Origin of the sequence: Enterobacter sp. DNB-S2, from assembly GCF_019443845.1 — a bacterium.
GTDB lineage: Bacteria > Pseudomonadota > Gammaproteobacteria > Enterobacterales > Enterobacteriaceae > Enterobacter > Enterobacter asburiae_B.
This window is the reverse complement of record NZ_CP050520.1, coordinates 1,777,850-1,893,192: the sequence shown is the minus strand read 5'-3', so window position 1 is coordinate 1,893,192 and position 115,343 is coordinate 1,777,850. Positions and strand designations below refer to the sequence as shown.

General features: G+C 56.4%; 105 protein-coding genes, 1 tRNA gene and 3 pseudogenes (2 of these 109 running past the window's edge). 61 read left to right on the top strand and 48 right to left on the bottom strand.

Translation table 11 applies throughout. From position 1 onward, the window contains the following. The 3 genes in view from entF to fes are tightly spaced (at most 10 nt apart) and all read right to left on the bottom strand, a layout consistent with a single transcriptional unit that may run on beyond the window. On the bottom strand, positions 1-3,432 hold the 5' portion of the coding sequence (gene entF, locus HB664_RS08900; protein WP_219940672.1) for an enterobactin non-ribosomal peptide synthetase EntF. Its footprint begins 426 nt before the window's first position; the window shows 3,432 of its 3,858 coding nt (coding positions 1-3,432); its start codon is at positions 3,430-3,432; its stop codon lies beyond the left edge, outside the window. Further along, a complete protein-coding gene (locus HB664_RS08895; RefSeq protein ID WP_039264064.1) occupies positions 3,429-3,641 on the bottom strand; it encodes an MbtH family protein in 213 nt (70 codons plus the stop codon). Before HB664_RS08895 ends, entF begins: the two co-directional genes overlap by 4 nt. Positions 3,642-3,651: 10 nt before the next feature. Then, positions 3,652-4,851, bottom strand: a complete 1,200-nt coding sequence (gene fes / locus HB664_RS08890) for an enterochelin esterase (RefSeq protein ID WP_219940671.1) — start codon at positions 4,849-4,851, stop codon at positions 3,652-3,654. Between the two features lie 146 nt (positions 4,852-4,997). Here fes and HB664_RS08885 point away from each other — a divergent pair, with 146 nt between their 5' ends. The 5 genes from HB664_RS08885 (at position 4,998) to HB664_RS08865 (ending at position 9,542) form a co-directional block, all read left to right on the top strand. Further along, positions 4,998-7,238 carry a TonB-dependent siderophore receptor gene (locus tag HB664_RS08885; protein ID WP_219940670.1) on the top strand — a complete coding sequence of 747 codons (2,241 nt, stop codon included), beginning with the start codon at positions 4,998-5,000 and terminating at the stop codon, positions 7,236-7,238. A gap of 81 nt (positions 7,239-7,319) precedes the next feature. Continuing rightward, a complete protein-coding gene (gene entD / locus HB664_RS08880; protein WP_219940669.1) occupies positions 7,320-7,970 on the top strand; it encodes an enterobactin synthase subunit EntD in 651 nt (216 codons plus the stop codon). A 158-nt stretch (positions 7,971-8,128) separates the two neighbouring features. Further along, the gene (locus HB664_RS08875; protein WP_167819132.1) at positions 8,129-8,689 is read left to right on the top strand and encodes a type IV secretion protein Rhs; all 561 of its coding nucleotides are present in this window, start codon (positions 8,129-8,131) and stop codon (positions 8,687-8,689) included. Further along, positions 8,686-9,042 carry a putative T6SS immunity periplasmic lipoprotein gene (locus tag HB664_RS08870; protein WP_219940668.1) on the top strand — a complete coding sequence of 119 codons (357 nt, stop codon included), beginning with the start codon at positions 8,686-8,688 and terminating at the stop codon, positions 9,040-9,042. Before HB664_RS08875 ends, HB664_RS08870 begins: the two co-directional genes overlap by 4 nt. Next, positions 9,042-9,542, top strand: coding sequence for a type VI secretion system tube protein Hcp (locus tag HB664_RS08865; RefSeq protein WP_219940667.1), 501 nt, complete (start codon positions 9,042-9,044; stop codon positions 9,540-9,542). Before HB664_RS08870 ends, HB664_RS08865 begins: the two co-directional genes overlap by 1 nt. 84 nt (positions 9,543-9,626) lie before the next feature. Here the strand turns inward: HB664_RS08865 and HB664_RS08860 are convergent. Further along, a pseudogene (locus HB664_RS08860) lies at positions 9,627-10,071 on the bottom strand (hypothetical protein). A gap of 901 nt (positions 10,072-10,972) precedes the next feature. Then, on the bottom strand, positions 10,973-13,006 hold the full coding sequence (gene betT / locus HB664_RS08855; RefSeq protein ID WP_023310695.1) for a choline BCCT transporter BetT: 2,034 nt from the start codon (positions 13,004-13,006) through the stop codon (positions 10,973-10,975). Positions 13,007-13,134: 128 nt separating this feature from the next. On the opposite strand from betT, the gene betI reads away from it, so the two are divergent. From betI to HB664_RS08815, 8 genes are all read left to right on the top strand, one after another. Then, the gene (gene betI / locus HB664_RS08850; RefSeq protein ID WP_032662864.1) at positions 13,135-13,722 is read left to right on the top strand and encodes a transcriptional regulator BetI; all 588 of its coding nucleotides are present in this window, start codon (positions 13,135-13,137) and stop codon (positions 13,720-13,722) included. Between the two features lie 13 nt (positions 13,723-13,735). Continuing rightward, the gene (betB, locus tag HB664_RS08845; RefSeq protein WP_219940666.1) at positions 13,736-15,208 is read left to right on the top strand and encodes a betaine-aldehyde dehydrogenase; all 1,473 of its coding nucleotides are present in this window, start codon (positions 13,736-13,738) and stop codon (positions 15,206-15,208) included. Positions 15,209-15,221: 13 nt separating this feature from the next. Beyond that, positions 15,222-16,886, top strand: coding sequence for a choline dehydrogenase (betA, locus tag HB664_RS08840; RefSeq protein ID WP_219940665.1), 1,665 nt, complete (start codon positions 15,222-15,224; stop codon positions 16,884-16,886). 589 nt (positions 16,887-17,475) lie between these two features. After that, on the top strand, positions 17,476-18,039 hold the full coding sequence (locus HB664_RS08835) for a fasciclin domain-containing protein (protein ID WP_064673615.1): 564 nt from the start codon (positions 17,476-17,478) through the stop codon (positions 18,037-18,039). 43 nt (positions 18,040-18,082) lie between these two features. After that, on the top strand, positions 18,083-18,637 hold the full coding sequence (locus HB664_RS08830) for an RNA polymerase sigma factor (protein ID WP_219940663.1): 555 nt from the start codon (positions 18,083-18,085) through the stop codon (positions 18,635-18,637). Next, on the top strand, positions 18,634-19,281 hold the full coding sequence (locus HB664_RS08825) for an anti-sigma factor domain-containing protein (protein ID WP_143347414.1): 648 nt from the start codon (positions 18,634-18,636) through the stop codon (positions 19,279-19,281). Before HB664_RS08830 ends, HB664_RS08825 begins: the two co-directional genes overlap by 4 nt. A gap of 274 nt (positions 19,282-19,555) precedes the next feature. Continuing rightward, the gene (locus HB664_RS08820; protein ID WP_033144879.1) at positions 19,556-20,296 is read left to right on the top strand and encodes an SDR family oxidoreductase; all 741 of its coding nucleotides are present in this window, start codon (positions 19,556-19,558) and stop codon (positions 20,294-20,296) included. Positions 20,297-20,329: 33 nt separating this feature from the next. Then, positions 20,330-22,024: a thiamine pyrophosphate-binding protein gene (locus HB664_RS08815; RefSeq protein WP_219940662.1), complete on the top strand. Its 1,695-nt coding sequence runs from the start codon at positions 20,330-20,332 to the stop codon at positions 22,022-22,024. A 48-nt stretch (positions 22,025-22,072) separates the two neighbouring features. Here the strand turns inward: HB664_RS08815 and HB664_RS08810 are convergent, their stop codons facing one another. Beyond that, positions 22,073-22,756, bottom strand: a complete 684-nt coding sequence (locus HB664_RS08810) for a GNAT family N-acetyltransferase (RefSeq protein WP_219940660.1) — start codon at positions 22,754-22,756, stop codon at positions 22,073-22,075. 201 nt (positions 22,757-22,957) lie between these two features. On the opposite strand from HB664_RS08810, the gene HB664_RS08805 reads away from it, so the two are divergent. The 5 genes from HB664_RS08805 (at position 22,958) to HB664_RS08785 (ending at position 28,031) form a co-directional block, all read left to right on the top strand. Next, on the top strand, positions 22,958-24,526 hold the full coding sequence (locus HB664_RS08805) for an ABC transporter substrate-binding protein (protein ID WP_219940659.1): 1,569 nt from the start codon (positions 22,958-22,960) through the stop codon (positions 24,524-24,526). A 138-nt stretch (positions 24,527-24,664) separates the two neighbouring features. Further along, positions 24,665-25,678 (top strand): ABC transporter permease, encoded by a 1,014-nt coding sequence (locus HB664_RS08800; protein ID WP_033144875.1) that lies wholly within the window; start codon positions 24,665-24,667, stop codon positions 25,676-25,678. Continuing rightward, positions 25,678-26,511, top strand: a complete 834-nt coding sequence (locus tag HB664_RS08795) for an ABC transporter permease (RefSeq protein WP_045887758.1) — start codon at positions 25,678-25,680, stop codon at positions 26,509-26,511. Before HB664_RS08800 ends, HB664_RS08795 begins: the two co-directional genes overlap by 1 nt. Then, a complete protein-coding gene (locus tag HB664_RS08790) occupies positions 26,504-27,340 on the top strand; it encodes an ABC transporter ATP-binding protein (RefSeq protein ID WP_219940657.1) in 837 nt (278 codons plus the stop codon). The genes HB664_RS08795 and HB664_RS08790 overlap by 8 nt, the downstream gene beginning before the upstream one ends. Continuing rightward, on the top strand, positions 27,327-28,031 hold the full coding sequence (locus HB664_RS08785) for an ABC transporter ATP-binding protein (RefSeq protein ID WP_219940655.1): 705 nt from the start codon (positions 27,327-27,329) through the stop codon (positions 28,029-28,031). The genes HB664_RS08790 and HB664_RS08785 overlap by 14 nt, the downstream gene beginning before the upstream one ends. 71 nt (positions 28,032-28,102) lie before the next feature. Here HB664_RS08785 and HB664_RS08780 read toward each other — a convergent pair whose 3' ends face one another. From HB664_RS08780 to budA, 4 genes are all read right to left on the bottom strand, one after another. Beyond that, on the bottom strand, positions 28,103-28,576 hold the full coding sequence (locus HB664_RS08780; protein WP_023310683.1) for a cold-shock protein: 474 nt from the start codon (positions 28,574-28,576) through the stop codon (positions 28,103-28,105). A gap of 256 nt (positions 28,577-28,832) precedes the next feature. After that, positions 28,833-29,603: a (S)-acetoin forming diacetyl reductase gene (locus HB664_RS08775; protein ID WP_024906954.1), complete on the bottom strand. Its 771-nt coding sequence runs from the start codon at positions 29,601-29,603 to the stop codon at positions 28,833-28,835. 20 nt (positions 29,604-29,623) lie between these two features. After that, positions 29,624-31,258 (bottom strand): acetolactate synthase AlsS, encoded by a 1,635-nt coding sequence (gene alsS / locus HB664_RS08770; RefSeq protein WP_258235892.1) that lies wholly within the window; start codon positions 31,256-31,258, stop codon positions 29,624-29,626. 58 nt (positions 31,259-31,316) lie between these two features. Further along, positions 31,317-32,096 (bottom strand): acetolactate decarboxylase, encoded by a 780-nt coding sequence (gene budA / locus HB664_RS08765; RefSeq protein WP_023310680.1) that lies wholly within the window; start codon positions 32,094-32,096, stop codon positions 31,317-31,319. 105 nt (positions 32,097-32,201) lie between these two features. Between budA and HB664_RS08760 the strand changes: the two genes are divergently transcribed. Next, positions 32,202-33,083 carry a LysR family transcriptional regulator gene (locus HB664_RS08760; RefSeq protein WP_038417608.1) on the top strand — a complete coding sequence of 294 codons (882 nt, stop codon included), beginning with the start codon at positions 32,202-32,204 and terminating at the stop codon, positions 33,081-33,083. Between the two features lie 231 nt (positions 33,084-33,314). Beyond that, a complete protein-coding gene (locus HB664_RS08755) occupies positions 33,315-33,770 on the top strand; it encodes a hypothetical protein (protein ID WP_048976662.1) in 456 nt (151 codons plus the stop codon). A gap of 170 nt (positions 33,771-33,940) precedes the next feature. Here the strand turns inward: HB664_RS08755 and HB664_RS08750 are convergent, their stop codons facing one another. After that, the gene (locus HB664_RS08750; RefSeq protein ID WP_032410512.1) at positions 33,941-34,513 is read right to left on the bottom strand and encodes a flavin reductase family protein; all 573 of its coding nucleotides are present in this window, start codon (positions 34,511-34,513) and stop codon (positions 33,941-33,943) included. 128 nt (positions 34,514-34,641) lie between these two features. Here HB664_RS08750 and HB664_RS08745 point away from each other — a divergent pair, with 128 nt between their 5' ends. The 6 genes and pseudogenes from HB664_RS08745 (at position 34,642) to HB664_RS08720 (ending at position 37,947) form a co-directional block, all read left to right on the top strand. Further along, positions 34,642-35,541, top strand: coding sequence for a LysR family transcriptional regulator (locus tag HB664_RS08745; protein WP_064673606.1), 900 nt, complete (start codon positions 34,642-34,644; stop codon positions 35,539-35,541). 190 nt (positions 35,542-35,731) lie between these two features. Further along, positions 35,732-36,031, top strand: a pseudogene (locus HB664_RS08740) (type II toxin-antitoxin system HigB family toxin). Next, the gene (locus tag HB664_RS08735) at positions 36,028-36,267 is read left to right on the top strand and encodes a hypothetical protein (protein ID WP_375156382.1); all 240 of its coding nucleotides are present in this window, start codon (positions 36,028-36,030) and stop codon (positions 36,265-36,267) included. The pseudogene HB664_RS08740 and the gene HB664_RS08735 overlap by 4 nt, the downstream one beginning before the upstream one ends. A 137-nt stretch (positions 36,268-36,404) precedes the next feature. Then, on the top strand, positions 36,405-36,815 hold the full coding sequence (locus HB664_RS08730; protein ID WP_112778332.1) for an Imm63 family immunity protein: 411 nt from the start codon (positions 36,405-36,407) through the stop codon (positions 36,813-36,815). A 111-nt stretch (positions 36,816-36,926) separates the two neighbouring features. Further along, positions 36,927-37,520 (top strand): hypothetical protein, encoded by a 594-nt coding sequence (locus HB664_RS08725; RefSeq protein ID WP_219940652.1) that lies wholly within the window; start codon positions 36,927-36,929, stop codon positions 37,518-37,520. A gap of 1 nt (position 37,521) precedes the next feature. After that, a complete protein-coding gene (locus HB664_RS08720) occupies positions 37,522-37,947 on the top strand; it encodes a VOC family protein (RefSeq protein ID WP_045889078.1) in 426 nt (141 codons plus the stop codon). 16 nt (positions 37,948-37,963) lie between these two features. On the opposite strand, the gene HB664_RS08715 is transcribed toward HB664_RS08720, so the two are convergent. From HB664_RS08715 to HB664_RS08705, 3 genes are read right to left on the bottom strand one after another with little or no spacing between them, the layout of a single operon-like run. Then, positions 37,964-38,827, bottom strand: coding sequence for an HlyD family secretion protein (locus HB664_RS08715; protein WP_196354727.1), 864 nt, complete (start codon positions 38,825-38,827; stop codon positions 37,964-37,966). After that, entirely contained in the window at positions 38,824-39,039 is a 216-nt protein-coding gene (locus tag HB664_RS08710; protein ID WP_219940650.1) for a DUF1656 domain-containing protein, read from the bottom strand. The genes HB664_RS08715 and HB664_RS08710 overlap by 4 nt, the downstream gene beginning before the upstream one ends. Continuing rightward, positions 39,032-41,014, bottom strand: coding sequence for an FUSC family protein (locus tag HB664_RS08705; RefSeq protein ID WP_219940649.1), 1,983 nt, complete (start codon positions 41,012-41,014; stop codon positions 39,032-39,034). The genes HB664_RS08710 and HB664_RS08705 overlap by 8 nt, the downstream gene beginning before the upstream one ends. Positions 41,015-41,090: 76 nt before the next feature. Here HB664_RS08705 and HB664_RS08700 point away from each other — a divergent pair, with 76 nt between their 5' ends. Then, positions 41,091-41,885 carry a helix-turn-helix domain-containing protein gene (locus HB664_RS08700; RefSeq protein ID WP_064673600.1) on the top strand — a complete coding sequence of 265 codons (795 nt, stop codon included), beginning with the start codon at positions 41,091-41,093 and terminating at the stop codon, positions 41,883-41,885. Here the strand turns inward: HB664_RS08700 and HB664_RS08695 are convergent. Continuing rightward, positions 41,882-42,772, bottom strand: coding sequence for an oxidoreductase (locus HB664_RS08695; protein WP_219940648.1), 891 nt, complete (start codon positions 42,770-42,772; stop codon positions 41,882-41,884). The two genes, HB664_RS08700 and HB664_RS08695, sit on opposite strands and share 4 nt — an antisense overlap. A 105-nt stretch (positions 42,773-42,877) precedes the next feature. Here HB664_RS08695 and HB664_RS08690 point away from each other — a divergent pair, with 105 nt between their 5' ends. After that, the gene (locus tag HB664_RS08690) at positions 42,878-43,999 is read left to right on the top strand and encodes a YbdK family carboxylate-amine ligase (RefSeq protein ID WP_029741715.1); all 1,122 of its coding nucleotides are present in this window, start codon (positions 42,878-42,880) and stop codon (positions 43,997-43,999) included. On the opposite strand, the gene HB664_RS08685 is transcribed toward HB664_RS08690, so the two are convergent. The 3 genes from HB664_RS08685 to HB664_RS08675 all read right to left on the bottom strand — a co-directional run bounded on the left by HB664_RS08685 (position 43,929) and on the right by HB664_RS08675 (position 51,026). Continuing rightward, positions 43,929-47,084, bottom strand: a complete 3,156-nt coding sequence (locus tag HB664_RS08685; protein ID WP_219940647.1) for an efflux RND transporter permease subunit — start codon at positions 47,082-47,084, stop codon at positions 43,929-43,931. The two genes, HB664_RS08690 and HB664_RS08685, sit on opposite strands and share 71 nt — an antisense overlap. 9 nt (positions 47,085-47,093) lie before the next feature. Beyond that, complete coding sequence (locus tag HB664_RS08680; protein ID WP_202761332.1) at positions 47,094-48,158, bottom strand: efflux RND transporter periplasmic adaptor subunit; 1,065 nt, start codon at positions 48,156-48,158, stop codon at positions 47,094-47,096. A gap of 159 nt (positions 48,159-48,317) precedes the next feature. Further along, positions 48,318-51,026, bottom strand: a complete 2,709-nt coding sequence (locus HB664_RS08675) for a cation-transporting P-type ATPase (protein ID WP_219940646.1) — start codon at positions 51,024-51,026, stop codon at positions 48,318-48,320. Positions 51,027-51,504: 478 nt separating this feature from the next. Here HB664_RS08675 and HB664_RS08670 point away from each other — a divergent pair, with 478 nt between their 5' ends. Next, positions 51,505-51,753, top strand: a complete 249-nt coding sequence (locus HB664_RS08670) for a DUF1158 domain-containing protein (protein WP_013097677.1) — start codon at positions 51,505-51,507, stop codon at positions 51,751-51,753. Between the two features lie 82 nt (positions 51,754-51,835). Here HB664_RS08670 and HB664_RS08665 read toward each other — a convergent pair whose 3' ends face one another. Beyond that, positions 51,836-52,177, bottom strand: coding sequence for a RamA family antibiotic efflux transcriptional regulator (locus HB664_RS08665; RefSeq protein WP_029741711.1), 342 nt, complete (start codon positions 52,175-52,177; stop codon positions 51,836-51,838). A 32-nt stretch (positions 52,178-52,209) separates the two neighbouring features. Beyond that, on the bottom strand, positions 52,210-53,313 hold the full coding sequence (locus HB664_RS08660; protein ID WP_094935784.1) for an MBL fold metallo-hydrolase: 1,104 nt from the start codon (positions 53,311-53,313) through the stop codon (positions 52,210-52,212). A gap of 190 nt (positions 53,314-53,503) precedes the next feature. Here HB664_RS08660 and HB664_RS08655 point away from each other — a divergent pair, with 190 nt between their 5' ends. From HB664_RS08655 to HB664_RS08630, 6 genes are all read left to right on the top strand, one after another. After that, positions 53,504-54,094 (top strand): TetR/AcrR family transcriptional regulator, encoded by a 591-nt coding sequence (locus HB664_RS08655; protein ID WP_039264021.1) that lies wholly within the window; start codon positions 53,504-53,506, stop codon positions 54,092-54,094. Then, a complete protein-coding gene (locus HB664_RS08650; protein ID WP_219940645.1) occupies positions 54,084-54,452 on the top strand; it encodes an MmcQ/YjbR family DNA-binding protein in 369 nt (122 codons plus the stop codon). The genes HB664_RS08655 and HB664_RS08650 overlap by 11 nt, the downstream gene beginning before the upstream one ends. A 120-nt stretch (positions 54,453-54,572) precedes the next feature. Beyond that, on the top strand, positions 54,573-55,226 hold the full coding sequence (nfsB, locus tag HB664_RS08645; RefSeq protein ID WP_033144849.1) for an oxygen-insensitive NAD(P)H nitroreductase: 654 nt from the start codon (positions 54,573-54,575) through the stop codon (positions 55,224-55,226). A 404-nt stretch (positions 55,227-55,630) separates the two neighbouring features. Next, on the top strand, positions 55,631-58,240 hold the full coding sequence (locus tag HB664_RS08640) for a filamentous hemagglutinin N-terminal domain-containing protein (protein WP_219940643.1): 2,610 nt from the start codon (positions 55,631-55,633) through the stop codon (positions 58,238-58,240). A gap of 93 nt (positions 58,241-58,333) precedes the next feature. Continuing rightward, entirely contained in the window at positions 58,334-59,992 is a 1,659-nt protein-coding gene (locus HB664_RS08635; RefSeq protein WP_219940642.1) for a ShlB/FhaC/HecB family hemolysin secretion/activation protein, read from the top strand. A gap of 86 nt (positions 59,993-60,078) precedes the next feature. Further along, positions 60,079-61,794, top strand: a complete 1,716-nt coding sequence (locus tag HB664_RS08630) for an O-antigen ligase (protein WP_219940640.1) — start codon at positions 60,079-60,081, stop codon at positions 61,792-61,794. Positions 61,795-62,149: 355 nt separating this feature from the next. Here HB664_RS08630 and HB664_RS08625 read toward each other — a convergent pair whose 3' ends face one another. From HB664_RS08625 to HB664_RS08595, 7 genes are all read right to left on the bottom strand, one after another. Next, entirely contained in the window at positions 62,150-63,127 is a 978-nt protein-coding gene (locus tag HB664_RS08625; RefSeq protein WP_219940638.1) for a fimbrial protein, read from the bottom strand. A 120-nt stretch (positions 63,128-63,247) separates the two neighbouring features. Then, positions 63,248-63,805: a fimbrial protein gene (locus HB664_RS08620; protein WP_219940637.1), complete on the bottom strand. Its 558-nt coding sequence runs from the start codon at positions 63,803-63,805 to the stop codon at positions 63,248-63,250. Continuing rightward, positions 63,786-64,310, bottom strand: a complete 525-nt coding sequence (locus HB664_RS08615; protein WP_112778350.1) for a fimbrial protein — start codon at positions 64,308-64,310, stop codon at positions 63,786-63,788. Before HB664_RS08615 ends, HB664_RS08620 begins: the two co-directional genes overlap by 20 nt. Positions 64,311-64,324: 14 nt before the next feature. Next, positions 64,325-66,955: a fimbrial biogenesis usher protein gene (locus HB664_RS08610; protein WP_219940636.1), complete on the bottom strand. Its 2,631-nt coding sequence runs from the start codon at positions 66,953-66,955 to the stop codon at positions 64,325-64,327. A gap of 22 nt (positions 66,956-66,977) precedes the next feature. Continuing rightward, a complete protein-coding gene (locus HB664_RS08605) occupies positions 66,978-67,661 on the bottom strand; it encodes a fimbria/pilus periplasmic chaperone (protein WP_112778353.1) in 684 nt (227 codons plus the stop codon). A 59-nt stretch (positions 67,662-67,720) separates the two neighbouring features. Beyond that, positions 67,721-68,254 carry a fimbrial protein gene (locus HB664_RS08600; protein WP_219940634.1) on the bottom strand — a complete coding sequence of 178 codons (534 nt, stop codon included), beginning with the start codon at positions 68,252-68,254 and terminating at the stop codon, positions 67,721-67,723. A 77-nt stretch (positions 68,255-68,331) separates the two neighbouring features. After that, a complete protein-coding gene (locus HB664_RS08595; RefSeq protein WP_112778347.1) occupies positions 68,332-68,880 on the bottom strand; it encodes a fimbrial protein in 549 nt (182 codons plus the stop codon). Between the two features lie 284 nt (positions 68,881-69,164). On the opposite strand from HB664_RS08595, the gene HB664_RS08590 reads away from it, so the two are divergent. The 3 genes from HB664_RS08590 to HB664_RS08580 all read left to right on the top strand — a co-directional run bounded on the left by HB664_RS08590 (position 69,165) and on the right by HB664_RS08580 (position 71,318). Further along, a complete protein-coding gene (locus HB664_RS08590; RefSeq protein ID WP_375156381.1) occupies positions 69,165-69,839 on the top strand; it encodes a molecular chaperone in 675 nt (224 codons plus the stop codon). Between the two features lie 12 nt (positions 69,840-69,851). Further along, a complete protein-coding gene (locus HB664_RS08585) occupies positions 69,852-70,409 on the top strand; it encodes a fimbrial protein (RefSeq protein WP_172620524.1) in 558 nt (185 codons plus the stop codon). Between the two features lie 300 nt (positions 70,410-70,709). Next, the gene (locus HB664_RS08580) at positions 70,710-71,318 is read left to right on the top strand and encodes a helix-turn-helix domain-containing protein (protein ID WP_165356692.1); all 609 of its coding nucleotides are present in this window, start codon (positions 70,710-70,712) and stop codon (positions 71,316-71,318) included. Positions 71,319-71,333: 15 nt separating this feature from the next. Here HB664_RS08580 and HB664_RS08575 read toward each other — a convergent pair whose 3' ends face one another. Beyond that, positions 71,334-72,203, bottom strand: a complete 870-nt coding sequence (locus tag HB664_RS08575; protein WP_094934726.1) for a helix-turn-helix transcriptional regulator — start codon at positions 72,201-72,203, stop codon at positions 71,334-71,336. Positions 72,204-72,310: 107 nt separating this feature from the next. On the opposite strand from HB664_RS08575, the gene HB664_RS08570 reads away from it, so the two are divergent. After that, positions 72,311-73,747: an MFS transporter gene (locus HB664_RS08570; RefSeq protein ID WP_219940632.1), complete on the top strand. Its 1,437-nt coding sequence runs from the start codon at positions 72,311-72,313 to the stop codon at positions 73,745-73,747. Between the two features lie 65 nt (positions 73,748-73,812). Further along, positions 73,813-75,057 (top strand): mechanosensitive ion channel family protein, encoded by a 1,245-nt coding sequence (locus HB664_RS08565; protein WP_219940630.1) that lies wholly within the window; start codon positions 73,813-73,815, stop codon positions 75,055-75,057. A 104-nt stretch (positions 75,058-75,161) separates the two neighbouring features. On the opposite strand, the gene pheP is transcribed toward HB664_RS08565, so the two are convergent. The 8 genes from pheP to HB664_RS08525 all read right to left on the bottom strand — a co-directional run bounded on the left by pheP (position 75,162) and on the right by HB664_RS08525 (position 84,461). Continuing rightward, entirely contained in the window at positions 75,162-76,550 is a 1,389-nt protein-coding gene (gene pheP, locus HB664_RS08560; RefSeq protein ID WP_047061279.1) for a phenylalanine transporter, read from the bottom strand. Between the two features lie 103 nt (positions 76,551-76,653). Continuing rightward, a complete protein-coding gene (locus HB664_RS08555; protein ID WP_196354744.1) occupies positions 76,654-78,837 on the bottom strand; it encodes a TonB-dependent siderophore receptor in 2,184 nt (727 codons plus the stop codon). Between the two features lie 185 nt (positions 78,838-79,022). Next, positions 79,023-79,298 carry a DUF1471 family periplasmic protein YahO gene (gene yahO, locus HB664_RS08550; RefSeq protein ID WP_033144835.1) on the bottom strand — a complete coding sequence of 92 codons (276 nt, stop codon included), beginning with the start codon at positions 79,296-79,298 and terminating at the stop codon, positions 79,023-79,025. Between the two features lie 149 nt (positions 79,299-79,447). Next, positions 79,448-80,479, bottom strand: a complete 1,032-nt coding sequence (locus tag HB664_RS08545) for an ABC transporter ATP-binding protein (RefSeq protein ID WP_143347444.1) — start codon at positions 80,477-80,479, stop codon at positions 79,448-79,450. Position 80,480: 1 nt separating this feature from the next. Beyond that, a complete protein-coding gene (locus HB664_RS08540) occupies positions 80,481-82,055 on the bottom strand; it encodes an iron ABC transporter permease (protein WP_048976680.1) in 1,575 nt (524 codons plus the stop codon). A 24-nt stretch (positions 82,056-82,079) separates the two neighbouring features. After that, positions 82,080-83,096, bottom strand: a complete 1,017-nt coding sequence (locus HB664_RS08535; protein WP_039263996.1) for an iron ABC transporter substrate-binding protein — start codon at positions 83,094-83,096, stop codon at positions 82,080-82,082. A 355-nt stretch (positions 83,097-83,451) separates the two neighbouring features. Further along, entirely contained in the window at positions 83,452-84,282 is an 831-nt protein-coding gene (locus HB664_RS08530) for a CPBP family intramembrane glutamic endopeptidase (RefSeq protein ID WP_143347445.1), read from the bottom strand. A 102-nt stretch (positions 84,283-84,384) separates the two neighbouring features. Continuing rightward, positions 84,385-84,461: transfer RNA gene (locus HB664_RS08525), tRNA-Arg, on the bottom strand. A 278-nt stretch (positions 84,462-84,739) separates the two neighbouring features. Here HB664_RS08525 and HB664_RS08520 point away from each other — a divergent pair. The 3 genes and pseudogenes from HB664_RS08520 (at position 84,740) to fimZ (ending at position 87,621) form a co-directional block, all read left to right on the top strand. After that, complete coding sequence (locus HB664_RS08520; protein WP_182071767.1) at positions 84,740-85,438, top strand: EAL domain-containing protein; 699 nt, start codon at positions 84,740-84,742, stop codon at positions 85,436-85,438. A 24-nt stretch (positions 85,439-85,462) separates the two neighbouring features. Beyond that, positions 85,463-86,191, top strand: a complete 729-nt coding sequence (locus HB664_RS08515) for a response regulator transcription factor (protein WP_033144829.1) — start codon at positions 85,463-85,465, stop codon at positions 86,189-86,191. A gap of 799 nt (positions 86,192-86,990) precedes the next feature. Next, a pseudogene (gene fimZ, locus HB664_RS08510) lies at positions 86,991-87,621 on the top strand (fimbria biosynthesis transcriptional regulator FimZ). Between the two features lie 51 nt (positions 87,622-87,672). Here the strand turns inward: fimZ and sfmF are convergent. The 6 genes from sfmF to fimA form a co-directional block, all read right to left on the bottom strand. Continuing rightward, positions 87,673-88,194 (bottom strand): fimbria assembly protein, encoded by a 522-nt coding sequence (sfmF, locus tag HB664_RS08505; protein WP_039263992.1) that lies wholly within the window; start codon positions 88,192-88,194, stop codon positions 87,673-87,675. 9 nt (positions 88,195-88,203) lie between these two features. Beyond that, entirely contained in the window at positions 88,204-89,211 is a 1,008-nt protein-coding gene (gene fimH, locus HB664_RS08500) for a type 1 fimbria D-mannose specific adhesin FimH (protein ID WP_219940629.1), read from the bottom strand. Beyond that, complete coding sequence (locus HB664_RS08495) at positions 89,204-91,765, bottom strand: fimbrial biogenesis usher protein (protein ID WP_219940628.1); 2,562 nt, start codon at positions 91,763-91,765, stop codon at positions 89,204-89,206. Before HB664_RS08495 ends, fimH begins: the two co-directional genes overlap by 8 nt. Before the next feature lie 14 nt (positions 91,766-91,779). Next, a complete protein-coding gene (fimC, locus tag HB664_RS08490) occupies positions 91,780-92,472 on the bottom strand; it encodes a type 1 fimbria chaperone FimC (RefSeq protein WP_032661434.1) in 693 nt (230 codons plus the stop codon). 34 nt (positions 92,473-92,506) lie between these two features. Continuing rightward, on the bottom strand, positions 92,507-93,052 hold the full coding sequence (fimI, locus tag HB664_RS08485) for a type 1 fimbrial protein subunit FimI (protein ID WP_023310642.1): 546 nt from the start codon (positions 93,050-93,052) through the stop codon (positions 92,507-92,509). A gap of 68 nt (positions 93,053-93,120) precedes the next feature. Beyond that, positions 93,121-93,684, bottom strand: coding sequence for a type 1 fimbrial major subunit FimA (fimA, locus tag HB664_RS08480; protein ID WP_023310641.1), 564 nt, complete (start codon positions 93,682-93,684; stop codon positions 93,121-93,123). Positions 93,685-93,994: 310 nt separating this feature from the next. Between fimA and folD the strand changes: the two genes are divergently transcribed. The 5 genes from folD to HB664_RS08455 all read left to right on the top strand — a co-directional run bounded on the left by folD (position 93,995) and on the right by HB664_RS08455 (position 98,514). Next, positions 93,995-94,861 carry a bifunctional methylenetetrahydrofolate dehydrogenase/methenyltetrahydrofolate cyclohydrolase FolD gene (folD, locus tag HB664_RS08475; RefSeq protein ID WP_008499332.1) on the top strand — a complete coding sequence of 289 codons (867 nt, stop codon included), beginning with the start codon at positions 93,995-93,997 and terminating at the stop codon, positions 94,859-94,861. A 1-nt stretch (position 94,862) separates the two neighbouring features. After that, positions 94,863-95,075, top strand: coding sequence for a ribosome-associated protein YbcJ (gene ybcJ, locus HB664_RS08470; RefSeq protein WP_023334767.1), 213 nt, complete (start codon positions 94,863-94,865; stop codon positions 95,073-95,075). 234 nt (positions 95,076-95,309) lie between these two features. Beyond that, positions 95,310-96,809, top strand: coding sequence for a PTS transporter subunit EIIC (locus tag HB664_RS08465; protein WP_029741054.1), 1,500 nt, complete (start codon positions 95,310-95,312; stop codon positions 96,807-96,809). Between the two features lie 86 nt (positions 96,810-96,895). Beyond that, positions 96,896-97,912 (top strand): Mal regulon transcriptional regulator MalI, encoded by a 1,017-nt coding sequence (gene malI, locus HB664_RS08460; protein ID WP_023310638.1) that lies wholly within the window; start codon positions 96,896-96,898, stop codon positions 97,910-97,912. 74 nt (positions 97,913-97,986) lie between these two features. Continuing rightward, a complete protein-coding gene (locus HB664_RS08455; protein ID WP_039263988.1) occupies positions 97,987-98,514 on the top strand; it encodes a metal-dependent hydrolase in 528 nt (175 codons plus the stop codon). An 89-nt stretch (positions 98,515-98,603) separates the two neighbouring features. Here HB664_RS08455 and cysS read toward each other — a convergent pair whose 3' ends face one another. Next, entirely contained in the window at positions 98,604-99,989 is a 1,386-nt protein-coding gene (cysS, locus tag HB664_RS08450; protein ID WP_029741052.1) for a cysteine--tRNA ligase, read from the bottom strand. A gap of 174 nt (positions 99,990-100,163) precedes the next feature. Here cysS and ppiB point away from each other — a divergent pair, with 174 nt between their 5' ends. The 7 genes from ppiB (at position 100,164) to mnmH (ending at position 104,875) form a co-directional block, all read left to right on the top strand. Then, positions 100,164-100,658: a peptidylprolyl isomerase B gene (gene ppiB, locus HB664_RS08445; protein WP_023310635.1), complete on the top strand. Its 495-nt coding sequence runs from the start codon at positions 100,164-100,166 to the stop codon at positions 100,656-100,658. A gap of 3 nt (positions 100,659-100,661) precedes the next feature. Further along, positions 100,662-101,384 carry a UDP-2,3-diacylglucosamine diphosphatase gene (lpxH, locus tag HB664_RS08440; protein WP_219940626.1) on the top strand — a complete coding sequence of 241 codons (723 nt, stop codon included), beginning with the start codon at positions 100,662-100,664 and terminating at the stop codon, positions 101,382-101,384. A 137-nt stretch (positions 101,385-101,521) separates the two neighbouring features. Continuing rightward, positions 101,522-101,731 carry a YdgH/BhsA/McbA-like domain containing protein gene (locus HB664_RS08435; protein WP_023310633.1) on the top strand — a complete coding sequence of 70 codons (210 nt, stop codon included), beginning with the start codon at positions 101,522-101,524 and terminating at the stop codon, positions 101,729-101,731. A 68-nt stretch (positions 101,732-101,799) separates the two neighbouring features. Next, entirely contained in the window at positions 101,800-101,985 is a 186-nt protein-coding gene (locus HB664_RS08430) for a hypothetical protein (RefSeq protein ID WP_029741050.1), read from the top strand. Between the two features lie 161 nt (positions 101,986-102,146). Beyond that, a complete protein-coding gene (gene purE / locus HB664_RS08425) occupies positions 102,147-102,656 on the top strand; it encodes a 5-(carboxyamino)imidazole ribonucleotide mutase (protein ID WP_023310631.1) in 510 nt (169 codons plus the stop codon). Further along, positions 102,653-103,720, top strand: a complete 1,068-nt coding sequence (purK, locus tag HB664_RS08420) for a 5-(carboxyamino)imidazole ribonucleotide synthase (RefSeq protein ID WP_032661448.1) — start codon at positions 102,653-102,655, stop codon at positions 103,718-103,720. The genes purE and purK overlap by 4 nt, the downstream gene beginning before the upstream one ends. Before the next feature lie 84 nt (positions 103,721-103,804). Beyond that, positions 103,805-104,875 carry a tRNA 2-selenouridine(34) synthase MnmH gene (gene mnmH / locus HB664_RS08415; RefSeq protein WP_219940625.1) on the top strand — a complete coding sequence of 357 codons (1,071 nt, stop codon included), beginning with the start codon at positions 103,805-103,807 and terminating at the stop codon, positions 104,873-104,875. Between the two features lie 123 nt (positions 104,876-104,998). Here mnmH and HB664_RS08410 read toward each other — a convergent pair whose 3' ends face one another. The 3 genes from HB664_RS08410 to ybbA all read right to left on the bottom strand — a co-directional run bounded on the left by HB664_RS08410 (position 104,999) and on the right by ybbA (position 109,425). Beyond that, a complete protein-coding gene (locus tag HB664_RS08410) occupies positions 104,999-106,144 on the bottom strand; it encodes a porin (protein ID WP_219940624.1) in 1,146 nt (381 codons plus the stop codon). 183 nt (positions 106,145-106,327) lie between these two features. Further along, positions 106,328-108,742, bottom strand: coding sequence for a putative ABC transporter permease subunit YbbP (gene ybbP / locus HB664_RS08405; RefSeq protein ID WP_219940623.1), 2,415 nt, complete (start codon positions 108,740-108,742; stop codon positions 106,328-106,330). Beyond that, positions 108,739-109,425: a putative ABC transporter ATP-binding protein YbbA gene (ybbA, locus tag HB664_RS08400; protein WP_023617272.1), complete on the bottom strand. Its 687-nt coding sequence runs from the start codon at positions 109,423-109,425 to the stop codon at positions 108,739-108,741. The genes ybbP and ybbA overlap by 4 nt, the downstream gene beginning before the upstream one ends. On the opposite strand from ybbA, the gene tesA reads away from it, so the two are divergent. The 3 genes from tesA to HB664_RS08385 are packed head-to-tail and all read left to right on the top strand — an operon-like array spanning position 109,396 to position 111,731. Further along, entirely contained in the window at positions 109,396-110,019 is a 624-nt protein-coding gene (gene tesA / locus HB664_RS08395; RefSeq protein WP_219940815.1) for a multifunctional acyl-CoA thioesterase I/protease I/lysophospholipase L1, read from the top strand. The genes ybbA and tesA overlap by 30 nt on opposite strands. Positions 110,020-110,047: 28 nt before the next feature. Beyond that, positions 110,048-110,818 (top strand): SDR family oxidoreductase, encoded by a 771-nt coding sequence (locus HB664_RS08390; protein WP_219940621.1) that lies wholly within the window; start codon positions 110,048-110,050, stop codon positions 110,816-110,818. Between the two features lie 58 nt (positions 110,819-110,876). Continuing rightward, entirely contained in the window at positions 110,877-111,731 is an 855-nt protein-coding gene (locus HB664_RS08385) for a co-chaperone YbbN (protein WP_023310624.1), read from the top strand. Positions 111,732-111,780: 49 nt separating this feature from the next. Here the strand turns inward: HB664_RS08385 and fetB are convergent, their stop codons facing one another. Both fetB and fetA read right to left on the bottom strand, forming a co-directional pair. Next, positions 111,781-112,521, bottom strand: a complete 741-nt coding sequence (gene fetB, locus HB664_RS08380; protein ID WP_375156386.1) for an iron export ABC transporter permease subunit FetB — start codon at positions 112,519-112,521, stop codon at positions 111,781-111,783. 34 nt (positions 112,522-112,555) lie between these two features. Next, positions 112,556-113,227 (bottom strand): iron efflux ABC transporter ATP-binding subunit FetA, encoded by a 672-nt coding sequence (gene fetA / locus HB664_RS08375; protein ID WP_045887951.1) that lies wholly within the window; start codon positions 113,225-113,227, stop codon positions 112,556-112,558. Positions 113,228-113,370: 143 nt separating this feature from the next. Here fetA and HB664_RS08370 point away from each other — a divergent pair, with 143 nt between their 5' ends. The 3 genes in view from HB664_RS08370 to HB664_RS08360 are tightly spaced (at most 44 nt apart) and all read left to right on the top strand, a layout consistent with a single transcriptional unit that may run on beyond the window. After that, positions 113,371-114,222, top strand: coding sequence for a hypothetical protein (locus HB664_RS08370; RefSeq protein ID WP_219940619.1), 852 nt, complete (start codon positions 113,371-113,373; stop codon positions 114,220-114,222). A 44-nt stretch (positions 114,223-114,266) separates the two neighbouring features. Further along, complete coding sequence (locus HB664_RS08365; protein ID WP_023310620.1) at positions 114,267-115,181, top strand: SPFH domain-containing protein; 915 nt, start codon at positions 114,267-114,269, stop codon at positions 115,179-115,181. After that, a protein-coding gene (locus HB664_RS08360; RefSeq protein ID WP_219940618.1) for an NfeD family protein crosses the window boundary here: on the top strand, positions 115,178-115,343 show its beginning. Its footprint extends 287 nt past the window's final position; 166 of the gene's 453 nt are visible here — the first part of the coding sequence; its start codon is at positions 115,178-115,180; the stop codon falls past the right edge of the window. The genes HB664_RS08365 and HB664_RS08360 overlap by 4 nt, the downstream gene beginning before the upstream one ends.

Sequence of the window (115,343 nt, the reverse complement as noted above, 5' to 3'; positions counted from 1 at the left end):
GGCGGCAATACCCTGCGCCAGCGTGCCGCCGAGGGAATAGCCGAACAGATAATACGGCCCCTGCGGCTGCTGCTTACGCAGCGTAGCCAGGTGATGCTCAATCACCCCATCCAGATCCGCACGCTGCTGCATTGGACCGTCCGGACGCGGCGACTGAATGCCGACGATGGACCAGCGCGGGCTGAGGTAGCGTGCCAGGACGCTAAACTGCCAGGCAAAGCCGGACGCCGGATGGAAGCAGAACAGCGTCGGGCCGTCGCTTTCGCGCAGCGGAAGAAGTGTTTCATACCCCAGTCGCTGCGCCTGCTCGTCGCTCATCTGCGAGTCCAGCAGCGCGCTGAGCTTGCTCACCGTGGAGGCGACCATAATCTGCCCCGGCGTAACCTTGCGCTCGAACTCGCGGCTAAACTGTGCCGCCAGGCGCATCGCCAGCAGCGAGTGTCCGCCGAGGGCAAAGAAGTCGGCGTCGATGTCGTTGACCTCGCAGCCCAGCAGGGCGGAAAACGCCTGCGCGACGGCGACTTCGGTTTCCGTCTCCGGCGCACGGCCGGAGGTTTTACTCGTCAGCTCCGGCAGCGGCAGCGCCTTGCGGTCAAGCTTGCCGTTCGCGCTGAGCGGCAGCGCGCTGATTTGCAGCAGCACCACCGGCACCATATGCGGCGGCAGCTGTGCTTTTAGTGCTTCAAGCAGCGCGTCGCGATCCAGCGGTAAGCCGGATTCGGAAACCACATACCCCACCAGCTGGCGGGCATCGCCGCCGGTGGCTGCCGCCTGGTTGAACACGCAGGCGTGCGCCACGGCCTGGGCCACGTCCGGCAGCGACAGCATCGCCCGGTCGATTTCGCCCAGCTCGATGCGCTGTCCGCGGATTTTTAACTGGTCATCGCTGCGGCCGAGATATTCCACCGCGCCGTTGTCCAGCCAGCGGGCAACGTCGCCGGTGCGGTACATCCGCTCGCCCGGGGCGAACGGGTCGGCAATAAAGCGGCTGGCGGTGAGGTCCGGACGGCCCAGATACCCCTGCGCCAGCTGAATCCCGGTGAGATAAAGGTCCCCCGCCACGCCGAACGGCACCGGGCGCATCATCGCATCCAGAATGCGCAGCCCCGTGTTCCACACCGGGAAGCCGATCGGCACGCTGTTGCCTTCCACCGCCGCCAGCTCGGGGCCAAACGCCGGATACCAGCTGACGTCCACCGCCGCTTCGGTTGGGCCATACAGGTTGTGCAGCGGCGCACGGGTGAGCTGCTCCCACTCGCGGCACAGCCCGGTCGGCAGCGCTTCGCCGCTGCAGAACACCTGCTTAAGCGTCCTGCAGCAGTCGACGTTTTCCGGCGTCAGCGAGGCGACAAACGCCGCCAGCATCGACGGCACGAAGTGGGTAGTAGTCACGCCGTACTGCGCGAAGAAGCTCTGCATCGCCTGCGGATCGCGGTGCGCGTCCGGCTCGGCCATCACCAGCTTCGCCCCGGCGATAAACGGCCACCAGAACTCCCACACCGACACGTCAAAGCTGCACGGCGTTTTCTGCGCCACCACGTCCGTCGCGTCCAGCGGGTAGTGGTCCTGCATCCACTTCAGGCGGTTAACGATGGCGGTATGGCCAACCATCACCCCTTTCGGACGCCCCGTCGAACCGGAAGTAAAGATGATGTACGCCGTCTGCTCCGGCTTCGCCAGGCGCAGCGGTTTTGCATCCGCAGCCGGTAAAAGGGTGTTGTAACTAAAGGCAGTAATCGGCAGATCGCTAAAGCGCGGAAGCTGCTCGTCGGTGGTAATGAGCAGGGATGGCTTCGCGTCCTCGAGCATCATCCGCAGGCGGTCGTCCGGGTAGCCGGTGTCGAGCGGCAGCCACGCGGCGCCGGCCTCGACGATGCCGTGCAGCGCCAGCGTCAGGAACACCGAGCGCGGCAGGGCCACCGCCACGCTGTCGCCCGGCTTCACGCCGCGCGCGCGCAGCAGGTTTGCCAGCGCCACCACCTGCTCGCGCATCTGGCGGTAGCTGAGCTCAATACGCGCGTCCGCCAGCGCGGGGGCGTCCGGCGTTTTGCTCGCCTGCTCCGCCACCAGATCCGCCAGCGTGGTGGCCGGCAGCGCCAGCCCGGTATCGTTGATGCGCGCAAGCCTCTGGTATTCCTGCTCTGAAACGGTTTCCACTTCGCCGCAGCGCAGGTCCGGGTTGGCCGCAAACTGCATCAGCATCGCGTTCAGGCGCGCGACGTGACGGGAAAGCGTCGCCTCATCGTAACGCTGCTTACTGGCGAGGATCTCAATGCTCAATCCGCCCCGTTCGTCCGGGAACAGCGCCAGCTCCAGATCGTTCACCGGGCCGGTTGCGAGCGTGTGGGTGATGGCCTCCACGCCGTCGATATCCAGCTGATAATCAAACATCTTCACGTTCAGCACCGGACCAAACAGGGCTTCGTCTCCTGCGGCACGCCCGCTGTCGCGCACGATCTGCTCGGCGTCGTAGCGCTGGTGGCGGCGCATTTTTTTCAGCTGGTTGGCCAGGCGCAGCGCCAGTTCCGGCAGGCTCTCCTGCGGGTTGATATTCACCGCCAGCGGCAGGACGTTGAGCACCGGCCCGGTCGCGGTCAGCGCGGCGGAGCCCATGCGGCGCATAAAGATAAACCCGGCGGCGTAGTCCAGCCTTCCGGTCAGGCGGCCCAGCCACAGCGCCACCAGCGCAAGGGCCAAATCGGTACGCTGCGCCTGCCCTGCCGCCTGCGCAAGCTGGCTAAAGGCGCGACCGTCGGCGGTGATTTTCAGGCGCAGGATATCGGTAGTGGCGGCGCGTCCCGGCAGCGGCGCGGAAGAGAGCGAGACCGGAGAAGGAAGCTGCCTGCGCTGCTCCGCCCAGAAGGCGCCGTCGCGCTGATACGCCTCGCTGTCGCGATAGCGCTGATACTCTTCCACCACTTCGGCAAATGGCGTAAACGGGGAGTCAGGGGTCGGTTCATCCTTTTTCCACGCGGCGTAAATCGCGGCGATCTGGCGGGTAATGGCCGGGAAGCTGAAGCCATCCACCACCAGATGGTGATAGCGCTGATACCAGTACCAGTGGCTTTCTCCCACCTGAATCAGCTGGTGAAACGCCAGCGGCTGACCGCTATCGACGCGCAGGTTCTGGTGGAGATCGGCCTCCATCAGCGCCACGGCGGCGGCGTGGTCGTCAACGCGAACGATGGACGGCTCCGGCAGAATGAGGGTGTTATCCACCCCCTGCCACACCTCGCCGTTCTCCTCGGCAAAACGCATCCGCAGGGTATCGGCCTGCATCATGCCTTCAGCAATCGCTTTTGCCAGCAGCGGCGCGTCGATATCGCCTTTCAGCTCGGTGTAATGCGCGACGCTCCAGGCGTTTGGCAGCGTGGACAGCTGCTCCGCCATCCAGATACCCGGCTGGGCGGCGACGAGGGGAAGACGGTTCATGGGTTCTCCCCCGCAAAATGAGACGGTTCAAGCGTGCGCCAGTGCCCGGCCAGCCACTGCTGGCACGCCTCCTGAGACTGCGCTTCGCACACCACGCGCCACCCCGCAGGCAGTTCGCACTGCTGCGGCCACAGGCTGTACTGCCCACGGTCGTTTTGCAAAATGGCGAACTGTCCCTGCGGATTATCGAAAGGATTGCTGAATTCCATACAGACTCCGTTATTGAATGATCGGCTGCCAGAGGGTCATCAGCCCCTGCGTCAGCCCACCGCGCCAGCAAAGCGCGTCGTGTCCACCGTCAACCTGACGCCAGGTAACCTGCTGCTGCGCGTGTAGTTCGGCGTAAATCGCCTGATTGGCATTGAAAATCAGCGGCTCGTTGCGCCCGGCTTCGAGGACGATACGCAGCCCGCTCGCGGTCAGCTCACCGGCTCTGAGCTGTTCGATGAGGCGCCCTTCCTGCTGCCCGCTGCGGTGCGGCCACCAGTACGAGCCGGACTGGCTCAGCACGCAGCCAAACCGCTGCGGCCAGCTGAGGCCAGCATAAAGCGAAGAGAGTCCGCCAAAGCTCTGGCCCGCCACCACGGTACGGTCGGCGAGGTCGCTGAAGGGGGCGAGATGTTTTACAAGAGGGAGAAGTTCTTCCTGTACCGCCAGCCAGAAATCGGGGTTACAGGGCAATTCGCGGTTGCGGTGTTCCATATCGATCGCATCGATTAATACGTAGACCGCAGGGGGCAGTTGGCGCCCGGTGGTGAGCGACGTCAGCGCAGGCCAGACGGGCATGCTTTCGGCCCAGAACTGCCCGTCGAGCAGCACCGCCAGCGGGCGCTCGGTGCCGTCGTCCCCGGTGGTAAAAATCCACACGCGGCGACGGTTGTTGAGACGCTCGCTGTTCCACTCAATGCAGACCGGCTGGTGATACTGCGTATCGGGACGATCCCAGCCGGGCTGAACGGGCGCGTCCGGCATCTCCAGCGCCGAAACGGCATGACCGCGCCCGCCGCGCCAGCTCTGCCGATTCAGCGGGTCGGAAACCGCGTGCGGCAGCAGCCTGCGCCAGCCTTCGCGCAGCGCCAGGCGGTCCGGCAGCTCGCCTTCAAACACGGTATCGGCAAAATCGTTTTCATTTACAGAAGGGATAAAACAGTAGCTCCCGCGCCACTCGGGGCTGAATTCGCCCTGCCACTGCCAGACGTCGGTATCCGGGATGCGCTCGAGGGACTGCGGGCGGGCATTTTGATGGTGATCGGTCACGCCGGTAACGTAGAGCCAGACGCGTTTGACCAATGAGGTTTTCTGCGTTCCTGCCGGATCCCGCCACCAGAAGGTGACGCGACACTTCTCCTTCTGACGTTCCCATTCAGGTCCGTTTTTCGACTGCCACCACGCTTCACTTCCGGTTGTTAACGTCGTCACCCTTATAACCCCATGTTTCACAGTCTTTTTTGTTTCAGAGCAAATTTTATTGATAATATTATTGATAACTATTTGCATTTGCAATAGCGTAATGCCCGCGCTGTGGGAAGCGCGCTCATTAAATAACCATAAAAGCGGGACGTACAATGAATAAGAAGATTCACTCTCTGGCCTTGCTGGTCAATTTAGGGATTTATGGTGTCGCGCTGCCCGCCATGGCAGACGACAACACCGCCTCTGCGCAGCACGAAGATACGATGGTGATCACCGCCGCCGAGCAGAATTTACAGGCGCCGGGCGTGTCGACCATCACCGCCGACGAGATCCGCAAAAACCCGCCCGCGCGCGACGTGGCGGAAATCATCCGCACCATGCCGGGCGTTAACCTCACCGGGAACTCCACCAGCGGCCAGCGCGGCAACAACCGTCAGATTGACATTCGCGGCATGGGCCCGGAAAACACCCTGATCCTGATCGACGGCAAGCCGGTCACCAGCCGCAACTCTATTCGTCTGGGCTGGCGCGGCGAGCGCGACACCCGCGGCGATACCGGCTGGGTGCCGCCGGAGATGATCGAGCGCATCGAAGTGATCCGCGGTCCGGCAGCCGCGCGCTACGGCAACGGCGCGGCAGGCGGCGTGGTAAACATCATCACCAAAAAATTCGACGACCAGTGGCACGGCTCCTGGAACACCTACCTGAACGCGCCAGAACATAAGGACGAAGGTTCCACCAGGCGCACCAACTTCAGCCTGAGCGGCCCCCTGGGCGGCGACTTCAGCTTCCGCATGTTCGGTAACCTCGATAAAACCCAGGCCTACGCGTGGGACATCAACCAGGGGCATCAGTCCGATCGTACCGGTGCCTACGCCAACACCCTGCCGGCTGGCCGCGAGGGCGTGGAAAACAAAGACATCAACGGCGTGGTGCGCTGGGACTTCGCGCCCATGCAGTCCCTGGAGTTCGAAGCGGGCTACAGCCGCCAGAACAACCTCTACGCGGGCGACACGCAGAACACCAACAACGACAGCGCGCTGGTGAAGAAGAACTACGGCAAAGAGACTAACCGTATCTACCGCCAGAACTTCGCGGTGACCTGGAACGGCGGCTGGGATAACGGCATCACCACCAGCAGCTGGGCACAGTACGAACACACCCGCAACTCCCGCCTGGGCGAAGGTCTGGCGGGCGGGACGGAAGGGTTATTCAACAGCAATAAATTCACCGACACCGACCTGGCCGACGTGATGCTGCACAGCGAGATCAACCTGCCGATTGATTTCCTCGTCAACCAGAACCTGACGCTGGGCACCGAGTGGAACCAGCAGCGCATGAAGGACTCCACCTCCTTTACGCAAACCCTGCAGGGCGGCACCATTCCGGGCATGAGCAACGACCGCAGCCCGTACACCTCGGCGGAGATTTTCTCCCTGTTCGCCGAAAACAACATGGAGCTGACCGACAGCACCATGCTGACCCCTGCCCTGCGCTTCGATCACCACACCATCGTCGGCAACAACTGGAGCCCGTCCCTGAACCTTTCGCAAGGTCTGGGCGATGACTTCACGCTGAAGATGGGGATCGCGCGCGCCTATAAAGCGCCGAGCCTTTACCAGACCAACCCGAACTACCTGCTCTACAGCAAAGGCCAGGGCTGCTACGCCAGCTCGGACGGCGTGGGCTGCTACATGATGGGCAACGACGACCTGAAAGCGGAAACCAGCATCAACAAAGAGATTGGCCTGGAGTGGAAACGCGACGGCTGGCTGGCTGGCGTGACCTGGTTCCGCAACGACTATCGCGACAAGATTGAAGCGGGCTACGCGCCGATCGGTCACACCTCTTCCGGTAAAGTGCAGACGGATATCTACCAGTGGGAAAACGTTCCGAAAGCGGTCGTCGAAGGGCTGGAAGGCTCCCTCAACGTGCCGGTCAGCGACACGATCAACTGGACCAACAACATCACCTGGATGCTGCAGAGCAAGAACAAGGAGACCGGTGACCGTCTGTCGATCATTCCGGAGTACACGCTGAACTCGACCCTGAGCTGGCAGGTTCATCAGGACGTGTCGCTCCAGTCGACCTTTACCTGGTACGGCAAGCAGCAGCCGAAGAAGTACAACTACAAAGGTCAGCCGGTGACCGGGTCTGAGAAAGACGAAATCAGTCCGTACAGCATCGTTGGCCTGAGCGCGACCTGGGACATGACCAAAAACGTCAGCCTGACCGGCGGCGTGGATAACGTCTTCGACAAACGCCAGTGGCGCGCGGGTAATGCCCAGACCACGGGCAACGCCACCACCGGTGCGTATATGTACGGTGCGGGAGCGTATACGTATAATGAGCCGGGTCGCACCTGGTACATGAGCGTGAATACGCGTTTCTGATTCAGGCAGTAACTCCCCCCTCTCCCCGTGGGAGAGGGCCGGGGTGAGGGCATCAGGCCGCACAATTCTGAAGGGAAAAACATGCACACAACCCACACCACGTTCATTCTTGCCGGCCACACCGTCCACCACGTCACCTTCGCCCCCACCACCTTCACCGACACCGACCTTCTCTGGCTCCCCCACTACGCTGAACTTTCAAACGCCGGACGCAAACGCAAAGCCGAGCATCTGGCAGGCCGCATCGCCGCCGCGCATGCGCTCGGTGCGATAAATGAACGCGCGATCCCCGGCATCGGCCCCAGCGGCGAACCGCTCTGGCCGGAAGGAGTTTCGGGGAGCATTACCCACAGCGGCGCGCAGGCGATGGCGGTTGTCGTCCGTCATCAAGATGCGCTCGTAGGTATTGATTGCGAAGCCATTCTTCCAGACCACGAAGCCCGCGAAATCCAGGACGGCATCGTTGATGCGCAGGAAGCGATGTACCTGACGCACTCGGGCTACCCTTTTGCGCTGGCGCTGACGCTGGCTTTTAGCGCCAAGGAGAGTCTGTTTAAGGCGCTCTTTCCGCAGGTGAAGACTTACATGGGTTTTGACTGCGCTCGTATTATGACGCTCGATGAAAGAACACTTACGCTGGCCCTGACCCGCCCACAGGCTGAGTTTAAAGAAAATACGCTATTTACAGTTCACTGGTTACTTGATGGTAATCAAGTCATCACTTTGCTGTAACGCGCGTCAGGCATCGAAAATCTTTATTCAGCCACTCTTTCACTTCTTTTATTTCTCGCAATGCGAGAAACACTTTTTAGGAATATATCAATCTTCTTTTCCATTTCTGCAGGAGTAGGATAAAACCCCAATAACCATAAAATTTAAATGGATTTATAATGCCGGTAAATGAACGCATTATTCCCACCTCAGGAACCCCGATTAACCCAGGCGGTATCCGACAACTCACCATCGGTGAGATAGCCCTCGCTAAGACGCTTTACGGTTACAGTATCCATTATCATCTGGTGTGGGTGCACAGGGAAGGTTATCTTCCTTTTAATCTCCAGCCTGTCGATATAGCGATGAGTCCCAATGGTGAAATGTGGTACAGAGAGGAAACGTATTCACCAGATTTTTCGTTAGAGAAAAGCCTCCGGAAAAAGCATCGATTCATGCATGAAATGATGCACGTCTGGCAGACACAAAAAGGAATGTTTGTCAGAACCAGGGGATTATTTTCTGGGATTGCTGATTATTCATACAGCTTAGATAAAGCAGATCTATTGCATTATGGTTTAGAGCAACAGGCATCAATAGTAAGTGACTATTGGTTATTGAAATTCCATGGATTAACAAACAATGAGCATTTGTTTGAATATCGTGATTTTAACCGGAATGAGACTATTTATTACTTTCTTCTGAAATACCAAGAGATTTTGAGAGGTTTTCCTGGATGAAAAAAATAATTACCTTGCTTAGTTTATGCATTTTACTGACGGGCTGTCCAGGAGGCAAATGTGCGCCACATCCCAGAGCCACGTACATCAATGGAGATTATCTTTGTTTTAGCGTAAATAAAAAAGACAAACTTAATTACTATACAATTTACTCTAGTGAAGGTAGCGATATAACTATCGTGACGGGCTCCGGAAGAGAACATTTGAATCTTAACTACCCTGATAATTGCATAGATATCAATTGGAAATATGGATATACCTACGTAATTAACTATGGACTGAATGGTGAAGACTATGAACATGAGTTTTTCATCGATAACGACGGGCAACTAACTAATCTGGGAGGATTATAATGTCACTACCCGCTTACCTATTTCTCTACGATGAGCACGGAATGCTCGTACAGGGCGACTGTATGATGCCAGGTCGAGAAGGTGCTATAGAAATCATGAACAGCAGTTACGGCATAAAACAAGCCGTCGATAGCCATACCGGAAATATGACCGGAACAAGACAGCATGGTCCGGTTACTCTGCATAAGCAATTAGATAAAGTGAGTCCTTATCTTGCTGTTGTCGCTTGCGAAGGAAGACGCCTGCAAAAAGCCATTATCAAATATTATGAAATTGTTGAAGCGGGAGCGGAAACAGAGATCTATACCATCACACTTGATAGCGTGGTAATCTCATCTCTGGATTTCACGCATGTATACTATCCGGGCAGCTCTGCGCCTAACATGCATGAAGTGGTAGGCTTACGATTCCGTGGTATTCAATGGAATTATCTCAAGGGCAATATTATTTATGGTGATTTATGGATGAAACCTGCGCAGAAAGAAAAAACTAGAGCATAACTATCCTGATTGATCTAATAAAATATTAATGTATGTGGTTGCTCAAAGCGCGATCCTGGCATTCCCAGGATCGCCTCGTGATGTTTACCGCTCCCCTTTTCCACTTTCGTTCACTGGCAAATCCACCGTATCAATTAACGCTCCCGGAAATGTCTCCAGCCACTTCATCATTTTCAGCTTATTTGTATACGTTGCGCTGACGCCTTCCAGACAGCCCCACAGCTCACGGGAATTTTGCGGCGTAATCACGCATCACGCGGATCTTCACGGCTATTCCTGCTTTAAACCCTGCGCGGGTTAACCACGCGCCGGTTAACGGCAGATAGTTTCGCTCCATTCGGGTATAAAGTTCAACACAGGCAGAACCCGCCTCTCCTCTTTCATGAAGATACGCAGAGTGAACCGGCTCGTCATGCAACGCCCGGATGCGTTTTTTGCGTAGCTTCTCGCGATTTTCTTGCTGAATCTCTAGATCTGCATTTTCTGTTTGGGCAATAGCCCGCTCTGGCATAGAATTCTTCGCAGCCATAATCAACTCCCTTTTAGTTGTTTGTGGTTAGCGGTATGGAGGTGGTCGCACACCTTTGTACCGCGATTCCTTTTTGTTGCCTTTTTACATATCTTTCCAGATCTCAGTGCTGGGTTAATTTCGGCCATTATACTTCCATGTATAAATACACAGGGAATTAAAATAAGGGGAATTTGATAAATGCGAGGTAACTCGAGGAATAATAATCTTGAGGTGAAAATTTTTTTAAATATTATGTAAATAAATTAGTCAATACAATACCATTCATGAATGATATAGTTAGATGCGTTAAGAGGGCAAAAATCGCCCTCTTGCGTTAGACTAACGATACTTTTGAGAGAAATTAGACTTAACAACACGACTTATGTAGCTATTGAGTCCATGACCAGCATGAGCTAATTGCTGCATCTTTGCCACTACAGCGAGTCCGGACTTGCTGGTATCGTAAACATATTTCCATCCATCGCTGAAGTGAACAGTGATTGAATCGTTAGTTGTTTCATAAAAAACGACTCCAGAATCGCCACCCTTGTTTGCATAAACTGGCAATTTGTTACCCTCATTTAATTGCAGTGAAATTTACTGCCAGTCAGTTATATGCTTTATGCTAATGATATTTATTGTAGTTGATCGCACTTTCTGTTTTTTAATCCTTTAAGCAAGAAGCGTTCATTAATTATTCAAAAAGCCCCTTCCGGATAACCATTTAAAAACTCCAATTAATTGTGAGATTTCCCCAAAAAAAAACAAATTCATTCCCAGAAAAATGAGTTATGCCATCAATATAAATTATTGATATAAATACACCAATACAAACTTTTCACATATTTTCAAAAATAACGGGGCCAAAGTTTAAACACTCAGCCCCCGCTACCTAACCTTTATAATGCTCATCTAGACATCAAACATCCGGGAACATCACGCTATTCCCCGGCGCTTCCCTGTGCAGATGGATAAAGTTCAGGTGCCGTTCATACTGGTCCAGAATGTCCGTAATTACCTGCTCCTTGCTGTAGTCCATCAAATCATTCCCCTGGCTCCCTTCCAGCAGGAAGGTCTCAAGCCGGTAGTAGGTCGATTTCCCGCTGCGCGCCCGGTAGGTAAACCCGGGTACCGAATACTGCTGCGGCCAGATCTGATAAACAAAGTTCTGCTCGTCGCCCATGTGCACTAGCAGATCCAGGTGCCCCAGGGTCTCGCCCTCCTCCGGCGGCAGGTTTTTCAGCTCCACGTAGGCTCCACGCAGCTTCAGCTCCTGCGCAACCTCTTCCATCGCCGGGAAGCAGACCGTCTCCATCATCTGTTTGGTGTAGCGCGTGCCCGGGTAGTTCATCAGGCGCGAGAGACGTTTCTTCCAGCTCAGCCTGTCCTGCGCGCCCATCGGACGCGGCGCGGTGTCGCGGCTGGCGCTGACGCGGCGATAGTCTTCCACCTTGAGCGATTTATACAGCCCGGCCATCACGAAGAAGATGACGAAGCTGAACGGCAGGCCCATGATCACCGTGGTGTTCTGCAACGCCGAAATGCCGTTGGTCATCAGCATGCCAAGCGTCAGCAGGCCGATGGCGATGGACCAGAAGATGCGTAGCCAGTTCGGCGCATCGCTGTTGATATCTTTGAGCTTCGAGGTGAAGTTACCCAGCACCAGCGCGCCGGAATCCGCCGAGGTGACGTAGAACAGCAGGCCGGTGATGGTCGCCACGGAGGCGCTAAAGGTGAACGCCGGGTACTGCGCCAGCAGGCTGTAGAAGCCGCGCTCCGGGTGCGCCATCGCTTCCTGCGCGAAGGTTGCATTGCCGTGGATGATCTCATGCAGCGCGCTGTTGCCGAAAATCGACAGCCACAGCAGGGTAAAGGTGAACGGGATAATCAGCGTGCCCATCACAAACTGGCGGATGGTGCGGCCACGCGAAATACGCGCCAGGAACAGGCCGACAAACGGCGACCACGCGACCCACCACGCCCAGAAGAACAGCGTCCAATTGTTCATCCACTCCACCGGACGGTCAAAGGCGAAGCTGTTCAGCGTCATGCCCATAAAGCGGTTTACGTAGTCGCCCACGTTGAGCACTAGGGCATTGAGCAGGAACGAGGTATCGCCCATAAACAGCACGAACAGGATCAGACCCAGCGCCAGCGCCACGTTCAGCTCGGAGAGCACGCGGATGCCTTTATCGACGCCCGACGTCACCGAGATGGTGGCGATAATGACGGAGAGCGCAATCAGCGCCGCTTTGGCCGCCATCGAATCCGGGATATCAAACAGCACACTCAGCCCGTAGTTGAGCTGCACCACGCCAATCCCGAGCGTTGTCGCAATACCGAAGATGGTGCCGATCACCGCCGCGATATCAACGCTGTGGCCAATCGGGCCGTTAATCTTTTTACCGAAGATCGGGTACAGCGCGGAGCGGATGGTGAGAGGCAAATTATAACGATAGCTAAAGTATCCGAGCGCCATGCCCATCAGGGCGTACATCGACCAGCCCGTCAGGCCGTAGTGGAACAGCGTCCAGACCATCGCCTGGCGCGCGGCCTCCATCGTCTGCCCCGCCCCTTCCGGCGGCTGCATATACTGCGTGACCGGTTCGGCCACGGAGAAGAACATCAGGTCAATGCCGATGCCGGCGGCAAACAGCATCGCGGCCCAGCTCAGCAGGCTGAATTCGGGCTTGGACTGCTCAGGCCCGAGCTTCACGGAACCAAAGCGCGAGCAGGCAATGCAGACCACGAAGACGATATAGAGCGTCGCGGCCAGCAGATAGTACCAGCCGAAGGTCTTCGACACCCAGTTCAGGGTGCGCCCAATCCACTCGGCAGAAAAATCACGAAAGAAGATGGTCGTCAGGGAAAACAACAAAATCAGCCCGGCGGACGTATAAAAAACGACCGGGTTGATTTTGTCTTTTTCTCTGTCTTGTGAAAGGTCTGTCATCCAGTATCCCCACTGTTTTTGTAACTATTAAAATCCAAATCCGCAACAATTAAGACACATTTTATATTGAACGTCCAATCAAAAACCGCTTTAATGTATTACCAACGCTGATGAATGGAGTGGCAAAAATGCCCAAAGTGGGGATGCAGCCGATCCGGCGCAGGCAGCTTATCGACGCCACGCTGGAAGCAATAAATGAAGTGGGAATGCACGACGCGACGATCGCGCAGATCGCCCGTCGGGCGGGCGTTTCCACGGGGATCATCAGTCACTACTTCAAAGACAAAAACGGTCTGCTGGAAGCGACCATGCGCGACATTACCGGCCAGCTGCGCGACGCGGTTTTGAGCCGCTTACGCGCCCTGCCGGACGGCAGCGCGGAGCAACGCCTGCAGGCCATTGTCGGCGGCAATTTTGATGAAACCCAGACCAGCGGTGCGGCAATGAAGGCCTGGCTGGCCTTCTGGGCGAGCAGCATGCACCAGCCGATGCTCTACCGCCTGCAGCAGGTGAGCAGCCGTCGCTTGTTGTCAAACCTGGTGTACGAGTTCCGCCGTGAGCTGCCGCGCGAACAGGCTGAAGAGGCGGGCTACGGCCTGGCGGCCCTGATCGACGGGCTGTGGCTGCGCGCCGCGCTGAGCGGCAAGCCGCTGGATAAAACTCTGGCGCAATCGCTCACCAGCCACTTTATCAGCCAGCATTTACCGACCGAATAACCGAGGAGAATTTATGTCCCGAATGGCAGAACAGCAGCTTTATATCAATGGTGGTTATACCTCCGCCACCAGCGGTCGCACCTTCGAGACCATCAACCCGGCCAACGGTGAAGTTCTGGCGAGCGTACAGGCCGCCGGGCGCGAAGACGTCGACCGCGCCGTGGAAAGCGCAAAACGCGGGCAAAAAATCTGGGCGGCGATGACCGCCATGGAGCGCTCGCGCGTTCTGCGTCGCGCCGTCGATATCCTGCGCGAGCGCAACGACGAGCTGGCGAAGCTGGAGACCCTCGATACCGGTAAAGCGTTTTCTGAAACCTCAACCGTCGACATCGTCACCGGCGCGGACGTGCTGGAGTACTACGCGGGGCTGATCCCGGCGCTGGAAGGCAGCCAGATCCCGCTGCGTGAGACCTCGTTCGTCTACACCCGCCGCGAGCCGCTGGGCGTGGTGGCGGGCATCGGCGCGTGGAACTACCCGATCCAGATCGCCCTGTGGAAATCGGCCCCGGCGCTGGCGGCGGGCAACGCGATGATCTTCAAGCCGAGCGAGGTCACCCCGCTTACCGCTCTGAAGCTTGCCGAAATCTACACCGAAGCGGGCGTTCCGGACGGCGTGTTTAACGTCCTGCCGGGCGTAGGCGCGGAGACCGGGCAGTACCTGACCGAGCATCCGGGCATCGCGAAAGTCTCCTTCACCGGCGGCGTCGCCAGCGGCAAAAAGGTGATGGCCAACTCGGCGGCCTCGTCCCTGAAAGAGGTGACGATGGAGCTGGGCGGCAAATCCCCGCTGATTATTTTCGACGACGCCGATCTGGATCTCGCGGCGGACATCGCCATGATGGCGAACTTCTTCAGCTCCGGCCAGGTGTGCACCAACGGAACCCGCGTGTTCGTACCCGCGAAATTCAAGGCCGCGTTTGAGCAGAAAATCGTCGAGCGCGTGGGCCGCATCCGCGCGGGCGATCTGTTCGATGAACGCACCAACTTTGGCCCGATGGTCAGCTTCCCGCACCGCGACAGCGTGCTGCGCTACATCGCCAAAGGCAAAGAGGAAGGTGCGCGCGTGCTGTGCGGCGGCGACGCGCTGAAGGGCGAAGGTTTCGACAACGGCGCGTGGGTTGCCCCGACCGTGTTCACCGACTGCACCGATGAGATGACCATCGTACGCGAAGAGATCTTTGGCCCGGTGATGTCCATCCTCACCTATGAAAACGAAGAAGAAGCGATCCGCCGGGCCAACGACACCGACTACGGCCTGGCGGCGGGCATCGTCACTGCCGACCTGAACCGCGCGCACGGCGCCATTCATCAGCTCGAAGCGGGCATCTGCTGGATCAACACCTGGGGTGAATCCGCCGCAGAGATGCCGGTCGGCGGCTACAAACACTCCGGCATTGGCCGCGAGAACGGCGTGATGACGCTGCAGAGCTACACCCAGGTGAAGTCCATCCAGGTTGAGATGGGTAAATTCCAGTCCATATTTTAACCGGGAGGTTTATTTGCACTTTGACTACATCATTATCGGGGCCGGCTCTGCCGGCAACGTACTGGCAACGCGACTGACTGAAGATCCGAATACCACCGTCCTGCTGCTTGAGGCGGGCGGGCCGGACTACCGCTTTGACTTCCGCACCCAGATGCCCGCCGCGCTGGCGTTCCCGCTGCAGGGCAAGCGCTACAACTGGGCGTATGAAACCGAGCCAGAGCCTTACATGAACAACCGCCGCATGGAGTGCGGACGCGGCAAAGGGCTGGGCGGCTCGTCGCTGATCAACGGCATGTGCTACATCCGCGGTAACGCGATGGATCTCGACAACTGGGCCAAAGAATCTGGCCTTGAGCACTGGAGCTACCTCAACTGCCTGCCCTACTACCGCAAGGCGGAGACGCGCGACGTGGGGCCGAACGACTACCACGGCGGCGACGGCCCGGTGAGCGTCACCACCTCGAAGCCGGGCGTGAACCCGCTGTTTGAGGCGATGGTGGAGGCGGGCGTACAGGCGGGCTACCCGCGCACCGACGATCTCAACGGCTATCAGCAGGAAGGCTTCGGCCCGATGGACCGCACGGTCACGCCGCAGGGCCGACGCGCCAGCACCGCGCGCGGCTATCTTGACCAGGCCAAAAAGCGCCCGAATCTGACCATCCGCACCCACGCCATGACCGATCATATTATTTTTGACGGCAAGCGCGCGGCGGGCGTCGAGTGGCTGGAGGGCGAAAGCACTATCCCCTCCAGAGCGACGGCGAATAAAGAGGTGCTGCTGTGCGCAGGCGCGATTGCCTCCCCGCAGATCCTCCAGCGCTCCGGCGTGGGCAACGCGGAGCTGCTGAAGCAGTTCGATATCCCACTGGTGCACGACCTGCCCGGCGTGGGCGAAAACCTGCAGGATCACCTGGAGATGTACCTCCAGTACGAATGCAAAGAGCCGGTCTCCCTCTACCCTGCCCTGCAGTGGTGGAACCAGCCGAAGATTGGCGCCGAGTGGCTGTTTGGCGGCACCGGCGTGGGCGCGAGCAACCATTTCGAAGCGGGCGGTTTTATCCGCAGCCGTGAAGAGTTCGAATGGCCAAACATTCAGTACCACTTCCTGCCGGTAGCGATTAACTATAACGGTTCGAACGCGGTAAAAGAGCACGGCTTCCAGTGCCACGTCGGCTCCATGCGCTCCCCGAGCCGCGGCCACGTGCGCATCAAGTCGCGCGATCCGCACCAGCATCCGGCGATCCTGTTCAACTATATGTCACACGAGCAGGACTGGCAGGAGTTCCGCGACGCAATCCGCATCACCCGCGAGATCATGCACCAGCCCGCGCTGGACAAATATCGCGGTCGCGAAATCAGCCCGGGTATCGAATGCCAGACCGACGAGCAGCTGGACGAATTCGTGCGTAACCACGCCGAAACCGCCTTCCACCCGTGCGGCACCTGCAAGATGGGTTACGACGAGATGGCGGTGGTCGACGGCGAAGGCCGCGTTCACGGGCTGGAAGGGCTGCGCGTGGTGGATGCGTCGATCATGCCGCAGATCATCACCGGCAACCTGAACGCGACCACTATTATGATTGGCGAGAAGATTGCCGACGCGATCCGCGGGCGCGAGCCGCTGGCGAAGAGCACGGCTGCGTATTATGTGGCGAACGGGGCGCCGGTTCGACGCTGAGGGTATTTCCCCTTACCCTGGCCCTCTCCCCATAGGCTGAGGGATCCCCAGTAATTTTTAAGCAGCAATAACGTTGTTTAAGAACGACTGAAGCCTTTCAGCGATGCCCTGGTCCGGCTGTAAATCGCTGAGGCGTTTGCCTTCCGGCCGGGGCGAGGCGCATGGATGCGCCGAGAGGGCGGGCTTTACAGGGACGTTACCTCCGCCCGTTCCCGATAAGCCGGAAGGAATAAGCCGAAGGGACCGCGAAGCGGCGATTTACCGCCGGGAGCCCGGGTCGCCAGGGTGGTGGCGACTGAGCCACCCTGGCACGTTCACCAGTCATGTTGTTACAGAGTAGCAAGGAACATAAAGTGAACGGAATGACCACTACAGCCTTATGTTCCCCTCACCCTAACCCTCTCCCCGAAGGGGAGAGGGGACTGTTCCGTGCTGGCATTACTTTATGGTGCCCCCTCAGCCCATAGGGGAGAGGGGATTAACCTACCCCGCCCAAAATTTATTTTCATTTGCCTGCATCCAGTTTCCCCCCTGCCCTCGTATGTGAGTATGTGAGCAACGCCTTTGCTCCTTAATCCGAGGATAAATGATGAAAAAGCTACTCAGTGTTGCATTCGTATCCAGCGCTTTACTCTTCTGTGCAGGCGCATCAGCGGCCATGACGTCTGGCTCCGTGATGGTGGGTGGAGCGGAAATGTTCCCGAGCAAAAACATTGTTGAAAACGCCGTGAATTCTAAAGATCACACCACGCTGGTGGCGGCGGTTAAAGCGGCCGGGCTGGTGGATACGCTGCAGAGCAAAGGGCCATTCACCGTCTTTGCGCCCACCGATGCGGCATTTGCGAAATTGCCTGCAGGTACGGTCGACAATCTGGTGAAGCCGGAAAATAAAGCGCTGCTCACCAGTATCCTGACCTATCACGTGGTTGCGGGTAATTACGATATGAGAGCGCTGGAGCAGAAAATTAAACAGGGCGGCGGCCACGCGGAGCTGAAAACCGTTAACGGTCAACCGCTGTGGATCATGAGTAACGGCCCGCACAATATTCAGCTCAAGGATGGTAAAGGTAACGTGGCGAATATCAGCACCTATGACGTCCATCAGAAAAATGGCGTGATCGATGTGATCGATACCGTCCTGATGCCTAAGTAGTTGTCTATACTTCGGAAGTGTGACGTTGCCTTCCGGGAAAAACATGGATAACGCGCTGGCTGAACAGCAGTTGAAATTAATGCAGGCGGTCGCAAACGGCGATCGCCGCGCATTTGAACAGCTTTACCGACTCACTTCACCGCATCTGTTTGCCGTCGCGCTGCGCATGCTACGCCATCGCGCCTGGGCAGAAGAGATCCTTCATGACTGTTTTGTCACCGTCTGGAGTAAAGCCGAAACCTATAACGCCGCCCTGAGCTCTCCGATGACCTGGCTTACGCATATTGTTCGCAACCGCTGTATTGACTGGCTGCGCAGCGGGCAAACCCGCGCTGCCGCCCGCGAGGAGTCGCATTCCGAAGAGAGTCTGCTTAGCGAAAACGATGAGCAAAACAACTGGTACGATGACGCGCAGGCAGCACGACTCAGGCATTGTCTGGATCATCTGAGTCAGGAACAGCGCCAGAGCATTACGCTCGCCTACTATCAGGGCATGTCCCACAGCGACATTGCCGACTGGCTCCAGCAGCCCGTGGGCTCGGTAAAAAGCTGGATCCGCCGCGCGATGGATCATCTTCGGGAGTGCGTGGGCCTATGAATGACAGCGAAAAACGCGATGACATGCTGGCTGCAGAATATGCCCTCGGCACCCTGCGCGGAGGGGCGCGGCTTCAGTTCCAGAAGAGGCTTGCCGCTGAGCCCGGTCTGGCTGCCCGCGTGGCGTACTGGCAGGAAATGTTCAGCACGCTCGACAGTCATCTCGCGCCCGTTCACCCACCCGAGACGGTGTGGAAGAGGATAGCCCTCGATCTGCCACCGAAAAAGCCTTTGCGCCAAAGCCGGCCCTATCTCGGCTGGGTGGTCGCGGCCGGCCTCGCCGCCGTTACCGTCGTGACCTGGTATTCCACCCGAACGCCGGAACTCGCACCGCTGATGGTGCTCAACGATGCCCAACAGCACGGGCAATGGATCGTCAGTGCGGACAGCCGCCGCCAGTATCTGAGCATCACCCCTCTCAGACCGAACGCTGTCGCGGCGCAAAACAGCCTGCAGCTTTGGCTTATTCCTGCCGGGAAGGCCCCGATATCCCTTGGGCTGCTGCAACGTGATATACCGACTGATGTTGCCCTCAGGAACAACACCCTTACCCCTGACGCGATGATAGCCATAAGCCTTGAACCTAAAGGGGGATCACCCACCGGTCAACCCACCGGCCCCGTGCTGTACAGCGGCAAGATTTAATCCTCCGGCCTTGTTCGCAGGGCCGCGGGGTCACCAAATTTTATTCTGTTCATATGATTGTTACATATAAGAATTAAATATTAAGCTTGCAATTAATTTAATTATTAAAAAACGTCATTGACATTTTCTTCCGCACTCCATTAAGTTTTAAGCGAGCATTATTTCATTCCAGATACAGAATATATCAAAAACGAGCATTTAAGAATTTTTCATAATTCTTAAACCGCTCCCTTATTTTTATTTATTTTGAATCACACAACAGTGAGATAAGATCATGAATAATAGTGCAAACAAAGTTGTTGTTATCACCGGTGCCAGCAGCGGTATTGGTGAGGCCATTGCCCTTCATCTGGCAAATAAACCTTTCTCTCTGGTGCTGGTTGCCCGTCGTCTGGAGAGAATTAACGCCCTGGTGGATCGCATTATTCAGCAGGGCGGCCAGGCGATTGCCGTGAAGGCGGACGTGACCCGACAGGAGGAGGTTCAGCGCGCGATTGACGCTGCCGTCGCCGCATACCAGCGCGTCGACGTGCTGATCAACAACGCAGGCTTTATGGCAATTGCTCCCCTCAGCGAGCTGAAAACCGACGAGTGGGACCGGATGATCGATACCAATATCAAAGGCGTGCTGTACGGTATCGCAGCGGCATTCCCGGTATTCCAGCGTCAGGGGAGCGGACACTTTATTAACGTGGCCTCCGTGGCGGGTATCAAGGTCCTTGCCCCCGGCGGCGTGGTGTACAGCGCCACGAAATTCGCCGTCCGCGCCCTGAGTGAAGGCTTACGTCAGGAAGCGGGGAAAACCGTTCGGACGACCCTTATTTCCCCCGGCGCCGTTGAAAGCGAGCTGCAGTTTGGCAGCTCTGATGCCCCGAGCAAACAGTTCCTGCATGAATTTTATAAGCAGGCTATTCCGGCAGAGTCGATTGCCAGGGCCGTATTATTTGCTATCGAACAGCCTGGCGACGTTGATGTAAATGAAATAATTGTCCGTCCTACGCAGGAAGAATTTTAGCATGAGTTAAATAACGCTGAATGAGGTGTCATTATGATTAAATCATTAACGTCCCTGTCAGATTTAAATATGCGATCGGGTGCCGATATTCTCCTTGAAGTGCTGGAGAGTGAAGGTGTGGAATATATTTTTGGCAACCCCGGCACCACCGAACTCCCGCTCATTGATGCCCTTCTTCGCCATGAAAATATTCACTATATTCTGGCACTCCAGGAGAGCAGCGTGGTCGCCATTGCCGACGGCTACGCGAAAGCCTCCGGCAAGACCGGTTTTATCAATTTGCATACCGCCAGCGGTCTTGGGCACGGCATGGGGAATCTCATTAATTCGCGGATCATGAAAACGCCGCTGGTTGTCACCGTCGGGCAGCAGGATACCCGGCACTACGTGCGCGACCCGCTCCTGTACGATGACATTGTCTCCATTGGATCGCCGGTGGTGAAATGGGCGCAGGAGGTCACCAGCGCCGACCAGCTCCCGGTTCTTGTGCGCCGGGCGTTTCATGCCGCCAGCTACCCTCCCGCGGGTCCGGTTCTGCTATCCCTGCCAATGAACGTGATGGAAGAGCTGAGCGACGCCGGGATACAAACGGCCTCTAAAGTGAACTACCACACAGTGGCGGGCTCGCTGGACGAGCTGGCGCAGGCGCTAAGCGAAGTCACCCCCGGCAGGATCATGATTGTGGCGGGGGATGAAGTTCACTCCAGCGGCTCGACGCAGGAGATTGTCCAGCTTGCTGAAGCGCTCGGCGCCCATGTCTACGGCTCCTCCTGGCCGTTGAATTTGCCCTTTCCCACGCAGCACGCGCTATGGCGAGGCAATATGCCCACCACCGCAAATGAAATCGCCAGCGTCGTTAATGCCTACGATGCGGTGTTTATCATCGGCGGCAGAAGCCTGATTACCATTTTGTATAGCGAGGGCGAGGCCATTCCGGAAACCTGCGCGGTGTATCAGCTCTCGGCGGATATGAACGAGCTGGGACGCACCTACGCCACGCGCCTCTCGGTGATGGGGGATATAAAACTCTCCCTGAAGGAACTGCTGCCGAAGCTTGAGCAGCGCCGGGTGGCAAGCAAATTGACGCATCAGCGGCTGCTTAAAGCTGCACGCGCTGAACGTGAAAAAGAGTGGCAACTGCAGGAAGAGCGTCTGGCAGCCGAGCGGCTGCGCCCGGCGATTTCGCCGATGGTCGCGGCCTACGAGGTGATAAAGTCCGTTCCACCGGGCACCACGATTGTCGACGAAGCGATTGCAACGGCCAGACACGTTCGCCGGTTTATCTCCGACCAGCAGCACCCGCGCTACTACTTTATGCGCGGCGGCGGTCTGGGCTGGGGAATGCCTGCAGCAGTAGGTCACTCGCTGGGGCTGGGGCGCGAGCCGGTTGTGTGTCTGGTTGGCGACGGCGCCTCCCTGTACTCGCCGCTGGCGCTCTGGACGGCGGCGCACGAAAATCTGCCCGTCACCTTTATCGTGATGAATAACCTGGAGTACAACATCCTGAAAAACTTCATGAAAGTACAGCCGGGCTACAGTTCGACAAAGCTGGGTCGCTTTAACGGGATGGATCTGATTAACCCGCGAATTGATTTCCAGTCGCTGGGCACCACGATGGGTATCCGCTGCTGCCGGGTGACCCAGGCCGCGGATATCGCCACGGCGGTGACGCAGGGGCTACAGTCAGGAAAAACCAATTTGATTGAAATTGCCATTTCCGCAGATTGATCGACCGTTTCAGATGTACCCTACATAAAACACTTATAACCGAAACGCCTAAAGCCGCTTAATCTGCCGCCCTTCTCCGTCAAAATTCTCCGCCGCCAGCCAGGCGCGCAGTTCGGCATCGCGCTGCGGCCACTCGCCGTCAATAATAGAAAGCATATCGCTGTCGCGGTTGCGCCCTTTGCGCACCAGCTTCTGGCGCAGGCGTCCTTCCCAGACAAACCCCAGCCGCTCCGCCGCATTGCGTGACGCAACGTTCATGGAATCGCACTTCCACTCGACGCGCCGGTAGCCGTGATCAAACGCATTTTTCAGCAGCAGCCACACCGTTTCGGTGCCCATCCGGGTTCCTTTCATCCTGCGCGACCAGGTCACGTGCCCGATCTCCACCGACCCCAGCAGCCGCTCGTCAGCCATATAGCTCACCAGCCCCACCGCGCGTTCGGTGCGTAAATCAATGACGGCAAACGGCACCAGCTCATCGTCCATCACCTTACCCACGATCCAGTGCGCGGTGGCTTCCACGCTCGCTGGCTGCGTGCTGGCAAGCCACGTCCAGTCGCTGTCGTCGCCCAGCGCGTAGGCCTCGTAGAGATCGGCCGCGTGGCGATCGGCATCCAGCGGCTCCAGGCGGCAATACTGGCCGAACAGCGGCGTGCGGGTTAATACGCGCGCGCCTCTCCAGTCGGGAACGATATCGTTAACGGTTTGACCATGTTGATTGATTTCGGGCACGGCGGTGACTCCCTGAAAGGTAAGGAGTTTGTTATAGCAGGTTAAAAAGCGGGCGAAAAGCAGCGTATTTTAATAGCCCGAGCGCATGCGATATTCCTGGAAGGCATAAGCAAAGCTGAATTTCGACTTTGCGGAATGTCAGAGTCGCCCTAACGTAGCGGAGCATAAAACAATCACAATATATTCTTCTCAGGGATCGCTATGACGAAAAAACTGTTGCCGTTACTGGTGCTGGCTGCGCTCTCAGGCGCTGTCCACGCCGCTACACCGCCCACCACGCTGGTTGTTGCCCAGGGGCTGGATGACATCGTGAGCCTCGACCCGGCCGAAGCCAACGAGCTTTCCAGCATCCAGACCGTGCCGAGCCTGTATCAGCGTCTGGTACAGCCGGACCGCGATAACCCGGAAAAAATCACCCCGATTCTGGCAGAAAGCTGGGAAGCGGACGCGGCAGCAAAAACCCTGACGATTAAGCTTAAGCCCGATGCCAAATTCGCCTCCGGCAACCCGCTGCGCCCGGAAGACGTGATTTTCTCGTACACCCGCGCCGTGACGCTGAACAAATCCCCGGCCTTTATCCTCAACGTGCTGGGCTGGGACGCGAGCAACATCGCCAGCCAGCTGAAAAAGGTGGACGACCATACCCTCCAGCTTCACTGGACGGCGGACGTTAGCCCGTCGGTGGCGCTGAATATTCTCTCAACGCCGATTGCCTCCATCGTCGATGAAAAGCAGGTTGCGGCGAACGTGAAGGATAACGACTTCGGTAACGCCTGGCTGAAAATGCACTCGGCGGGCAGCGGCGCGTTCAAAATGCGCGTCTATCAGCCGCATCAGGCTATCGTGCTGGAAGCTAACGAATCGGCGCCCGGCGGCGCGCCGAAGCTCAAAAGCATCATCATTAAAAACGTCCCCGATCCGGCCTCACGCCGCCTGCTGATCCAGCAGGGTGATGCGGACGTGGCGCGCGATCTCGGTGCAGATCAGATAAGCGCCCTGGACGGCAAGCCGGGCGTGAAGGTACTGAGCATTCCGTCCGCCGAGCAAAATTACCTGGTGTTTAACACCGGCAACAGCGCCAACCCGCTGCTGAACAACCCGGCGTTCTGGGAAGCCTCGCGCTGGCTGGTCGATTATGAAGGCATCACCAAAAATCTGCTGAAAGGCCAGTACTTTGTTCATCAGAGCTTCCTGCCGGTCGGCCTGCCGGGCGCGCTGGAAGACAACCCGTTTAAATTTGACCCGGCAAAAGCGAAAGCCATTCTCGCCAAAGCGGGCATTAAAGACGCGCACTTCACGCTGGACGTGGAGAACAAGCCGCCGTTTATCACCCTCGCCCAGTCGATGCAGGCGAGCTTTGCTCAGGGCGGCGTGAAGGTCGATCTGCTGCCTGCCGCCGGGAGCCAGGTCTATGCCCGCGTGCGCGCAAAGCAGCATCAGGCGGCGATTCGTCTGTGGATCCCGGACTACTTCGACGCGCACTCAAACGCCAGCGCCTTTGCGTGGAACGACGGCAAATCCAGCACCGTGGCCGGGCTTAACGGCTGGAAAATTCCCGAGCTGAACAAAGCCACGCTGGCGGCGGTAGCCGAGCCGGATCCGGCGAAGCGTCTGGATCTCTACAAAAAGATGCAGGAACAGCTGCAGCAGAATTCGCCGTACGTGTTCGTCGATCAGGGGAAAACCCAGATCGTGGTGCGCGATAACGTGAAGGGGTATCAGCAGGGGCTGAACGCGGATATGGTCTGGTACGATCGCGTCACGAAGTAGCCCTTCTCCCTCTCCCGTGGGAGAGGGTTGGGGTGAGGGCAACATCGTGCAACAGAGCCACCTGTTCCCCCTCACCCCCGCCCTCTCCCACAGGGAGAGGGGGTCGTCCGTGCATATTTTCAGGATAACGATTTTCCCATGCCACATCTTTCCACCCGCGTTCTCCAGGGGCTGCTGACCCTGCTGCTCACGCTCCTCGGGCTGCTGCTCGTCACGTTTGCGCTCTCGGCGTTTTCACCGGTCGATCGCGTGCTGCAGATCGTGGGCGATCACGCCAGCCAGTCAACCTACGATCAGGTTCGCCATCAGCTTGGGCTGGATCGGCCTCTGCCCGTGCAGTTCTGGCACTACCTGCAAAACCTTGCCCACGGTGATTTAGGCACCGCCAGCGCCACCGGGCAGCCGGTGCTGCAGGATCTGCTGCACGCGTTCCCCGCCACGCTGGAGCTGGCCACGCTGGCGTTAATCATCGGCGCCGTGCTCGGCGTGATTGCCGGGGTGCTGTGCGCCCGCTACGCCGGTTCGCCGCTCGATCTCGCCATCAGAACGCTCACCCTGCTCGGCAACTCGGTACCGATTTTCTGGCTCGGCCTGCTGATGCTGGCCCTGTTCTACGCGAAGCTGCAGTGGAGCGCGGGTCCCGGCAGGCTGGATGATATCTGGCAGTTCACCGTCGAGCCGCGTACCGGCTTTGCGCTGGTGGATACCTGGCTTTCCGGCGATCGCGAGGCGTTCCGCAACGCCCTCAGCCACCTGGTGCTGCCGGTGCTGCTGCTGGCCTATTACTCGCTGGCGAGCATCACGCGCCTGACGCGTTCCGCCTGCCTGAGCGAAATGAACAAAGAGTACATCCTGCTTGCCCGCGCCAAGGGCGCCGGGGAGATGACCATCCTGCTGCGCCACGTGCTGCCGAACATTCGCGGCACCCTGCTGACGGTGATCGCCCTCGCCTACACCAGCATGCTGGAAGGCGCGGTACTGACCGAAACCGTCTTCTCCTGGCCGGGGATCGGGCGCTACCTCACCACCGCTCTGTTCGCCGGAGACACCACCGCCGTCATGGGCGGCACGCTGCTGATTGGCGTCTGCTTTGTGCTGATCAATAACCTTACCGACCTGCTTGTGCGGGCGACCGATCCCAGGGTGCGCTGATGCCGTTTTATCTTTTCTTACGCCGCCTGCGCCGCTCCCCCGCCGCGTTTTGCGGGCTGGCTGCCATCGCGCTGCTGGTGGTTATCGCCCTGTTCGCGCCGTGGCTCGCGCCGCTTGACCCGAACTGGCAGGACGCCGCCGCGCGCCTGCAGGCACCGAATACTCAACACTGGCTGGGCACCGACAGCTACGGGCGGGACCTGCTTTCGCGCCTGATTTACGGCACCCGTCCGGCGCTCGGGCTGGTGGCATTAGTTACCGTAATCACCCTGCCCGCCGGGCTGCTGGTGGGGATTTTGTCCGGCTACTACGGCGGCTGGCTGGAGCGCATCCTGATGCGTTTTACCGACGTGGTAATGTCGATGCCGCGCCTGATCCTCGCCTTCGCGTTTGTGGCGATGCTTGGCCCGGGGCTGGTCAACGGCGCGCTGGCGCTGGCCTTAACCACCTGGCCGGCCTACGCGCGTCAGGCGCGGAGCGAGATCCAGCGGCTGCGCCACAGCGATTATCTGGCCGCCGCCGAGATGATGGGCATTCGCGGCCCGCGCCTGCTGGTCGGCCATATTCTGCCCCTGTGCCTGCCGTCCGCGATTGTGCGGCTGGCGCTGGATCTGGCGGGGATTATTCTGGCGGCTGCCGGTCTGGGCTTCCTCGGCCTTGGCGCGCGTCCGCCGATGGCCGAATGGGGCGCGATGATCGCCGACGGCATGCAGGTGATTTTCGACCAGTGGTGGATTGCCGCCATTCCGGGCGGGGCGATTCTGTTTGCCAGCCTTGCCTTTAACCTGCTGGGCGACGGCCTGCGCGACGTACTGGAGCCACAGCATGACTGAACACCGCGTCATCGTCGATGCGCTGAATATCGACTACCCCGCCGCGCACGTGGTCAACAATCTGAGCTTCACGCTGGGCAACGAGCGGCTGGCGCTGGTGGGGGAATCCGGCTCGGGCAAATCGATGTCCGCCCGCGCCCTGATGGGGCTGGTGCGTAAGCCCGGCATCGTGAGCGCGAACCGGCTTAACGTGCTCGGCAACGACCTACTGAGCATGAATAACCGCCGCTGGCAGGCGCTGCGCGGCAACGGGATTGCGATGGTCCTGCAGGACCCGCGCTACGCGCTGAATCCGGCGAAAAACGTCGCCGCTCAGCTTGATGAAGCGCTGACCCTTCACCAGCGCCTGCCCCGCGCCGAACGTCTGGCGCGCATTCACGACATTATCCGCGCCGTCGGGCTCAACGAACATGTTCTCCAGCGCTATCCCGGCGAACTCTCCGGGGGCATGGGCCAGCGGGTGATGATCGCGATTGCGCTGATCAACAACCCGCAGGTGCTGATTGCCGACGAACCCACCTCCGCGCTGGACGCCCGCCTGCGCAATCAGATCCTCGAGCTGCTGGTGCAGCAGAGCGAAGAGCGCCAGATGGCGATGCTGTTAATCAGCCACGATCTGCCGCTGGTGGCGGAGCACTGTGACCGCGTGCTGGTGATGTATCAGGGCGAGAAGGTCGATGAGATGGCGGCAAGCCGACTTCCGCAGGCGACGCATCCGTACACCCGCACCCTGTGGACCTGCCGACCCAATGCGGAAACGTTCGGCCAGATGCTGCCGACGCTGGACCGCACGCAGCCGTGGAAGGAGGCCGATAATGGCGCTCGTTGAGGTTAAGGATCTCCAGGTGAGATTCGGAGAGAAAACGGCGGTGTCCGCCGCCAGCTTTGGCATCGAGAAAGGTGAAACCTTCAGCCTGATCGGCGAATCCGGCTGCGGGAAATCGACTATTCTGCGCGTGCTGGCGGGATTGCAGCGCGAGTGGAACGGCCGTATTTCGATCCTGGGAGACGCGCTACGGCCAGGACGGCGTTTTGAAGGCGAGCTTCGCCGCAACGTGCAGATGGTGTTTCAGGATCCGTGGGCGTCGCTGCACCCGAACCACACCGTTGCGCGCACCCTGTCGGAGCCGTTAAACATCCACGGCGAAACGCAGATTGCCGAAAAGGTAGCGGATGCGCTGCAGCAGGTGGGGCTTTCCGCCGACGCGGGCAAGCGTTATCCGCACCAGCTTTCCGGCGGCCAGCGCCAGCGCGTGGCGATTGCACGTGCGCTGCTGCTGCGCCCGCAGCTTCTGCTGCTGGATGAACCAACCTCGGCGCTGGATATGTCGGTGCAGGCGGAAATTCTCAATCTTTTGAACCGCCTGAAGGCCGAGCACGGCATGACCTATCTGCTGGTCAGCCACGATGCGGACGTGATTGCCCATATGTCCGACCGGGCGGCGTTTATGGCGCACGGGGAGATCCAGAAGGTGTTTGACCGTGAGGCGATGTTGCGGGGTGAGCACAGGATGGGGTAAACCGCGTGGCGGCGAGCGCCGCGCGGGTTTTACAGGCCGGGTAAGGCATAGCCGCCACCCGGCAAAAAAAATCACTTCAGCAGCTTCACCGTGGCGTCGATGTCGATCTCATCTTCGGTGAAGATCAGCGTCGTGTTCTGGAAGGTGGTGATCGCCAGCTTCTTCACCGTGCGCATTTCGCCCGGCTTTTTCTCGGATTTCGGCTTGATGCTGTTCATCAGCAGCCCCACCGACAGCACCGCGTTCTCTTTGTCGATTTTGGTATCAGCCGGCTCTTCTTCGTTAAACACCACGAAGGATTTGATGGAGGAGAGCTTCACGCGCTCGCCCGCAATAAAGAGATGTTTGCTTTCGGGGATCACCTTCACCGCGTAGGCGGAAAGGCCTTTGTTGTTGGTGGTTGGCTCAAAGGTCACCGCGGCATCTTTCTTAATCAGATCGGGGTTCGCGACCTTAATCACATGAAAATAGCGGTTGTCGCCGTTTTCATCTTTGATAAATCCAAAGCCTTTATCTTTAAACCACGTTGTGATTGTACCGTTCATCGCTGTTACCGCCTGTCAGATCGTAATGACTAAAGTTTTGCAGCGCGCAGTGTAATGCACAATGACGGAGGAGACAAAAAAAAGCCCCTGCACGGGTGCAGGGGAAAACTCATGTCAGAGCTTTTACCCTAAATAATTCGAGTTGCATGAAGGCGGCGACGCAGCGAATCCCCGGGAGCGTACATCAGTACGTGACTGGGGTGAGCGAGGAAAGCCAACGCACAGGCAACTTGAAGTATGACGGGTATATTAGTATTTAGTTGAACACCATCCCTCCATCGATTAAGAGCGACTGGCCGGTCATATAGTCGGAGTCCGGGCCTGCCAGGTATGAGACGCAGGCGGCGACATCTTCCGGCTCGGACAGGCGGCCAAGCGTAATGCGTTTGGCAAAGGTTTCGGTCCCGTAGCCGAGCGGTTTACCCGCCGCCTCGGAGACCTGACGGTCGATTTCCGCCCACATCGGCGTTTTGACGATGCCCGGGCAGTAGGCGTTAACGGTGATCCCCAGCGGCGCGAGATCCCGTGCGGCGGTCTGGGTTAAGCCCCGCACCGCGAACTTGCTGGAACTGTAGACCGCCAGTTCCGGGTTGCCGGTGTGGCCCGCCTGGGAGCAGGCGTTGATGATCTTGCCGCCGTGTCCCTCTTTGCGGAAGGCGTCAATCGCGGCCTGGATCCCCCAGATCACCCCTTTCACGTTAATGTTGTAAACCTTGTCGACAATGTCCGGCGTGATGGATTCGATAGGGGTAGACGGCGCAATCCCGGCGTTATTCACGATCACGTTAAAGCCGCCCAGCGCGGTGCGCGCTTTCTCCACCGCCGCAAATACCTGTTCGCGGTCAGAGACATCGACCTTCACGGCGACGGCGTTACCGCCGTTACGGATAATTTCATCGGCGACGGCTCTTGCCGTCTCAACGTTATAGTCGGCGATGGCGACGGCAAAGCCATCTTTCACCAGGCGAAGCGCGATCGCTTTACCAATCCCCTGGCCTGAGCCTGTTACGAGAGCAACTTTTTGCATTTCTCTGTCCTTATATTGAGTCACAAAATCTGGCTGAGATGGAGCTGGCCCATCAGCAGCGGGTTATCGCTGTAGTCGACGGGAATGGCCACCACGGCCGGGCCATCCACATCCATCGCCGCACGCAGCGTCGGCTCAAGCGCCTCGGCGCTCTCCACGGCAAAGCCTTTCGCGCCGAAGGCGTCGGCATACGCTTTGAAATCGACCGGGCCGAACTCGACGCCGGAAAGGCGCTGGTATTTTTTCTCTTCCTGAATCGCCACCATGTTGTAGGCGTTATCCACCCAGATAATGTGCAGCACGTTGGCGTTGAGGCGCACCGCGGTTTCCAGCTCCATGCTCGACTGCAGGAAGCCGCCGTCACCGGAGACTGAAACCACCTTGCGGCCCGGGTTCACCAGCCACGCGCCAATCGCCCACGGCAGCGCGACGCCCATGGTCTGCTGACCGTTGGAGATCATCACCTGACGCGCCCGGAAGCTGTAGAGGTAGCGGGCGATCCAGATGTGGAAGCTGCCCATGTCCACGGTGAGCGTCACGTCGTTATTCACGATGTCCTGCATGGCGCGAACGATGCGCAGCGGGTGTAGGGCAAACTGGTTGAGCGAGGCGCCGCGGCGGTCGAGGAGATCGCGCTGATGCTGGCGATCGAGCAGAATTTCGGAGGCACGCTGGCTCAGCTCGAGCTTACGATCGATGCGGTTAGCAAGCAGGTTCAGCGTTTCGGCGATGTCCCCCACCAGCTCCAGATCCGGGACGTAGTTACGCTCTTCATAGGCGGGCAGCACGTCGATATGCACCAGCGTCGCGTCACCGCTGTTCCACATGGACGGCTCGTACTCCACCGGGCTGTAGCCGATGCAGATAATCAGGTCCGCCAGATGCAGCAGCCGGTCGCCCGCCTGGTTATTGAACAGGCCGACGCGTCCGGCAAAGCGGGTGAAGTGCTCCTGGTTTACCGCCCCGGCGGCCTGATAGGTGCTGGTGACCGGAATGCGGCTTTTCTCCAGCAGCTTGCGCAGCGCGGCGCTGTTCGCGGGCTGGCTGGCCATCAGGCCGAGTAAAATGACCGGATTTTTGGCGTTTTCGATAAGCTTCGCCACGTCGTTAATCGCTGACTCCGGTGCCGGGCCCATCAGCGCCGGGCCGCTGGCGGGTAAAATCGCCCCCGTGGCGGGCTGGTCGACGATATCCTGCGGCAGGCTGACGAACGCGCCCCCCGGCCTGCCGTGTTCGGCGGCGCGAAACGCGTTCGATACCACCTCGGCAATCGCGTCCGGTGAGCTGACCTCCACGGCGTATTTAGTGACAGGGCTGAACATGGCGACGGTGTCCATGCTCTGGTGCACCAGCTTGGCTTTATCCGCCCGCTTCACCGCCCCGCCCAACGCCACCACCGGGTCGCCTTCGCTGTTGGCGGTGGCGATGCCGGTGATCAGGTTAGAACAGCCCGGCCCGGAGGTGACCAGCGCCACCCCGGCCTTGCCGGTCAGCCGCCCGACCGCCGCCGCCATAAACGCCGCGTTGGCCTCGTGGCGTACCGGGATGATCTCAATGGAGGAGTCCAGCAGGGAGTCAAAGACCTTGTCGATTTTCGCACCCGGGATCCCGAACACCTGCTTCACGCCCTGCGCTTCCAGCTGGCCGACAACCATATCGGCGCCGTGCGCCCACTGACGTGACTGTTTCTCACTGTTCACGGTAGTTCTCCTGTTAGTTTTCGACGGAACGGATCGCTGCATCAAGATTGCTGGGGTGAAGGTTGGCCTGTAAGAACGCGCTGTCGGCGGGCAGATCAATCATCAGCTTGTGAATTTCACCGAAGGTGAGCACGCCGCTCTCCAGCTGATAGTCGAGCAGATGGCCCCCGCCCTGACGGTCGTCGGTGATGAAATGCTCGTGATAGCCGGCCACGTTGATGCCCTGCATGTGCTGCGGCGTGCGGAACCCGACCAGCACCCCTTCGCGCTGGTTAAAGCGGAACACCGGCTGGTCGTCCAGCACGTCGGTCATCGCGCGGTACGGCGGCTTCTGGCGCGGTACCGTGCGGGTATGGGCGTGGCGGAAGTTGCCGTCAATGCGCAGCGCGCAGAACAGGTTGTCGGAGGGGATCTGCTGGTCGATGACGTCGTGGATCTGCTGGCGGCTGACCGGCGCATCGAAGGTTTTGCGGTACTGCGGCTGGAACCAGGTCATCACCGCGAACGGCGTTTTCTGTTCTGGCTTCGCGGCCCGGGCGCTGCCGTCGGCGCGCAGCTGGTAGACCTGACTGCTGAAGGCAATCATTTCGCCGTCCAGCTCGTTGAAGGTGCCCAGACCAAAATCGCCGTGTGCCAGCAGATCGGCGATGGTGGTCTCTCCTTCGTACACGCCGCTTAGCAGGGCGCTCATTAGCGATGTCTGATAGATCACGCTGTCAGGATGCTGGGCGGAGAACCCCCGCAGGGTCTCGCACAGGCTGGCCTCACAGTCGCAGGCAGATGAATGCATCATCGTGCTCGTCCTCTTCAACTTTATTTAGAAAGGTTAAATAAATGTTGACCCGATTCAGCAGAGAGTTCCAATATAGAAACCATGCTGGTTTGAGACGTTTTAGATATGGAACTTCGTTATCTGCGGTATTTTGTCGCGGTTGCACGCGAGCGACACTTCACCAGGGCGGCCGAAGCGCTGGGTATTTCACAGCCTCCTCTGAGTCAGCAGATCAAACGGCTCGAAGAGGAAGTGGGCACGCCGCTGTTCAGACGCCTGACGCGGGGCGTGGAGCTGACCGAGGCGGGAGAAGCCTTCTACGAGGACGCCTGCAAAATTCTGGCGCTGAGCGATGCCGCGCTGGAAAAAGCCCGCGGCATCGCGCGCGGGCTGAACGGCAACCTGTCGATTGGCATCACCAGCTCCGACGCTTTTCATCCCAAAATTTTCGCGCTGATCCGCCAGTTTCAGGTGCAGAACATGGCGGTGCAGGTTCACCAGGTGGAAGCCAATATGTCGTCGCTGACGACGATGCTGGCGGAGGGTGAACTGGATATCGCCTTCGTGCGCCTGCCGTGCGAGAGCAGCAAGGCGTTCGAGTTAAAAATCCTCGACCGGGAGCCGATGGTGGTGGCGCTGCATCGCGATCATCCGCTGGCGGCGTGCGATTCGCTGGCGTTAGAGCAGCTTCGGGATACGCCGGTGGTGCTGTTCCCGCAGGAGGTCGCGCCGGGGCTGTACGAACGGGTTCACGGCTGCTGCGAGCGGGCCGGAATTGACGTGCAGCACGCGCTGCAGTCGTCGCAGCTTTCCTCCTCCCTGAGCATGGTTTCCGCGGGCGGCGGGTTCGCGCTGGTGCCCAAATCCATGGCGGCCATTTCACCGCCGAATGTCACCTATCACGCGCTGAGCTCGCCGGAGCTCTACACCGATATCGCGCTCTGCTGGCGACGCTTTGAACGCTCGCGGACGGTGAAGCGGTTTTTGATGATGATGAGCGAGGGGTGACGGCAATAGAGGGGTTTTGGTTTTTGTAGGCCGGGTAAGGCGCAGACGCCACCCGGCAATGCCCTTCTGGAAGCCGCCTCGCAAACTTTCAAGAAACCTTATGTAATTCAGGGTGATCCCTTTCCTTCCCTTTTGCGCCGCCGTAAAGTGCCTGCGTTGCGGCACATCCGTAACCGGGCGTAGGAACCCGTTAGCATAACATGACGTTTTTTTGGACAAAGAGGATGCTAAATGGCGACTACCCCTGGATTTTCTTACGCGCTCTCTGAGGAAAGCGCAGTTCATCACCTTATCAACACTTCAATTTCCGATTCTGCGGATCTCTTCGAACTGGCCGATGCCTGCACTGCGTATGTCAGCGTGCTGGTGGAAACTGACGACGCGGTGACGTTTGCCACGCTCTGTAAGAGATTGCTGGCTGCGCTTAAGCGACTGCGGGAGTGCTGCAATGCCGAACTGCCTTCGCATCTGGTTGAACAACTGATTGCGGGGGAAAAGATTGCCTCCTGCGTGCCGGACTGCTGGCAGGAGACGACGCTGCAGGTGGATTATGCCGTAGCGTTAACGCTTGCGGTAATGGGAGGGACGTTGCCTGTGAGCGTGGCGAAAGAACTCACCGGGCTGCTGCATGATATGGTTTGGTTGCTGGCGGAATTTGTAAAGGAGCCTTATATTTCGGCACATTGAGGTGGGTGATAGGTGGCCGGAATCCTGCTGGTTAGAAGCAGGATTTCGACCTTACGCTAACGTTGAATGTCTGCTAAAAGCGAGGAGCGGACATCTTAAGTAAGTTGTTTTTTTATGCTACTACCTCTATATAGCAATGTTATATGGCTACATTTATACAGAAGTAAGGATTAGTCTTTTCCCGGGCCATAATTGAATTTTGTACCTTTACCAATGGCGTAAAACTGTCCGCCAGCTACGTAATGGACAGTACGTAATTCATCTGGCGCATCATCAAAAATCCAGTGCCCATTTCTGAAAACGCGGTCATCACTCCATGCTCCGACAATTTCCCCCATAAACAAGTTGTGCTGCTTTTCATTTTCTTCATTAGGTATGACCTTACATACTAACCAGCCAGCGCAACCTTCAACTAAAGGCAGATCAAACTCTTTTTGATAAAATAGTGGAATTTTACTGTTTTTATCGGGTGTGTCGGAATAACTGTGGCCTCCAGCATATAAGACCATATCCATCTGATTTACTACTGGGATCTGTACAACGTAATATCCGCTTTTTTCTACAAGCCCGCGAGTAAATGCCTGTGGACCTATAAAAGCCATCACTTTGTTATTGCCTACTAATCCCACCCAAGCCGCTGCCATGACATTTTCAATGCCATCATTTTTAGCCGATATCATCGTCGTTGGCCCGATCTGTAATAGCCGATAGGCTTTGTTTAACTCTACTGGTTGAATTGACATAATTTACTCTTTTGATTTCTGATAAAAAGTAAGACAGGTTACTTATATTATCGTTCGATTATATGACTGGAATAGTTGCAAATTAATTGCTATTATCAAAATATATTAATGCAAATTTCACAACAATCATGAACAAACTTGATGCTCTAAAATTTTTCATCATCGCCTCTGAGACCTTGAACTTCCGCGAAGCAGCAATCAAGCTGTCGGTTTCACCATCAGTAGTAAGCCGAACAGTCGCTGAGTTGGAGAAACAACTTGGTGAACCTCTATTCAAACGCAATACGCGTTCGATCTTTCTCACCAGTTTCGGTGAACTATTTTTACCCCAAGCGAAGCGACTGCTGGAGGATTCAGAAAAACTATTTCAGACGGCAAAAGATGATAATGAAATGAAGGGCATTGTTCGTATCACATTACTTCGACTTCCAAATCATGAACAAATCTTGTATGAACTATTGACTGCACTACGTCCCTATCCTGAGTTATTTATCGACTGGCGTTTAGATATGATGAAACTTGATACTATCGAGCATCGTATTGATATAGGTATACGCGTAGGGCGAGAACCTAATCCAAACTTTATCATTAAAAATATTGGGCAAGTTGAACATATTTTAGTCGCATCCCCTGAACTCATTGCGCGCCTGGGGGCACCTACTGATTTAGAAGATCTTCGACAGCGTTATCCATTTAGTGGTTTAATTAATCCTGAGACGGGAAAATCATTTGAGTTTATGAGTGACGCAGTAAATACTTTTGTCCCTCGTCATATTGAATTTTATACTACAGATCCATATGCCGAAATTCAGGCCGCATTGGCCGGAAAAACGGTTGTACAGTCCAGCGACTTTATCTGTAGAGAGTACTTAGCAAGCGGCCAACTTGTTCCCCCACTGCCAGAACTGCGACAGGAGAAATGGCAATTTTATTTATACCGGCCTTACCAGCTGATTACGCCAAAAAGGGTGACGGTCGTTTTCTCGCTATTAGAAAAGATATTACGCAAATATTTCGAATCAAATTAACATTCTCCTCCACGTCCGCTTCTGGCACAAAGCGGACATTTTTTTCACAGTCACCTCATACAGTGTTCACACTCATTAAATGACCGCCGTCAGCACGAGCATTTGAAAACTGTACTCCATCAATGTTTCCATATTATCAACCCACCAACTATCACCTATTATATTTCCAATATGGAAACACGAGGCAAGGATGCACGTAGTCTCAAGAGCGCCTTTCGAAGCGGCTACCAGACAATTTCCTAATCAAGCACAAGCCCTGGACGATCTTTTCCGAGTACTAAAGAGGAACACTACCCGTCACCGGACGATATGCGAAAGCGATTCCCCAGCCTGGACAGGATGAAATACCGGGTGAAATGGTGGGTCATTGATGTGGGCAGCGGTGATGTTTTTTGCTGATTTTGAGCGTGGAAAGATTTTCATCAAACACATCAGCACACACGCAGAATATGACAAGCTCACGGACCTCTACCGGAGAACGAAAGAATGAATTATGCAGCAGCCATCAAAGCGGCAAAGGATCTGACAAACGCGCTCCCTTTCCTGGGCTCACGCCCGTCGCGGCATGATTACGAGGATGCGCTGACGTTGGTGAAGATGCTCACCACTAAAATCGATAAATACGAAAACAAGTCTCCGGAGTTTGCAAAATTTAACGCGCGTGTTGCCAGCATTCCGTCAGGCGTTGCGTTATTGCGAACGCTGATGGATCAGTACCAACGTTAACGCTGGATCATATGTGTGCGCTGGCGAAGCGTTTTGGTTTGCCGGTGAGTGCGTTTGTGGGGAAGTGATCGAGAGCAGGCGCTTTGTACCCAATCCGCGATAATGCGTCGTTTACATACAAGAACAAAGAGCTGTTTATGAAAACAATTGAAGAACTACGAAACGAGCTTCTAAAAATAGGTGAGCAACTAGGGGGAGGCACAAGGCCAAACCATTACTTCTTTATCCCTGACCAACCCGATGGGGTTGCAACTCCCTATCTTGAAATTCATGGCAAAGAATATCATTTTATCGTCAGTGAAAGAGGCCTTGAAATACAGCGAAAAGTAACGCTCAGTGACGATGAAATTCTTTATTGGTTCGTGGAGAGTGCCGTGGCGGGGCTCGCCTCAACGTATGCAGCCAGCCATTCATCTGAACGAGAATTTAGAGAGGTTTATTTCAGAAGGCAATATAGTTTAATGCTCTCTATCAAACCTGAATGGGCAACAAGAAAGCGCAAAGAAATCACTGAGCTCCTCCATTCGCAAAGAAGCGAACGTGGTTAACCCAACCGGCTCGTTACATTTACTTCCCTGTTGCCCTCTCTTTTCCTGGTAATTGCCTGCAACACACCATCTGTTACTCTGGCAGGACGCAAGGGATGACAAGGAAGAGAGATGCTTAACCCTGGATTCGTTACCCGCAAAGCGCTTGCTCAGTGGAAAGATGTTCCCGCTTTTCTCCCCCAGTTCCAGTTTCATGAAAAACACCTAACGGTCATTCACACTAGCCGCCCTGAAAATATTCTGCCGATGATTGCCAGCTTTGACGTCCGGCAAGATGCCGTGATTCGGCGGTTAATGTCATTGCGTCAAATACCGCAAAAATTTCTGCGCAACCAGAAGCCACAGTCGATCGGCAACTTTGGTTTGCACAGTTTTACCCTTTTGAAGAACTCTGCATCTGAGCTCTGCTATGGCTTAAGAGGGCAATTCTGGCGTACCGATTTCGGTCTGGAAAACGTGCCGGATGCCAGTGCTTTTCAGACCCCAGCCGAGCCGGGCAGCGCGAAACTGTTGCTGCGCTACAAGGTAACGGAGCTGGCGCCCGGCAAACATGAGCTCTCTACGGAAACATTCATCTATTGTCCGAACAGACGCACTCGACTAAAAATGTCGGCTTACTGGCTGATAATACGGGCGGGAAGCGGCTGGATCCGTAAAAGGACGCTGAAGGCTGTTAAATCGAATATTGAAGGACGGGAGTCATAAGATGCTGGCTTATATCACAATAGGTACAAACAACTTTCAGCGCTCCGTGAATTTTTATGACGCTGTTTTTAACGTTCTGGGCTACTCGCGTCTGCCGGCATGGACTGAAAGCTGGGCAATGTGGGGAGATGAAAATAATCCCGGCGAGGGGTTCAGCTTCTGTCTTTGTCCTCCTTTTGACCAGCAGCCCGCGACGGCGGGAAACGGGACAATGTTCGCATTCAGTGCAGATAATGCGGATCTTGTCAGACGGTTCCATGCAGCTGGCCTCCTTGCGGGAGGAACGGATGAAGGCGAGCCTGGTACGCGAAGCGCGTACGGCCCCGACTTTTATGTTGCCTATCTGCGCGATCCTGACGGGCATAAGCTCGCATGCGTTTATCAGCATTACTCTCCTGAAGCCGATAAGTTTGTAGGCGGGGAATAGTCGCTTCAATCCTTATCTATCGCCCCACCGCCACGCTCGCCGACAGCCCTGCCACCAGCTCAACGCCCTCCGGTAACCTGTCGATATGAATGCGCACCGGCACGCGCTGCGCCAGGCGCACCCAGCTAAAGGTGGGCTCGACGTCGGGCAGGCCCAGCCCGCCCGCCTCATCGTTGCTGTCCCCGATCCCATGCCCGATGCTCTCCACATGGCCCGTGATGACCGGCTCGTACCCCATCAGCACCACCTGCGCGGCATCCCCGACGCGAATATGGCGCAGCTTGGTCTCCTCAAAGTACCCGACCACCCAGAAGCTATGGGCATCAACGATGGCGACCTTCGTCTCCCCGGCCGTCGCGTAGTCTCCGGGGCGAAGCCGCAGGTGCGTGACGTACCCCGAGACCGGCGCGCGCACGGTGGCGTGCGCCAGATTCAGCTCTGCCAGATCCAGCGCGGCCAGCGCGCCGTGATAATTGGCCGCCGCGACGTTCGCCGCGCTGCCGGTTTGCTGTAAATCCTCGCTCGAGATGGCGTTTTTAATCAGCGTGCGTCGGTGGGCCGCGTCCTGGCGCATCAGCATCTCATGGCGTTTCGACTCGACGTCCGCCTGCGCGCTGACCACCGCCAGCTTAAGCCAGCGCGGATCGATGGTGTAAAGCACATCGCCCCGGTTCACCCACTGATTGTCCCGCACGGCCACGCTGATGACCGGCCCGGAGACGTCCGGCGCAATCTGCACCACGTCCGCCCGCACGCGGCCGTCGCGGGTCCACGGCGTTTGTGCATAGTGTTTCCACATCATAAAGGCCAGAAGCATGGCCGCCGCGACCGCGATTAAGGTCAGCGCATAGCGAGCCAGTAAAGAGAGCAGTGATTTCATGACAATAACCCCAACGCGGTCAGACCCTGCATCAGCAGGAAAAAAGTGACAATCCAGGTTGAAACATCCATCAGCGGGCGAAACGGCAAGCGCCGGTAGAGCCTGCTGAGCGAGAAAAGCGCGACGAGGCCCAGCGTGCAGACCAGCGCCGCGAGGGCGACCATCAGCAGCCCCGGAATAAAAATCCCGCCGATATTGAGATCGTTAACCATTGTCTGGCCCCCGTAATGCACAGTGCAGATCCACCAGCCTGAAGACCAATTGCCGCGCGTGTTCATCTGCCGCAGGCAGTTGGCTCTCGATAATAGCGGCAATGCGTTCGCGTAAGGCGTTGCGGTCCGCGGCGTTTATCCGATGAAAAAGCGCGTCAACCTCCCTGCCGGGCGGTGCGCCACTGCGGCGTAAATGCATAACCGCGAGCCCCAGACGCAGCGCGTGCAACAGCCGATCGAGCGCCTGCTCCGGCGCGCGCGCGCTGCGCTGCAGGCGCGGCAGCAACAGGGCGGTCCGGTCCATCATCAGGTTGATCCAGTGCGTTTCATCAACCCGCAGCGTGCCCTTCACGCTGCGGCGAATGTCGCGCTGGCAGAGGTTCAGCAGACGCGCGATGGCGCCGTCCGCCTGCACGGTTTGCAGCAGGCTCATGCTGACGACGGCAAAGCCGGTCGCGGCAAAGAGCGCGATGGCGGTGTTGGCCGCGACGGCGAAGTCTCCGCTGTAGTGCGCACCCAGCTCGCACAGAATGGGCAGCGTCAGGGTGATGCCCATCGCCATAAACGTGGTGGGCGGGCGCGCCTGAAGCGACCCGGCCAGCAGATACGCCGGGGCAAGCACCGCCACCAGCACCGTAAAATCGCTTACCTGCGGCAGCAGCGCAAAGCTGTAGAACAGGCTAATGACCACGCCCCAGAATGAGCCAATGATGTATTTCACGATATGCGGCGCCGGGGTGTCGAAGCTGCCAAACAGCGTGCAGCAGACGCCGAGTATAGAAACCGCCGTACCGCCATCCGGCCACGCCGAGAAGATCCAGACCAGACAGCCGCTCAGGATGATAGCGAAAGCCCCCAGCGCCGTGCGGGCGGCTGTTAGGGGATCGCGGTGGAAAACGTAGCCTTTCGCCGCGCGGGTTTGCACCTCACCAAACACGGGTTTTGCACGGTGGATGGCCCCGGAAAGACGTTCGCACTGCTGCAGAAGCACGATCGCCTCCGAGAGGTAGCGGATAAAACTGACCTGCAGCGCGTCGTCAAACGTCTGCGCCTGCGCGGCATACCGATCGATGAGAAGCGCACAGCGGAGCCGCAGCGACTCTGCCGTACTGCCGGCATCAGCGCCTTCAGCGGTAAGCCAGGCCTGAACGTCGCGCATCAACGCCTGCACGTCGGCGGGCAGGGTTCCGCTCGCTGGCAGGCGATCGTGCAGTTCACAGTTGACGATAACCAGCCGCGCCAGCCGGTCGTGGATCGCTTTTCTGGCCTGTCGCACCGGGGCTGAAAGGGCAAAATCATACGGAATATGGTGGCTGATGCCCTGCAGGAACTGCAGCGCCAGGGCCAGATGCAGAGGGCCGGAAGCCGCGTCGGGTTTGCGTGATAGGATGTCCGCCACCCGCCCGCGCGCGGCCTGTAGCGTCTGGGATAATTTAGCGTTGAACTGGCCCGATACGCGCGCGGGCAGCACGTAGCGGTGGATCAGCGCCGCGCAGAAAATCCCAATCGCGATCTCCTGCACGCGGACGATGGCGACGTTAAAAATGCCGCCGGGATCGGACACCGCGGGAAAACCAATCAGGCTCGCGGTGTAGCCTGCCAGCACAAACGCGTAAGCCCGGGGCGTGCGTTCCAGCAGGGAGAGCCACAGGCAGAATACGATCCAGCCCGTCAGCACCACGCTGCACAGGACTGGCGTATTTGCGAAGGCAGGCACAATCACAACGGTCGCGCTGGCACCCGCCACGGTACCGGCCAGCCGGTAGAGGCTTCTGCTCAGCGATGCGCCGACCGACGTCTGCGACACGATGTAAACCGTAATAATGGCCCACGAGGGGCGTTCGAGGCCGATCGACAGCGCAATATAATAAGCCAGCATCGCCGCGGCAAAACTCTTCGCAGAGTAGATCAGCGCGCCCGCATCGTTTCGCAGCGCGGCGGGGAGACGCACGGGATGAGAGAAGATGTTTTTCATGCCGGGATTATTACCGGCTTGCAGACCCGCTTAAATACTCTATTCTGTCAAAAAATACCTAAATGTTGCCAGAATCGTGAAGCCTCAACCCGCTACTACGCTGTATGACCCCGACTCTACCGCCAGCCCGGCGGTGGCGCGTCATCTGGACTTCGTGGACTACGCCGCGGAAGTGCCGGTGCATACCCACCGCAAGGGGCAGCTGATTATTGCCCGATACGGCGCGGTCAGCTGTTACGCGGAGAATGATATCTGGATTGTGCCGCCGGACTGCGCCGTCTGGATCCCCGGCGGTATCCCGCACAGCGCCAGGGCGACCTGGAACGCGCATCTTAACTATCTGTTTATTGAGCCCGGCGCGGCGGCGCTGCCGGAAAGATGCTGCACGCTGGCGATCTCGCCGCTGATTAAGGAGCTGGTCGATCGTCTGACGCGCGAAGGCGTGGATTATCCCCCCGACGGCCACGTCGCCAGATTGACCCGGGTCACGCTTGACGAGCTCGCCAGCATGCCGCAGCAGAAGCTAAGCCTGCCGGTCTCAACCGATCCGAAAATTCGCGCCATGGCGGACGCGCTGGTCAGCCGTCCTGAGGACAGAAGCACCCTGAAGGACTGGGCGAAACGGCTCGCCCTCAGCGAGCGCTCGTTTGCCCGCCTGATGCAGCGCGAGACCGGGCTGAGCTTCGGGCGCTGGCGGCAGCAGCTGCATTTGATTATTGCCCTGCGGGAGCTGGCCAGCGGCGTGCCCGTCCAGAACGTGGCGGCAACGCTCGGGTATGAATCGGTGAATGCGTTTATCACCATGTTCAGAAAAGCGATGGGCAGCACGCCCGCCCATTATTTTGCCGAACGGAAAAACAGCGGCCGTTAGCCCGGCCCCTCGCTCCCCGCCGCCAGCAGCGGCACCACCACGTCGCTGATGGGCACCGCAATCCCGTGCTTGCGGCCGTAGCGCTGGATCACGCCGTTGCGGATATCCCACTCCATCGGGCGATTGGCCTGGCGGTCGGCCAGGATCGAGGTGCCCAGGTCTTCAGGCGCACGCTGAAAGTTTGCCAGGATCTCCTGCGCCACGTCATCGTCCAGCTTCGCCCCTTCGGCGCGGGCGACGGTAAGCCCCTCGCGCAGGTAGGCCAGCGCAAGATCGCTGATATCCTCGCGCCTGAACATCCCGGCGCGGCGGTTAGAAAGCACCATCAGCCCGGCGACCGCGTTTTGTAGCAGCTTGCGCCAGGCGACGGAGGCGAAATCTGTCGAGAGCTCAACCGCGCAGCGCGTACCGCGAAGCGCCTCCACCACCCGCTGCGCCTGCGGCACGTCCGGCAGGGTCAGGCGCGGTTTGGCGCGCAGCCAGACGGAGGCATCCGGCTCGCGCTGGGCCGGGAACCAGACCACCGACGGCAGCACCGTCGCGCCGTTAACCCACGGCTCAAGCTGGGCTTTTTGCTCTACGCCATTTTGCAGCGCGCAGACCACGGTGTTTTCATCGCACAGCGCGCGCAGCCACCCGGCGCTGTCGGCGTTCTGGGTAGTTTTCACTGCGATGAAAACCAGATCCACTGGCTGCCTGATGACGGCCGGATCGGTTAATACCGGACCGGGTACCACGGTTTCACCCTCGTCGTGGCGCAGGCGTAATTCCGCGTGCGCGGTGCGTCCGCACAGCAGCGGCGTGCGGCCAACGTCATGCAGCACCGCGGCGATGGTGGTACCAATTGCGCCAGGCCCAATCAGCGCAATCACTGGATTGTCAGACATGGTTAACTCCCCTTTTCGCTAAGCCTGCTAACAGTTATACCACCCTGAAAAGTGAGCGCCACGTCGTTGTCTATACTCAACACACAACAGACAACGGAGCGCGCCATGCCTTTACCCGATTTTAAGTCCTCTGAACCTTTCACCCTCGGCATCGAACTCGAACTGCAGGTGGTTAACCCGCCGGGCTACGATCTGAGCCAGGACTCCTCCGCGCTCATCGCCGCCGTCAAAGACGACATCAAAGGCGGCGAGGTCAAACACGATATCACCGAAAGCATGCTCGAAATCGCCACCGGCGTATGCCAGAACATCGACCAGGCGGCGGCGCAGTTCTCGGTGATGCAGCAGAGCATCCTGCGCGCGGCGGCGGAGCAGCATATCCAGATCTGCGGCGGCGGGACGCACCCGTTCCAGAAGTGGCAGCGGCAGGAGGTGTGCGACGACGAGCGCTATAACGTCACGCTGGAGCGCTTTGGCTACCTGATTTTGCAGGCGACGGTGTTCGGCCAGCACGTGCACGTCGGCTGCCGGACCGGGGACGACGCGATTTACCTGCTGCACGGCCTGTCGCGATTCGTACCGCACTTTATCGCCCTGGCGGCCGCCTCGCCGTACATGCAGGGCACGGACACGAAGTTCTCCTCGTCGCGGCTCAACATCTTCTCGGGGTTCCCGGATAACGGCCAGATGCCGTGGGTCAACAGCTGGCAGGAGTTCGAGGGGCTGTTCCGCCGCCTGAGTTCGACCAGCATGATCGACAGCATTAAGGATCTGCACTGGGATATTCGCCCCAGCCCGCATTTCGGCACCGTTGAGGTGCGGGTGATGGATACGCCGCTGACGCTCGGCCACGCGATTAACATCGCCGGGCTTATTCAGGCGACGTCGCACTGGCTGCTGACCGCGCGGCCCTATAAGCATCAGGAAAAAGATTTTCTGCTGTACCGCTTTAACCGTTTTCAGGCCTGTCGCTACGGGCTGGAAGGGATCCTGACGGACGTGCATACCGGCGAGCACAAAACCGTGGCGGAAGACATTGCGTGGCTGCTTGAGCAGGTTGCGCCGTCGGCCGAGAAGCTCGGCGCGACGAGCGCAATCAATGAAATTGCCCTGCTGTTAAAGCAGGGCAAGAGCGAGGCGCAGCGCATGCGGGAGTTTATCGCCGACGGCGGCTCGCTGATTTCTCTGGTTCAGAAGCACTGCGAGCTGTGGGCGACGAGTCCGTAAGGCCGTGCCCCCACTCCCGCAGGCGCTGGAACAGCACGAACAGCGCGGGGATAAACACAATCCCCACCACGGTCGCCACCAGCATGCCGCTGAAGACCGTGGTGCCGATGATGCGGCGGCTCTGGGCCCCCGCCCCGGTCGCCAGCATCATCGGCAAAACGCCGATAATGAACGACACGGCGGTCATCATCACCGCGCGGAAGCGGCGCGAGGCCCCTTCCCGCGCGGCATCGACAATCGCCATTCCGTCCATACGCCGCGCGCGGGCGAACTCGACGATAAGAATCGCGTTCTTGGCCGCTAACGCGATCAGCAATACCAGACCAATCTGCACGTACACGTCGTTGGCGTAGCCCGCCAGCCACAGCCAGACCAGCGCCCCACCGAGGGCGAACAGCACCGAGAGCATCACGCTCGCCGGGAGCGTCCAGCTCTCGTACTGGGCGACGAGGAACAGCCACGCCATCACCACCGCCGCCAGCACGATCCACATCGCCTGATTGCCGGTCTGCTGCTCCTGGTACGACATGCCGCTCCAGGCGTAGTCGTAGCCGGCTGGCAGGCTCTGCGCCAAAATCTCGCCCATCGCCGCCATGGCGGTGCTGCTGCTCACTCCAGCCGCTGCCGAGCCGCTCACCGACACGGACGGGAACTGGTTGTACTGCTGCAGGAACGGCGCCCCGACGGTCGGCGTGATGGTGACGAGGTTGCTCAGGCGCACCCGCTCGCCGCTGTTGCTGCGCACGAACAGCTCGCCGATCTGCTCGGCGCGCTCGCGCCACTGCATCTCGTTCTGCATCACCACGTGGTAGACGCGGTTGTTGATGCTGAAATCCCCGGCGCGGGTGCCGCCAAAGGCGGTTTGCAGGCTGCTAAAGATGCGCGATACCGGCACGTCGAGGCGGGCGGCGCGCTCGCGGTCAACGGTCAGCGTCAGCTGCGGCACGTTGCTGCTCCAGGTGGTGAACACGCGGCTCAGCTGCGGGTGCTGGTTGGCTTTCATCAGCACCTCGCGGGTGACGCGCTCCAGCTCCGCCGGGCTCTGCCCCGCCTGAGACTGGATACGCAGGTCGAAGCCCGAGGCGTTGCCCAGCCCCGGCAGCGTCGGCGGCGCGAAGGTCATGATGGTCGCCTCCGGCAGGGCCAGCAGCTGGCGCTGAAGGGTACCCATCACCTCATCCAGCGGCGGACGCTCGCTCCAGTCTTTGAGCATGATGGAGATAAACCCGCCGTTGGAGGCGCTGGTGCCGTTGAGGATGTTAAACCCGGAGACCTGAATCACGTCTTCCACCGCCGGATTTTGGGCGATCAGCTCCCGCGCGGTGGTCATCACCGCTTCGGTGCGCTCCAGCGAAGCCGCTTCCGGCAGCTGAACGCTGGCGAAGAAGTAGCCCTGGTCCTCCTGCGGCAGGAAGCCTTTTGGCATCGACGTAAAGCCGAACGCCACCACGGCCGCCGCGCCTGCGGTGGCCAGCAGCGCCAGCCACGGGCGAAGGTTGAAGATGGTCACGATGCGGGTGTAGACGCCACGCGTGGCCTCCAGCCCCCGGTTGAACCCACGGAAAATTGCCGCGGGCTGCGACGGGCGCGGACGCAGCAGCATCGCGCACAGGGCGGGCGTCAGGGTCAGCGCCACGAGGCTTGAGAGCGTGACGGCCGTCGAGAGCGTCACCGCAAACTGGCGGTACAGCTCGCCGACAATCCCCGGCAGGAGCGCCACCGGCACAAACACCGCCAGCAGCACCAGCGTCGTGGCGATGACCGGCCCGGCGATCTGGCGCAGCGCCAGCGCGGTCGCCGCCGTGCGGCTCTGCCCTTCCGCCATCAGCGTTTCGACGCTCTCCACCACCACGATGGCGTCATCCACCACCATGGTCAGCGCCAGAATAATGGCGAACAGGCTGAGCGTGTTGGCGGAGTAGCCGAGCGTGTAGAGCACCGCGAAGGTGCCCACCAGCGATACCGGAATGGCGAGCGCGACAATCAGCGTCGCGCGCCAGCTTTGCAGGAACAGGGACACCACGACCACCACCGCCAGCATCGTCAGCGCCAGCGAGACGCCGATCTCTTTAATGGTGGCGGCCACAAAGGAGGTGGTGTCGAATTTCACCTCGTAGACCAGATCGTCCGGGAAGCGTGTGGACAACCGTTCCAGCTCCGCGCGCACCGCGTCGGCCACGCGCAGGGCGTTGGCGGACGGCGTCGGGTAGATGCCGAGATAGGCGGAGTCGTGCCCGTTCAGCTGCGCGCCGGAGCTGTAGCTGCGCGAGCCGAGCTCAATGGTGGCGACGTCCTTCAGGCGCACCAGCTGGCCCATCTCGCCCGCGCGGATGATAATGTCGGCAAAGTCTTCGGCCTGGCTTAAGCGCCCCAGGCCGTTGATGGTCAGGGTCTGCTTCTGGCCGTTAAACACCGGCGGCGTGCCGACCTGGCCTGCCGCACCCTGCACGTTCTGCTCGCGCAGCGCCTGCGCCACGTCGTCGGTGGTGACGTTCAGGGCGTTCATGCGGTCCGGACGCAGCCAGATGCGCATGCTGTAGTCGCGCGCGCCAAACATCTGCACCTGCCCGACGCCCGGCAGACGCGACAGCGCCTCGCGCACCTGGGTGCTGGCGTAGTTACTCACAAACAGCGCCGTGTGGGTGTTGTCCGGTGAGTAAAGACTTACCCCCATCATCAGGTTGGTGGCGCGCTTGCGCACCTGCACGCCGTTTTGCTGCGCTTCGGTCGGGAGCTGCGCCACGGCCTGCGAAACGCGGTTTTGCACGTCGATGGCGGCGAGGTCCGGATCGGTGCCCGCCGCGAAGGTAATGTTCAGGCTATACGTGCCTTCGTCCGAGCTGGTGGACTCCATGTAGAGCATGTGATCCACGCCGTTCAGCTGCGTCTCCAGCGGCGTGGCGATAGCCTCCGCCACGTCAGCCGAGCTGGCGCCCGGCCAGCTGGCAGACACATTCACCACCGGCGGCGCGATCTGCGGGTACTGCTCCACCGGGATAATCCTCAGCGCAATGGCCCCCAGCAGGGTGATGACCAGCGCAATCACCATCGCGAAGCGCGGGCGTTTGATGAAAAACGTCAGCATGATGGCTCCTTAATTCAGTATCTGGACGGCCGCGCCGGGCTGCACGCGCTGCGCGCCGTCAGTAATCGCTCGCTCACCGGGCTTCACGCCGGAGGTAATCCGGAACTGCTGGCCGATCTGTCCGGCGACCTTCAGCGGGCGCATTTCGGCTTTGCCGTCGGCGTTAACCACCCAGGCAAAGAACCCGTCGCCGTTCTGCTGGACCGCCGCGGCGGGCAGGGTCAGAACCGGCTGCTCGCTGGCCGGGCGCAGCGTCACGTTCACGCTGCCGCCGGGCAGCAGCTGATGGCGCGGGTTGGCAAACTCGGCGCGCAGCATCACGCTGGCGGTGCGCGGATCGATGCGGTTGTCCACGGACGTCAGCTCACCGCTGACGCGCTGGCCGTTGCTGTCTATGAACGCCTGCCAGGCCTGCTTCATGGCGCTGATATCCGCATGCTGTCCGGCTTTGGTGGCAAACGCGCCCTCTTCCAGCGCAAAGGCGATGCGGATGGGATCGAGCTGCACCACCTCCACCAGCACGCCGCTGGCAGGGTTGACCAGGCTGCCGACGTGGAACCGGCTGTGCCCCACGCGACCGTCGATCGGCGAGGTGATGCGGGTGTAGTTCAGGGTGACATTACGGGTTTCGAGCCGGGCTTTCGCCTGCTCCAGCGCCGCGCTCGCCACGTCCCTTTGCATGCGGGCGTTGTCCACGTCGTGACGGCTGATGGCGTTGCTGCTGCCCAGGCTTTCAAAGCGGGAAAGCTGCTGCTGCGCCTGGCGCAGCGTGGCTTCAGCGCTTCTCACCTCAGCCTGCGCCAGACGAAGGGCGGCGCGCGGCTCGGCGTCGTCCAGCTCGAACAGCAGGTCGCCTTTTTTCACGTACTGCCCGTCGCGGAAGTGGATTTTGGCGATCGCGCCTTCGGTACGCGCGCGCAGCTCAACGGTGTGGATGGCTTCGATGCGGCCCGGGATCTGGCGCTCGGCGGCGTGGGCGGTCTGCTCCACGGTGGCGACGCGAACGGGGATGGCGGCAGCGAATACGGGTTGCAGGGTGCAGGCGAGGAGCGCGAACAGGAGTGGGAGTTTCATGGGAGTACCTCAGCGTTGTTTCTCCCCTCACCCCGGCCCTCTCCCCAAAGGGGCGAGGGAGAAAACCGAGCAGCCCCTTCACCTCAGAGCAGAGGGAGAAAACCGGGCGGTCCCCTCTCCCCTTAGGGGAGAGGGATAGGGTGAGGGGTAAGGTTTTGGTTATGCAGCCTTACGGAACCTGCGGGTCAGTCGCTTCTCGATTTCGACGACGAAGAACATCACGCCCGCTACCGCCAGGGTCACAAACCAGTAGCGCAGCGGCAGGGCTTCGGTGCCGAACAGCATCTGCATCAACGGCAGGTAGATAATCGCCGCCTGGAGCAGGAACAGCACGCCCGTCACCAGCCAGATCCCTTTGTTCGCCAGCAGGCCGCGGTTCAGGGAGAACCCTTCGGTGTTGCGGCAGTTAATCATGTACACCCACTGGGCGCAGACCAGCATCTGCAGCAGCACGGTGCGGATGAACTCCGCGCTGTGGCCGCGCGGGGCCAGCCAGGCTTCCAGCGCAAAGGCGGCGATGGCAATCATGGTGCCGACGAAGGCCACGCGCCACACGGCGTAGGCGTCCATCACGTGCTGCCCGGTCTGACGCGGCGGACGACGCATGATGTTGCGCTCGGCGGCTTCGAAGGCCAGGCCGAAGGAGAGCGTGGCGGAGGTGGCCATGTTCATCCACAGGATCAGCACCGGCGTCAGCGGAATGATGTTCCCCGCCAGCAGCGCAATCACAATCAGCAGCCCCTGCGCGAGGTTGGTCGGCATGATGAACAGAATCGTCTTCTTCAGGTTGTCGTAAACGCGACGCCCCTCTTTCACCGCGCTGGCGATGGTGGCGAAGTTATCGTCCGTCAGGACCATGTCCGCCGCCTCTTTGGTCACTTCCGTGCCCTTGATGCCCATCGCGATGCCGACGTCAGCCTGACGCAGCGCCGGGGCGTCGTTCACGCCGTCGCCGGTCATGCCGACGATTTCACCCTTGTCCTGCAGCGCTTTCACCAGGCGCAGCTTATGCTCCGGGCTGGTACGGGCGAAGATGTCATACTTCACCGCCGCTTCCGCCAGCGCGGCGTCGTCTATTTTCTCCAGCTCGTAGCCGGTGACCGCCTGCTCGCTGTTGGCGATCCCCAGCATCTCGCCGATGCTCATCGCCGTCTGCGGGTGATCCCCGGTGATCATCTTCACGCGGATCCCCGCCTGCTGGCAGGCGTTAATCGCATCAATGGCTTCCGGACGCGGCGGATCCATCATCCCGGCGATGCCGAGGAAGATCAGGCCGTGGCTCAGGTCATCGTGCGTCAGTTCCTGCTCGCCGTTCGCCGGCTTGAACGCCGCGGCGACCATGCGCAGCCCCTGACGCGCATAGCGCTCCATCTCGCTTTCCCAGTACGCGCGGTTGAAGGCTTCCGCACCGTTGCGGGTCTGCTGCTGCGCGCACAGGGCGAAAATGACGTCCGGCGCGCCGGTGATCAGGATCTGCTCCTCACCGCCAATCTGGTAGTGGGTGCTCATGTACTTGTACTGCGAGTCGAACGGGATCTTGTTAACCAGCGTGGTCATGACCGGCTCAAGGCTGGCCTTCGCCGCCAGCACCTTCAGCGCGCCCTCGGTTGGGCCACCGGTGATGCCCCACAGGCCGCGCTCGTCCTGGATCAGCTGGCTGTCGTTACACAGGTCGATGGTGCGCAGGTAGTGCTCCAGCACGGTGCCCGGCTGGATGTGGACCGGCTCATCGCTGCCTTCCAGGTAGATGTTGCCCACCGGCTCGTAGCTGTTGCCGTCCACGTGGTAGCAGGCGTCAGCGGTGATAATGGCTTTAACCGTCATCTCGTTCATGGTCAGGGTGCCGGTTTTATCCGAACAGACCACGGTCATCGCGCCGAGCGTTTCCACCGTCGGCAGCTTGCGGATAATCGCCCGCTTGCGCGCCATCGCCTGCACGCCCAGCGAGAGGATGATGGAGATAATCGCCGGCAGACCTTCCGGCACGGAGGCCACCGCCAGGCTAATCAGGGAGAGCAGCAGTTCGCCCATCGGGATCTCGCGGAACACCAGGCTGAAGACAAACAGCGCGGCCATCATCGCCAGAATAATCGCGAAGATCGCTTTACCCAGCTTGTCCATCTGAACCAGCAGCGGCGTGCGGTGCTTTTCGATACCCGCCATCATCTGGTTGATGTGGCCGAGTTCCGTATCCTTACCGGTCGCGGTGACCACGCCGACGCCGCCGCCCGCGCTTACGGTCGTCCCGGAGAAGACCATATTGGTGCGATCGCCCAGCGGCAGTTCGCCGCTCAGCGGATTAATATGTTTATCCACCACGGTGGATTCACCGGTCAGAATCGCCTCTTCCACGCGTAAATTATGCGCTTCGATTAAACGCATATCCGCCGGAATACGATCTCCCGCGCGTAATACAATAATATCGCCCGGGACTATTTCAGTTGTGGGTAGAGTTTCGTGATTGCCGTTACGAATAACGCGCGCCTCGCTGGAGAGCATATTGCGAATACTCTTCAGGGATTTTTCCGCGTTGCTTTCCTGAATATGGCCAATTAAAGCATTGATTACCGCCACGCCCAGAATTACCAGCGTATCAACCCAGTGGCCCATTATTGCTGTTAATACGGCGGCGGCCAGCAGGACATAAATCAGCACATCATTAAAATGGGCCAGGAAACGCAGCCAGGCGGGTTTGCCTTTTTTCTCCGGCAGCGCGTTCGGCCCTGTTTTTTGCAGACGCGCCTGCGCCTCTGCACGATCCAGACCGCTGGCCTGGCTCTGCGTGTGGGTGAGCACCTGCTCTACGGTCTGCTGGTATGCCAGCCCGCCGGAAGGCGGCACGTTTGGGGACACTTTTTTTTCGGTCATCGTATTTTTCCTTCAATATCCGGTGAACAGAAGCCTGAATTCCTTTCTGGCTAAATAAATTCATTTTTAAGTCTTGCGGGTAAAATTGATCTACCGCAATATAATGACTTCTCGGTTATTCAAAACTGATTAAAACTATTTCGATGGCCTGATTTTTACAAAATATTTCTAAACCAACACTAAACGAGGGGGAACCATGTGGGGTATTTATCGCGGACGCCGACTGGTGTTATACGTTATCGCGGCCATTGTTATTGCCACGTTAATTGGTTATAGCACTTATACATTTGTAAAATTATTTTCCTGACAAAGACATTTATTTACATAACGCGATATTAATATAAATGCCGGGTCGTATTTTGTTATTTATTCCCCAAATAATATCTTGGTTTTTATTCAATAACGTCTTAGTCGCTGATATTGCTTTACGTTACAGGATGCCGGACAATGACATTTTTAACTGACGATTAACATTACGATGAAACACCCGTTAGAATCGCTGCTTACGGCAGGCGGCATTTTATTGCTGGCCCTGCTCTCCTGTCTGCTGTTGCCCGCGCCGTCGCTGGGTCTGGTGCTGGCGCAGAAGCTGGTTCAGACCTTTCACATGGTCGATCTGAACCAGCTTTACACCATTTTGTTCTGCGTGTGGTTTTTACTGCTGGGTGCCATCGAATTCTTCGTGCTGCGTTTCGTCTGGCGCCGCTGGTTTTCACTGGCGTCGTAAGCCAATAAAAAAGCCGGGTGGCGACTTCGCCTTACCCGGCCTGTGATGGCAATTTTTGTGACCCGCCAGGGCGGAAAACAGCTCAGTGCGCCTGACTGTGGTTCTCCTTGCGGTACGCACCAGGCGGCTGGTTGAACGTGCGGGTGAAGATACGGGTAAACGTCTGCTGCGAGTCAAACCCGTAACGCAGGCAGATGTCGTACACCCGAGCGTCGGATTCACGCAGATCGCGCGCCGCCAGCAGCAGCTTGCGCTCACGGATATAACGCCCCAGGCTCTCCCCTTTGTACTGCATAAACAACCGCTGCAGGTGCCACTTCGAGTAGCCCGCGTGGCGGGCAATCTCTTCTATACGTAATGGCTGGTGCAGATTGTCGTCGATCCATTCGACGATAGTGTCGATGACTTGAGCGGAAATGGTCATGCTGCTGTCCCCCTCTGCTTCTCGCTTAAACATTATTCCCACCACGCGCGAAAGGTTTGCGTGGCGTCATTCACCCGCACGGGCTCGCCCAGCGCCGGTGTCAGTAGCCGATAGTTTTTATCCTTGCTGGCTTTAGCCAGCTGGATCAGCGGATCGTTCCACGTATGTTTCGCCAGCACGAAGCGCCCGTTATGCCCGGGCACTACGGCTTTCGCGTTCAGATCCACCGAGGCCTGCGCCGTTTCCTCCGGCAGCATGTGGATGTACTTCCAGTCCTGGTCGTACTGGCCGTTTTCCATGATGGCGACATCCACGCCATCAAACTGCTCGCCGATGGCCTTAAAGTGCGGGCCGTAGCCGGAGTCCCCGCTGTAATAAACTTTCCGATCTGGCGTGACGAACATAAAGCTGCCCCACAGGGTTCGATCGCGCTTGATGCCGCGCCCGGAGAAGTGACGCGCCGGCAGAACATGCACCGTCAGTTCATCGCTGATGCGTACTGACTGGTTCCAGTCGCGTTCGTCAATAATCTCAGGCTTCATCCCCCAGTAGCGCAGATGGGATCCCACGCCCAGCGGCGTCACCACGCGCTTCACCTTCGGCAGTAGCGCCCGGATGGTGGCGTAATCCAGATGATCGTAGTGATCGTGCGAGATAATCAGCAGGTCGATTTCCGGCATGCTTTCAGCGCGCCACGGATATTCCCCGGCAAAGGCTTTATTCAGAAACGAGAACGGCGCGGCATAGTTGCCGAGCACCGGGTCGATCAGGATGCGTTTGCCCGCGAGCTGCAGGTACCACGAGGAGTGGCCGAGCCACACCAGGGTGTTCTCCTCAAGCGGCAGGCTCGCAAGATCGGTTTTCACCAGCGGCAGCGGCTGGGCCGGGCGCGCGTTTTCGGTTTTTTTGGTCAGAAAATCCCACGTCGCGACCAGCATGTTTTTGTCGCCGTTATAGCCCGGCGTCGGCAGCGTGTTGTGGAATTTCCCGTCGCGATACTGGGGAGAGGCCTCCACTTCAGTGAGCTGCTCACCCTGCGGCGGCTGGCCGAATCCGGCATTCAGAACAAACGGTAAACTCGCAGCTGAAGCAATAATCATGATTAACACCACGCAGATGAAGAGAGGTTTTTTCATATCCAGACCCGAAAACGCGCCCCATCCGATAGTTTGCGCGGGGTAAACTTGATTATGAGTGAGTAAGCACTCATTATAGATATGATGATAAAGTCGTCAAGACGTTTTCGATCTTTGACATTCCGCGTTGCAGCGTGTCAAAGCACGTGTTTCAATCAGGGTTTTTATAATTGACAGGGGGGAAAATTTAGTGGCACGTCCGAAGAGTGAAGATAAAAAACAGGCCTTACTGGAAGCCGCAACGGTGGCGTTCGCACAGTCAGGTATTGCCGCCTCAACGTCGTTAATCGCCCGTAATGCGGGCGTCGCCGAAGGGACCCTGTTTCGCTACTTTCCCACTAAAGACGATCTGCTGAATGCCCTCTATCTGCATCTGAAGCAGGATCTCTGCCAGGCCATGCTGGCAAACCTCGATCGCACCATCACGCTTCCCAAAGAACATACCCGCAATATCTGGAACAGCTACGTGGACTGGGGTATTCGTAACCCCGTTTCTCATGCGGCTATCCGCCAGATTGGCGTCAGTGAAAAGCTGAGCGCCGAAACCGAACAGGCGGTGAAAGAGATGTTCCCGGAACTCCATGAGCTGTGCCGCCGCTCGGTGCGTCAGGTGTTTATGTCAGATGAATTTAAAACCTTTGGCGATGCGCTTTTCTTATCGCTGGCCGAATCCACGATGGAATTTGCCACTCGCGACCCTTCCCGCGCCGTTGATTTTAAAGCGCTCGGTTTTGAAGTGATGTGGCGCGGGCTGGCCCAGGAAGAGAGCGATGGACAGTAAATCCTTGCAGGAGCACGCAATGCGCGTGGCCCTTGAGTTGCCCTTCACCGAACACTGCTGGCCGTTTGGTCCGGAGTTTGACGTGTTTAAAGTGGGCGGAAAGATTTTCATGATCGTTGCGGTCGCGCACGGGCGAGCGCACGTCAGCCTGAAGTCAGACCCGGAGAAATCACTGTTAAATCAGCAGATCTATCGCGGGATCGAGCCAGGCTACCATCTGAGTAAAAAGCACTGGATCTCCCTTTACGGCAACGACGACGTGACGCCGGAACTGGTTACCGACCTCATCCGTGACTCCTGGAATCTGGTAGTGGATAAGCTGCCGAAAAAAGACCAGAAGTGGATCCGTCCGGTCTGATTGTTCGTCTGAGACGAACAGATTAAGCGCTCGAATTGCACTTATCTTTTTCCGCGTCCCGCTGTAATCTGCTTTCCTTTCGCGCCCGCGAGCGGGCGAATTTCATCACCAGGAGTTGTTATGGATATCATTTCTGTCGCCCTGAAACGCCACTCGACCAAGGCGTTCGACCCAAGCAAAAAACTGACCGCGGAAGAAGCGGAAAAAATCAAAACCCTGCTGCAGTACAGCCCGTCCAGCACCAACTCCCAGCCGTGGCACTTCATTGTGGCCAGCACCGAGGAAGGAAAAGCGCGCGTGGCGAAATCCGCCGCGGGCACCTATGTGTTCAACGAACGCAAAATGCTGGATGCTTCTCACGTGGTGGTGTTCTGCGCGAAAACCGCGCTGGATGACGCCTGGCTGGAGCGCGTCGTGGATCAGGAAGAGGCCGATGGCCGTTTCAACACGCCGGAAGCCAAAGCCGCAAACCACAAGGGCCGCACCTTCTTCGCCGACATGCACCGCGTGGATCTGAAAGATGACGACCAGTGGATGGCGAAGCAGGTTTACCTGAACGTCGGCAACTTCCTGCTGGGCGTAGGCGCGATGGGCCTGGACGCGGTACCGATTGAAGGTTTCGACGCCGCTATTCTCGACGAAGAGTTTGGCCTGAAAGAGAAAGGCTTTACCAGCCTGGTGGTAGTACCGGTTGGGCACCACAGCGTGGAAGATTTCAACGCCACGCTGCCGAAGTCTCGCCTGCCGCTGAGCACGATTGTAACTGAGTGCTGATCTTCTCTGGCACGCTGGGTTCCGGCGTGCCTGTTTTCAATACCGCATACTCCCGTTGTGTATAAATGCATCCGTTAGCAGGCAAATTATTTGTAACAGCATAGAAATACCTATATCGGAAATTTCGCATACAATTTAATAATTAATAATTACGTTCTTCTATGTGATATCAACCAGTTATAGCCTCTCATCACCCCAATCAATAACTCTCAAAAATATATCCATTTATTTTTTGTCACGCTCACGTTAATTAGTCCCTTCTGGTACCGCATTAATTAATGCACATTTTGTATGAATTGTTACATGTCTATTTTTGGAATCGAGGTTCTGCATGTTTTTATGTGCGTCCATTTCGCATGAAGAGAAATGGGAACACTTTTTCAAGGAATTACAAGGATAGATATATGAAAAATAAAAGTGCAGTGAGCACAAAGGCTAATTCAAAGGTATTGCACGCCAAACTGGCGCCGACCTGCTTTGCGACCATGCTTGCGCTGGGCATGATTATGCCAGCTCAGGCTGCCATCGTGGCAGGTAATACCGATAAACCGGCCATTCATACGGATGCAAGTGGCGCAACCATCGTTGATATCAACAAGGCGAGCGCGGGTGGGGTTTCCCATAACGTTTATTCCGAATTTAACGTCGACAGCAACGGCGTGATCCTGAATAACAGCGGCACAGCAACCAACACCCAATTAGCAGGCCAGATCAATGGCAACGCGAATATGGCCGGCGGCAGCGCTAAAGTGATCCTGAACGAAGTGCGTTCATCCGATCCGAGCCAGCTGAACGGCATGGTCGAAGTGGCGGGCCAGTCCGCGCAGGTGATTATCGCCAACCCATCAGGCATTACCTGTGACGGCTGCGGCTTTATCAATACCAACCACGCTACGCTGACCACCGGTACTGCCACCTACGATAACAAGGGTAATGTTAGCGGTCTGGATGTGAGCAAAGGTCAGGTGACCATCACCGGTAAAGGGATGGATACTCGTTCTACGCAGTACACCGACATTATTGCCCGTTCAGTGAAGGTCAATGCGAAACTTCAGGCTAACGAACTGAATATCGTCACGGGTAATAACCACATTGATAAATATGGCCGTGTGCAGAAGAAGTATGACAGCAGCAATGCCCCAGACGTAGCGCTGGATGTGTCTGCGCTGGGCTCCATGTACGCGAATAAAATCTATATGGAAGGCACTGACGCCGGCGTTGGCGTGCATATCGATCGTTCTGACCTGACGGCATCCGACACGCTGTCAATCAACGTTGAGGGTGTGGTCGAAAACAACGGCGGACGTATCAGCGGTAAAAATTCAGTTACCGTGATGGGAAGTGATGTCCTGAACCATAACGGTCAGATTACCTCTGAGGGTATGGTGTCCGTTACCGCAGACAACACGCTGGACAACACTAACGGCGTCATTAAAGCTGCGATGGTGAATGTTTCCGGCAAAAATACCGTTAACAGCCATGGTTCCATTCAGGGCAGCCAGAATACCTTTATTACCGCTGACTCGCTGGACAACAGCGACGGTGAAATTCTCAGCAATGGCGATTTGACGATCGGCCGCGCCTCCTGGAATTACAACGCGCAAGGCGTGAATAACACCCATGGCCGCATTGTTGCTAAGGGTGCCCTCAGCGTTGACGCTGCCAGCCTGAACAACTCCGCTGGCCGCGTAGAAACCAACGGTGCGATGAGCGTCAATGTCGACACGCTGACAAACGACAACGGTCTCATTTCCGCCGGGAACGGCTGGAACATGATTAGCGCCTCCATGCTGAACAACGATAACGGTGTGATTCAGTCTCTGGGATCTGACAGCCAGCTTCAGGTGAGCGGCAACAACATGCTCTCTAACCGCAATGGATCAATCCACAGTGACGGCTCTGTTTCAATCAATGGCGCGCTGGATAATATGTCCGGCACCATCGCAGCCGAAAAAGACCTCTTTATGTACGGCACGTCCTACTATTCTGACCTTGCCAGTAAGATGGAAGCAGGCGGCAATATCGACATGACCGTGACCGGTACGTTCCAGAACGCCGGAACCCTTAAAGCGGGTCAGGATATGATGTTAACCATCGGTTCTAATGGCTGGAATAACTATGGCGGCCCGGCGCAGAACAGCGGTTCCATCGCGGCCGGCGGTCGCCTGGCGCTGCAGATGAACAGCAGTCAGTTCGACAACAGCGGTGACATTACCGCTAATCAGATGGATCTTCAGCTGGCAGACCTGTCCAACAGCGGCTCGATCGTCAGCAAGAATGATATCAACCTGAACACCACTAGCCTGGAAAACCGGGGCAACGGTACGCTCGTCGCAGACCATAACATCAACATTACCGCCTCTTATCTGATGACCGATGCAGGCAGCCAGATCAACGCGGGTTCTGATGCCATGCTGTTTGTCATGAACAATCTGGACAACAGCGGTGACATCCGCGCGGCGCATGACATTAATCTCGACGTAATGGGCAGCTACGGCTGGTCTCAAAGCACCGCGTATAACTACGGCACGATTGTGGCGGGTAATACCCTGAACGCACAGATGGACCGCGTAACCCTCATCAACGGCGGTACGCTGTCTGCTGATAACGGTATTACCCTGGTCAGCAACTACCTGACCAACAGCGGTAACATCACCAGTGCAAGCGGTATTACGCTGAACACGGCTAACGGCATTAACAACGAAGCCAGCGGTAATATTACCGGCGATCGCGTGTACACCATGGGTTACGTCAATAACATGGGTGTTATTAACGAGACCGGTACAGCAAATCAAGACAACGGTAGTAACACTGCTGATAACAATAATACCAACCCAGATTCAGATACCACGGCGAATAACAGTGGAAATACCACCGTTAAGCCAAACGGTACACCTGAAGGTAATGGCGTTTGGGAAAACGGCGTTGTCTATTATCCGGGCGATCTGTATTACGGGTATCCCATTCAGGATATCGTTTATTACCCAGGCGGCTACTCCATTTATACCGCGTAATCGTTTGAAATAAACCAAAGCCCCATTCATCGAATGGGGCTATCTATTTTTTCGTTATATTCAGGATCCTTCGCGGTCCATAAAGTTATTTACATGACTAATTATCGATCTGGCCTCGTTCTGCTATCACTGCTCGCGTCACTTCCCGACACTGTACATGCTGAACCGGCCACCACTCAGCAGCAGGATCAGGCGAGGCACGAACAGCTTGCACCGCCTGGGAAGTCAGTCCTTTCATCAGAAGGCATGCTCGCAACTGATGCGCTTGCACTGCCACATGAGACAGTGTGCTACGACATTCAGCATCTGAACATCGACAATACGCAGTCGCTTCCTCACTGGCTCACTTTTCGCGATATCATTCGTCAGGCTGAGAATAACTGTATCGGCGTGAAGGGAATTAAAGCCATACATACGGCCGTGCAGAATCGATTAATATCCCACGGATTTATTACTACCCGCGTATTAATACCGGAGCAAAATTTGCACAAGGGAACGTTAACCCTGCGAATTCTGCCTGGACGCGTCAGTGATGTCATTATTCAGGATGAAAGCGGCCTCCCCGTTTATCGCTGGAATAACGTCCCACAAGGGCCGGACGATCTCCTCGATTTACGCGGTCTGGAACAGGGGCTGGAAAACCTGCAGCGTATTCCCGGTTCGCAGGCCAGTATTCGTCTGGTGCCGGGGGAAAATCCTGGCGATACCCGCGTTGAGATCAAGCGCGACCAGCGTAAAGCCTGGCGACTGGGCAGCTGGTTTGATGATTCCGGTAGTAAATACACCGGACGGTACCGGGGGGGCCTGGCGCTGTATCTGGATAACCCCACCTCGCTCAACGATATGTTTTATGCAGCCTATGGCGGTGGCTTCAAAAATGAAAACGGCAAGCGTAACGATAATACCTCGGCGTTTTACTCCGTTCCCTGGGGATACTGGGCGCTGGAACTTTATGCCAGCCAGTACAGAACGACGCAGACTCTCCATAGCGGTGATTTTAACTACCGGTACAGTAGCGATGAAAAGTTAATGACCGCCGCGCTTAACCGCGTGGTTTACCGCAGCGCGAGCCAGAAAACCACGCTGGGCTTTAAAGGGATCAAGCGGGATTCCCGCTACGATCTTAATGACGTGGAAGTGGAGGTTCAGCACCGGGACACCAGCAGCTGGCAGCTCAGCCTGGAACATTTAGCCTATCTTCCCTTCGGTCAGCTTACGGCAAGCCTCGGTTATCAACATGCCGCACCGTGGTTTGGTGAAGAACCCGATGCTGAAGAGATAGTGGGCAGTGCCGACGCGCAGGCGCGCATCATTACGCTGAGTGCAGACGGTACTTTCCCGTTCAAACTGGGCCAGTTTTCCCTCAGCTATGAACCGCATTTCAAGCAACAGACCACTCCGGACAGGCTGACCCAGCCCGATAAGTTCACCATCGGCAACCGCTGGACGGTGCGCGGCTTTGACGGAGAGTCCTCATTGTATGCCGACAAAGGCTGGTATCTGCGCAACGATATCAACCTGAATCTGCCGGTATGGGGAATGCAGCCGTACATTGGCGCAGACTATGGCGAAGTCAGCGGCTCAGAAAATGATTACTGGAGCGGGGCGCACATTGCCGGTGCGGTCGCAGGCGTGCGCGGGATAAAAGGCCATCTGGGGTATGACCTTTTTGCGGGCGTACCACTGACAAAACCGGATGAGATGCATACCAGTCCCGTCACGCTTGGGTTTTCGGTGCAATGGCAGTACTGACACTGAAAGTCTCAGAATGGACGCAGGAGCGTTAGCCCCTGTCGGAGGGGGTAAATACAATCATGATTTACCCTCTTCAGGCTCTAATGAACACGCTGACATCCTCTTTGATTACGCTGGCAAATATATTGCTAAACGCCCGCACGATACGCGTGCTGATACTGTCCACTTTCAGCCTTTACTGGCTGGTGCTACTCCATATCCCCTGGCCTAACAACGGCGATTACGGCATGAACCTGCCGATGAACCTGCTGTGCTGGGGCGTGATGTCCATGCTGTCGCTGCTGGTATGGCTTTTTCTGCGTACGGCAACCGTGCGTATTACACGCACCAGCATACTCATGCTGGCGAGCGCGGTTCTGTTTACGCTGCCGATCCTCTGGTCTCCTTCTGAAGGATTACCGACTGCCCTACCCCGGCTGGTCGGGATCTGGGGCGGAGTGATGTGTTACGTGACTCTGCTTCAGGTTCCTCTTCAGGAGAAAGAAACCACAGGGATTTTTTATCTGCTGGCTATCGCTGCCGTTGTGGAATGTCTGATTTCGCTGGCGGGGATTTACTGCCCGGCGTATCTCCCCTTCCCGCTCAATAACCTGGCTGAAAATTATTCTGGCTACGCACCGGGTATATTTCAGCAACTGAATGTCACCGCTTCATTTCTGGCGACGGGGCTGGTCGCCCTGCTGTTTGTTCTGGCCGATGCTCGATGCGTCTGTTACCGGGTTCGCGCAGAATCGTATCGCCTGCTGTTTATTTGTGTCAGCATCATAGTGATATCGGCCACGCTGGTTGTGTTTCACTCACGCACCGGCTGGCTCGGCGGGTTAATCGGCATTCTGTGCGTATCGGTGATGTTCAGCCACCCGCGTTTTCGCGTTAGAACGACACGTTGCCGCCGCCTGCTGGTGGTCCTTTTGCCGTTCGCGGGTGGGCTTTTAGGCACGCTGCTGCTGAATCAGCCTCTGGACGCATCCCTCGCGCACGAAAGCTCCAGCAATCAGCGGATGTTAACCCTGGAATACACGCTACGTATGATCGGCGTTCATCCTTGGCGGGGCTGGGGGTTAGGAATGTTTGAACCCGCCTTCCAGAATTTTATGGCCGCGCTGCCGTTCGATAATCCAAGCCGGGAAATGATGCAACACCCGCACAATGAGACGCTGTTTATCTGGGCGGAGGGCGGCGTGATGGCGCTGGCGGGCGGGCTGTGTCTCCTGTGGGGCTGGATAGTTCTTTTCCTGAGGCGAAAAAGCCTGTGGCAGTGGGCGGCACTGCTCACCACCTTGCCGATTCTGCTGCACACTCAGGTGGAGTTTCCACTCTATTATTCCGTGGCGCACTATTTTGCCATTCTTATTTTAATGGCCTCGGCAGACGGAGAACTCCGCACATTTCAGGTTCGCAGTTCGCGGTTACGTTGGCCGCTGGTGTTCATCGCACTGTATGGCTTAGTGCTTTCTGCACAGCTTTTTTTTGCCAGCATTGTGCTGGGAAATTTTGAGACGGGCAGACTTGCTTTCCCTGAGAGCATTACCGGTTTACACGTGCCGGAACTCATGCAGATGCGCTATCAGCGCGATCTTAGCCAGCTTCATTTGTGGCATTTCAACCGGTCGGGCGATATCGATGAGCTGGAAAAGTATGCCGTTGAAAACAGGGAGTGGATTACATTGCATATGGTCGAGGATGCCTGGAACGATCAGGTCAATATTATGTCCTTTTTACAGCACCAGAGCGAAGCTGAGAAATTAAAACTCCAGGCCCACCGGTTAATGCCATGGGACGATCGTTTTAAACCATAAGGGATCCAAAACGCTTTCAGCCGCGTTTATTAACGCGGCTTTTTTATATGTGGAATTACGTCCTGAAGGCAGATCCACGTATTCCTCCCTCTCCTCAGAATGTCATCACTCCTGCAGTTTAAAATAGCCTATAGCGAGGTACGTCCCAGCAAAAATACCTTCTGGCATTGCGGCTAGAGACAACAGGTTTTGGCGGTACGCCGTTGAAAAGTATAGTTGAAGCGGGAAGAAGAATGGTATCGACGCTAACTCTGCGTAAATCGCCCGAATCAAACCCGTTCAGGGCAAGAATTGGGAATAAAACGAGGAAGAAAAAATGAGGCCGGGCGTCCTGCCCGGTCGGTCATTGCGGACGTTACTGGTAGATGAGTTCCAGAACTGCCGTGGCATTTGCTGCGCCAGGACGAATTGCTTCTTTAGTTTGAATATAGCGAGCGGTAATAGGAAAACTTTCTTTCCCGCCGGAAGATTTTTTCAAAGTAATGAGTTTGTTGATTTCAAGCGGCGTACCATTATAAAGAAGCTGTACGCCTACACCATCTGCAACGCCGTTCTGGCCCTGATTGCCACTGAGTGCCAGAATACTCTTTTCGGTTGAATCAGGGTTCTGTACGCCATTAAGCTTAATATTGATATTTGCGTCGGCATTGCAGTCCAGCTTAAGATCCACCGTGCTCGTCTTATCAGGAGTAGAATTCACCCCTTTAAATTCAGTTGTGAGTACGTCTCCGATCGGAAAGGACAAGCCATTGCCTGATTCAATTGAACATGCCAAAGAGTTAATATTCCCTCCCGATGTATTTATGTTAAAGAGAACAGTGCTTGTTTCTAAATTGGTCACACGGCCTATTTCGCCTGCCGCCAGCCGACCCGAAGTAATATCACCAGTTTTTACTAAATAAACGGTTGCAACATTACTTGCTGTCCAATACGTATACGAACTGTAACCAGTCGGGCTACTGAAAGAATTATTCTTCCCTGGATTCTCGAAATAATCGTAAGCTCCGGCACCTGAATGGGTATAAGTAAACACCTTAATGCCGACGCCCGGAATGTTTGTATTATAAACGGATGCAAGTGATGTTTTAGTTGCACCGGCATAATTCATCTTCATCTCTTGCGTGCATGTACCGCTGCTTGCATTGATACCTATCGTCGCCGGGACGGAAACCTCCTTCTGCAATAACACGGTGCCTACCGGCACATCTCTTTGTATATTAAGAACGTTAAAGGTAAAATCTGCTACCTGGCCTTGACCACTTAGACTACAACTAGCATAGCTATAACTACAAAACAAAAAAGCAATAAGGAAAAAAAAGATATTTCGATTCATAACACATATCTCATAAAAACCTAAAGTCAGATCAATCCTTCTTTAGTTACTGAAAAAGAGAATACAATGAACTTGTATTAAATATGAAACAGAAAAGCCATAAATCTGTCATTGGCCGTTTCACTCATAATTTATGACAAACGTCACCGTCACATTCGTGCTTCCCGCCGTAACGCTGTCTTTTACAGCCGTATAACGCGCCGAGAAATCCAATACCGCCTCAGCCTGCTCCGGTTTCAGTGCTACACCCGTGCTGGTTTTCCCCGGTGGGACAGGCTTACCGTTACCGTCATAGATTCCCAGTGCCAGACCACTGACTGAATCTGAACTGACGTCAATAGCGAATAAATCAGAGTTTAGTGAATCCGCAACGCCCGAAAAGGTAACGGTGGCTTCACTTGCCGCCGGTCCGCAATGTTCCAAATTAATGGAGAATGACTTATCGGGTGAACTGTCTCCTGCTTTCCTGAATTGTTTTTGTGCCATCACCCCCATATCCACAACGAAATTTTGTGAATCAGAAGCAATTTCGCAAGTGTTATCCTGAATAACACCTGCAATATTCACCGTTCCGTCATGGGCCTGTGACAGGCCACAAAAAATCATCACTAACCAGGAAATAAACTGTATCTTATTACATTGAATCATGACCAGTAACTCATTGATATGATAAATCAAAAAATAACACCGCTGTCGCATCACCAGGCGTCACAGGATATTTTGTTGATTTGTAACGCAACAGAAAGGAGAGCGTATTTTCTCCCTCATCCAATGGAAATGTCTTCGATTCGGACTTATTAAAAGGTATGGTTTTGCCCCCGTTATCCAGCAATTCAATACCAATACCTGTAGCGAGTGTCGTTCCTGTTTCAGTTTCGCTCAGAGCGAGTAATACTGGATTGTCAGCATCGGGCGTACCCGAAAACTTAACCGAAACTGAAGCCAATTTACTGTAACAATTTGAGAGATTAATATTCATCGCTTTGAATGCAGAATTACTGCCGACAGAGGGAAAATCCTTACCTGAAAATGAGCCTATAGTGATTTTTTTTGTGAAAGCAACCTCACAGACGCTTGCCACCACATCGCCGGAGATGGTCAGGGTACTTTCGCTCGCCTTAGCCGGGAATATCCCTGCCACAGAAAAAATAAGCAAGAAAAAACATAACACATTATTTTTCATGGTTTCCTTCCCTATTAGCGACAAATCAATTTGATCTGCGTAATCGCTGTATTTTCTGCTTCAACAGGAAGTTGATAGCTTGCGTTACAGGTCATGTTGCTGCCCTCTCCCCACTGCACCGTGAATGTGCCCTTTTGCGCCAGGCCGGATAGATAAACCTGTCCATCCTCTCCAACAATGCTGCCAGTACCATCGTCACGCGTGACGGTCGCCCCAAACGGAACAGGCTGGTTATTATGCAGCAACGTTATCAGTGCACGGCTACCTACATGGGCCTTGAAGGAGACGCGAACCAGAGCACCTTTTGTAGGAACAACATCTGCTACCGTGTCCTCAAGATCAACTTTGTCACCCAGTGTTGTGGTGTCCAGGCCTATACGGTTTTTACGGTAGGTCGTTGCGAAAGGCACAACAGCATATCCACGCCAGTCCGTTTTCACGCCGGTGGAGTTTTCAACTTTAACGTTATCCGCACCCGGCGCTTCAACCAGGACATTCGTTTCCCCTAGCGGCTGGCTCAGAGTAATGCCGTGTCGATGCGCCACGATGCCGCCCGCAACGCCGTAGGTCACCTGCTGAGAATTACTGCTGTCGTAGCTGTAACCTACGTTGGCATTACCATATCCGCCCTGATAAGCAAGGCTGGCATTACCGCTATTACCTGTACCCTGATTACCGTAGCCCTGCTGAACGCTGTAGCTCAGGTTATTGCCTTCCAGCAGAGTACCGCTGATCCCGGCGTTCTGGGTGACGCTACCGTGGTTATCGTGGTTCATGCTGTATGTCGCAAATGCGTTATTTGACGACGAGGCTCCCTGCGCTGAGAGCCATTTACCGATCGGTAACGACAGGTTGAATGCAATCATTTTGTCGGCTACGGGTTGGCCGGACATCTGGCTGTAGTTGTAGCTCAAACCGATATTAATATCCTTCCAGGTGGTGTTATAACCAAACTGCACCAGCGTATCTTTATCATCGTTATGCCAGTAACTTTGCTGGCTTCCGCTGAGATAAATGGAGCCAAAACCACCCAGTTGTTGAGAAATATTGACCTGCAACTTTCCGCGCTTGGTGTAATAGAGGTTGTAGTAGTCGAACCAGTGCGGCACATCGTTGTTATCATCATCATCCTCGTTCAGCGGATTGCTGTTGTAGCCATCCATGTGCTTGTACGTAGTATCCGTAAAGGTGTAATAGCCTGACGTTGAATAGCGATAGCCCAATAACTGGAAGTTAGTTCCTATTTCGTTTAACGATTTTGCATAAAGCAAACGCAATGACTGACCGCTATGCTCGGTCTCATCAATAAGCGTACTTTGGGCGTGAGTGACATCCGCAGACAGCGCGCCCCAGTGGCCCATATTGACCCCCGTCCCGATCGCCATTGCCTTGTAGTTGTCAGACAGCTGTGCGCCGCCATACAACGTAAAACCATGCGGCAAGCCCCAGCTTAATGTTCCTTGTGTGAAAGAGACTTGATCTTGCTGTTCGTTGCTGGTGCGGTACTTCGCGGCTGTGGCAGAATATTTCAGACGACCTTCGCGCTGTAGTAACGGGACGGCGGAATAAGGGACAGAATAGGAGGTAATAGCACCATCCTGCTCTTTTACTTCTACCGTCAAATCCCCGCTTGAGGATGTCGGAAAGAGATCGTCTATTGCAAAGGCGCCAGGCGCTACGTAAGTCTGATAAATAACGTATCCGTTTTGTTTGATCGTCACCTGAGCGTTGCTTTTTGCAATACCGCGCACCGTGGGGGCGAAGCCTTTTAGGCTGTCCGGCAACATATTGTCGTCTGAGGCCAGCTGAACACCACGGAAGCTAACGCTGTCAAACACGTCACCACTGGTATAACTGTCACCCACCGTCAGTTCACTTTTCAGCGAGATGATCGTGCGTTCCAGAAAACCACTAATGTGTTGCCACTGGCTGGTTGTCTCTCCATTACTACTGGTGCTACGGTTAAATGTAGAATAGTCACGATAACGCCATGCTCCCAGGTTTACGCCGCCGTTTAGCCCCAGAAAATTGCTGCTACCTTCGCCGCTGCTGTCTTTTCGTCTGGAGCCATTCAGGTTGTAGTTCAGAAGCAGGGCGTTAATCCCCTGATCCCATTTTTCCGGAGGAATGTAGCCCCGTGCGCTATTTTTAAGCGCAACCTGTGGCACACTGAGATCCAGGCGCTGCTTGCTAAAATCAAAACTGGCTTTAGCCCCCTCAATCAAAGTCGCGATGTCGATACACTGTCCGTCTACAGACTGTTTTCGGTCTTGCGGAATACTCAGATCGAGCCCCAGGCCGCCCAACACCTTCTCAGATAAACAGGCCGTCAAACCTGTATCATCGGAGGATGACGGGGCACTGGAATTCTGCGTTTGCCGGGCCTGAAACTCGACATCATGACTGGTGATAAAATCATTATTGAGATAGATGTCTACGCGATATATCCCAGGGGCCTGGCTGCCGTCGTTTTCAAAGCGGGATAGATCGGCAACCTGATTTTTGCCATCCGCTAAAAAAGCCGGATTAAAATAGTTCTCTGCATGCAAAACACCGGGAAATAAACCCGTTCCAATAACTAAAGCTAATGGAGATAACCGCCAGCAGACTGCATTAATCATTCGAGCTTGTTTTCGAAGTTTCATAACATCTTATGACCTGTCTGCATTACGCATTGCATGTTAGTGCTGGGGTTACTGCGCCATAGTCATTCATGGTCTGGAAAGAGATACTGCCCTGGGCATTATCTGGCGCCGTTACCTGAAGGTTACCCATTGGGGGAACCATGTTGTTCGGCAATGCTTTCCCTCCAACGCTGAATTTCACCAGCGAAACAAAATAGGGAGAAGGGTTTGTAATGGTGATGCTTTTTCCACTACGCTGGCAACGCAGCGTTGCAGGTGCATCCATTGATTTCATTTTTAAATGCGCAGGGCGAACAAATAATTTGATCACACTTTGCGTAGCGATCTGTAAGGTATTACCCTGAAGTTGTTTTTTATCGAGTGAAGGTATTGCTTTGTTATTGAAGTAAAATACTGACTCGCGATCTTCCGGAAGTTTTGGGCCTACATACATGATGCGCAGAACGTTCGCTTTTTGAGGCTTCATCACAAACAATGGCGGCGTCACGGTAAACTGTGTGGATTTATTACCCTGGAGATCGGACACCCAAGATTGTACCAAAAACGTCTCTTTGTTATTGGTGTTAACAACATTGATGCTGGTTTGTTTTTCACCCAGCGGATAAATGATTCGGGTGGCCCCCAGTGCGATCCCTTCTGCATAAACAAAATGACTATTTCCCAGACAGAGCATTGGCAAGAGTAACATTGAAATAAGGGTTTTCATTTTTAAAAAATCCAAAAAAAAATAAAAAAGCATCCTGGTGAGCACTTATCCATTTTTACTTACTGATAAATCACCGAGAAAGTGACGGCCGCACTGGCATCCCCCGCCGTAACGGGCATCGATACAGAGCGATATCGTGCGGTAAACAGTAATGTGTTCTCTCCGGCAATCAGCGGCATTTTTGCGAGAGGTTGGCTATCAGGAATTACCTGGTTGCCTCTCATATCAAAAATACCAATTCCGACGCCCTTTGCAGCACCAGAGCCAAAACCTGCCTGAAAGACCTGTGGATCCTTAAGATCAGCCAGTCCGTTGAAGGTGACGCCTGCCGACTCGCTGGTTGAAGTGGCACAATTTTCAAGCTTAATCCAGAAGGTGACCGGTTCCGCCCAACTTCCTGGCCCTAAAAATGAACCGGTACGGACTTGACCCATCATGACACTCTGGTCAAAACTCTGCGTATCAATTGAACATGAGCTATTAACCACAGCACCATAGAAATGCACTTTTCCCACGGTTGATATATCGCTGCTAATACTTGGCTGAATAAATAGCAGTTGAACGAAAATTATCAGTGCTATCAGACGAAACATGTTTATCTCAATAAAAAATAATGATGAAGCGCCAGAAATATCCCCCCCGGAATTCCAGAGGGGGATAAATAAAGCAATCAGGAATAGATGATCTGGAATGTTGCAACAGCTTCAACAGCACCCGCTGTTGGTTCATCGCCAGTTGTCAGATAATCAACACTCATAGGAATGGTGTTGTCGCCTTTTGACAGCGGAATGGTGTCAGATGCGGTTCCAGAGTTAACATCCATCGCCTTACCATCTGGCCCAAACAGGCGCAAAGCCACGCCAGTTGCTCCGCCAGAACCTGCGGTGTTAGCCAAAGCACCTGCAGTTACAGCGTCAGACTGACCGCTGAAACTGATAGCGGCATTCGTATAAGTGCTGACATCGCAGTTAGTCAGGGTCACGTAGAACGGCTTAGACTGGCCAGAAACGGCATCTTTAGCGCCGAGGCTTTTCAACGTAATTTGATCAATATGGACAACCTGGTCTTCAGATTCCAGGGCAACAGCGCACGGTGCGTCTACCACAGAACCCATAAACTTAATATTACCACCGTTGACGGTCGTAGTGCTTGCCGCCTGTGCACAGGTGGCGCTTGCCATAATAGATGCCATAACTACAGCGAACATATGCTTCTTCATTTAAAACTCCAGATACCTATAAGAAAGAAAAATCCTGTTTTCTCAAATAAAACATTATTTTTTCAGCGAAAAAATACTCAGCATGTTGCAACAATGTTTTACTGACATGGGAATTTTTACAATATTAACTTTCCAGTTCAAATGAAATGCGATCCTCTCCTGGCTCCTAAATGGGACAATGTTTAGAAGGACAATACCCTTAGCGGTACTTAGAATTACAGCATCAGCATGGAGAACTGTCTTTTCCCGTTAAGGAGTCATATATTATCTCTTGGAGTTTTACCGTGAAAATTATTTCTATTTTACTGCTTGGCTGCACTATCGCTGCCAACTGCCAGATGGCTCATGCAACGGTCAATATTGGCGGAACACGCCTCGTCTATGCAGGTGCAAAAAAAGAAGTGTCGCTCAGCGTTCGTAATCCGGACAGTAGTCCTTATCTTATCCAGACGGTTATCGATAATCTTGATAGTAGTCCGCAAAAACCGCCCTTTATCATCACCCCTCCGCTTTATCGCCTTGATGGAGGGAAAGAAAACCTGATGCGCGTTATCCAGTCAGGAAATCTTCCACAAGATAAAGAGTCCATGTTCTGGCTACGTGTTAAGGCAATCCCATCTGCGCCACGTGAAAAAAATACGCTACAGATTGCGGTATCAACCAGCATCAAACTGATTTACCGCCCGGACTCGCTGAAAAACCTGGATGTAGAGAAAGAGAGCGACAAACTCAGCTGGCATATCTCTGGCAACCAACTGGATATCAACAATCCGACGCCCTGCTACATTAATTTCAATGAAATCAGTGTTGCCGGAAAAAAACTCACGAATGTCTCCTATGCGTCTCCAGGAAAAACAACATCTTTTACGCTACCTGCGGGTGTTAATTCAGGAAATATTCAATTTAGCGTCATCAGCGACTTCGGCGCTGTGGGTAAGATGCACTCAAAATCTGCTTAAATGGTTATGATTATGTTTAACGTAAATAAATTCTTTTTATCATCAACAGCCTGTATTTTCCTTGCTGCGGGTATTGTCCACTCGGCTTTTGCCGTAGACCCAGTACAAATTACCGTAACGGGGAATATTGTCGCCTCACCTTGTGTAATCGATACGGGAAGCGAGTCATTAAATATTTCTCTGGGAGACCAGTTGCAAAGCGCCGATCTCAATGCAGCAGGAAGCGGTTCTGCATGGGTACCAATTAACGTCGTTTTCAAAAGCTGTCCGGCGGGTACTTCAACCATTACCGCGACATTTCACGGCACAGCCGATGCTGGGGACCCGAATACACTGTACAGCAACACGGCAGTAGATGCGGGTGAAAACAAAGCGGCCAAAAACATCGCTGTTCAGCTTGAAGGTTTGGCTAATGAAGCTTACGGCAACGGCAAAACGGCGACTATTGATATTGCCTCCGCAGGCACGACCCCCACCTTTAAGATGCATACTCGCGCTTTCAGTAAAGACGGTGGCGCGACACCGGGAAAAATCAGCTCCGTTATCACGATGTCATTCACGTATAACTAACAAACGGGTTTTTCTCCCGGATACGGCTCAAGGATGGCCGTTTTCGGTCATTTTTTGATTATAGGGTGCTGAAAGGGGTATCATGATTTTCTCTCGCTTTGCGTCTTTGCTGGCTGCATTCAACGCGTTCTCCCCATCGCCTTTACGTTAAACATCCTTCACCTTTCAGCCTCTATTAAGATAACGTGTTGTTTGTTGCGCGTAGCCCATGGTGTCATTTATAACCTTGTCCTCACGACCACCACTTTTATCAACCTCTGATATACTCGTAGTGATATTTCTCTGGGAATGTTGTACGCTATGAAACCTGAAAATTATATTATAAAACTTATACATGAACTCTCTGAACCGGCGCGCGTAAGGGTAGGACGCCAACGGCAAATCATTTCATTGGATCAGCTTGAAGAACCGATGACATTCATACTGCATTCCGGCATCGTCGCCGTCTACCGAACGAGAGACCGGCTTCTACTGAAGTTTATCGAAGCCCCGATGATCGTTGGTATGAATGATCTTATTGATACCAATGCGGGTTTTTATATGCAGGCCTGCGGTGAAATTAGATATGAAATCAAACCACGAAAATCCACACTTGAAACTATTAACAATCGCAATCTTTGGCAGGAAGCCGCCTATTCGTATATGTATGCCATAAAACGTTTACTACAAGCTCACGAAACTTCGGTTGGGTTGTCTACATACGAGTTGATTCGTTTAAACCTTGTGTCACTAATGACCGAAAAAGAAGACGTTCGTCTGTCAGTTAATGCCTGTGATTACATACAGGAAAAAACCCATCTTTCGCGCAGTCGAATTATGAAGATCCTGAGCGATTTGAAAACAGGCAACTATATTAAAATTGAACGTGGGCTCTTAATGGCAATACACAGGCTTCCGGATCACTACTGACCCGGGTAACCAGGTTTATTTGTTCTGCTTCGCCAACCATGCCATTGCCCTTTCTCCCGCCTCATCCACCGGTAAATACACCAGCAGCCGCGACCCGTTTCGCGGCGCGGAGTACCAGTACATCTGCTGCAGCGTAAAATCCCCCAGCTCGGGATGGGTAAACAGCTTAAGCTGGTTCTCCACGCCGCGCACGTCGTTGCGCTGGTGCCACAGGGTTTTAAACTCTTCCGACACCGCAAAGAAGCGCGCCAGTTTGGCCTCCCACAGCGGATCGCCCCGATGCTCGGCCATCGCCGCCCGGAAATAGGAAACAAATATGGGCAGCACATCGTCACGCCTGCCGAGACGCGCGCGCCACGCCGGATGGGTGAGGAACAGGTAAATACAGTTGCGGTCTTCCGGCGGGATTTCATTGAAATCGACGCCCATCAGGTGCCCGAAGCTGTCGTTCCACGCCACGATGTCGAAATTCGGTTTCTGAATGCTGGCGGGTTTAGGCATCAGCGTATCCAGCAGGCGGCGCGTGCCCTCGCTGATACCCTCGCAGCAAACCGCCTGCGGCGCTTCACCCGGCGGCAGCCCGGCTAACACAAACAGGTGTCGGGCCTCGGTCGGGGTGCATTGCAGCGCTTTTGCCACAGCCGCCATCACCGCGCTGGACGGATTGACGTCCCTGCCCTGCTCAAGCCAGGTGTACCAGGTCACTCCCACGTCCGCGAGCATCGCCACCTCTTCCCGGCGCAGACCCGGCGTGCGGCGACGACCGCTGCGCGGCAGGCCGAGACGCTGCGGATCGAGGCTTTCGCGTCGCGCGCGTAAAAATGCCCCCAGCTGTTTTCGGGTGTCATCCTGAAGTGAGACGACGGGTTCAGACATCAAGGCCATAAATCCCCCTGCATGGTAGTGCCAGTACCAGTATAAGCAAGAACTGGTACCCGTTTATCAGATGGTTGATGCTACGACCATCTGTTGAATGACGCAATGGAGTTACCATGAATACGTCAGTTGTTTCACCGGGCCGCGCTGGCCTGATATTGCTGCTAACCGGCCAGATGCTGCCGATGATTGATACCTCAATCACCAACGTGGCGCTGGACGCCATCACCCATTCGCTGAACGCGACCGCCACCGAGCTGGAGCTGATAGTCGCCCTCTACGGCGTGGCCTTCGCCGTCTGCCTCGCGCTCGGCAGCAAGCTGGGGGATAACTTTGGCCGTCGGCGTCTGTTCATGTGGGGCGTCGCGAGCTTTGGCCTGGCCTCGCTGCTGTGCGGGATGGCGGGGAACATTGAACAGCTGCTGGCCGCGCGCATCGTTCAGGGGGCGGGAGCCGCGCTGATCGTGCCGCAAATTCTTGCTACCCTGCACGTGACGCTGAAAGGTACGGTGCACGCTAAAGCCATCAGCCTGTTTGGCGGCATCGGTGGGATTGCGTTTATCGTCGGCCAGATGGGCGGCGGCTGGCTGGTGTCGGCGGATATCGCCGGGCTGGGCTGGCGTAACGCCTTCTTCATCAACGTGCCGATTTGTCTGGTGGTGCTGGGGCTGAGCCGACATTTCGTACCCGAAACCCGTCGCGAGACGCCGTCACGCATCGACTGGACCGGAACCGTGCTGCTGGCGATCATTCTTTGCTGCCTGCTGTTCCCGATGGCGCTCGGCCCACAGTGGCACTGGTCGTGGCCGCTGAAGGTTATGCTTCTCGCCATTATTCCGCTGGGCTGGCTGACGGCGCTGAATGCGCGCAAAAAGGAGCGTGAGAACGCCCATCCGCTGATCCCGCCGCGCCTGCTGCAGCTTCGCAGCGTTCGCTTTGGCATTCTGATTGCGATGCTCTTTTTCAGCGTCTGGTCCGGGTTTATGTTCTGTATGGCGCTGACCATGCAAACCGGTCTGGGGATGGCACCGTGGCAGTCCGGAAACAGTTTTATCGCGCTGGGCGTAACTTACTTTATTTCGGCGTGGTTCGCGCCGCGGCTGATTGCTCGCTACAGCACCAGTACCATTCTGCTGACGGGTCTGGCGATCCAGATTGCCGGCCTGCTGGCGCTGATCGCTACGTTCCGCGTCTGGGGAATGAAGAATACCGCCCTGACGCTGGCGCCCGCGACCGGGCTGGTCGGCTACGGGCAGGCGCTGATCGTGAACAGCTTCTACCGCATCGGGATGCGCGATATTCAGCCTGACGACGCGGGGGCCGCGAGCGCCATTCTCAGCACGCTACAGCAGGCCGCGCTGGGGCTTGGCCCGGCCATTTTTGGCGCGATTTTGCTGCACGCGCTGCAAAACCATCACGGGGATTACACCCAGGCGGTGAACGTCTTCCTGATGGTGGAAACGGCGATGATGGTGGTGCTTGCCCTGGCGACGCTGCGCATCCGCCATCGCCTGTGCCTGCCGGTGGTGAAGGTCTGCCAGGCCACCAAATAAGCCCGGGAATTTGCATAATAGATCCGCAGCCGCCATTATGGGGCTGCATCAATACAGGAGACGTTATGCAGGAATTAATTGCTCAGGTTGAAGAGTTAGGCATTGAAATTAATCACACCACCTCTTTAGTGATTATCTTTGGTATTATTTTTCTTACCGCCATCATCGTTCATTTTATTCTGCACAAAGTGGTGCTTCGCGCTTTCGAAAAACGCGCGCAGGCCAGCAGCCATTTATGGCTGCAGATCATTACCCAGAATAAATTATTTCACCGTCTGGCCTTTACCCTTCAGGGGATAATCATCAACGTTCAGGCGGTACTGTGGCTGCAAAAGGGCAGCGAAGCGGCGGAAATTCTCACTACCTGCGCAAAGCTGTGGGTCATGGTGTATGCCCTGCTCTCCTTCTTCTCGCTGCTGGACGTGATTTTTAATCTGTCGCAGAAAATGGCCACCGCGTCACAGCTGCCGCTGAAGGGGATCTTCCAGGGCATCAAGCTGGTGAGCGCCATCCTGGTGGGGATATTGATTATCTCCCTGCTGATCGGCCAGTCCCCGGCAATTCTGATAAGCGGTCTCGGTGCTATGGCCGCCGTTCTGATGCTGGTGTTTAAAGACCCGATACTCGGACTGGTGGCGGGGATCCAGCTTTCCGCCAACGACATGCTCAAGCTCGGCGACTGGCTGGAGATGCCGAAATACGGTGCCAACGGCACGGTAACGGATATCGGTCTGACCACCGTTAAAGTGCGCAATTTTGATAACACCATCACCACCATTCCGACGTGGGCGCTGGTCTCCGACGCCTTTATCAACTGGAGCGGCATGTCTGCCTCTGGCGGGCGACGCATTAAGCGCAGCCTGAATATTGATACCACCAGCATTCATTTTCTCGACGAGCAGGAGCAGCAGAAACTCATTCAGGCGAAGCTGCTGAAGCCCTATCTGGCCGCGCGACATGAGGAAATTAGCCTGTGGAATCAAAAAAACGGTGAAGGGGAGTCGGTATTAAACCTGCGTAAGATGACCAATATTGGAACCTTCCGCGCCTACCTGAATGAATATCTGCGCAACCATCCGCGTATTCGCAAAGATATGACGCTGATGGTGCGCCAGCTAGCGCCTGACGCGAATGGTTTACCGATTGAAATATATGCCTTCACCAACACGGTGGTCTGGGCAGAATATGAGGAGATTCAGGCCGACATCTTCGACCATATATTCGCGGTGGTGGATGAATTTGGGCTGCGTATTCATCAGTCCCCGACCGGGAACGATATTCGATCCCTGGCGGGCGTTATCGCCAGATAATCCGTTTGTAGGCCCGGTAAGCGAAGCGCCACCGGGCGTGAAGGCAGGTGCAGTCTGGTGCCCTCACCCCGGCCCTCTCCCACGGGGAGAGGGAGAAAAGCAGATCACTTTTTGCGGGAAAGCTTAAACGCCACAAACAGGAAGATAACCCACACCGGCAGCAGCATCGCCGAAAGACGCATCTCATCCATGGTGCACATCAGCACCAGAATCAGCCCGAGGAAAGCGATACAGATATAGTTCCCCGCCGGGTAAAGCAGCGCTTTGAACTGCGTCTCGCGTCCCTTGCGGCGCATCGCGGCGCGAAAGCGCAGGTGCGCAAGGCAGATCATGATCCAGTTCAGCAGCAGCGTGGCAACAACCAGCGCCATCAGCAGGCCAAAGGCCTCTTTCGGCAGGAGATAGTTGATCAGCACCACCAGCGACGTAATGGCGCCGGAAAGTAACAAGGAATTCACCGGCACGCCGCGACGGCTGACGCGGGTGAGGAACTTCGGCGCGTTGCCCTGCACGGAGAGGCCGAACAGCATGCGGCTGTTGGAGTAAACGCCGCTGTTATAGACCGACAGAGACGCCACCAGAATGACGAAGTTCAGCGCCGAGGCCACCACGTTGCTGTTCAGATCGTGGAAAATCATCACGAACGGGCTGCTGTCGGACTTCACTTCCACCCACGGATAGAGCGCCAGCAGCACCACCAGCGAGCCGATGTAGAACAGCAGAATCCGGTACACCACCTGGTTGACCGCTTTGGGAATGCTTTTATGCGGGTCGCGCGCTTCCGCGGCGGTAATGCCGATCAGCTCTAGTCCACCGAAGGAGAACATGATCACTGCCAGGGAGAGGATCAGCCCTTTCCAGCCGGTCGCCAGGAAGCCGCCGTGCTGCCACAGGTTGTCGATCGTGGCGCGCTCGCCGCCGTGGCCGGAAAAGAGCAGCCACAGGCCAAAGCCGATCATCCCGATAATCGCCAGCACCTTGATCAGCGCAAACCAGAACTCGGTTTCGCCATACAGGCGCACGTTGACGAGGTTAACGGCGTTAATAATGATGAAGAAGGCCGCCGCCCAGATCCACGTCGGAACATCCGGCAGCCAGTACTGCATGTAAATGCCTGCGGCAGTCAGCTCCGCCATCCCCACCAGCACGAACATCACCCAGTAGTTCCAGCCGGACAGGAAGCCAGCAAACGGGCCCCAGTATTTATAAGCAAAGTGCGCGAAGGAGCCTGAAACCGGCTCTTCAACGACCATTTCGCCAAGCTGACGCATGATCAGGAAGGCGATAATCCCGGCGATACCGTAACCCAGCAGCACCGCCGGGCCAGCCATCTGAATAGCGGGGCCGATGCCGAGAAACAGCCCGGTACCGATCGCGCCGCCAAGGGCAATTAACTGGATATGTCGATTTTGCAAACCACGTTGCAGCGTCGGATTCTGATCCGACGAGGCTTCAGCGCTACCATGGCCTGAAGCGGATGACGCGTCTTTCACGTCCTACCCCTGTCTCTTTTTTAGAAGGGGCACGTTTTAACACTTCATGCTGGAGGTAGCAAGGGATTGGGGCATCCCTGCCCCGGATAACGAGATGGAACGCTTAAAACGCGTAGCCAACCGAGACCTTAAAGGTGCGCGGTTCGCCCTGCGTAATATAGGTACCGGAATCGTCCACGCTGGCCCAGTAGTTTTCATTGGTCACGTTGTCGATGCCCGCGCGAACCGTCATCTGGTTTTCATTGTGGTTCACCGCGAAGCGATAACGCATTCCCAGATCCAGCGTGGTGTAGCTGTCCAGCTTTTTGGTGTTTGCCAGGTCAGCGTACTGCGCGCCGGAGTGGTTCACGCGGGCGGTGGCGGTCAGGCCGTCAATCGGCTTGATGTCGTACTCAGCGCCCAGCACGGCGTAAAAGTTCGGAATCCCGATCGCATCGTTACCCTGATTCACGCCATTTTTGGTTTTGGTCAGTTCGGCCTGCAGCCAGGTAGCGCTGGCGTTCAGACGCATCCCCAGCGCGGGCTCGCCGAAGACGTTCAGCTCCACGCCACGGTTTCGCTGCTCGGCGTCCAGGCCGTAGTGGCCGCTGTCGTCGAGGATCGCCGACGGCATTTTGATTTCGAACAGCGCAAGCGATCCGCCCACGCGGCCGAAGTCTGCCTTCACGCCCACTTCGTTCTGCTTAGAGTGAACGATACCGGTGCTCTGGCCGTAGTTGGTGGCGGTGTTAGGTGCGGTTTTGCCCGGCTGCAGCGCTTCGGTGTGGTTTGCATAAAGGGAGATCGCCTCCCACGGCTTGTAGACCACGCCGTAGGTGGGCATCCAGCGGCTGCCGTCGAAACCGTCCGCCGCGTTTTCCGCCCCGGTGACTTTGTTATACCCGCGAATGACCACCTTCTGATGGCGGGCGCCTGCGGTGAACAGCAGCTTGTCATCCAGCACGCCCAGCGTATCGCTCAGCAGCCAGCCCTGGGTACGGGTGCGCCCGCTGGTCAGCGGATCGCTGTACTTTCCGCCGGAACCGTTGAAGTTGGTGCTATCCGGCATGTCGACGCCGGTGTTGTGGTAGATGTTGGTGGTCGGGTTATCTTTCGTCGCCGACATTTTCCACGCGATTTTTTCATTTTTGGTCATCGCCGAATAGCCAACGTTGACCTTGTGCGAGACGAAGCCTGTAGTGAAATTACCGCGAACGCCCGCCATGCCGCTGACGGAATCGCTGATGCGGTTGGTATCAAGACGGCTGACCGTTGCCTTGCCGCTTTTATCCACCAGCTTCGGCGCGCTGTAGATGCCTTCCTCGTGCGCGTGCTGCGCGCCAAGACCGGTATAGGCGGTCCAGCCGTCGGTGATGTCGTACTCGCTGCGCCACATCCCGAATTCGTTTTCGATGTTGCTGTAGGCCCACTTCTGCGAGAAGTTGCGATCGTTTTTCGGCGGCTCGGGAACGAAATCCACCGCGGAAATATTGACGCTGGTCGGGCTGCCGTGGAAGGTTTTCTTCTGATAGCCCAGATCCAGCGAGGTGCGGAAGCGGTCGCCGGTGTAATCCAGGCCGGTAGAGAGCAGCGTGGTGCGGCGGCGGTCATTCGGTATGCCGGTTTCCCCTTCGCGATGAACCAGGTTCACCCGCGCGCCAAGCTGGTCGCTGTCACCGTAGCGACGGCCCGCATCCAGCGTGGTGCCAATCTGGGAATCCGAGGTGTAGTCCACGCCGACTTTCGCCTGCGGGAGTTCGCCCGCGTGTTTTGGCTCAAGGTTGATCATCCCGCCCACGCCGGAGCTTGCCGCGCCGTTCATCAGCGAGTTGGCCCCTTTGAAGATCTCGATGCGGTCGACCATCTGGGTATCCACCACCTGGCGCGGCAGCACGCCGGACAGGCCGCCAAAGGTCATGTCGTCGCCGTCGAACTTCAGGCCACGGATGCGGTAGGTCTCCGCGCTGTTGCCGTACCCCTGAACGAACTGCACGCCCGCGTCGTTCGCGACGACATCGGCAATGGTTTTCGCCTGCTGATCTTCCACCAGCTTCGAGGTGTAGCTGATGATGTTGAACGGCACGTCCATGGCGTTTTGCTGGCCCAGCATACCCATGCGCCCGCCGTTCGCCACCTGTCCGTCAAGGAAGGCCGGTACCAATTGGTCGCCACCGGGTTTGAAATCGCTGGCTGATGCAGCCTGGACAACGAGGGTGTCCTCTTTTTGATTGTCCGCCGCAAAGGCGGAATGTGTCGCCGCGCCAACGGCGAGCGCCAGCAGCGTCTTGTGTATTTTGGTGTTGTTCATCGTTAACTCATTTTAAAGTGCGCGCAAAAATGACCCGTTGTCGGGCCTTAGAATGTATTGAATGCAATGCAAATGAGAACTATACGCATTATCCATGCGTTAGCAAGTGTAACCGCGTTCATAAGGAGATTTGGCGAGAAAAGAGGGGGAACAGCCACCCCGTTTCGGGGATGGCTGCAATAACATTATTTTTTCTTGTAGATATTGGCCGTACCGTGAATTTTATTGTTGGTGTTCCCTGAAGTGAGCACCAGGACATCCGCGCCTTGCTTATCGGCTTTCTCAATCAGTTCTTTTTTCGCATCATCCACCGATACTTCATTCGAGGTGTTTACCGTACCGATTTTTTTATATTGAGATGCAACTTTCTTGAACTCGCTTTTAGTGAGTAGCTGGGCAGCAAAAGCATTGGTCGTAAACAGTAACGCCGTTCCCAACAAAATAGCAGTCGTCTTTTTCATAACCTTTTTCCTTGAGATTAATCAGCAACTACGAAAAACCTCACGCATTGTGGTGAGGTTTTATGAGCATGGTAGAGAATCTCAGGAATTGCCATGCGTTCGGGAAAAATCTTTTATAACAACCCGTTGCATGAAATTACTAACGAATATTAAGAATATTCGAATACCCGCGCGGTGCCAGCAATATCAATGCGTACAGCCGTGCCCGGGTTCCATCCTGGCTGGCTTACGGTCTTCAGAATTACGGGCTGCTGCTGCCCGGCTAATCCCAGGGTGAGCGTCGACAGCTGGCCGGTGAAGTCCACGTCGAGAATCGAGATCGGGCTTTCATGCGCTGCACATGCCGTAACGCGTAATTGTTCAGGGCGCATCATTACCCTGCCCTGCCCTGTTGCATGCGCGTTGTCCGTCGGCACTTCACCCAGCGCGCACACGGCATACCCGGCAGCGAGCTGAGCAGGGAGGATCACGGCATCGCCAAGAAACAGCGCCGTCTCTTCGTCAACGGGACGGGTGTAGACGTCATAAGGCGTACCGACCTGCGTGAAGCGTCCGGAGCGCATGACGGCGACCTGGGTAGCAAAGGACAACGCTTCGTTCTGGTCGTGGGTGACCAGAATCGAGGCCACGCCCGCTTCGGCCAGCAGATCGGCCGTTGCCTTACGCGTCATCGCGCGAAGGCCGGTATCCAGAGCCGAGAACGGTTCATCCAGCAGCATCAGTGAAGGTCGCTGGGCCAGCGCACGGGCAAGCGCCACGCGCTGCTGCTGTCCGCCGGAAATCTCGTGGGGCCAGTGCGTTGCGAGCTGCCTGTCCAGAGAAACCATCTCCATCAGCGCCTCAACGCGCTGGCGCTTCTCGTGGCGAGTGCCGTCCAGCCCCCAGGCGATGTTGTCTGCCACATTGAGGTGCGGGAACAGCGCACCCTCCTGAGGCACAAAACCGATCCGGCGCAGGTGGGCGGGAACAAAACTGTTTTCATCGAACAGCGTTCTCCCCTGCATGACAACGCGCCCGGTGTCAGGCGTTTCGAACCCGGCCAGAATACGCAGCAGCGTGGTTTTCCCCGACCCGGACGGCCCGACAATCGCCGTCCTGCTCCCCGGCGCCACGCTCAGGTTTAAGCTGTCGAGCACCTGCACATCAGAAAACGATTTAGAAATGGCGGTTAATTCAAGCATGTCATAGCCCTGCAATTTTTTTCGACTGCATATAGAGAATGGCGGTCAGCGGGAGTGAAATCAGGATCATCAGCATCGCGTAAGGCGCGGCGGCCACATAGTCAATTTCACTGGTCAGCGCCCAGAATCCGGTGGAGAGCGTGCGCGTGCCCAGCGGAGAGAGCAGCAGCGTGGCGGTCAACTCGTTGCTGACGCCGAGGAAAACCAGCGCGGCCCCCGCCGCCGCACCCGGCGCGGCCAGCCGCATCGTGACGCTCCAGAGCGCCTTCGCGGGCGTGCTGCCCAGGCTGCGCGCCACGTTCTCCAGTTCGACCGGCGCCTGCGCAATCCCCGCCCGCAGGTTGATGAGCGCACGGGGCATAAACATCAGCAGGTAGGCAAGGAACAGGGTAATTTCCGTCTGGTAAATGGGACGGGCGTAGTGAATGGTGACGGTGACCAGCGCCAGCGCCGTGACGATGCCCGGCAGCGAGCTGGTGATATAGATGCACCCTTCCAGCATCCGGAAGATGCGGTGCGGATAGCGGATACCGAGCCACGCGATGGGGATCACGCACGCCGTCGTCAGAAGCGCGCCGCCCACGCCGAGCATCAGCGTCTGGCGCAGGGAGTGCCAGAGATCGGCACTCATCCAGTTTTGCACGCCGCCGAGCCAAATCCAGCGACACAGGACAATTAACGGCACGCCCAGCGCCAGCACGATCAGCACGATGAAAAACAGCTGGCCCAGCGCGGCGGCCGCAGGCTTCAGCGGCCAGCGTTTCTGCTCGCGCGCGGCCCCGGCGCCAATGCGCGCGTAGCGTGCTTTTCCGCGCGTCACGCCCTCCAGCATTAATATAGCCAGACAGCACAAGGCCAGCACGCCCGCCAGCATGTTCGCCGCCGGGCCGCTGAAGGTAGACTGGAACTGGTCATAAATTGCCGTGGTGAAGGTATCAAAGCGGATCATCACGTACAGGCCATATTCCGCCAGCAGGTGCAGCGCCACCAGCAGCGCGCCGCCGCAGATAGCGAGCTTAAGCTGGGGCAGCACCACGCGGAAAAAGACCCGCCACGGCGGCGTACCCAGCGAAGCGGCGACATCTTCAAGCGTCGGGTCAAGGCGACGCAGCACCGCCGCAACCGGCATATAGATAAACGGATAGTAGGCAAGAACCGAGAGGAACACGCCCGCGGAGAGCCCGTGCATGGACGGGACAGCGCTCACCCAGGCGTAGCTTTGCACAAACGCGGGGATCGCCAGCGGGGCGACCGCCAGTGCGGACCAGATCCCTCGCCCGGCAAGCTGCGTGCGCTCCGTGAGCCAGGCGATTGCCACGCCCGTCACGATACACAGCGGAACCGCTAAAGCCGTCAGCCACAGCGTGTTGCTGAGCAGCTCAGCAACACGCGGGCGAAACACCAGCGCCTTAATGGTTTCCCAGCCGGTCTCAATGCCAATGGCAATGATAAAACCCAAAGGCAGAAGCGCCATTAATGAAAACAACACAGCTAACGCAACCATCGGCAGTGCAGGACGCCTGCGGGCAGGCTCCTGCACTCTGTTTTTTCCGATGTCGAGACTCAGACCAGACATAAGACGTTCACTTCACTCTCAGGATCACAGCAGGCCGGCTTGCGTCATCAGCTCGATAACTTTTTTACTGTTGAGCGTTGAAGGTTCAACTTTCGGCGCATCAAGATCTTTCAGCGGGACCAGTTTCGGGTTTGAGGCCGCGTTCACGCCCACGGCATATTCAAAGGCGTTGTTGGTCCGCAGGCTTTCCTGGCCTTCTTTACCGGTAATGTATTTGATGAAGGCCTGCGCCTGCGCTTTGTGTTTGCTGGACGCCAGCACGCCGCCGCCAGAGAGGCTCACGAACGCGCCCGGATCCTGGTGTTTGAAGTAGTAAAGCTGGGTGTTTTTGCTGTTTTCACCGGTTTTGGACTGATCGACAAAACGGTAGTAGTGATAAATCACGCCACCATCAATCTGACCGGCATTGACCGCTTTCATCACGGTGCTGTTGCCTTTATAGGCAACGAAATTGGCTTTCATCGCCTTGAGCCATTCCAGCGTGGCCTTTTCGCCTTTCAGCGCCAGCATCGCGCTCACGATGGCCTGGAAATCCGCGCCTGACGGTGATGCCGCCCAGCGGCCTTTCCACTCGGGTTTTGCCAGATCCATCAGCGATTCAGGCAGCTGCTTTTCATTCAGCTTTTCCGGGTTATACACAAACACCGTGCTGCGCGCCGCGATGCCAATCCAGCGGCCGTGCGCCGGACGATATTCTGCCGGTACCTGCTTCAGGGTGTCTGCATCCAATGGCGCAAACAGGTTGGCGTTATCCACCAGCACCATTGAAGGCGAGTTCTCCGTCAGGAACACGTCTGCCGGTGACGCGCTGCCTTCCTGAACCAGCTGGTTACCCAGCTCGCTGTCATCGCCATTACGCAGAGTGACTTTAATGCCGGTTTCTTTGGTAAAACCGTCAACCCACGACTTCACCAGGTTTTCGTGCTGCGCGTTATAAACAACGATACCTTCGTTGTTATCAGCGGCAACCGCTTGTGTGGAAAGGAAAAGGGATGAAGACAACAAGGCAAGCGAGAAGCAGGACAGCAGGCGAGAATTCATGAACATATCCTTTATAGACCAACGGGATTAACGACTCATAGCTTTGTGGGACAGGATTAAAGCATACAACAACGCTAATGATAATTAGTATCAATCGAGTTTAGTCGTAAAAGTGTAAAATTTCTTTTTAGCAGATTTTAGAATGATAAAAATCCAAATTTTAATGAGAGATAATTTTTAGATTAAGAAAACCTTAAGCCTGCCTACAGTGAAATTCATTAGCCTTCTATTCATTATGACGCGAAGGTAAATCTGTTATTCATGCGCCCGGCAGATATAAAAGCCCCGATCTTGCGGGGCTTTTTATGCTTATCCGGAGGTCGCTAAATTTATAAGGCGACTAATTTAAAAAGCATCACATAACCGCATGAGGGGCATACATAGGATAGGTGAAGAACAATAAATGCACGCAGTTCAGCCCAAAATGGAATAACGTTGCAACCCAGAGCCTGCCGCTCCACATCCACGCCAGGCCGTAAATAATGCCGGAGAGGCTGGCAAAAATAATCAGTAGTAAACCGCCGCTATAATGCATCAGTCCAAAGATGACTGAGGCAATCAACAGCGCGACAACAGGATGAATAATCCGGGACAAGCGTTGCTGCAGGTAGCCTCTGAACAAGGCTTCCTCAGCCAAAGAGACGAAAAAAATATTCGCAAGGGCAAATTGAGCGAACCATTCTGGCGCATGCGGCTCAATTCTAAGTCCGCCCAACGCAACAGCCAGAAGTAACAGCGCGGGTATCGCAAGAACCAATATTCCCCAGCCGACCTTGCCCGCTTTATAGAGGGGTTTTGCGACGAATAACGTTGGCATGCACGTAATTAAAAAGAACGGCACCACTGCCTTGTCCATATTAAAGTACATACTGAACGGTATGCTTTGCGGACCTACGACGACAGCATCCAGCACTTTGGGGTTATGAAAACCCGGGATCAGATGCAAAACCAGGGCAACGGCGATGGCCACGCACAGGCCTTCGACCAGATATGTATATTTATTATTTTTATTACGTAGCCATTCAACAACAGACCAGCCAACAACGATTGATGCAATAACCAGCAGCGCCGGGGCGTCAAGAATGCCCTGTTTCCAGCCCAGAAATGCCGTTAATCCCAGCATCAGGTAAGCCAGGCTTTTATTAAGGGAGAGTGCGGCAAGCGAAGTTGCGAGTAGATACCACATAAATGTCCTTCTTGACCGGTAAATTTTAGGGGCGATGTCCCAAATATGTCCCACAACGGAAATCAGGAGGATGTGAAAGAGGCGTAACTCTATGAAATGAAATGGCACGCCCTGTAGGATTCGAACCTACGACCTACGGCTTAGAAGGCCGTTGCTCTATCCAACTGAGCTAAGGGCGCACTGATATGCGTGTACTTCGCGGTGGTGAAACGCGAAGAATTATACGGTCAATGGCAGGTGAGTCAATGCCTTTTCCGTTTTCAGGGCCAATTACCGCTAGCCGATTGTAAATACGGCTATTTTCTCAACATTTCGTCCTGTTTCACCGTAAAATTTAGCGCTGCGAAAAGGCTTAGTTGCATTTAAGTAACGCCTGCTGTTTTCCTGACCGTCAGCTCGTCACACTAGAGTCAGGTATCCCGGCCGCCTGGAGGCTGACAGACAACAGGACAATGGAGTGACAGCGCAAAACCTGATCGATACGCCCCCCCGGTTACAGTACATTTCTCAGGACATCGTCGGCATTAAGCTTGAGCCCATCGTCGCCCTTTCCTCCTTGCGCCAGGTTGGCGTGGAGGTCCTTAGCGTTCTGTCCGACACGCGGGACAGCGAGAACTTTTTTTGCGATCGCTCCGCAGAGTGGTCGATAACGCTGCTTGAAGCGCAGCTTGCCGCGTTAAAAAATACGCCGCACGGTCATAATCTTTTTATTAATCTGCCGATAACCGTCCTGACAGAGCCCGCGTCTTTTCAGCGACTTATCCGGTTGCCAGGCGTGCCGCTCAATATTGAGATTGTCGACCTCGCGTCCTTTTTGGCGCTTTCCCTCGTAGAGAAGCAGCATGTCGTTCAAAATTTGCGGCAACTTTGCAGACAGGGACACGCAATCTGGCTTGATGACGTGGATGACGTCACAGTGCAGTCGTTTTTATCCTGCCGACTCCCGTTAAGCGGCATCAAAATAGATAAGGAAGCATTCTGGCGTTTACGCGACACCCCTGCGCTGAGGCAACTGGTTTCCCTTTGCTTTCAGCTTGCCGGGAAAGTGCTTATTGAAGGTATTGAGACTGAACGCGATCGTACCTGGGCACTGCAGGCAGGCGCAGACCTCGGTCAGGGATATTACTGGCCGTCCTGGACATGGCCGGAGGATTAAAAAGCCATTTCCAGGAGGGAGACCATGCGAATGACAGTGCGCCGTTACCGGCGGCGGCGTACAGGAAGTGATGCACTGGGATTTACGCGCTCACCTTTTGCTCCCCCCTTTTTCGACCGGCTCGAATTTTTGAGCCAGTCCATCAGCCAGCCCCGCAAAACCGACGCCCCGTTTATCCTTCTGGTGACGGAGGATCACTACCTGCGCACCGGTTTTCTCCACGGGCAGTTTCCCCTGAGCAGCTGCTGCGACTACGCCACGCTGGACGACGCCCTTATCGCTCAGACGCAGTGGCCCTCAGCCCGTCTGGTCGTGGATATTGAAAGCCGATCCACGGGGCTTCTGGAGAAACTGGATCAGTTGAGACGGCATAGCCTGTTTTCTCCGTTCCTGACGCCCTGGCTGTTGGTCCGGGCCGATAATTACGACACCCGCCTCTTCTGCAAAGCGGCAGGTCCCTTTCATGTGCTCGAACGTCAGCTGAACGCCGCCGCGCTCCAGCACAGCCTGCAGGATCCCCTCCCTCCGCCGGGTACCGAGAAAGACTGGTTCTCGCGCAACGAATGGCCCATTCTGCAGGAGCTTTCCCGGGGCAAGACATTGCGTCAGATTGCCCTTATGCAGAATCGCCCCTATAGCCGCATTATCTATCGTCTCAGCTGCATCCTGCTGAAGCTGGGGCTAAGCCATCGCCAGGAATTGCTGCATCTTCTTAATAACCTCTCAGACTGCACGTTTTCACTCACGTCCTAACCCCTTATTTCCTAAAGCGGTTTAAGAATTTACTTACCACTTGCGTTGCGAAAATGTTAATTTTTAACAATATAATCGAATTTATAACTATTCCTAATTTATGGGCGCGAACCTTGTGAAATGCCACAGATTAGCGGAACGGCAGCACTTTCCTCCATCCGTTAAGCGAATGCAGAAGGCGTTAACAAGATGATAATGATGTAAAAACAAGCAGCTTAGCGACAACTGCCAGGAGTAAAAAGCGAAGCGGGCAGCACGTTCTCCTGTGCACCAGACGCCGTTATCCGGATCGGCGTAAGCACTTTCAGATGAAGGTCAGACGGCCTGCGAGGGCAATTTTTAACCTCACTTTTGCGGGTTCGTCCCTTTAAAGAGGCGTATTTTTGTTAACAATTAATCAACATACAGAGATATCTGTTATTTTTTGTTATTACATAAAGATGAAAAAATGCGGTAAATGAGATAACAGGATATTTCCGCTAAATTTAAAAAAATAGCGATTCAGATCCAGAAGATAATACAAACCAATACCCTCATATTAATTTACAGGGTTTTCGGAAAAAACTTACCCTGTATAATAAGATGCGTATCAAATATGAATAAGAAAAACCTTTTTGCCAACACCAGCCTAATGAGATGACCGCGCTGAGGCATAGTTCTTTTCATTACGTAAACAAGGATGCTTTCGCTCTTTCCAGGGAAATACTACGGTATAGGGATCTGCACATTATATCCTTCCGGCATTTCGAGAGTTTTACCAAACTCTGCATAACGCTTTTAACAATCTGAGGCATTAAAAATGAAACCGGCATCCGTTATCATTATGGACGAACATCCTATCGTCAGAATGTCGATAGAAGTCCTGCTACAGAAAAATAAGAATATCACAGTCAAGCTCAAGTCTGGCGATAGCCATGAAGTCCTTGACTGTATCCGCAATCACCCTATCGATCTGGTGATCCTTGACATTGAACTCACGGGCACGGATGCCTTCTCTAGTGAAGAGAATCAGGAATTTAAACAAAAACATTAAGGTTCTGTTCCTCTCGTCTAAATCAGAGTTGTTTTACGCAGGTCGCGCCATTCGCGCCGGGGCAAATGGCTTCGTCAGTAAACGAAAAGATTTGGGTGAGATCTACAACGCCGTAGAAATGATTCTGATGGGCTATTCCTTTTTCCCGTCAGAGACGTTGAACTTTATAAACCACCTGGGTTCAGGGAAAGGGATGGCAGTAGATATGCCATTATCGAATCGCGAGGTCACGGTATTACGGTATCTGGCGAATGGATTATCCAACAAGGAAATTGCTGAACAGCTACTATTAAGCAACAAGACCATTAGCGCGCATAAATCCAATATTTATTCCAAGCTGGGTGTGCAAAGCATCGTGGAATTAATTGATTACGCTAAAGCCCACGAGCTGCTATAACCTGAATTCACTCCCTGCAGCTTATCTGAGCTGCAGGGAGTGCGGTCAGTGCTAATTATAATTAATCATGAAGGTGGCATCCGCATCAGCCCGTCCGGGCTGAGGGTTATCGGCAGTGGCAATATAATTGGCATAAAATGACAGAATCGCATTTCCCTGCGCATCAACCGAGACCGGCTGGCTGGCCTGCTGAAGCGCCAGCCGCGTTTTATCCGCATCCCTGATCTCAACGGCGACATGGCTTGCAGTACTGGCGTCATTCAGCGCCAGCAGGCCGCTATTGCTTCCGTCGGCTTTACCCGAAAACGTAATGGACGCCGCGCCCGGCGGGCAGCCGGTCAGCTTCAGCGTAAACGGCATCGGCTGCGTGCGGCTCCCGGTGGTGCTGAGCTGTTTCGTGGGCCAGGTGCCCAGCGGGACGGCCTTGTCGCTGTCGCTGCCCTCGGCAACGCAGGTAAAATCGACGATATTGCCGTAGAGCCGAATGTTAATCTCGCCCAACGCGGTGTCCGCCTGAGCCTGCGTGCAAAGCGCAAAGAGCGCTACGGTGAGAAAACGGATCCTGTTTCGCATATCGGCTCCTTAGTCGTAATCCACGCGCAAATACCCGCGCGAGGTGAAGCGCCCTTCCGCTGGCTTATTGCCCGTCACGCTCACCGGCCAGACCCGGATCCCCACCTGCGCCTGCGCGCTGTCGTCGAGGCGGAACGGAATTTTGCTCGTCAGGTTGTTGGGCGTCAGCGGCGCCCCGCTCTCGTTGGCAATGATGAACCCCACATCCGGGTTATCCGACACCAGTACATTATCAGAGACCTTTTCCGCCTCGACCCGCATCGTCAGCATGGCGTTCGCCTCCACGTTGGTGCATTTGATGGCGATGGTTTTGCTTTGCGATGAGACCCCCTCCGGCTTGTTACCCACGCCCGCCTTGCTGAACAAGGAGGCGCCAATGTCGCCGAAATCAAACTCCACCACGTTACCGGCATTGATGGCGCAGCTTTGCGGCACCTGAATGGTTCCGCTGTAGCTGATGGTATAGACCGGCGTGGTTAACGGATCGGAAGAGGTAGTGGTGACGTAAACGCGGAACATGGTGGCACGCGGGATCACCACCATGTTGATAAAACGCCGGGTCACCTTAAGACGGAAGACCAGGCTGGAGTCCTGAACGCCAAACGGTTTGTTTTTGGAGACGTTAGGATGGCTCCCCATCTGGATATAGCTTTTTGGCGGGTAAAACACGCCAGCATAGCTGTCCGTAATTTTCATCGCCCCGTCCAGATAGTCGTTAAGCTTCAGATATTGATAGCCATCGCTCGTTCCCGTTACCGGGTAGTCGGTCACATAGCTGCGCTTGGTGGTATTCCCGGTCGTGCCCTTCGGGCAGACGGCATTCACCCCTACCCACTGCGATTTCTCGCTGAGCGTCACGACCTGCCCAATCTGGTTATTCGAGCTGTTGAATTTATCCGTCAAGTCGTAATGCACTTCCGTCGGCACGCCTTTTTCATTGACGCACACGGTCGCTAATGCGTTTGTCGCGGGCAGTAGCGCCAGCAGCGACAAGGCAAAGAGTTGAGTTTTAGTCACAGCCGATCCCCTTAAGTGTGATTGCCTGTTGCAGGCTCTGTTCAGACAAGCTGTAAGGTGCGCGACACTGGGACTGCGCCCCGTCGCCCCACTGGATCAGCAGTTCTCCCTCCAGCGGCAGCCCACTCAGGTAAATTTGCCCGTCATCCCCCACCATGCTGGTCACGCCGCTTTTGGTCTCACGCACCACCGCGCCGAACGGCACCGGCTGGTTACCGCGCGTTACCGTCAGCAGGGCGCGCACGCCAATGCGGGTCTCAAAGCTGGCGCGCACCAGCGCGCCTTTGGTCGGCACCACGCTGCTCACGTTGTTTTCGATATCGGTGTTATTGCTCATGGTGTTGGTATCCAGCGCCACGCGGTTGTAGCGATAGACGGTGGCATACGGCATCACCGCGTAGCCTCGCCAGTCGGTTTTCACGCCGGTCTGGTTTTCAATACTGACGCCCGATGCTCCCGGCGCTTTGATCAGCACGTTGGTGTCGCCCAGCGGCTGGCTGAAGGTCACGCCGTCGGCGTGGCCGACCACCCCGCCGGAGAGCTGCCAGTTGAGATCGTGCTGGTCGCGGGAATAGTTGTAGCCAACGCCCAGCGTGCCGTAGGTCGCCTGCCAGTTGGCGCTGGCGCTTCCGCTTGCGCCGTTGGTGCTGGCGTGTCCCTGGGTCACGCTGTAGTTCAGGTTGCGATCCTCCAGCAGCGTTCCGCTGACGCCGGTTTGCCAGCTTGTGTCGCCGTCGCTGTTTCGACTGGCGGATGCCGTAGCGTAGGCGCGGTCAATCGCGCTGTCCCGGCGATAGCCCTGACGGGTAAAGAGGCTGAACGGCACGGAGACGTTAAACGACGCGATCCGATCGGTGCCGTCTATCCCCACGGATTTGTTCCACGACCACGAGACGGAGTAGTTGATCCCCTTCACGCCGCCCGCATAGCCCAGCTGGTACCAGAGGTTCGTCTCGTCTGTTCCCCAGTAGGTCTGCTCGCTACCGGAGATATAGACCGAGCCGTAGTCCCCCAGCGACTGAGAAACGTTGAGCTGGAAGCGGCCTTTTTTATTCCACGTCAGGTTGTGATAGCTCTGCACGTCCGGCACATCGTTATCGTTCTGACTATCGGCATACTGATAGCCCTCCATTGAGCGCCAGGCGACATCGTCGAGGGTGTAAAACCCTTTTGTGGAGTAGCGGTAGCCCAGCAGCTGGAAGTTAGTGCCGAAGCCGTTAAGGGATTTCGCGTAGAGGAAGCGCAGAGACTGCCCTTCGTGCCTGCTGTCGTCCGCGAGCTGGCTGCGGGCGTGGGTGATATCGAGTGAGACCGCGCCCCAGTCTCCCAGGTTTTTCCCGGCCCCGACGGCCACCGCGGTATAGCGTGACGCCAGCTGCGTCCCGCCGTAGAGCGTGTAACCGTTGGCAAGACCGGTAATCAGGGTGCCCTGAGTGAAGAACGGCGTATCCTGATCGCTGTTACCGCTGCGGTAATCCCCCGCGACGAGGTCATACTTCCAGCGCCCTTCACGCTGCAGGAGCGGCACGGTGGAGTACGGCACGGTATAGCGCTGCTGGGTGCCGTCTTTCTCTTCAACCGTGACTTCCAGGTCACCGCTTGAGGAGGTCGGGTTAAGATCGGTAATCGCAAATGCGCCCGGCTGGACATAGCTTTGATAGATAACGTAGCCGTTCTGGCGAACCACCACTTTGGCTGGCGTACGGGCGATCCCGCGCACGGTCGGCGCGTAGCCCTGCAGGCTGTCCGGGTACATGCTGTCAGACGAGAAGAGCCGCCCACCTCGAAAACCCATGCTGTCGAAGACGTCATTCCCGGTATTGCTGTCGCCCAGCACCAGTTCGCTTTTGAGCGGGATGACGGTGCGCTGCGCCCAGGTGCCAATATTCTGCCACTCGCTGTGCCGCTGCCCGTTATTCTGCGTGTACCGCCATGCGCCGTTGTTACGTAAACGCCAGGCGCCATAGTTCAACCCGCTCTGCAGGTTCAGATAATAGCTGTCGTCTTCGCTTCCCCGGTTACCGGTGAAGCTGTAGTTCACCAGCGCGGCGGGAATGCCTTCATCCCACTGTTCAGGCGGAATGTAGCCCCGGGCGCTGTTTTGCAACGCCACCTGCGGCAGGCTGACGTCCAGACGCTGAGAGGCAAAATTGAATACCGTTTCGCTGCCGGGTATGGCCGTGGTCAACGGAACGCAGGTGTCGCCCTGCACCTTAGCCAGCTCGGGAAACGCCGCGACGTTGACGCCAAAGCGATCGAGCATCGCGCGCGTAATACACGCCGACAAACCGCCCGCCACCGGCGGCGTGTTCTCGGCCTGCTCGAAACGCACGTCCTGGGTACCGATAAACTCATCGTTACGCCAGATATCCACGCGATAAACGCCGGGTGCCTGCTGGTGTCCTTGTTCAAAACGCGACAAATCCGCCACGCTGGCGGTGTCGTCCGACAAGAAGGCCGGGTTGAAATAACTTTCGCTCCAGCCAGCCTGCGGCCAGAGCGCAGCCATCAGCGCCAGTGCAACCGGGCAGTAACGTCTCTGGTGCTTTTTCATCGCCCTGACTCTGCTCACAGGTTGACGCTACGCGCCGGAGTGATGGCACCGTAGTCATTCACGCTCTGCCAGGAAAGCGTACCGCCAGCACCGGCTGGCAGCACCTGCTGTGCCGAGCTTTTCGGCGCAACCATCAGGTTATCCAGCTGCTGCCCGCCCAGCTTCAGGTTGACGAGGGTGATGTAATACGGGGAAGCGTTGCTGACTTTGAGATGGCTGCCCGCGCGCTCAAACCGCAGCTGGGAAAGCGCCTCTTCCGGCTGCATCGCCAGGTTGTTCGGGCGCACAAACAGCTTGATGCGTGAGAGGATCGCCAGCTGCAGCACGTTATTGTTTTCCGTTTTCGCTTTATTCACCGACGGGATCGCCTTCACGTTCATGTAAAAGAGCGATTCGCGATCGGCAGGCAGCGCTGGCCCGGCGTAAATAATACGCAGCGTATTTTCACTGTTCGGCTCGCTGACAAACAGGGGCGGAGTGACGGCAAAGGTTTTTTCTTTTTGCCCGCTCGCATTTTCGATCCACGCGTTAATTAAATAGCGTTCCTGTTTGTTGCTGTTGGTGATCGCCAGCGACGTTTGCTTCGCCTCTGCGGGATAAATAACGCGCGTGGCCCCCAGCGCAATACCGCCGGAAGCATTTGCGCAGGCAGAAACCATCATCAAAATAAACGATAAAAAAAGTCCTGGTTTAATTAGGGTATTCATCACAACCGTACCTTTAATAATGTGTTCGCAGGTGTTATGGATAAATCAACGTAAACCAGACATCCGACTGAATTTTGCCTGGCTCGAGGTGTTCGGAAATAGCCCGATAGCGGGCGCTAAAATGGAACGCGAGCTCGCGGGTATCGATCGGCAGCCAGCTGACGGCCGTGGCATTTGGGATAATCTGACGCTGCTGTTCGTCAAAAAGCGCCAGCCCCACGCCGCTGCTGACGGGCGTTTCACCCGGCCGCGAGGTCGCCAGAAAGACCTGCGGATCTTCTGCGGGCGTCACGCCCTGAAACTGGATCCCCACGGTGCGCGAAACATCAACGCTGCAGTCCAGCAGCCGCACGGTAAAAGGCACGTTAACCGTGGAAAAACTGCCCACACCGGAAAATGAATTGGTTCGGTACTGCCCCATGTCGATGCGCATATTCTGGCTGTCGGGCGCCACGGCGCAGCCGCCGTTTACCAGTTCACCTCTGAGATGAACCTTGCCACCTTCGATCACCACGGTATGCGCCGATGCCGGGCAAGCCATCGCAAGGGTTAACAGCAGTAGTGTTCCAGTCCTTGTCATCCTTCGTTCCTGGCATTAGCGTATGACGGGCCTCGTCCGTGAGGCCTGAACATCCCTGTGCGGAGGAATTACTCGTATTTCATTACGAAGGTGGCGTCAGCGTTTGCCTGGCCTGGCTCAGTGGTGGCAGCCGTTGATTTGTAACGTGCGGTGAACTTCAGGGTGTTGGTCCCTTCGATCAGCGTCTGCGCAGCAGAGAAGGTCGCGCCGTCTGGGGTCAGAACGCTGGATTTGCTGTCGAGGATTTCGATACCCACGCCTTTCGCGGTGTTGTCGTTGTTACCGGAAGTCACGGCCAGCAGGGTTTTGTCGGTTGGGTCGATCTGACCGGTGAACGCAACAGCGGCAGTTTTGGCAACCAGCGGATCGCAATCATTCAGTTCAATGTTGAATGGAATATTAGAGGTGGTGTCGCCCACTTTGGTAAATTTCGCGGTGCGATACTGACCCAGATTAACGGTCTGCTCGGAAGAATCAGTATTTACTGAACAAGCCGCATTAACCAGCTCACCTTTAAAATGTACGGTACCGCCATTTACGGAAACCGGCGCAGCAGGATCTGCTGCATTTGCGGCACCTGCAACCAGGGCCAAAGTAGCAATAACAGTAGAAGCAATGTTGCTGAGTTTCATGTCTATTCCTTTAAAATGTAAATAACCCTTCCCGCGAATAATCGGGAATAAGAAATACGTTCAATTGATTAATTGAAAGCTTATTTCGGAGGAGACAAAGTAGCTCAGGACGCGTTTTTTAAATATGTCAAAACGCTGCCATTTCGCCAGGTCACATCCTAATCCCGCCTAAGAAATTGACCATCCCTTAAGAAGGGTTTTTGCGTCTCACTGATAAAAACGCGTAAAGGGTGACTGACAGCGACGCTCGCTTCTGACAAAATACACGCCATCCCCCCTTTCAAACGTTACAGACGGAATCTTCTCTCTGATGGCAGCAAAGATTATTGACGGTAAAACGATTGCGCAGCAGGTGCGCTCTGAGGTCGCGGAAAAAGTGAAGGCGCGTAAAGCTGCCGGAAAACGCGCCCCCGGGCTGGCCGTTGTGCTGGTTGGCAGCAACCCGGCATCGCAGATTTATGTCGGCAGCAAGCGCAAAGCGTGTGAAGAGGTGGGCTTCGTCTCCCGCTCTTACGATTTGCCGGAAACCACCAGCGAAGCAGAACTGCTGGAACTTATTGACACCCTGAATGCCGATAAAGAAATCGACGGTATTCTGGTTCAGCTGCCGCTGCCGGCGGGTATCGACAACGTGAAGGTGCTGGAGCGTATCGCGCCGGATAAAGACGTGGACGGTTTCCATCCGTACAACGTTGGCCGCCTGTGCCAGCGCGCGCCGCGTCTGCGCCCGTGCACGCCGCGCGGCATTGTGACGCTGCTGGAGCGCTATAACATCGACACCTACGGTCTGAACGCCGTGGTTATCGGTGCGTCCAACATCGTGGGTCGCCCGATGAGCATGGAGCTGCTGCTGGCGGGCTGCACCACCACCGTAACCCACCGCTTCACCAAAAACCTGCGTCACCACGTCGAGAACGCCGATCTGCTGATCGTCGCGGTCGGCAAGCCGGGCTTTATTCCGGGCGAGTGGATCAAAGAAGGCGCGATTGTCGTGGACGTCGGGATTAACCGTCTGGAAAACGGCAAAGTGGTCGGCGACGTGGTGTACGAAGATGCCGCCGCGCGCGCGTCTTACATTACCCCCGTACCGGGCGGCGTAGGCCCGATGACCGTAGCAACGCTGATTCAGAATACGCTGCAGGCGTGCGAAGAATATCACGACGTAGAGGACGCGTAAGATGGCGACTTTTTCATTAGGTAAACACCCGCACGTTGAGCTGTGCGACCTGCTGAAGCTGGAAGGCTGGAGCGAAAGCGGCGCGCAGGCGAAAATCGTTATCGCCGACGGGCTGGTAAAAGTTGACGGCGTGGTAGAAACGCGCAAGCGCTGCAAGATTGTCGCGGGTCAGACCGTGAGCTTTGAAGGACAGAGCGTAACCGTTACGGCCTGAGCCGTTTTATGCCCTTACCCTACCCCTCTCCCACAGGGAGAGGGGATATAAAATCCCCTCACACCTATCGCGGTTATTTATCGATCAACTTCAAATAATCACTATTTCATCTGTTGAAACGTGAGAATTCAGTTGCGCGTTTTTCACTCTTTGCCCACGATAAGTAGAACGTTCTACTAAAACGTTATACTTACAATAACAGCGCCAGAAAAGCGCTACTCGGGGGAAATCAGCATGAGTCTGATATCAGGGTTTGTTAAATCGCTGTCTAAGTTATCGATGATTGGTCGCGCCTTAATGCTGCCAATTTCACTGCTTCCCGCTGCGGGCCTGCTGCTGGCCTTCGGCGATAAGTTCCATCTGCCGCTGATGATGAACGCGGGCGGGGTTATTTTTGATAACCTGCCGATGCTGTTTGCCATTGGCTCCGCCGTGGGTCTGGCGTCAGAATCCGGCATCGCGGCGCTGTCTGCGGCGGTGTCGGTGTTTGTCACGAATATCACCATCAGCACCGTGCTGAGCATCACGCCGGAAATGGCCTCCCAGGGTGGGAAATACGCCATGGTGGTCGGCATCCCGACGCTGCAGATGGGCGTCTTCGGCGGCCTGATCTGCGGTATTCTCGCGGCCTGGTGCTATAACCGCTTCCACACCATGCAGCTGCCGGAGTTCCTGGGCTTCTTCTCCGGCAAGCGCTTCGTGGCCATTGCAACGGCGTTTCTGTCGTTCCTGATGGGGCTGCTGCTGCCGTACGTATGGCAGCATATCCAGGCCGGTATCGACGCGCTCTCCGTAGTGGTTAACGGCGATAATCAGGCGGCATCGACTTTTATCTTCGGTCTGGTAGAGCGCGCGCTGATCCCGCTCGGCCTGCACCACATCTGGTATCCGTCCTTCTGGTACTCGTTCGGGGATTACACCACTCAGGCAGGACAGGTGATCCACGGCGACCAGACCATCTGGTTCAAGATGCTGGAAGAAGGAGTGAAGTCCTTCAGCAGCGACACCTACCAGAATGCCGGTAAATTCATGCAGGGCGAATTCCCGCTGATGCTGTTCGCGCTGCCCGCCGCGTGCCTGGCGATGTATCACGAAGCCCATACGAAGAATAAGAAAATCGCGGCCGGTATTCTGTTCTCTGCGGCGCTGACCTGCTTCCTGACGGGGATCACCGAACCGGTCGAGTTTACCTTTATCTTTGTGGCGCCGATCCTGTACGTCTTTAACGCCATCATGGCGGGCCTGGCCTACATGACCATGTATCTACTGCATGCGCATATCGCCAAGTCGTTCTCCGCAGGCTTTATCGACTATCTGTCATTCGGGATCCTGCCGTCCTTTAACGGCTACAAGACCAACTTCCTGAATGCGATTATCATCGGCATTCCAATGGGTCTGATTTATTACTTCACGTTCCGCTTTGTGATCCGTCGTTTCGACGTGAAAACGCCGGGCCGCACTGAAGTGACCGCCAACGCGGATGATAAGTCTGATTCAGAACTCGCGACCGAGATCATCACCCTGCTGGGCGGGGCGCACAACATCGACTCCGTCGGCGCCTGTATCACCCGCCTTCGCCTGGAAGTGGCAAAAAGCGAGGTGGTCGATAAGGACGGCCTGAACGGACTCGGCGCGCGCGGCGTGGTCTTCGTCGGCGACAACGGTATTCAGGTGATATTCGGTGCCAGAGCACAGTTTATCGCCCAGACCATGTCCACCATGATCGGCAAATAATAAGATGCCTGAACGACGCGTCTCCTGTAGTCTGGGAGACGCATTGTCGTATCTGACTGATAATCGGTGAATTTCAGGGAGCGGTTTTGAAGAAAGTCAGCATTATTGATGTCGCAAAGCACGCGGGCGTGTCGGTCTCAACCGTCTCGCTGGTTTTGCGCCAGAAAGGGAAAATCTCAGAGGCAACGATCGAGAAGGTCAACGCTGCCATCAATACGCTGGGCTATGTTCATAACGTCGCCGCTGCCAACCTCCGCGCCAATACGTCCAATCTGATTGGCCTGATCCTCCGCGACTTTAGCGACAGTTTCTCCATCAAGGTGATGGCGAGCATCGTCCAGGATCTTGAAAAACAGGGGTATATGGTTTTTCTCGGCCAGCCCCAGAACGACCATGACCATCTTGAGCGCTGCCTGCTGTCGTTTAAGCAGCAGGGCGTCGCCGGGGTTATCTATCTGGCCTCGGATACCCGCACCTCCACCCTGCCGGAGCAGATTCGCCGCTGCCCGCTGCCGCTGGTGGTGGTTTCTCAGTCGCTGCTGGATGAAAAATGCAATCTGGTGATGCGCGATAACCGTCAGGCGGCAAATCTGGCGGTGCGTTATCTTATCGAGCGCGGCCATCGCAATATTGCCTACATTGGCGGACGTGAAGGCTGCCTTATCCGCGAGCAGCGCCTTCTTGGTTTTCGCAGCGCGATGACGCAGAACGGGCTGGTCTGGCGCGATGAATACTCTCCGGCCTGCAGCGATGACACCCTGGCAGCGGGTTTCGCCACCCGCCAACTGCTGGAAAAAAACAACACCATCACCGCCCTGCTCTGCCACTCGCCGGATGCCATGATCGGCTCCATCTCCGGTATTCATCAGGTTGGACGAACGGTGGGTAAAGATGTGTTTTTGACGCAGCAGGTCGCGCTGGTCGGTTTCGAAGATATGCTCCACGTTAACCTCACCTCGCCGTCCTTTACCTACGTGTCGTCCGCCAGCGAAGAGACGGGGCGTCAGGCTGCCGGGCTGATTATTCGCACGCTGAAGGAGCCGACGCTGCAAACCCAGCGCATTACGCTTTCCGGACAGCTTATCGCGCGCGAGTCGGCGTAAAAATAAGAATTTGACGCGGATCTGCCGGCGCGGGTTTACTGCTATATTTCCATGATTTGCCATGGATAATCGCAATGCCTACCGTTATTACACACGCCGCTGTTCCGCTTTGTCTGGGCTTAGGCCTCGGAACCAAAGTGATTCCTCCCCGCCTGCTTTTTGCAGGGATTGTCCTCGCCATGCTGCCGGATGCCGACGTGCTGGCGTTCAAGTTCGGCGTCGCGTACGGCAATGTTTTCGGCCATCGCGGCTTTACCCACTCCTTGCTGTTCGCCTTTGTGGTGCCGATACTCTGCGTGCTGACTGGACGACGGTGGTTCCGGGCCAGCCTGACGCGGTGCTGGCTGTTTTTAACCGTGTCATTGCTTTCGCACAGCCTGCTGGATTCGATTACCACGGGCGGGAAAGGCGTCGGCTGGCTGTGGCCGTGGTCAGATGAACGCTTCTTTGCGCCGTGGCAGGTGATTAAGGTCGCGCCGTTTGCGCTGTCGCGCTACACCACGCCGTACGGGCATCAGGTGATCGTGTCGGAGCTGCTGTGGGTGTGGCTGCCGGGAGTCGTGCTGATGGGGTTGCTGTGGTGGAGAAAACGTGGGCGCTGATGCCCTCACCCCGGCCCTCTCCCACGGGGAGAGGGAGAAAACCTAATAATTCCCTCTCCCTTTGGGAGAGGGTTAGGGTGAGGGGAAAATTACTTACGGCGCCAGGTGGTGCCCTGCGGGCCATCTTCCAGAATGATGCCCATCTCGGTCAGACGATTACGCGCCGCATCTGCCGCCGCCCAGTCTTTTGCCTGACGCGCTTCCAGACGCGCTTTGATCAACGCTTCAATTTCCGCCACTTCACCGTCGTCCGCCTGCGCACCGCTCTGCAGGAACGCGTCCGGATCCTGCTCCAGCAGGCCGAGCACGGAGGAGAGCTTACGCAGATGGGACGCCAGCGCATTCGCCGCGGCCATATCTTCTGACTTCAGGCGGTTCACTTCGCGCGCCATGTCGAACAGCACGGAGTACGCTTCCGGGGTGTTGAAGTCGTCGTTCATCACCTCAACAAAGCGGGCTTCGAACGCTTCGCCGCCTGCAGCAGGAACAGACCTGTCGGTTCCGCGCAGCGCGGTATACAGGCGCTCCAGCGCCGAGCGCGCCTGTTTCAGGTTCTCTTCGCTGTAGTTCAGCTGGCTGCGATAGTGGCCGGACATCAGGAAGTAGCGCACGGTTTCCGCGTCGTAATACTTCAGCACGTCGCGCACGGTGAAGAAGTTACCCAGCGATTTAGACATCTTCTCGCGGTCAACCATTACCATGCCGGAGTGCATCCAGTAGTTCACGTACTCGCCGCCGTGGGCGCAGGTAGACTGCGCGATTTCGTTTTCGTGGTGCGGGAACATCAGGTCTGAACCGCCGCCGTGGATATCGAAGTGCTTGCCCAGCTGCTTGCAGTTCATCGCGGAACATTCAATGTGCCAGCCCGGACGGCCTTCGCCCCACGGTGATGGCCAGCTTGGCTCGCCCTCTTTGGACATTTTCCACAGCACGAAGTCCATCGGGTTACGCTTCACGTCAACCACGTCAACGCGCGCGCCGGCCTGGAGCTGGTCCAGATCCTGACGGGAAAGCGAACCGTAGGTTGGGTCCGTCGGCACCGAGAACATCACGTCACCGTTGTCCGCAACGTAGGCATGACCGCGAGCGATCAGCTTTTCGGTGATCTCGATGATTTCGTGAATATGGTGGGTCGCGCGCGGCTCGCTGTCCGGGCGCTGAATATTCAGGGCGTCGAAATCTTTGTGCATTTCGACAATCATGCGATCGACCAGCGCAACGAAGCTTTCGCCGTTTTCATTAGCGCGCTTGATGATTTTGTCGTCGATGTCGGTGATATTACGCACGTATTTCAGGGTGTAGCCCAGAAAACGCAGGTAGCGTGACACCACGTCAAAAGCGACAAAGGTACGGCCATGGCCAATGTGACAGAGATCGTAAACCGTAATACCACACACGTACATGCCGACTTCCCCGGCATGGATAGGTTTAAATTCCTCTTTCTGGCGCGTCATTGTATTAAAGATTTTTAACATCGAAGATTCCATGTAAACACGTGTGTGGTTGAAAACCGGCTATTCTACCCGTAATTCAAACCCGAAGCAGCACACAATGCAAGGTGATCGCATCCTGTGGTTATGCTATAACAAGCCCCTATAGATGACCCGAACGCGGGTCGACGTACCACAATAACGGAACAGGATGCAAAAATGGTTACTTTCCACACTAATCATGGCGATATCGTAATCAAAACCTTTGATGACAAAGCGCCTGAAACAGTTAAAAACTTCCTGGACTACTGCCGCGAAGGTTTCTACAACAACACCATTTTCCACCGCGTGATCAACGGCTTTATGATCCAGGGCGGCGGTTTCGAACCTGGCATGAACCAGAAAGAGACCAAAGAAGCGATTAAAAACGAAGCGAACAACGGTCTGAAAAACACCCGCGGTACGCTGGCAATGGCCCGTACTCAGGCGCCACACTCTGCCACCGCGCAGTTCTTCATCAACGTGGCGGACAACGACTTCCTGAACTTCTCCGGCGAAAGCCTGCAGGGTTGGGGCTACTGCGTATTCGCAGAAGTGGTTGAAGGTATGGACGTGGTTGACAAGATCAAAGCCGTCGCTACTGGCCGCAGCGGTATGCACCAGGACGTTCCTAAAGAAGACGTTGTGATTACAAGCGTGACCGTCAGCGAGTAATTCGTGGCGACACTCTTTATTGCGGATCTGCATCTGCAAACAGAAGAACCGGCGATAACCGCCGGTTTTCTGCGTTTTTTACGCGGTGAAGCGAAAAGCGCCGATGCGCTGTACATCCTGGGCGACCTCTTTGAAGCCTGGATTGGCGACGACGACCCTAACCCGCTGCACCGTGAAATGGCCGCCGCCATTCACGCGCTCGTGGATTCCGGCGTCCCCTGCTACTTCATTCACGGCAACCGTGATTTCCTGATCGGCAAGCGCTACGCCCGCGAAAGCGGCATGACGCTGCTGCCGGAAGAGCAGGTGCTCGACCTCTATGGCCGCAGGGTTCTGATCATGCACGGCGACACGCTCTGCACCGACGATACCGGCTACCTGGCGTTTCGCGCCAAAGTCCACACCCCGTGGATCCAAAAGGTGTTCCTTGCGCTGCCGCTGTTTATCCGTAACCGCATAGCTGCCAGAATGCGCGCGGGCAGTAAAGCCGCCAACAGCAGCAAATCCATGACCATCATGGACGTGAACCCGCAGGCCGTGGCGAGCGTGATGGAAAAGCATGGCGTTCAGTGGTTGATCCACGGTCATACGCACCGTCCTGACGTCCATTCCCTTATCGCCAACGGCGAACCGGCCCATCGCGTGGTGTTGGGTGCCTGGCACACCGAAGGCTCCATGGTCAAAGTCACGCCAGAGGGCGTGGAGCTGATCGCCTTTCCGTTTTAACCCCTCGCACCATCATTCTATTTTTTTGAACAATATCGGCAAATTGTTTCGATTTTAATCAGCCCGTGGTCGGCCTATTATTTATCACATCAGGGCAACACGCCCTATCCCAGATAAAATACTTAAGGAATACGACCATGAAATCTATCAAAACTTTCGTTGCAGTTGCCGCTCTTTCCCTGGTTTCTTTCGGTTCTTTCGCTCAAAGCGTGAGCGCAACCGCCTCTACCCTTGACCGCGCAGAAGCGAAAATTGCCGCGCAGGCCGCCGAGCAGAATGCCTCTTATAAAATCACGAGCGCGAAGGTCAACAACCGCGTGTACATGACCGCAGAACTGACTAAATAAAAACCCTGATTGCCGTGCCGCCAGCGAAGACGTGCGACAGCGACAATACGATGAGGAAGGAACAGAGAATGAAAAACATCAGCATCGTAAGTACCCTGCTGCTGGCAGTCGTGGTGTCCACTGGCGCACAGGCCGCGGAGAATCGCTTCTCCGTGCCAAAATCGGGCTCGAATGCCGACACCAGCATGGTGAATCATATCGATGTCAGCCGCGCGTTCGACAACGAGAACCTGTCCGCAGGGGATCTTCAGTAACATCATATAAAAGACCGCCATCATGCGGTCTTTTTTGTTATCGCTTTCTCGCCATAACTGCTCACCTTTTAACCGCGCAACCGTTTTCCTTGCCCGTATAACATGCTATTCTCTGTGCCCTCGAAAGCAGTGTGTTTCGCACCACAGGAGTTTTAAGACGCATGTCTTCCCGCAATAATCCGGCGCGTGTCGCCATCGTGATGGGGTCCAAAAGCGACTGGGCTACCATGCAGTTCGCCGCCGAAATCTTTGAAATCCTGAATGTTCCGCACCACGTTGAAGTGGTCTCCGCGCACCGTACACCGGACAAACTGTTCAGCTTCGCCGAAAGCGCCGAAGAGAACGGTTATGAGGTGATCGTTGCCGGCGCGGGCGGCGCAGCACATCTGCCAGGCATGATTGCCGCCAAAACCCTGGTGCCGGTACTGGGCGTTCCGGTCCAAAGCGCCGCGTTAAGCGGTGTGGATAGCCTCTACTCCATCGTCCAGATGCCGCGCGGTATTCCTGTCGGCACGCTGGCGATTGGTAAAGCGGGTGCGGCGAACGCAGCCCTGCTGGCGGCGCAAATTCTTGCGACGCACGATAAAGCATTACACCAGCGTCTGGCGGAGTGGCGTAAAGCCCAGACCGACGAGGTGCTGGACAATCCGGACCCGCGGGGTGCGGCATGAAGCAGGTTTGCGTCCTCGGTAACGGCCAGCTAGGCCGCATGCTGCGTCAGGCCGGTGAGCCGCTGGGTATTGCCGTCTGGCCCGTCGGGCTGGACGCCGAACCGGAAGCCGTACCGTTCCACCAGAGCGTGATCACCGCCGAGATCGAACGTTGGCCGGAAACGGCTCTGACGCGCGAGCTGGCGCGTCATAACGCCTTCGTTAACCGCGACGTGTTCCCGATCATCGCCGACCGTCTGACGCAAAAGCAGCTGTTCGACAAGCTCGGTCTGCCGACCGCGCCGTGGCAGCTCCTGTCCGATAAAAGCGAGTGGAATGACGTTTTCGCGATGCTGGGCGAGCTGGCAATCGTGAAGCGCCGCGTGGGCGGCTATGACGGCCGCGGCCAGTGGCGCCTGCGTGCAGATGAAACGGCAGAACTGCCGGACGACTGCTACGGCGAGTGCATCGTTGAGCAGGGCATCAACTTCAGCGGTGAAGTGTCGCTGGTTGGCGCGCGCGGGCACGACGGGCATACCGTCTTTTATCCGCTGACGCATAACCTGCATCAGGACGGCATTCTGCGCACCAGCGTCGCCTTCCCGCACGCCAATGCTGACCAGCAGGCGCAGGCGGAAGATATGCTCTCTGCCATCATGCACGAACTCGGTTATGTCGGCGTCATGGCGATGGAGTGCTTTATCACCCCGTCCGGTCTGCTGATCAACGAACTTGCACCGCGCGTGCACAACAGCGGCCACTGGACGCAAAACGGCGCGTCCATCAGCCAGTTCGAGCTGCACCTGCGTGCAATCACCGACCTGCCGCTGCCGCAGCCGGTGGTGAACAGCCCGTCGGTGATGATCAACCTGATCGGCACCGATCTGAACTACGACTGGCTGAAGCTGCCGCTCGTGCATCTGCACTGGTATGACAAAGAGGTACGCGCGGGTCGTAAGGTCGGTCACCTGAACCTGAACGACAGCGACACGGGCCGCCTGAGCGCCACCCTGGAAGCGATGATCCCGCTCCTGCCGCCGGAATATGCGAGCGGTATTGTCTGGGCACAGTCTAAGCTCAAGTAAGACATCTGCGCCGGGGAGTTGATCTTCCCCTTCCCCGGCGTACAATCCCCGCCCATTGCTGCTGAGTTTTCTTCTGGAACAACCATGAACGATGGAACGGACTATCGCGCGATCTTCGCGTCTGATACCCCTTTAATCGACGTTCGCGCGCCGATCGAATTTGCCCAGGGCGCGATGCCTGCGGCGGTCAACCTGCCCTTAATGAACGACGACGAGCGCGCCGCCGTCGGTACCTGCTATAAACGCCAGGGGCCCGACGCCGCGCTGGCGCTCGGCCATCAGCTGGTAAGCGGCGAGACGCGAGAGGCACGCATCAACGCCTGGCGGGAAGCCAGCCTTGCCCATCCTGAGGGCTTTCTCTGCTGCGCGCGCGGCGGCCAGCGCTCGCATATCTCGCAGGCCTGGCTGAAAGAGGCGGGCGTCGACTACCCGCTGATCCGCGGCGGCTATAAGGCCCTCCGCCAGACGGCGATTCAGGTGACTATCGAGCAGTCGCAAAAGCCGATGGTGCTTATTGGCGGCTGCACCGGAAACGGCAAAACCCTGCTGGTGAAGCAGCACGCGCAGGGCATCGATCTGGAAGGGCTGGCGCACCATCGCGGTTCGTCGTTTGGCCGCACGCTCACGCCGCAGCTTACCCAGGCCAGCTTTGAAAACCACCTTGCGGTTGAGCTCCTGAAAAAAGACGCCGCGCGCTGGGTGCTGGAAGACGAGGGCCGGATGATTGGCTCCAACCACCTGCCGGAGTGCCTGCGCGACCGCATGGCTGAAGCCCCTATCGTTGTCGTCGAAGACCCGTTTGACGTCCGCCTTGAGCGCCTGCGCGAAGAGTATTTCGACCACATGTGGGCGGACTTTTCTGCCGCATACGGCGAGGAAGCGGGCTGGAAAGAATACAGCGAGTATCTGCACCACGGCCTGTTCGCCATTCGCCGCCGTCTGGGGCTGCAGCGGTATGCAGAATTCACCGCACTGTTAGATTCCGCGCTGCTGGAACAGCAACGCTCCGGCAGCACAGAGGTGCACTTCAGCTGGCTTGCGCCGCTGCTGAAGGACTATTACGACCCGATGTACGGCTATCAGCTGGAGAAAAAGGCGGAGAAGATTGTGTATCGCGGGACGTACGAAGAAATTGCTGAGTGGCTTGATCGCTAAAATAAAGCCGGGTGGCGAGGTAAAAGCAAAACGGCAACCAGGGTTGCCGTTTTTAATGTTTGTTCCCTCTCCCAGTGGGAGAGGGTCAGGGTGAGGGCATCAGGCCGCACCCTACAAGACGACCTAGAAGTCGTAACGCAGACGCACCAGGTTCATGTCGCCCAGGTTGTCGGTGCTGGAGGTGAACACGTGTTCGTAATCCACGCGGAAACCGTAATCCAGCTGGATGCTGATACCCACGCCGTTGTCGATGCGCTGGTAGTTACGGCCGTTCACGTACTCAATACGGTCGCCCATGAAGTAAGGCTGGATGGATTTAACCGCGTACTGGCCGACTGGGAACTTGTAGCCCGCAAAGTATTCAATACCCCATGCATCACCCGCAAAGTAGTCGTTAACCGACACTTTTTTGGTGGTCATGAAGTTCTGGTACCAGCCGCCGCCAGCGGAGAAGGTCCAGTTGTCCGGCGTCCAGCTCAGCGCGGTACCGAGGATGTTCTGGTCATAGGTTTTGCTGTCGCCGTTGTCCGGGTTACGCATGTCCGCACGGGTGTAGTTCCACGCGGCGCCCCAGGTCAGATCGGTGGTCAGGTGGTAATCCAGCCCCAGCGAGCCGCCGCCTTTACGCTTGTAGCGCAGGCCGTTGCCCGGCAGGTATTCGCTGTCTTCAAACAGGTAAGATGCGTAGATGTCGGCATCGCCCACGGTTTTCTTATATTTCAGCATCTGGCGTGAACGGTAAGAACCGTCGTAATCGCCGTTGATCCCGTTACCTGGCGCCTGACCGATCATGTCGTAGTCCCAGATATCGGTTTTCGCGCCCACCAAATCATAGTAAACGCTGTTCTGTTGACCGAAGGTCAGCGTACCCCAGGTATCGCTCTTCAGACCGGTGTAGAGCATACGACGCGTGGTGTCGTGTGCGCCGTCGGCGTAGTGGTGATCCCAGTTAAACTGCGCAGGAATATTGACACCCAGCTCGTAGTAGCTGATCCAGCTGATGTCATCAAACAGGTAGTAATCAGCCGCGAAACGGAAACGGGTGCCGCCGTCAAAGCCGTTACGCTTGTAGCTGTTTTTACCGTCGTCGCCGGTCATGTTCTGGAACTGAGGACGAATACTGCCGCCAACGGTAAAGTTCAGGCGGCTCAGCGGGTTACCCGCCTGAGGCTCCTGCTTAAGAACGGTGATTTCCGCCTGAGAAGCGAAGGTAGTCAATGCCACTGCCGCGCCGATCGTTGCCGCCAGCGCTGATTTTTTTATAGTCATTATTTTTCCTTAATAGACACGCTGCTAAATATTTAGCGGGTGAATATTAACTGGAAATAATCGGGCCGTGTGGTCGGGTTTTTAATGTTTTGTGCTACTAAATGAGTGGGTATTATCAGTTTGTGCTATTTAAACGCTGCGCACCGGCATTAAAACCCGGTGCGCAACTATCACCGTGCTAAATCAACTCGCAAACTGACGGAACAGGGCTTTGCCCTTTAACAGCCGCGTGCCGAGCCAGCCTCCGCAGAGAGAAAGCAGCACCGCGCCGCTGAGAGGCAGGATCAACCAGAGACGCCAGTCAGGCTCCCACGGGAAGTCGAAAACCTTTGTCTGCAGCACCGCCAGCGCCGTTTCCGCGCCAATGGCCGCTACCAGACCCGCCACCAGCCCCAGCAGCGCAAACTCGCTCCAGAGCGTCATCCGCAGCAGCCGCTTTCCGGCACCCAGCGTGCGGTAGACCACCAGCTCCTGATGGCGCTGGCGCATGCCCACCTGCACCTGGGCCAGCAGCAACAGCACGCCGCAGAGGGTCACCAGCACCACCATGACCTCCAGCGCGCGGCTCACCTGCTCCAGCACCTGCCCCACCTGCTTCAGGATCGCCCCAATATCCAGCAGGCTGACCGTCGGAAACTCCCGGTTGAGCTGGGTCAGCATGCCGTTGCCATTTTCCCAGCGGAAACTGGTCAGCCAGCTCTGCGGCTGCCCGTCCAGCGCGCCCGGCGGGAAAATAAAGAAGAAGTTTGGCCGCAGGCTTTCCCAGTCCACTTTACGCAGGCTGGTGACTTTCGCGGTAAAATCCTGGGTATCGCCGGTAAAGGTCACGCTGTCCCCGAGCTTCACGTTCAGCCGCGTCGCCAGCCCCTCTTCCATCGACACCTCACCCGCTTTCGGCGGCCAGGTGCCCGCGGTTAGCGGGTTGTGGTCAGGGCGTTTATCCTGCCAGGTCAGGTTCAGCTCGCGGTTCAGCGACTCGTCCTTGTTTCCGTCCGCTGGCTGGCCGTTGATCTGCGTCAGACGCGCGCGCACGATGGGATAGAACGACTCAGGGATAATGTGATGCTCCGACAGGAAGCCCTTCAGCGGCGTGACCTGCTCAGGGGAAATGTTGATCAGGAAATAGTTCGGGCTTTCCGGGGGAAGCTGCTGCTGCCAGCGATCGAGCAGATCGCCGCGCAGCACTAACAGCAGCGCCAGCAGCATAAACGACAGCGAAAACGCCGACAGCTGGCTGAGCGTTGACCACGGCTGATGCAGCAGGCGGTTGACCGCCAGGCGCACGGGCAGCGATTTCACCGTGAGCCGCTTCAGGACGTTAAGCAGTATCCAGCCCAGCACGCCGCACAGCAGCGCCAGCACAACCGCCCCGGCCAGTACCGCCCACAGCAGCGTGCTGCCCCCCATCAGCCACGCCAGCAGCCCCACCGCCACGGCAATAATCACCGGAAGGTAGAACTTCAGCGGCCAGACGTTCGCCACCACATCGTTGCGAAGCACGCGCAGCGGCTGCGTCGCGAGCAGCAGGCGGTACGGGCGTAGCCCCACCAGCAGCGAAATCACCGTCATTGCGCCCATCGCCCACAGCCACGGCCAGAGGCTGGCCGGCGGCAAGGCGGCCGGGAGCACCGGCTTCAGCATCACCATCAGCAGTTTTTCAAACAGCAGCCCGATTATTCCGCCAGTAATCGCGGAGAGGACCAGCAGCATCAGCCACTGGCCGACAATCAGCTTGCGCAGCTGCGCCCTGCCCGCCCCCAGGGTTTTGAGGATCGCCACCAGGTCGTAACGGCTGCGGCAGTAGTGCCCCATCGCCACGGCAACCGCCGCCACCGCCAGCAGCAGGGTCAACAGTGCCGAAAGCAGCAGGAACTGCTGAGAACGTTCAAGTGATTTACCGAGCGCCCCTTCGTCCTGCTCCAGCCCGTACCAGCGGTGCTCCGGCTTGAGCTGCGGCAGAAGCCATTTTTCATACGCGTCAAGCTGGGCAGGCGTGCCGCCAAACTTATAGCGCCAGGTGACGCGGCTGCCCGGCTGTACCGCATGGGTTGCCGCGACATCCGCGGTGTTCATCAGCAGGCGCGGCGCGAGCTGGAAGGGGTTAAAGCCGGAATCGGGCTCCTGCACCACTTCCCCGGCAATGTTGAGGGTGGCGTCGCCGACGTCGATGCTGTCGCCGGGTTTCAGGTTCAGAAGCGCCATCAGACGTGATGCCAGCAGCACCGTGCCGGGCTTTGGCTTCAGCCCTGGCGGGTTGGTCTGCAGTTCGCCGTACATCGGATAGATATCATCGACGGCTTTAACGCTGGCGAGCTGCGGCGTGTCGCCCGCAAAGGTCATGGTCTGGAAGCTTATCTGCTCCCCCACCTTCAGCCCTTGTTTACGCGCTTCGTCAATCCAGCCCGACGGCACCGGGCGGGAGCTTTGCAGCGCCCGGTCACCCGCCATAAACTCCCGGCTCTGCTGGCTAAGCCCTTTTTCCATGCGGTCGCTGACGCTGCCGAGCGCCAGCACGCAGGCCACCGCCAGGCTTAGCGCCAGCCAGACAATCAGCAGCGAGGGCGAGCGCCACTCGCGCCAGAACCAGCGGGTAATCATGCCTCCTCCTGAAGAATACCGTTCACCAGCCGCAGGCGGCGGTCGCAGCGGGCGGCGAGCTGCGGATCGTGGGTGACGAGGATCAGCGTGGTGCCGTGCTCGCGGTTGAGCGAAAACAGCAGGTCGGCAATCCGGTCACCGGTTTTACGGTCAAGGTTACCTGTGGGCTCATCGGCAAACAGGACTTCGGGACGACCGTTAAACGCCCGCGCCAGCGCCACGCGCTGCTGCTCACCGCCGGAAAGCTGTGCGGGAAGGTGGTCGAGACGCTTGCCCAGACCGAGCTGTTCCAGCAGCGCCTTCGCGTGCGCCCGGCTTTCACGGCTGTTTTCACCGCGCAACAGCGCCGGGAGTTCGACGTTTTCCAGCGCGTTCAGGGTTGGGATCAGCATGAAGGACTGGAAGACAAAACCAACGTGACGCGCGCGCAGCGCGGCCCGCGCCTCTTCATCAAGCTGATGCAGCGGTTGCCCGACAAGGTGGACCTCGCCGCTGCTGCCGTCGTCCAGACCGGCCAAAATCGCCAGCAGCGTGGACTTGCCGGAGCCGGATTCGCCAATCAGCGCGATGGTTTCAGCGCGTTTGACAACGAGTTCAACTCCAGTAAGGATGGAAAGCTCGTGTTCCCCCTGACCGACGGACTTCTTAAGATGATGAACTTCAACACTGTTTTCCGCTGGCATTTGCCCTTCCTGTTTTTGATTCTGATGACCTTCCGCGCGGCGGCAGCGGACACGTTACTGGTTCTCGGCGACAGCCTGAGCGCAGGCTATCGCATGGCGGCCAGCGCGGCCTGGCCCGCGCTGCTCAACGACAAATGGCAGAGCAAGACGTCGGTAATCAACGCCAGCATCAGCGGTGATACCTCGCAGCAGGGCCTGTCGCGCCTGCCTGCGCTGCTCAAACAGCATCAGCCGCGCTGGGTGCTGGTGGAACTTGGCGGTAACGATGGATTGCGCGGTTTTCAGCCTCAGCAAACCGAGCAAACGCTGCGCACCATTTTGCAGGATATCAAAGCGGCAAACGCCCAGCCGCTGCTGATGCAAATTCGCCTGCCCGCTAACTACGGTCGTCGGTATAATGAAGCCTTTAGCACGATCTACCCTAAGCTTGCCAAAGAGTTTGATATTCCGCTGCTGCCATTTTTCATGGAAGAGGTCTATCTCAAACCCCAGTGGATGCAAGACGACGGGATCCACCCCAATCGCGATGCTCAGCCGTTTATTGCCGACTGGATGGCAACGCGGCTGGCTCCTTTAGTTAAACATGACTCCTGATTAAGCGGAGATCCTGACAGGTAAAGTTATGCAAAAATCGGTCTTAATTACAGGATGTTCCAGTGGAATCGGCCTGGAAAGCGCGCTCGAAATGAAGCGCCAGGGGTTTCGGGTGCTGGCGGCGTGTCGCAAACCCGACGATGTCGAACGCATGAACGGGCTGGGCTTTACCGGCGTGCTGCTGGATATGGACTCGCCGGAGAGCGTTGAACGCGCCGCCGATGAGGTGATCGCGCTGACCGACAATCGTCTCTACGGGCTCTTTAACAATGCCGGCTACGGCGTGTATGGCCCGCTGGATACGCTCTCCCGCGAAACGCTGGAGAAACAGTTTTCGACCAACTTCTTCGGCGTGCATCAGCTCACCATGCGCCTGCTCCCCGCGATGCTGCCGCACGGTGAAGGGCGCATCGTGATGACATCGTCAGTGATGGGGCTGATTTCCACCCCGGGCCGCGGCGCCTACGCCGCCAGCAAATATGCGCTGGAGGCCTGGTCCGACGCCCTGCGCATGGAGCTGCGCCACAGCGGCATCAAGGTCAGCCTGATTGAACCCGGCCCGATCCGCACCCGCTTTACCGAAAACGTGAACCAGACCCAGGCGGATAAGCCGGTCGAGAACCCCGGCATTGCCGCACGTTTTACCCTCGGGCCAGAGGCGGTGGTGGCCAAAGTGCGCCATGCTTTTGAGAGCGAACATCCTAAAATGCGCTATCCGGTGACGCTGGTCACCCATGCCGTAGGCTGGTTAAAACGCCTGCTGCCGGGCCGGATGATGGACAAAATTTTGCACGGTTGAGTTGAAGCGACGACGCTCATCCCCATGTAAAGAACAAACCGACAAAAGAGAAAGCCGCATGTCCGTACAGAATATCGTCAATATTACAGAAGCTAACCTGCAACAGACCCTTGAACAGTCGATGACCAAACCGGTCCTGTTCTACTTCTGGTCTGAACGCAGCCAACACTGCCTGCAGCTGACGCCGGTGCTGGAAAGCCTTGCCGCCCAGTACAACGGTCAGTTCATTCTCGCTAAGCTGGACTGCGACGCCGAGCCGATGGTGGCGTCTCAGTTTGGTCTGCGCGCCATTCCTACCGTCTATCTGTTCCAGAACGGTCAGCCCGTTGACGGTTTCCAGGGGCCGCAGCCGGAAGAGGCTATCCGCGCCCTGCTGGATAAAGTGCTGCCGCGTGAAGAAGAGCTGAAAGCGCAGGAAGGCATGGCGCTGATGCAGGAAGGTAAATACGACGAGGCGCTGCCGCTGCTCAAAGAGGCGTGGCAGCTGTCGAATCAGAACAGCCAGATTGGCCTGCTGCTGGCGGAAACGCAGATCGCCCTGCACCGTTCAGAAGACGCGGAAGCCGTACTCAAGACGGTTCCGCTGCAGGATCAGGACACCCGCTATCAGGGTCTGGTCGCGCAGATTGAGCTGCTGAAACAGGCCGCGGACACCCCGGAAATTCAGCAGCTGCAGCAGCAGGTTGCCGACAACCCGGCCGATGCCGCGCTGGCAAGCCAGCTGGCGCTGCAGCTGCACCAGGTGGGGCGTAACGAAGAGGCGCTGGAGCTGCTGTTCAGCCACCTGCAAAAAGACCTGGCAGCCGCAGACGGTCAGGCGCGCAAGATGTTCCAGGAAATTCTGGCCGCGCTGGGCACCGGAGACGCGCTGGCATCGAAGTATCGTCGTCAGCTGTACGCGTTGCTCTACTAACAAAAAAATGCCCGGTGGCGCTAACGCTTACCGGGCCTACAAAACAGGCTTAACCCGTTTTCTTTAATTGCGTCACCACCAGCTGGTGACGCGCGTTGTAGAACTTCCGATAGGTCAGGTAACAGGCAATGATGGTTGACAGGCTTGCCGTGGAAAGCAGCATAAACGTCACCATGATCTGATACTTAATCGCTTTGACCGGATCGATACCGGCAAAAATCAGCCCCGACATCATGCCAGGCAGGCTCACCAGCCCCACCGTTTTGGCTGAATCGACCGTTGGGTTCAGCGATGAGCGAATGCTCTCACGAATCAGCCGCGCCGAGGCCACTTTAGGCGTCGCCCCCAGGCTTAATTTCTCCTGAAGCTGCTGCTGTTCACTGCTGAAGCGCTGGCCGAGATTGTTATAACAGAGCCCAACGGCCACCATGGCGTTCCCCGCAATCATCCCGGAGATAGGGATAACCTGCATCGGCGTAAAGGCAATCGAGCCGGAGAGCACCAGCACCGCCAGCGTGAGCGCCGTCCCGGTGGTAATAGCGATAAACGACGAGATAAACGCCTTATCAATGTATTTACTGCGCTTTTTCGCATTCCACGCCGCGTTGAAACAGATAAAGAGCACCATCAGCAGCGTCAGCACAGCGTGGTTGACGTTAAATATATACTTCAGCACATAGCCGACGATGATGAGCTGAACCACCGCGCGGCAGATACTCCACACAATATCTTTTTCCAGCCCCAGCTTTTCCCGATAGCTGACCACAATCGCAATCAGCACCAGCACCATCGAAAACGCCAGTGATTCATTGGTAATGTTATGCTCACCCACGGTTAGCCTCCTGCATTTTCCCGCCGTGCGGCTGAAGCGTAATCACGTCATCCGCATGGGTTATTTCATTAGCGTCGTGCGTCACCCACAGCACGGCAATGTTCTGCTCCCGGGCGTAGCGATGAATAATCTCGTTAACGTTGCGCTTGTTGACGTCATCGAGCGCGCTGGTAATTTCATCCAGCAAAAGCACCTTCGGTAAAAACTGCAGGTTGCGGATCAGCGAGACGCGCTGCTTTTCTCCGCCTGACAGCGCGGTGATGGATTTGGTTAACGTCTCCTGCGCCAGGCCAAAGCGGGCCAGATCGCTGATAAACTTTTCCGGCTCCGGCGTTTTATTGCGGATTTGCCACGGGAAAATCAGGTTGTCATAAACCGTATCGCCAAACAGCGCGGGGGTTTGCACGCAGTAGGAGACCTGCTGGCGATAGTTTTCCGGGGACAGGGTTGAGATATCCTGTCCTTCAAACAGAATGGTGCCCTCCGTCGGGCTGAGGAGTGAGGCCACAATTTTCAGCAGCGTGCTTTTACCGCAGCCCGAAGGTCCCGTGATTAATTTAAACTCGCCCGGCGACAGGCTAAACCCGACGTGCTGAAGAATAATATTTTCTCCAACACGAAATCCGATATCCCTGAGATGTAATAGTTCTTTTTTATCGTTCATTACGCTTCCGTTAACCGCTTCGTGTAATAACCGCCTGTAGCATAATCCTTTCGTGCGCACAGAGCGAATAGCCTCACGCTAAAGCAAGTGTTAAACTTTTTGTTTGTTATTTGTCTCCACCATCACTACAGGAAGTAAGCAGCATGGCACATATCTTTTATGAGTTTCCTTCCCTGAAGCCTGGTGTTCCTGATGTCGAAACATTAATGGAAGTCATCAAATCGTCGGAACTCACGCGTTTTGTCATCGGTGCAGAGGTGGTGGATTTTGTTAAGAAGGCGCTTATCGTGAACACCACGATCGGCAGTTTCAAAAATTGCTATTTCGCCTTCGACAACGGGACACACTTCCTGGAATTTGACGGCAAGGGAAAATCCAAACGTTTCAATGAGGTACCCGACTGGTTCGTCTCTCCGGCTGAATTTTCTCGTACCCAGTGGCTTATCAACCACGATCTTGCAGATGTAAAGGCCACCCAATTCATTGACGTGCTGATGTCCTACCCGCTGAAAGAGCGCCGTGCGCACTGTAATTTGTTATTCGGGCTGGATCTGGAAAAGGTGAATGCGGTTCCGGCCGCAGCGTCAGCCGCAGGGAAAATCGGCAATAAAAACGGCAAAACGACCAAACCACGCGTGACCGATCTGGGATCGTTTGAATTGTTCAGCCAGTTCTTTGTGCGCATGAAAACCGCCGTGCTGGCCGATGAGTTTCCCACCCTGCAGGTTCTGACGGGCATGGATAACCTGACTAAAGCGCCGCATAATTTAAAGCAGGGTATCAGAACGTGGTTCAAGGCCATCGCGGGCGACCTTCCCCCTAATAACAAGCGCGTTGAAGCGGGGAATGCCGTTCTGTTCTGCGCCCCCATTCGCGAACAGATCCAGCGTATCGAAGCGCTGGGGCTGGAGAAGTACTACCAGGGATTATCCAAAGCCATTGCCGAAGCGGGTGATGGATTCATCTCTGACTTTACCTATACTTACGAGCAATAAACACACACTTTCACTCATCACAGCATGCAAAACAGGAGGTTTTTATGCTTATCGTTGTTCCTGTCCTTATTTTCGTTGCGCTGGTTATTGTGGGCGCAGGCGTCAAAATTGTCCCTCAGGGCTATCAGTGGACCGTCGAGCGTTTCGGTCGATATACCAATACCCTCCAGCCAGGCTTAAGCCTGATTGTTCCGTTCATGGACCGGATTGGTCGCAAGATCAACATGATGGAGCAGGTACTGGACATTCCTTCTCAGGAGATCATCTCCAAGGATAACGCCAACGTCACCATTGACGCCGTCTGCTTTATTCAGGTGATTGATGCGCCGAAAGCGGCCTATGAGGTCAGCAACCTGGAGCTGGCGATCGTCAACCTGACGATGACCAACATCCGTACCGTGCTCGGCTCGATGGAGCTGGACGAAATGCTTTCCCAGCGCGACAGCATCAACACCCGCCTGCTGCACATTGTCGATGAGGCAACGAACCCGTGGGGGATCAAAGTCACCCGTATTGAGATCCGCGACGTGCGTCCGCCGGCGGAGCTGATCGCCTCCATGAACGCCCAGATGAAGGCCGAGCGAACCAAGCGTGCCTACATTCTGGAAGCCGAAGGGGTACGCCAGGCGGAGATCCTCAAAGCGGAAGGGGAAAAACAGTCGCAGATCCTGAAAGCGGAAGGCGATCGTCAGTCCGCATTCTTACAGGCGGAAGCGCGTGAACGTTCAGCCGAGGCGGAAGCCCGCGCCACCCAGATGGTGTCCGAGGCGATTGCCGCCGGTGATATCCAGGCCGTGAACTACTTTGTCGCGCAAAAATATACCGACGCGCTAAAACAGATCGGATCGGCGAACAACAGCAAAGTGGTGATGATGCCGCTGGAGGCCAGCAGCCTGATGGGCTCTATCGCCGGTATTGCCGAACTGATTAAAGACAGCGGAAACGAGCGTAAAAAATGATTGAGGTGATCGCTGCACATCCTCATGCCTTCTGGCTAAGCCTCGGCGGCTTATTGCTGGCGGCGGAGATGCTGGGCGGCAACGGCTACCTGCTCTGGAGCGGTGTTGCCGCCGTCATTACGGGCCTTCTGGTCTGGATCCTTCCCCTGGACTGGGCGTGGC

Coding starts and splice junctions, on each gene's coding strand:
- HB664_RS08895 (WP_039264064.1), bottom strand. CDS start 3,641: ATGGAATTCAGCAATCCTTTCGATAATCCGCAGGGACAGTTCGCCATT.
- HB664_RS08885 (WP_219940670.1), top strand. CDS start 4,998: ATGAATAAGAAGATTCACTCTCTGGCCTTGCTGGTCAATTTAGGGATT.
- entD (WP_219940669.1), top strand. CDS start 7,320: ATGCACACAACCCACACCACGTTCATTCTTGCCGGCCACACCGTCCAC.
- HB664_RS08875 (WP_167819132.1), top strand. CDS start 8,129: ATGCCGGTAAATGAACGCATTATTCCCACCTCAGGAACCCCGATTAAC.
- HB664_RS08870 (WP_219940668.1), top strand. CDS start 8,686: ATGAAAAAAATAATTACCTTGCTTAGTTTATGCATTTTACTGACGGGC.
- HB664_RS08865 (WP_219940667.1), top strand. CDS start 9,042: ATGTCACTACCCGCTTACCTATTTCTCTACGATGAGCACGGAATGCTC.
- betT (WP_023310695.1), bottom strand. CDS start 13,006: ATGACAGACCTTTCACAAGACAGAGAAAAAGACAAAATCAACCCGGTC.
- betI (WP_032662864.1), top strand. CDS start 13,135: ATGCCCAAAGTGGGGATGCAGCCGATCCGGCGCAGGCAGCTTATCGAC.
- betB (WP_219940666.1), top strand. CDS start 13,736: ATGTCCCGAATGGCAGAACAGCAGCTTTATATCAATGGTGGTTATACC.
- HB664_RS08835 (WP_064673615.1), top strand. CDS start 17,476: ATGAAAAAGCTACTCAGTGTTGCATTCGTATCCAGCGCTTTACTCTTC.
- HB664_RS08830 (WP_219940663.1), top strand. CDS start 18,083: ATGGATAACGCGCTGGCTGAACAGCAGTTGAAATTAATGCAGGCGGTC.
- HB664_RS08825 (WP_143347414.1), top strand. CDS start 18,634: ATGAATGACAGCGAAAAACGCGATGACATGCTGGCTGCAGAATATGCC.
- HB664_RS08820 (WP_033144879.1), top strand. CDS start 19,556: ATGAATAATAGTGCAAACAAAGTTGTTGTTATCACCGGTGCCAGCAGC.
- HB664_RS08815 (WP_219940662.1), top strand. CDS start 20,330: ATGATTAAATCATTAACGTCCCTGTCAGATTTAAATATGCGATCGGGT.
- HB664_RS08805 (WP_219940659.1), top strand. CDS start 22,958: ATGACGAAAAAACTGTTGCCGTTACTGGTGCTGGCTGCGCTCTCAGGC.
- HB664_RS08800 (WP_033144875.1), top strand. CDS start 24,665: ATGCCACATCTTTCCACCCGCGTTCTCCAGGGGCTGCTGACCCTGCTG.
- HB664_RS08795 (WP_045887758.1), top strand. CDS start 25,678: ATGCCGTTTTATCTTTTCTTACGCCGCCTGCGCCGCTCCCCCGCCGCG.
- HB664_RS08790 (WP_219940657.1), top strand. CDS start 26,504: ATGACTGAACACCGCGTCATCGTCGATGCGCTGAATATCGACTACCCC.
- HB664_RS08785 (WP_219940655.1), top strand. CDS start 27,327: ATGGCGCTCGTTGAGGTTAAGGATCTCCAGGTGAGATTCGGAGAGAAA.
- HB664_RS08780 (WP_023310683.1), bottom strand. CDS start 28,576: ATGAACGGTACAATCACAACGTGGTTTAAAGATAAAGGCTTTGGATTT.
- HB664_RS08775 (WP_024906954.1), bottom strand. CDS start 29,603: ATGCAAAAAGTTGCTCTCGTAACAGGCTCAGGCCAGGGGATTGGTAAA.
- alsS (WP_258235892.1), bottom strand. CDS start 31,258: ATGGTTGTCGGCCAGCTGGAAGCGCAGGGCGTGAAGCAGGTGTTCGGG.
- budA (WP_023310680.1), bottom strand. CDS start 32,096: ATGATGCATTCATCTGCCTGCGACTGTGAGGCCAGCCTGTGCGAGACC.
- HB664_RS08760 (WP_038417608.1), top strand. CDS start 32,202: ATGGAACTTCGTTATCTGCGGTATTTTGTCGCGGTTGCACGCGAGCGA.
- HB664_RS08755 (WP_048976662.1), top strand. CDS start 33,315: ATGGCGACTACCCCTGGATTTTCTTACGCGCTCTCTGAGGAAAGCGCA.
- HB664_RS08750 (WP_032410512.1), bottom strand. CDS start 34,513: ATGTCAATTCAACCAGTAGAGTTAAACAAAGCCTATCGGCTATTACAG.
- HB664_RS08745 (WP_064673606.1), top strand. CDS start 34,642: ATGAACAAACTTGATGCTCTAAAATTTTTCATCATCGCCTCTGAGACC.
- HB664_RS08735 (WP_375156382.1), top strand. CDS start 36,028: ATGAATTATGCAGCAGCCATCAAAGCGGCAAAGGATCTGACAAACGCG.
- HB664_RS08730 (WP_112778332.1), top strand. CDS start 36,405: ATGAAAACAATTGAAGAACTACGAAACGAGCTTCTAAAAATAGGTGAG.
- HB664_RS08725 (WP_219940652.1), top strand. CDS start 36,927: ATGCTTAACCCTGGATTCGTTACCCGCAAAGCGCTTGCTCAGTGGAAA.
- HB664_RS08720 (WP_045889078.1), top strand. CDS start 37,522: ATGCTGGCTTATATCACAATAGGTACAAACAACTTTCAGCGCTCCGTG.
- HB664_RS08715 (WP_196354727.1), bottom strand. CDS start 38,827: ATGAAATCACTGCTCTCTTTACTGGCTCGCTATGCGCTGACCTTAATC.
- HB664_RS08710 (WP_219940650.1), bottom strand. CDS start 39,039: ATGGTTAACGATCTCAATATCGGCGGGATTTTTATTCCGGGGCTGCTG.
- HB664_RS08705 (WP_219940649.1), bottom strand. CDS start 41,014: ATGAAAAACATCTTCTCTCATCCCGTGCGTCTCCCCGCCGCGCTGCGA.
- HB664_RS08695 (WP_219940648.1), bottom strand. CDS start 42,772: ATGTCTGACAATCCAGTGATTGCGCTGATTGGGCCTGGCGCAATTGGT.
- HB664_RS08690 (WP_029741715.1), top strand. CDS start 42,878: ATGCCTTTACCCGATTTTAAGTCCTCTGAACCTTTCACCCTCGGCATC.
- HB664_RS08685 (WP_219940647.1), bottom strand. CDS start 47,084: ATGCTGACGTTTTTCATCAAACGCCCGCGCTTCGCGATGGTGATTGCG.
- HB664_RS08680 (WP_202761332.1), bottom strand. CDS start 48,158: ATGAAACTCCCACTCCTGTTCGCGCTCCTCGCCTGCACCCTGCAACCC.
- HB664_RS08675 (WP_219940646.1), bottom strand. CDS start 51,026: ATGACCGAAAAAAAAGTGTCCCCAAACGTGCCGCCTTCCGGCGGGCTG.
- HB664_RS08670 (WP_013097677.1), top strand. CDS start 51,505: ATGAAACACCCGTTAGAATCGCTGCTTACGGCAGGCGGCATTTTATTG.
- HB664_RS08665 (WP_029741711.1), bottom strand. CDS start 52,177: ATGACCATTTCCGCTCAAGTCATCGACACTATCGTCGAATGGATCGAC.
- HB664_RS08660 (WP_094935784.1), bottom strand. CDS start 53,313: ATGAAAAAACCTCTCTTCATCTGCGTGGTGTTAATCATGATTATTGCT.
- HB664_RS08650 (WP_219940645.1), top strand. CDS start 54,084: ATGGACAGTAAATCCTTGCAGGAGCACGCAATGCGCGTGGCCCTTGAG.
- nfsB (WP_033144849.1), top strand. CDS start 54,573: ATGGATATCATTTCTGTCGCCCTGAAACGCCACTCGACCAAGGCGTTC.
- HB664_RS08640 (WP_219940643.1), top strand. CDS start 55,631: ATGAAAAATAAAAGTGCAGTGAGCACAAAGGCTAATTCAAAGGTATTG.
- HB664_RS08635 (WP_219940642.1), top strand. CDS start 58,334: ATGACTAATTATCGATCTGGCCTCGTTCTGCTATCACTGCTCGCGTCA.
- HB664_RS08630 (WP_219940640.1), top strand. CDS start 60,079: ATGAACACGCTGACATCCTCTTTGATTACGCTGGCAAATATATTGCTA.
- HB664_RS08625 (WP_219940638.1), bottom strand. CDS start 63,127: ATGAATCGAAATATCTTTTTTTTCCTTATTGCTTTTTTGTTTTGTAGT.
- HB664_RS08615 (WP_112778350.1), bottom strand. CDS start 64,310: ATGAAAAATAATGTGTTATGTTTTTTCTTGCTTATTTTTTCTGTGGCA.
- HB664_RS08610 (WP_219940636.1), bottom strand. CDS start 66,955: ATGAAACTTCGAAAACAAGCTCGAATGATTAATGCAGTCTGCTGGCGG.
- HB664_RS08605 (WP_112778353.1), bottom strand. CDS start 67,661: ATGAAAACCCTTATTTCAATGTTACTCTTGCCAATGCTCTGTCTGGGA.
- HB664_RS08600 (WP_219940634.1), bottom strand. CDS start 68,254: ATGTTTCGTCTGATAGCACTGATAATTTTCGTTCAACTGCTATTTATT.
- HB664_RS08595 (WP_112778347.1), bottom strand. CDS start 68,880: ATGAAGAAGCATATGTTCGCTGTAGTTATGGCATCTATTATGGCAAGC.
- HB664_RS08585 (WP_172620524.1), top strand. CDS start 69,852: ATGTTTAACGTAAATAAATTCTTTTTATCATCAACAGCCTGTATTTTC.
- HB664_RS08580 (WP_165356692.1), top strand. CDS start 70,710: ATGAAACCTGAAAATTATATTATAAAACTTATACATGAACTCTCTGAA.
- HB664_RS08575 (WP_094934726.1), bottom strand. CDS start 72,203: ATGGCCTTGATGTCTGAACCCGTCGTCTCACTTCAGGATGACACCCGA.
- HB664_RS08570 (WP_219940632.1), top strand. CDS start 72,311: ATGAATACGTCAGTTGTTTCACCGGGCCGCGCTGGCCTGATATTGCTG.
- HB664_RS08565 (WP_219940630.1), top strand. CDS start 73,813: ATGCAGGAATTAATTGCTCAGGTTGAAGAGTTAGGCATTGAAATTAAT.
- HB664_RS08555 (WP_196354744.1), bottom strand. CDS start 78,837: ATGAACAACACCAAAATACACAAGACGCTGCTGGCGCTCGCCGTTGGC.
- yahO (WP_033144835.1), bottom strand. CDS start 79,298: ATGAAAAAGACGACTGCTATTTTGTTGGGAACGGCGTTACTGTTTACG.
- HB664_RS08545 (WP_143347444.1), bottom strand. CDS start 80,479: ATGCTTGAATTAACCGCCATTTCTAAATCGTTTTCTGATGTGCAGGTG.
- HB664_RS08540 (WP_048976680.1), bottom strand. CDS start 82,055: ATGTCTGGTCTGAGTCTCGACATCGGAAAAAACAGAGTGCAGGAGCCT.
- HB664_RS08535 (WP_039263996.1), bottom strand. CDS start 83,096: ATGAATTCTCGCCTGCTGTCCTGCTTCTCGCTTGCCTTGTTGTCTTCA.
- HB664_RS08530 (WP_143347445.1), bottom strand. CDS start 84,282: ATGTGGTATCTACTCGCAACTTCGCTTGCCGCACTCTCCCTTAATAAA.
- HB664_RS08515 (WP_033144829.1), top strand. CDS start 85,463: ATGCGAATGACAGTGCGCCGTTACCGGCGGCGGCGTACAGGAAGTGAT.
- sfmF (WP_039263992.1), bottom strand. CDS start 88,194: ATGCGAAACAGGATCCGTTTTCTCACCGTAGCGCTCTTTGCGCTTTGC.
- HB664_RS08495 (WP_219940628.1), bottom strand. CDS start 91,765: ATGAAAAAGCACCAGAGACGTTACTGCCCGGTTGCACTGGCGCTGATG.
- fimC (WP_032661434.1), bottom strand. CDS start 92,472: ATGAATACCCTAATTAAACCAGGACTTTTTTTATCGTTTATTTTGATG.
- fimI (WP_023310642.1), bottom strand. CDS start 93,052: ATGACAAGGACTGGAACACTACTGCTGTTAACCCTTGCGATGGCTTGC.
- fimA (WP_023310641.1), bottom strand. CDS start 93,684: ATGAAACTCAGCAACATTGCTTCTACTGTTATTGCTACTTTGGCCCTG.
- folD (WP_008499332.1), top strand. CDS start 93,995: ATGGCAGCAAAGATTATTGACGGTAAAACGATTGCGCAGCAGGTGCGC.
- ybcJ (WP_023334767.1), top strand. CDS start 94,863: ATGGCGACTTTTTCATTAGGTAAACACCCGCACGTTGAGCTGTGCGAC.
- HB664_RS08465 (WP_029741054.1), top strand. CDS start 95,310: ATGAGTCTGATATCAGGGTTTGTTAAATCGCTGTCTAAGTTATCGATG.
- HB664_RS08455 (WP_039263988.1), top strand. CDS start 97,987: ATGCCTACCGTTATTACACACGCCGCTGTTCCGCTTTGTCTGGGCTTA.
- cysS (WP_029741052.1), bottom strand. CDS start 99,989: ATGTTAAAAATCTTTAATACAATGACGCGCCAGAAAGAGGAATTTAAA.
- ppiB (WP_023310635.1), top strand. CDS start 100,164: ATGGTTACTTTCCACACTAATCATGGCGATATCGTAATCAAAACCTTT.
- HB664_RS08435 (WP_023310633.1), top strand. CDS start 101,522: ATGAAATCTATCAAAACTTTCGTTGCAGTTGCCGCTCTTTCCCTGGTT.
- HB664_RS08430 (WP_029741050.1), top strand. CDS start 101,800: ATGAAAAACATCAGCATCGTAAGTACCCTGCTGCTGGCAGTCGTGGTG.
- purE (WP_023310631.1), top strand. CDS start 102,147: ATGTCTTCCCGCAATAATCCGGCGCGTGTCGCCATCGTGATGGGGTCC.
- purK (WP_032661448.1), top strand. CDS start 102,653: ATGAAGCAGGTTTGCGTCCTCGGTAACGGCCAGCTAGGCCGCATGCTG.
- mnmH (WP_219940625.1), top strand. CDS start 103,805: ATGAACGATGGAACGGACTATCGCGCGATCTTCGCGTCTGATACCCCT.
- HB664_RS08410 (WP_219940624.1), bottom strand. CDS start 106,144: ATGACTATAAAAAAATCAGCGCTGGCGGCAACGATCGGCGCGGCAGTG.
- ybbP (WP_219940623.1), bottom strand. CDS start 108,742: ATGATTACCCGCTGGTTCTGGCGCGAGTGGCGCTCGCCCTCGCTGCTG.
- tesA (WP_219940815.1), top strand. CDS start 109,396: ATGAACTTCAACACTGTTTTCCGCTGGCATTTGCCCTTCCTGTTTTTG.
- ybbA (WP_023617272.1), bottom strand. CDS start 109,425: ATGCCAGCGGAAAACAGTGTTGAAGTTCATCATCTTAAGAAGTCCGTC.
- HB664_RS08390 (WP_219940621.1), top strand. CDS start 110,048: ATGCAAAAATCGGTCTTAATTACAGGATGTTCCAGTGGAATCGGCCTG.
- HB664_RS08385 (WP_023310624.1), top strand. CDS start 110,877: ATGTCCGTACAGAATATCGTCAATATTACAGAAGCTAACCTGCAACAG.
- fetB (WP_375156386.1), bottom strand. CDS start 112,521: ATGGTGCTGGTGCTGATTGCGATTGTGGTCAGCTATCGGGAAAAGCTG.
- fetA (WP_045887951.1), bottom strand. CDS start 113,227: ATGAACGATAAAAAAGAACTATTACATCTCAGGGATATCGGATTTCGT.
- HB664_RS08370 (WP_219940619.1), top strand. CDS start 113,371: ATGGCACATATCTTTTATGAGTTTCCTTCCCTGAAGCCTGGTGTTCCT.
- HB664_RS08365 (WP_023310620.1), top strand. CDS start 114,267: ATGCTTATCGTTGTTCCTGTCCTTATTTTCGTTGCGCTGGTTATTGTG.